Annotated in this window: 112 protein-coding genes and 1 tRNA gene (2 of these 113 running past the window's edge); 66 read left to right on the top strand and 47 right to left on the bottom strand. The window is 64.0% G+C overall.

What is annotated here, in order from left to right:
- Positions 1–188, bottom strand: the start of a protein-coding gene (hisB, locus tag ACLGL5_RS08295; protein WP_010912875.1) for an imidazoleglycerol-phosphate dehydratase HisB. 412 nt of this gene lie to the left of the window's left edge; only the first 188 of its 600 coding nucleotides appear in the window; the start codon lies at positions 186–188; its stop codon lies beyond the left edge, outside the window.
- Between the two features lie 237 nt (positions 189–425).
- Here hisB and hslV point away from each other — a divergent pair, with 237 nt between their 5' ends.
- The 5 genes from hslV (at position 426) to ACLGL5_RS08270 (ending at position 4,548) form a co-directional block, all read left to right on the top strand.
- The gene (gene hslV / locus ACLGL5_RS08290) at positions 426–977 is read left to right on the top strand and encodes an ATP-dependent protease subunit HslV (RefSeq protein WP_019862614.1); all 552 of its coding nucleotides are present in this window, start codon (positions 426–428) and stop codon (positions 975–977) included.
- On the top strand, positions 967–1,488 hold the full coding sequence (locus tag ACLGL5_RS08285; RefSeq protein WP_019862613.1) for a GNAT family N-acetyltransferase: 522 nt from the start codon (positions 967–969) through the stop codon (positions 1,486–1,488). The genes hslV and ACLGL5_RS08285 overlap by 11 nt, the downstream gene beginning before the upstream one ends.
- A 4-nt stretch (positions 1,489–1,492) precedes the next feature.
- Positions 1,493–2,092 (top strand): DUF2585 domain-containing protein, encoded by a 600-nt coding sequence (locus ACLGL5_RS08280; RefSeq protein ID WP_069090759.1) that lies wholly within the window; start codon positions 1,493–1,495, stop codon positions 2,090–2,092.
- Between the two features lie 2 nt (positions 2,093–2,094).
- Positions 2,095–3,405: an ATP-dependent protease ATPase subunit HslU gene (gene hslU, locus ACLGL5_RS08275; RefSeq protein WP_027047638.1), complete on the top strand. Its 1,311-nt coding sequence runs from the start codon at positions 2,095–2,097 to the stop codon at positions 3,403–3,405.
- A 168-nt stretch (positions 3,406–3,573) separates the two neighbouring features.
- On the top strand, positions 3,574–4,548 hold the full coding sequence (locus ACLGL5_RS08270; protein ID WP_069090758.1) for a DUF1402 family protein: 975 nt from the start codon (positions 3,574–3,576) through the stop codon (positions 4,546–4,548).
- 6 nt (positions 4,549–4,554) lie between these two features.
- Here ACLGL5_RS08270 and ACLGL5_RS08265 read toward each other — a convergent pair whose 3' ends face one another.
- Genes ACLGL5_RS08265 through ACLGL5_RS08255 form a run of 3 tightly spaced genes read right to left on the bottom strand, consistent with a single transcriptional unit; the run spans position 4,555 to position 7,234 of the window.
- Complete coding sequence (locus tag ACLGL5_RS08265) at positions 4,555–5,784, bottom strand: NAD(P)/FAD-dependent oxidoreductase (RefSeq protein WP_083246516.1); 1,230 nt, start codon at positions 5,782–5,784, stop codon at positions 4,555–4,557.
- A 5-nt stretch (positions 5,785–5,789) separates the two neighbouring features.
- On the bottom strand, positions 5,790–6,104 hold the full coding sequence (locus tag ACLGL5_RS08260) for a Rieske (2Fe-2S) protein (protein ID WP_019862608.1): 315 nt from the start codon (positions 6,102–6,104) through the stop codon (positions 5,790–5,792).
- A gap of 38 nt (positions 6,105–6,142) precedes the next feature.
- On the bottom strand, positions 6,143–7,234 hold the full coding sequence (locus ACLGL5_RS08255) for a fatty acid desaturase family protein (RefSeq protein WP_027047636.1): 1,092 nt from the start codon (positions 7,232–7,234) through the stop codon (positions 6,143–6,145).
- Between the two features lie 165 nt (positions 7,235–7,399).
- Between ACLGL5_RS08255 and ACLGL5_RS08250 the strand changes: the two genes are divergently transcribed.
- The 7 genes from ACLGL5_RS08250 to ACLGL5_RS08220 all read left to right on the top strand — a co-directional run bounded on the left by ACLGL5_RS08250 (position 7,400) and on the right by ACLGL5_RS08220 (position 15,054).
- A complete protein-coding gene (locus ACLGL5_RS08250; RefSeq protein WP_069090756.1) occupies positions 7,400–8,431 on the top strand; it encodes a LacI family DNA-binding transcriptional regulator in 1,032 nt (343 codons plus the stop codon).
- 315 nt (positions 8,432–8,746) lie between these two features.
- On the top strand, positions 8,747–9,688 hold the full coding sequence (locus tag ACLGL5_RS08245) for a sugar ABC transporter substrate-binding protein (protein ID WP_019862604.1): 942 nt from the start codon (positions 8,747–8,749) through the stop codon (positions 9,686–9,688).
- Between the two features lie 106 nt (positions 9,689–9,794).
- A complete protein-coding gene (locus ACLGL5_RS08240) occupies positions 9,795–10,871 on the top strand; it encodes an ABC transporter permease (RefSeq protein WP_019862603.1) in 1,077 nt (358 codons plus the stop codon).
- Positions 10,872–10,873: 2 nt separating this feature from the next.
- Positions 10,874–11,641 carry an ATP-binding cassette domain-containing protein gene (locus ACLGL5_RS08235; RefSeq protein WP_010912863.1) on the top strand — a complete coding sequence of 256 codons (768 nt, stop codon included), beginning with the start codon at positions 10,874–10,876 and terminating at the stop codon, positions 11,639–11,641.
- Positions 11,642–11,762: 121 nt separating this feature from the next.
- Positions 11,763–12,764, top strand: a complete 1,002-nt coding sequence (gene iolG, locus ACLGL5_RS08230; RefSeq protein WP_038651424.1) for an inositol 2-dehydrogenase — start codon at positions 11,763–11,765, stop codon at positions 12,762–12,764.
- Between the two features lie 75 nt (positions 12,765–12,839).
- Positions 12,840–13,634: an SDR family oxidoreductase gene (locus ACLGL5_RS08225; RefSeq protein WP_069090755.1), complete on the top strand. Its 795-nt coding sequence runs from the start codon at positions 12,840–12,842 to the stop codon at positions 13,632–13,634.
- Between the two features lie 328 nt (positions 13,635–13,962).
- Complete coding sequence (locus ACLGL5_RS08220) at positions 13,963–15,054, top strand: 3-deoxy-7-phosphoheptulonate synthase (protein WP_069090754.1); 1,092 nt, start codon at positions 13,963–13,965, stop codon at positions 15,052–15,054.
- A gap of 32 nt (positions 15,055–15,086) precedes the next feature.
- Here the strand turns inward: ACLGL5_RS08220 and ACLGL5_RS08215 are convergent, their stop codons facing one another.
- On the bottom strand, positions 15,087–15,722 hold the full coding sequence (locus ACLGL5_RS08215) for a LysE family translocator (protein ID WP_064985172.1): 636 nt from the start codon (positions 15,720–15,722) through the stop codon (positions 15,087–15,089).
- 129 nt (positions 15,723–15,851) lie between these two features.
- On the opposite strand from ACLGL5_RS08215, the gene ACLGL5_RS08210 reads away from it, so the two are divergent.
- The gene (locus ACLGL5_RS08210; protein ID WP_027047635.1) at positions 15,852–16,547 is read left to right on the top strand and encodes a helix-turn-helix transcriptional regulator; all 696 of its coding nucleotides are present in this window, start codon (positions 15,852–15,854) and stop codon (positions 16,545–16,547) included.
- Positions 16,548–16,558: 11 nt separating this feature from the next.
- Here ACLGL5_RS08210 and ACLGL5_RS08205 read toward each other — a convergent pair whose 3' ends face one another.
- Positions 16,559–17,668: a Gfo/Idh/MocA family protein gene (locus ACLGL5_RS08205; RefSeq protein ID WP_069090753.1), complete on the bottom strand. Its 1,110-nt coding sequence runs from the start codon at positions 17,666–17,668 to the stop codon at positions 16,559–16,561.
- Positions 17,669–17,824: 156 nt separating this feature from the next.
- Here ACLGL5_RS08205 and ACLGL5_RS08200 point away from each other — a divergent pair, with 156 nt between their 5' ends.
- The 11 genes from ACLGL5_RS08200 to ACLGL5_RS08150 all read left to right on the top strand — a co-directional run bounded on the left by ACLGL5_RS08200 (position 17,825) and on the right by ACLGL5_RS08150 (position 28,614).
- A complete protein-coding gene (locus tag ACLGL5_RS08200; RefSeq protein WP_494372949.1) occupies positions 17,825–18,670 on the top strand; it encodes a MurR/RpiR family transcriptional regulator in 846 nt (281 codons plus the stop codon).
- Between the two features lie 155 nt (positions 18,671–18,825).
- Complete coding sequence (locus ACLGL5_RS08195; protein ID WP_069090752.1) at positions 18,826–20,760, top strand: bifunctional 5-dehydro-2-deoxygluconokinase/5-dehydro-2-deoxyphosphogluconate aldolase; 1,935 nt, start codon at positions 18,826–18,828, stop codon at positions 20,758–20,760.
- A 36-nt stretch (positions 20,761–20,796) separates the two neighbouring features.
- Positions 20,797–22,647 (top strand): 3D-(3,5/4)-trihydroxycyclohexane-1,2-dione acylhydrolase (decyclizing), encoded by a 1,851-nt coding sequence (gene iolD, locus ACLGL5_RS08190; RefSeq protein WP_069090751.1) that lies wholly within the window; start codon positions 20,797–20,799, stop codon positions 22,645–22,647.
- Positions 22,648–22,801: 154 nt separating this feature from the next.
- Complete coding sequence (gene iolE, locus ACLGL5_RS08185; RefSeq protein WP_069090750.1) at positions 22,802–23,719, top strand: myo-inosose-2 dehydratase; 918 nt, start codon at positions 22,802–22,804, stop codon at positions 23,717–23,719.
- Positions 23,720–23,762: 43 nt separating this feature from the next.
- On the top strand, positions 23,763–23,981 hold the full coding sequence (locus ACLGL5_RS08180; protein WP_069090749.1) for a hypothetical protein: 219 nt from the start codon (positions 23,763–23,765) through the stop codon (positions 23,979–23,981).
- Positions 23,982–23,985: 4 nt separating this feature from the next.
- The gene (gene iolB, locus ACLGL5_RS08175; protein WP_069090748.1) at positions 23,986–24,798 is read left to right on the top strand and encodes a 5-deoxy-glucuronate isomerase; all 813 of its coding nucleotides are present in this window, start codon (positions 23,986–23,988) and stop codon (positions 24,796–24,798) included.
- 151 nt (positions 24,799–24,949) lie between these two features.
- A complete protein-coding gene (locus tag ACLGL5_RS08170; protein WP_069090747.1) occupies positions 24,950–25,657 on the top strand; it encodes a DUF1045 domain-containing protein in 708 nt (235 codons plus the stop codon).
- 35 nt (positions 25,658–25,692) lie between these two features.
- Positions 25,693–26,832: an alpha-D-ribose 1-methylphosphonate 5-triphosphate diphosphatase gene (locus ACLGL5_RS08165; RefSeq protein WP_069090746.1), complete on the top strand. Its 1,140-nt coding sequence runs from the start codon at positions 25,693–25,695 to the stop codon at positions 26,830–26,832.
- The gene (gene phnN / locus ACLGL5_RS08160; RefSeq protein ID WP_020629115.1) at positions 26,829–27,458 is read left to right on the top strand and encodes a phosphonate metabolism protein/1,5-bisphosphokinase (PRPP-forming) PhnN; all 630 of its coding nucleotides are present in this window, start codon (positions 26,829–26,831) and stop codon (positions 27,456–27,458) included. Before ACLGL5_RS08165 ends, phnN begins: the two co-directional genes overlap by 4 nt.
- A gap of 188 nt (positions 27,459–27,646) precedes the next feature.
- Positions 27,647–28,402 carry a COG4280 domain-containing protein gene (locus ACLGL5_RS08155; RefSeq protein ID WP_069090745.1) on the top strand — a complete coding sequence of 252 codons (756 nt, stop codon included), beginning with the start codon at positions 27,647–27,649 and terminating at the stop codon, positions 28,400–28,402.
- The gene (locus tag ACLGL5_RS08150) at positions 28,399–28,614 is read left to right on the top strand and encodes a hypothetical protein (protein WP_019862585.1); all 216 of its coding nucleotides are present in this window, start codon (positions 28,399–28,401) and stop codon (positions 28,612–28,614) included. The genes ACLGL5_RS08155 and ACLGL5_RS08150 overlap by 4 nt, the downstream gene beginning before the upstream one ends.
- A gap of 67 nt (positions 28,615–28,681) precedes the next feature.
- Here the strand turns inward: ACLGL5_RS08150 and ACLGL5_RS08145 are convergent, their stop codons facing one another.
- The 11 genes from ACLGL5_RS08145 to ACLGL5_RS08095 all read right to left on the bottom strand — a co-directional run bounded on the left by ACLGL5_RS08145 (position 28,682) and on the right by ACLGL5_RS08095 (position 41,941).
- Positions 28,682–29,563, bottom strand: coding sequence for an SMP-30/gluconolactonase/LRE family protein (locus ACLGL5_RS08145; protein ID WP_069090744.1), 882 nt, complete (start codon positions 29,561–29,563; stop codon positions 28,682–28,684).
- Between the two features lie 2 nt (positions 29,564–29,565).
- Positions 29,566–30,534, bottom strand: a complete 969-nt coding sequence (locus tag ACLGL5_RS08140; protein ID WP_069090743.1) for an ABC transporter permease — start codon at positions 30,532–30,534, stop codon at positions 29,566–29,568.
- Complete coding sequence (locus ACLGL5_RS08135) at positions 30,531–31,559, bottom strand: ABC transporter permease (protein ID WP_069090742.1); 1,029 nt, start codon at positions 31,557–31,559, stop codon at positions 30,531–30,533. Before ACLGL5_RS08135 ends, ACLGL5_RS08140 begins: the two co-directional genes overlap by 4 nt.
- A gap of 3 nt (positions 31,560–31,562) precedes the next feature.
- On the bottom strand, positions 31,563–33,065 hold the full coding sequence (locus ACLGL5_RS08130; protein WP_069090741.1) for a sugar ABC transporter ATP-binding protein: 1,503 nt from the start codon (positions 33,063–33,065) through the stop codon (positions 31,563–31,565).
- A gap of 68 nt (positions 33,066–33,133) precedes the next feature.
- On the bottom strand, positions 33,134–34,201 hold the full coding sequence (locus ACLGL5_RS08125; RefSeq protein WP_019862578.1) for a substrate-binding domain-containing protein: 1,068 nt from the start codon (positions 34,199–34,201) through the stop codon (positions 33,134–33,136).
- 58 nt (positions 34,202–34,259) lie between these two features.
- Entirely contained in the window at positions 34,260–35,324 is a 1,065-nt protein-coding gene (locus tag ACLGL5_RS08120) for a substrate-binding domain-containing protein (RefSeq protein WP_032920846.1), read from the bottom strand.
- Between the two features lie 262 nt (positions 35,325–35,586).
- Positions 35,587–36,351, bottom strand: a complete 765-nt coding sequence (locus ACLGL5_RS08115; RefSeq protein ID WP_019862576.1) for a GntR family transcriptional regulator — start codon at positions 36,349–36,351, stop codon at positions 35,587–35,589.
- Between the two features lie 82 nt (positions 36,352–36,433).
- Complete coding sequence (locus ACLGL5_RS08110; protein ID WP_069090740.1) at positions 36,434–37,159, bottom strand: E3 binding domain-containing protein; 726 nt, start codon at positions 37,157–37,159, stop codon at positions 36,434–36,436.
- Entirely contained in the window at positions 37,156–38,166 is a 1,011-nt protein-coding gene (locus ACLGL5_RS08105) for a C-terminal binding protein (protein ID WP_069090739.1), read from the bottom strand. The genes ACLGL5_RS08110 and ACLGL5_RS08105 overlap by 4 nt, the downstream gene beginning before the upstream one ends.
- Before the next feature lie 31 nt (positions 38,167–38,197).
- Entirely contained in the window at positions 38,198–40,582 is a 2,385-nt protein-coding gene (locus tag ACLGL5_RS08100; protein WP_245307247.1) for a thiamine pyrophosphate-dependent enzyme, read from the bottom strand.
- Between the two features lie 138 nt (positions 40,583–40,720).
- Complete coding sequence (locus tag ACLGL5_RS08095) at positions 40,721–41,941, bottom strand: mandelate racemase/muconate lactonizing enzyme family protein (RefSeq protein WP_494372893.1); 1,221 nt, start codon at positions 41,939–41,941, stop codon at positions 40,721–40,723.
- A gap of 118 nt (positions 41,942–42,059) precedes the next feature.
- On the opposite strand from ACLGL5_RS08095, the gene ACLGL5_RS08090 reads away from it, so the two are divergent.
- From ACLGL5_RS08090 to ACLGL5_RS08075, 4 genes are read left to right on the top strand one after another with little or no spacing between them, the layout of a single operon-like run.
- On the top strand, positions 42,060–42,854 hold the full coding sequence (locus ACLGL5_RS08090; protein WP_069090737.1) for an SDR family NAD(P)-dependent oxidoreductase: 795 nt from the start codon (positions 42,060–42,062) through the stop codon (positions 42,852–42,854).
- 4 nt (positions 42,855–42,858) lie between these two features.
- Positions 42,859–43,707, top strand: coding sequence for a transketolase (locus ACLGL5_RS08085; protein ID WP_069090736.1), 849 nt, complete (start codon positions 42,859–42,861; stop codon positions 43,705–43,707).
- Positions 43,704–44,693 (top strand): transketolase family protein, encoded by a 990-nt coding sequence (locus tag ACLGL5_RS08080; protein WP_069090735.1) that lies wholly within the window; start codon positions 43,704–43,706, stop codon positions 44,691–44,693. The genes ACLGL5_RS08085 and ACLGL5_RS08080 overlap by 4 nt, the downstream gene beginning before the upstream one ends.
- A 13-nt stretch (positions 44,694–44,706) precedes the next feature.
- Positions 44,707–45,888 (top strand): mandelate racemase/muconate lactonizing enzyme family protein, encoded by a 1,182-nt coding sequence (locus ACLGL5_RS08075; RefSeq protein ID WP_069090734.1) that lies wholly within the window; start codon positions 44,707–44,709, stop codon positions 45,886–45,888.
- A 4-nt stretch (positions 45,889–45,892) separates the two neighbouring features.
- Here the strand turns inward: ACLGL5_RS08075 and ACLGL5_RS08070 are convergent, their stop codons facing one another.
- The gene (locus ACLGL5_RS08070; RefSeq protein WP_027047628.1) at positions 45,893–46,924 is read right to left on the bottom strand and encodes a LacI family DNA-binding transcriptional regulator; all 1,032 of its coding nucleotides are present in this window, start codon (positions 46,922–46,924) and stop codon (positions 45,893–45,895) included.
- A 244-nt stretch (positions 46,925–47,168) separates the two neighbouring features.
- Between ACLGL5_RS08070 and ACLGL5_RS08065 the strand changes: the two genes are divergently transcribed.
- The 5 genes from ACLGL5_RS08065 to ACLGL5_RS08045 all read left to right on the top strand — a co-directional run bounded on the left by ACLGL5_RS08065 (position 47,169) and on the right by ACLGL5_RS08045 (position 52,701).
- The gene (locus tag ACLGL5_RS08065) at positions 47,169–48,179 is read left to right on the top strand and encodes an ABC transporter permease (protein WP_069090733.1); all 1,011 of its coding nucleotides are present in this window, start codon (positions 47,169–47,171) and stop codon (positions 48,177–48,179) included.
- Positions 48,180–48,233: 54 nt separating this feature from the next.
- Positions 48,234–49,208, top strand: coding sequence for a sugar ABC transporter substrate-binding protein (locus ACLGL5_RS08060; protein WP_069090732.1), 975 nt, complete (start codon positions 48,234–48,236; stop codon positions 49,206–49,208).
- 55 nt (positions 49,209–49,263) lie between these two features.
- A complete protein-coding gene (locus ACLGL5_RS08055) occupies positions 49,264–50,826 on the top strand; it encodes a sugar ABC transporter ATP-binding protein (RefSeq protein ID WP_069090731.1) in 1,563 nt (520 codons plus the stop codon).
- Positions 50,823–51,584, top strand: a complete 762-nt coding sequence (locus tag ACLGL5_RS08050; RefSeq protein WP_069090730.1) for an SDR family NAD(P)-dependent oxidoreductase — start codon at positions 50,823–50,825, stop codon at positions 51,582–51,584. Before ACLGL5_RS08055 ends, ACLGL5_RS08050 begins: the two co-directional genes overlap by 4 nt.
- 127 nt (positions 51,585–51,711) lie before the next feature.
- On the top strand, positions 51,712–52,701 hold the full coding sequence (locus tag ACLGL5_RS08045; protein WP_223217825.1) for a class I SAM-dependent methyltransferase: 990 nt from the start codon (positions 51,712–51,714) through the stop codon (positions 52,699–52,701).
- Here ACLGL5_RS08045 and ACLGL5_RS08040 read toward each other — a convergent pair.
- The gene (locus ACLGL5_RS08040; RefSeq protein WP_245307014.1) at positions 52,687–54,345 is read right to left on the bottom strand and encodes a methyltransferase domain-containing protein; all 1,659 of its coding nucleotides are present in this window, start codon (positions 54,343–54,345) and stop codon (positions 52,687–52,689) included. The two genes, ACLGL5_RS08045 and ACLGL5_RS08040, sit on opposite strands and share 15 nt — an antisense overlap.
- Positions 54,346–54,441: 96 nt before the next feature.
- Between ACLGL5_RS08040 and ACLGL5_RS08035 the strand changes: the two genes are divergently transcribed.
- A complete protein-coding gene (locus tag ACLGL5_RS08035; RefSeq protein ID WP_245307012.1) occupies positions 54,442–55,719 on the top strand; it encodes a rhamnan synthesis F family protein in 1,278 nt (425 codons plus the stop codon).
- Positions 55,720–55,747: 28 nt separating this feature from the next.
- Here ACLGL5_RS08035 and ACLGL5_RS08030 read toward each other — a convergent pair whose 3' ends face one another.
- The 6 genes from ACLGL5_RS08030 to ACLGL5_RS08005 form a co-directional block, all read right to left on the bottom strand.
- Positions 55,748–56,653: an aldose 1-epimerase gene (locus ACLGL5_RS08030; protein WP_069090728.1), complete on the bottom strand. Its 906-nt coding sequence runs from the start codon at positions 56,651–56,653 to the stop codon at positions 55,748–55,750.
- A complete protein-coding gene (locus ACLGL5_RS08025; protein WP_019862557.1) occupies positions 56,637–57,215 on the bottom strand; it encodes an SDR family oxidoreductase in 579 nt (192 codons plus the stop codon). Before ACLGL5_RS08025 ends, ACLGL5_RS08030 begins: the two co-directional genes overlap by 17 nt.
- Before the next feature lie 8 nt (positions 57,216–57,223).
- On the bottom strand, positions 57,224–58,003 hold the full coding sequence (locus tag ACLGL5_RS08020) for an SDR family NAD(P)-dependent oxidoreductase (protein ID WP_064985212.1): 780 nt from the start codon (positions 58,001–58,003) through the stop codon (positions 57,224–57,226).
- An 82-nt stretch (positions 58,004–58,085) separates the two neighbouring features.
- Positions 58,086–59,081 carry an ABC transporter permease gene (locus ACLGL5_RS08015; protein ID WP_020629113.1) on the bottom strand — a complete coding sequence of 332 codons (996 nt, stop codon included), beginning with the start codon at positions 59,079–59,081 and terminating at the stop codon, positions 58,086–58,088.
- A gap of 54 nt (positions 59,082–59,135) precedes the next feature.
- Positions 59,136–60,674, bottom strand: a complete 1,539-nt coding sequence (locus ACLGL5_RS08010; RefSeq protein WP_038651343.1) for a sugar ABC transporter ATP-binding protein — start codon at positions 60,672–60,674, stop codon at positions 59,136–59,138.
- Between the two features lie 115 nt (positions 60,675–60,789).
- Positions 60,790–61,752 (bottom strand): sugar-binding protein, encoded by a 963-nt coding sequence (locus tag ACLGL5_RS08005; RefSeq protein ID WP_019862553.1) that lies wholly within the window; start codon positions 61,750–61,752, stop codon positions 60,790–60,792.
- Between the two features lie 607 nt (positions 61,753–62,359).
- Between ACLGL5_RS08005 and ACLGL5_RS08000 the strand changes: the two genes are divergently transcribed.
- On the top strand, positions 62,360–63,463 hold the full coding sequence (locus tag ACLGL5_RS08000; RefSeq protein WP_171903236.1) for a LacI family DNA-binding transcriptional regulator: 1,104 nt from the start codon (positions 62,360–62,362) through the stop codon (positions 63,461–63,463).
- A gap of 154 nt (positions 63,464–63,617) precedes the next feature.
- On the top strand, positions 63,618–64,190 hold the full coding sequence (locus ACLGL5_RS07995; RefSeq protein ID WP_245307245.1) for a hypothetical protein: 573 nt from the start codon (positions 63,618–63,620) through the stop codon (positions 64,188–64,190).
- Positions 64,191–64,224: 34 nt separating this feature from the next.
- Here the strand turns inward: ACLGL5_RS07995 and ACLGL5_RS07990 are convergent.
- The 3 genes from ACLGL5_RS07990 to ACLGL5_RS07980 form a co-directional block, all read right to left on the bottom strand.
- Positions 64,225–64,301: transfer RNA gene (locus ACLGL5_RS07990), tRNA-Arg, on the bottom strand.
- Between the two features lie 273 nt (positions 64,302–64,574).
- Positions 64,575–65,498 carry a DUF1003 domain-containing protein gene (locus ACLGL5_RS07985; RefSeq protein ID WP_019862550.1) on the bottom strand — a complete coding sequence of 308 codons (924 nt, stop codon included), beginning with the start codon at positions 65,496–65,498 and terminating at the stop codon, positions 64,575–64,577.
- Positions 65,499–65,791: 293 nt separating this feature from the next.
- A complete protein-coding gene (locus ACLGL5_RS07980; protein WP_069090727.1) occupies positions 65,792–66,685 on the bottom strand; it encodes a D-alanyl-D-alanine carboxypeptidase family protein in 894 nt (297 codons plus the stop codon).
- 556 nt (positions 66,686–67,241) lie between these two features.
- Between ACLGL5_RS07980 and ACLGL5_RS07975 the strand changes: the two genes are divergently transcribed.
- The 4 genes from ACLGL5_RS07975 (at position 67,242) to ACLGL5_RS07960 (ending at position 71,601) form a co-directional block, all read left to right on the top strand.
- On the top strand, positions 67,242–69,056 hold the full coding sequence (locus ACLGL5_RS07975; RefSeq protein WP_069090726.1) for a chemotaxis protein: 1,815 nt from the start codon (positions 67,242–67,244) through the stop codon (positions 69,054–69,056).
- Positions 69,057–69,394: 338 nt separating this feature from the next.
- Positions 69,395–70,489, top strand: a complete 1,095-nt coding sequence (locus tag ACLGL5_RS07970; RefSeq protein WP_069090725.1) for a hypothetical protein — start codon at positions 69,395–69,397, stop codon at positions 70,487–70,489.
- A gap of 98 nt (positions 70,490–70,587) precedes the next feature.
- Positions 70,588–71,199: a nucleoside triphosphate hydrolase gene (locus ACLGL5_RS07965; RefSeq protein WP_027047624.1), complete on the top strand. Its 612-nt coding sequence runs from the start codon at positions 70,588–70,590 to the stop codon at positions 71,197–71,199.
- A gap of 93 nt (positions 71,200–71,292) precedes the next feature.
- Positions 71,293–71,601 carry a hypothetical protein gene (locus tag ACLGL5_RS07960; RefSeq protein ID WP_038651334.1) on the top strand — a complete coding sequence of 103 codons (309 nt, stop codon included), beginning with the start codon at positions 71,293–71,295 and terminating at the stop codon, positions 71,599–71,601.
- A 63-nt stretch (positions 71,602–71,664) separates the two neighbouring features.
- On the opposite strand, the gene ACLGL5_RS07955 is transcribed toward ACLGL5_RS07960, so the two are convergent.
- The 3 genes from ACLGL5_RS07955 to ACLGL5_RS07945 form a co-directional block, all read right to left on the bottom strand.
- Positions 71,665–72,369: a glutathione S-transferase family protein gene (locus tag ACLGL5_RS07955; protein WP_069090724.1), complete on the bottom strand. Its 705-nt coding sequence runs from the start codon at positions 72,367–72,369 to the stop codon at positions 71,665–71,667.
- 186 nt (positions 72,370–72,555) lie between these two features.
- The gene (locus ACLGL5_RS07950; protein ID WP_069090723.1) at positions 72,556–73,764 is read right to left on the bottom strand and encodes a beta-ketoacyl-[acyl-carrier-protein] synthase family protein; all 1,209 of its coding nucleotides are present in this window, start codon (positions 73,762–73,764) and stop codon (positions 72,556–72,558) included.
- A 4-nt stretch (positions 73,765–73,768) separates the two neighbouring features.
- A complete protein-coding gene (locus tag ACLGL5_RS07945) occupies positions 73,769–74,023 on the bottom strand; it encodes an acyl carrier protein (protein ID WP_019862542.1) in 255 nt (84 codons plus the stop codon).
- A 202-nt stretch (positions 74,024–74,225) separates the two neighbouring features.
- Here ACLGL5_RS07945 and ACLGL5_RS07940 point away from each other — a divergent pair, with 202 nt between their 5' ends.
- Genes ACLGL5_RS07940 through ACLGL5_RS07920 form a run of 5 tightly spaced genes read left to right on the top strand, consistent with a single transcriptional unit; the run spans position 74,226 to position 76,579 of the window.
- Complete coding sequence (locus tag ACLGL5_RS07940; RefSeq protein WP_069090722.1) at positions 74,226–75,068, top strand: urease accessory protein UreD; 843 nt, start codon at positions 74,226–74,228, stop codon at positions 75,066–75,068.
- Between the two features lie 13 nt (positions 75,069–75,081).
- A complete protein-coding gene (locus ACLGL5_RS07935; RefSeq protein ID WP_019862540.1) occupies positions 75,082–75,384 on the top strand; it encodes an urease subunit gamma in 303 nt (100 codons plus the stop codon).
- Between the two features lie 10 nt (positions 75,385–75,394).
- Complete coding sequence (locus ACLGL5_RS07930; RefSeq protein WP_019862539.1) at positions 75,395–75,649, top strand: DUF1272 domain-containing protein; 255 nt, start codon at positions 75,395–75,397, stop codon at positions 75,647–75,649.
- A gap of 30 nt (positions 75,650–75,679) precedes the next feature.
- Positions 75,680–76,267, top strand: a complete 588-nt coding sequence (locus ACLGL5_RS07925; RefSeq protein ID WP_069090721.1) for a HupE/UreJ family protein — start codon at positions 75,680–75,682, stop codon at positions 76,265–76,267.
- A 6-nt stretch (positions 76,268–76,273) separates the two neighbouring features.
- The gene (locus ACLGL5_RS07920; protein ID WP_038651327.1) at positions 76,274–76,579 is read left to right on the top strand and encodes an urease subunit beta; all 306 of its coding nucleotides are present in this window, start codon (positions 76,274–76,276) and stop codon (positions 76,577–76,579) included.
- An 80-nt stretch (positions 76,580–76,659) separates the two neighbouring features.
- Here ACLGL5_RS07920 and ACLGL5_RS07915 read toward each other — a convergent pair whose 3' ends face one another.
- Positions 76,660–77,154 (bottom strand): hypothetical protein, encoded by a 495-nt coding sequence (locus ACLGL5_RS07915; RefSeq protein ID WP_038651325.1) that lies wholly within the window; start codon positions 77,152–77,154, stop codon positions 76,660–76,662.
- A 114-nt stretch (positions 77,155–77,268) separates the two neighbouring features.
- Positions 77,269–77,646, bottom strand: a complete 378-nt coding sequence (locus tag ACLGL5_RS07910; protein ID WP_083246510.1) for a hypothetical protein — start codon at positions 77,644–77,646, stop codon at positions 77,269–77,271.
- A gap of 167 nt (positions 77,647–77,813) precedes the next feature.
- On the opposite strand from ACLGL5_RS07910, the gene ureC reads away from it, so the two are divergent.
- From ureC to ACLGL5_RS07870, 8 genes are all read left to right on the top strand, one after another.
- The gene (gene ureC, locus ACLGL5_RS07905; RefSeq protein WP_069093239.1) at positions 77,814–79,526 is read left to right on the top strand and encodes an urease subunit alpha; all 1,713 of its coding nucleotides are present in this window, start codon (positions 77,814–77,816) and stop codon (positions 79,524–79,526) included.
- An 80-nt stretch (positions 79,527–79,606) separates the two neighbouring features.
- On the top strand, positions 79,607–80,200 hold the full coding sequence (locus ACLGL5_RS07900) for a hypothetical protein (RefSeq protein ID WP_019862533.1): 594 nt from the start codon (positions 79,607–79,609) through the stop codon (positions 80,198–80,200).
- 44 nt (positions 80,201–80,244) lie between these two features.
- Positions 80,245–80,850, top strand: a complete 606-nt coding sequence (locus ACLGL5_RS07895; RefSeq protein WP_038651319.1) for a glutathione S-transferase family protein — start codon at positions 80,245–80,247, stop codon at positions 80,848–80,850.
- A complete protein-coding gene (ureE, locus tag ACLGL5_RS07890) occupies positions 80,847–81,461 on the top strand; it encodes an urease accessory protein UreE (protein ID WP_069090719.1) in 615 nt (204 codons plus the stop codon). The genes ACLGL5_RS07895 and ureE overlap by 4 nt, the downstream gene beginning before the upstream one ends.
- Positions 81,454–82,125: an urease accessory protein UreF gene (locus ACLGL5_RS07885; protein WP_064985229.1), complete on the top strand. Its 672-nt coding sequence runs from the start codon at positions 81,454–81,456 to the stop codon at positions 82,123–82,125. The genes ureE and ACLGL5_RS07885 overlap by 8 nt, the downstream gene beginning before the upstream one ends.
- The gene (locus ACLGL5_RS07880) at positions 82,122–82,562 is read left to right on the top strand and encodes a DUF3995 domain-containing protein (protein WP_019862528.1); all 441 of its coding nucleotides are present in this window, start codon (positions 82,122–82,124) and stop codon (positions 82,560–82,562) included. The genes ACLGL5_RS07885 and ACLGL5_RS07880 overlap by 4 nt, the downstream gene beginning before the upstream one ends.
- Complete coding sequence (gene ureG / locus ACLGL5_RS07875) at positions 82,559–83,200, top strand: urease accessory protein UreG (RefSeq protein ID WP_069090718.1); 642 nt, start codon at positions 82,559–82,561, stop codon at positions 83,198–83,200. Before ACLGL5_RS07880 ends, ureG begins: the two co-directional genes overlap by 4 nt.
- 87 nt (positions 83,201–83,287) lie before the next feature.
- On the top strand, positions 83,288–84,055 hold the full coding sequence (locus ACLGL5_RS07870; RefSeq protein ID WP_069090717.1) for a class II aldolase and adducin N-terminal domain-containing protein: 768 nt from the start codon (positions 83,288–83,290) through the stop codon (positions 84,053–84,055).
- Here ACLGL5_RS07870 and ACLGL5_RS07865 read toward each other — a convergent pair.
- Positions 84,052–84,684, bottom strand: coding sequence for an HAD family hydrolase (locus ACLGL5_RS07865; RefSeq protein ID WP_038651309.1), 633 nt, complete (start codon positions 84,682–84,684; stop codon positions 84,052–84,054). The two genes, ACLGL5_RS07870 and ACLGL5_RS07865, sit on opposite strands and share 4 nt — an antisense overlap.
- Before the next feature lie 245 nt (positions 84,685–84,929).
- On the opposite strand from ACLGL5_RS07865, the gene ACLGL5_RS07860 reads away from it, so the two are divergent.
- Positions 84,930–85,889: a sugar-binding transcriptional regulator gene (locus ACLGL5_RS07860; protein ID WP_010912814.1), complete on the top strand. Its 960-nt coding sequence runs from the start codon at positions 84,930–84,932 to the stop codon at positions 85,887–85,889.
- A 64-nt stretch (positions 85,890–85,953) separates the two neighbouring features.
- On the opposite strand, the gene ACLGL5_RS07855 is transcribed toward ACLGL5_RS07860, so the two are convergent.
- Positions 85,954–86,139 carry a hypothetical protein gene (locus tag ACLGL5_RS07855; protein WP_038653650.1) on the bottom strand — a complete coding sequence of 62 codons (186 nt, stop codon included), beginning with the start codon at positions 86,137–86,139 and terminating at the stop codon, positions 85,954–85,956.
- A gap of 110 nt (positions 86,140–86,249) precedes the next feature.
- On the opposite strand from ACLGL5_RS07855, the gene gcvA (ACLGL5_RS07850) reads away from it, so the two are divergent.
- The 9 genes from gcvA (ACLGL5_RS07850) (at position 86,250) to ACLGL5_RS07810 (ending at position 96,247) form a co-directional block, all read left to right on the top strand.
- The gene (gcvA, locus tag ACLGL5_RS07850) at positions 86,250–87,155 is read left to right on the top strand and encodes a transcriptional regulator GcvA (protein ID WP_064985233.1); all 906 of its coding nucleotides are present in this window, start codon (positions 86,250–86,252) and stop codon (positions 87,153–87,155) included.
- Positions 87,156–87,358: 203 nt separating this feature from the next.
- A complete protein-coding gene (locus ACLGL5_RS07845) occupies positions 87,359–88,669 on the top strand; it encodes an ABC transporter substrate-binding protein (RefSeq protein WP_019862523.1) in 1,311 nt (436 codons plus the stop codon).
- Positions 88,670–88,792: 123 nt separating this feature from the next.
- Positions 88,793–89,665, top strand: coding sequence for a carbohydrate ABC transporter permease (locus ACLGL5_RS07840; RefSeq protein ID WP_027047618.1), 873 nt, complete (start codon positions 88,793–88,795; stop codon positions 89,663–89,665).
- An 11-nt stretch (positions 89,666–89,676) separates the two neighbouring features.
- A complete protein-coding gene (locus ACLGL5_RS07835; protein WP_019862521.1) occupies positions 89,677–90,501 on the top strand; it encodes a carbohydrate ABC transporter permease in 825 nt (274 codons plus the stop codon).
- A 62-nt stretch (positions 90,502–90,563) separates the two neighbouring features.
- Positions 90,564–91,568: an ABC transporter ATP-binding protein gene (locus ACLGL5_RS07830; RefSeq protein WP_019862520.1), complete on the top strand. Its 1,005-nt coding sequence runs from the start codon at positions 90,564–90,566 to the stop codon at positions 91,566–91,568.
- Positions 91,565–92,335, top strand: coding sequence for an L-iditol 2-dehydrogenase (locus ACLGL5_RS07825; protein WP_038651300.1), 771 nt, complete (start codon positions 91,565–91,567; stop codon positions 92,333–92,335). The genes ACLGL5_RS07830 and ACLGL5_RS07825 overlap by 4 nt, the downstream gene beginning before the upstream one ends.
- A 151-nt stretch (positions 92,336–92,486) precedes the next feature.
- Positions 92,487–93,965, top strand: coding sequence for a mannitol dehydrogenase family protein (locus tag ACLGL5_RS07820; protein WP_069090716.1), 1,479 nt, complete (start codon positions 92,487–92,489; stop codon positions 93,963–93,965).
- Between the two features lie 15 nt (positions 93,966–93,980).
- Entirely contained in the window at positions 93,981–94,664 is a 684-nt protein-coding gene (locus ACLGL5_RS07815) for an HAD family hydrolase (protein ID WP_069090715.1), read from the top strand.
- Entirely contained in the window at positions 94,661–96,247 is a 1,587-nt protein-coding gene (locus ACLGL5_RS07810; protein ID WP_019862515.1) for an FGGY-family carbohydrate kinase, read from the top strand. The genes ACLGL5_RS07815 and ACLGL5_RS07810 overlap by 4 nt, the downstream gene beginning before the upstream one ends.
- 8 nt (positions 96,248–96,255) lie before the next feature.
- Here ACLGL5_RS07810 and ACLGL5_RS07805 read toward each other — a convergent pair whose 3' ends face one another.
- The 6 genes from ACLGL5_RS07805 to ACLGL5_RS07780 all read right to left on the bottom strand — a co-directional run bounded on the left by ACLGL5_RS07805 (position 96,256) and on the right by ACLGL5_RS07780 (position 102,636).
- Positions 96,256–97,341, bottom strand: a complete 1,086-nt coding sequence (locus ACLGL5_RS07805) for an ABC transporter ATP-binding protein (RefSeq protein ID WP_069090714.1) — start codon at positions 97,339–97,341, stop codon at positions 96,256–96,258.
- A 2-nt stretch (positions 97,342–97,343) separates the two neighbouring features.
- On the bottom strand, positions 97,344–98,390 hold the full coding sequence (locus ACLGL5_RS07800) for an NAD(P)-dependent alcohol dehydrogenase (protein WP_019862512.1): 1,047 nt from the start codon (positions 98,388–98,390) through the stop codon (positions 97,344–97,346).
- 15 nt (positions 98,391–98,405) lie between these two features.
- The gene (locus ACLGL5_RS07795; RefSeq protein ID WP_064985241.1) at positions 98,406–99,218 is read right to left on the bottom strand and encodes a carbohydrate ABC transporter permease; all 813 of its coding nucleotides are present in this window, start codon (positions 99,216–99,218) and stop codon (positions 98,406–98,408) included.
- Positions 99,215–100,081 (bottom strand): carbohydrate ABC transporter permease, encoded by an 867-nt coding sequence (locus ACLGL5_RS07790; RefSeq protein ID WP_069090713.1) that lies wholly within the window; start codon positions 100,079–100,081, stop codon positions 99,215–99,217. The genes ACLGL5_RS07795 and ACLGL5_RS07790 overlap by 4 nt, the downstream gene beginning before the upstream one ends.
- Positions 100,082–100,204: 123 nt before the next feature.
- A complete protein-coding gene (locus ACLGL5_RS07785; protein WP_069090712.1) occupies positions 100,205–101,479 on the bottom strand; it encodes an ABC transporter substrate-binding protein in 1,275 nt (424 codons plus the stop codon).
- Between the two features lie 239 nt (positions 101,480–101,718).
- Positions 101,719–102,636 carry an AraC family transcriptional regulator gene (locus ACLGL5_RS07780; RefSeq protein WP_069090711.1) on the bottom strand — a complete coding sequence of 306 codons (918 nt, stop codon included), beginning with the start codon at positions 102,634–102,636 and terminating at the stop codon, positions 101,719–101,721.
- A 252-nt stretch (positions 102,637–102,888) separates the two neighbouring features.
- Between ACLGL5_RS07780 and ACLGL5_RS07775 the strand changes: the two genes are divergently transcribed.
- Positions 102,889–104,292, top strand: a complete 1,404-nt coding sequence (locus tag ACLGL5_RS07775) for an MATE family efflux transporter (RefSeq protein WP_069090710.1) — start codon at positions 102,889–102,891, stop codon at positions 104,290–104,292.
- A 54-nt stretch (positions 104,293–104,346) separates the two neighbouring features.
- Here ACLGL5_RS07775 and ACLGL5_RS07770 read toward each other — a convergent pair whose 3' ends face one another.
- Complete coding sequence (locus ACLGL5_RS07770) at positions 104,347–104,937, bottom strand: sulfotransferase family protein (protein ID WP_494372948.1); 591 nt, start codon at positions 104,935–104,937, stop codon at positions 104,347–104,349.
- A 193-nt stretch (positions 104,938–105,130) separates the two neighbouring features.
- Entirely contained in the window at positions 105,131–105,994 is an 864-nt protein-coding gene (locus tag ACLGL5_RS07765; protein ID WP_069090708.1) for a dienelactone hydrolase family protein, read from the bottom strand.
- A gap of 176 nt (positions 105,995–106,170) precedes the next feature.
- On the opposite strand from ACLGL5_RS07765, the gene ACLGL5_RS07760 reads away from it, so the two are divergent.
- Complete coding sequence (locus ACLGL5_RS07760; protein WP_069090707.1) at positions 106,171–107,055, top strand: AraC family transcriptional regulator; 885 nt, start codon at positions 106,171–106,173, stop codon at positions 107,053–107,055.
- 77 nt (positions 107,056–107,132) lie between these two features.
- Here the strand turns inward: ACLGL5_RS07760 and ACLGL5_RS07755 are convergent, their stop codons facing one another.
- From ACLGL5_RS07755 to speB, 4 genes are all read right to left on the bottom strand, one after another.
- A complete protein-coding gene (locus ACLGL5_RS07755; RefSeq protein WP_038651269.1) occupies positions 107,133–107,780 on the bottom strand; it encodes an amino acid ABC transporter permease in 648 nt (215 codons plus the stop codon).
- Complete coding sequence (locus tag ACLGL5_RS07750; RefSeq protein WP_069090706.1) at positions 107,777–108,433, bottom strand: amino acid ABC transporter permease; 657 nt, start codon at positions 108,431–108,433, stop codon at positions 107,777–107,779. Before ACLGL5_RS07750 ends, ACLGL5_RS07755 begins: the two co-directional genes overlap by 4 nt.
- A 6-nt stretch (positions 108,434–108,439) precedes the next feature.
- Positions 108,440–109,249: a transporter substrate-binding domain-containing protein gene (locus ACLGL5_RS07745; protein ID WP_019862501.1), complete on the bottom strand. Its 810-nt coding sequence runs from the start codon at positions 109,247–109,249 to the stop codon at positions 108,440–108,442.
- An 82-nt stretch (positions 109,250–109,331) separates the two neighbouring features.
- Complete coding sequence (gene speB / locus ACLGL5_RS07740) at positions 109,332–110,393, bottom strand: agmatinase (protein ID WP_069090705.1); 1,062 nt, start codon at positions 110,391–110,393, stop codon at positions 109,332–109,334.
- Positions 110,394–110,603: 210 nt separating this feature from the next.
- Here speB and gcvA (ACLGL5_RS07735) point away from each other — a divergent pair, with 210 nt between their 5' ends.
- A protein-coding gene (gcvA, locus tag ACLGL5_RS07735; RefSeq protein ID WP_019862499.1) for a transcriptional regulator GcvA crosses the window boundary here: on the top strand, positions 110,604–110,617 show its start. The gene runs 961 nt beyond the window's last position; the window shows 14 of its 975 coding nt (coding positions 1–14); the start codon lies at positions 110,604–110,606; its stop codon lies beyond the right edge, outside the window.

Here is a 110,617-nt window from a genome sequence, read left to right as displayed (position 1 = left end):
ATGTGCAGGTCTCCCTTGGCCCTCACCGTCATGTCGATCAGCGAATGGCGCGACAGCTGGTCGAGCATATGGTCGAAGAAGCCGACGCCCGTGGCGATATCGGATTTGCCTGAGCCGTCGACATGGACCGACACCGAGATGTCGGTTTCCTTGGTCTTGCGGCTGGCTTCGGCGGAACGGGGCGCCATGACCTTGTCCTTGTCTCAGGGTTTCAAAGCTCCGCAGACGAGCTTCGAACATTCACCGGCTTGAAAACGAAAGCCTTCTATCAGCATGATCCGGCGATTGCCAGTTGCCTCGGACAGAGGTATCGGCCTTGCCGGAGTGGCGATTTGCAATCATGGGTCCCGTGCATACATATGGCCGATAAAATCACTCGTACCGCGCCAATCGCCTTTTGGGATCGCGCGAATCGGAGCCAATAAATGTCTGATAATCTGACCATGCACGCCACGACCATCGTGACGGTGCGCAAGGGCAACAAGGTGGTGATCGCCGGCGACGGCCAGGTCAGCCTTGGCCAGACCATCATGAAGGGCAATGCCCGCAAGGTCCGCCGCATCGGCAAGGGCGGCAATGTGATCGCCGGTTTCGCCGGCGCCACCGCGGACGCCTTCACACTGCTGGAACGGCTGGAAGCCAAGCTCGAACAATATCCCGACCAGCTGACGCGCGCCTGCGTCGAGCTCGCCAAGGACTGGCGCACCGATCGCTATCTGCGCCGGCTGGAGGCGATGATGCTGGTGGCCGACAAGTCGGTCTCGCTGGCGCTGACCGGCACCGGCGACGTGCTCGAACCCGAACATGGCGTCATGGCCATCGGTTCAGGCGGCAACTATGCGCTGGCCGCGGCGCGGGCGCTGATGGACACCGACAAGGATGCCGAGGAGATCGCCCGCAAGGCGATGCAGATCGCCTCCGACATCTGCGTCTACACCAACAACAATTTCGTCGTCGAAACGCTCGATGCCGCCTGAGAAGGGTGTGCTCTACGATTTTCGGCCGGTTACCGAAAAGGACCTGCCGATGATCGCCGGCTGGCTCGCCGAGCCGCATGTTGCCCAGTGGTGGAACGATCCGGAGACGGAGATCGCCGAGATTCGCGATCATATCGACTCGATTTCGGTCGAGCCGCTGATCGTGGAACTCGACGGCAAGCCGATCGCCTATCTGCAGAGCTACGACCCGCATCTGGAAGACGACCATCCCTATGCCGACCAGCCGTTCGGCACGCTCGGCATCGATTTGTCGATCGGGCCGCCGGAGCTGGTCGGCATCGGCCATGGCTCGGCGATCGTACGCCAGTTCGTCGAAGATCTGTTCGAGGAAGGTGTGCCCCGCGTCATCATTGATCCCAACCCCGCCAACATCCGGGCCATCCGCGCCTATGAAAAAGCCGGATTCCGGGCCATAGACCGCAGGCAATCGGTCTATGGCGACGTCGTGCTGATGGCGATCGATGCCGACGATGAACAAATGGGGGAATAACCAGATGAGCAAGCCGGCCGCGGATGATGGCTATTCGGCCTATGAAGACAGCTGGCGAATGGGTCTTCTGCTCGTCCTTGGCCTGCTCATCTTCCAGGCCGGGGCTCTCTATGGCATGGGCCGGACGCCGATCTGCACCTGCGGCTACGTGAAACTCTGGCATGGCGTGGTGAACAGTTCGGAGAATTCCCAGCACATTTCCGACTGGTACACCTTCTCGCACATCATCCACGGCTTCCTGTTCTATGCCTTGGCGAGGTTCCTGTTTCCGCGTTCGCCGATCGGCTTGCGGCTGGCCTTCGCCGTCCTCATCGAGGGCGGCTGGGAATTGCTGGAGAACAGCCCGTTCATCATCGACCGCTACCGCGCCGGCACCATCTCGCTCGATTATTATGGCGACAGCATCATCAATTCGGTGTCCGACACACTGGCCATGGTGCTGGGATTTGTGATGGCGCGAAGGCTACCTATATGGGTGATCGTCAGCCTCGCCATCCTCTTCGAACTCGGTACCGGCTATCTCATCCGGGACAATCTGACACTCAACGTGATCATGCTGCTGCATCCGTTCGAGGCCATCAAGCAGTGGCAAAGTGGAATTTAGCTATGACGACATTTTCTCCCCGCGAAATCGTTTCGGAACTCGACCGCTTCATCATCGGCCAGAAGGACGCCAAACGCGCCGTAGCCATCGCCCTGCGCAACCGCTGGCGCCGCCAGCAGCTGGAAGGCCAGATGCGCGAAGAGGTGATGCCGAAGAACATCCTGATGATCGGCCCGACCGGCGTCGGCAAGACCGAAATCTCGCGCCGCCTGGCGCGGCTGGCCGGCGCGCCTTTCGTCAAGGTCGAGGCCACCAAATTCACCGAGGTCGGCTATGTCGGCCGTGACGTCGAGCAGATCATCCGCGATCTCGTCGAGATCGCCATCGGGCTCGTCCGCGAAAAGATGCGCGAGGACGTCAAGGCGCGCGCCCACATCAATGCCGAGGAACGTGTCCTGGAAGCGCTGGTCGGCAAGACCGCCAGCCCGGCGACGCGCGACTCTTTCCGCAAGAAGCTGCGCGACGGCGAGCTCGACGACAAGGAAATCGAGATCGAAGTGGCCGACACCGGCAATGGCGGCATGCCGGGCTTCGAGATCCCCGGAATGCCGGGCGCCAATATCGGCGTGCTCAACATCAACGACATGCTGTCGAAGGCGATGGGCGGCAAGAAGACCAAGCTGCGCAAGACGACGGTGAAGGAGTCCTACGATCTGCTGGTCAGCGACGAGTCCGACAAGCTGCTCGACCAGGACGAGGTGGTGCGCCGGGCGCTCGATGCCGCGGAAAATGACGGCATCGTCTTCCTCGACGAGATCGACAAGATCGCCGCCAGATCCGACATTTCCGGCGGCCCTTCGCGCGAAGGCGTGCAGCGCGACCTGCTGCCGCTGGTCGAAGGCACCACGGTGGCGACCAAATACGGGCCGTTGAAGACGGATCACATCCTGTTCATCGCCTCGGGCGCGTTCCACGTGTCGAAGCCGTCCGATCTGTTGCCCGAATTGCAGGGCCGCCTGCCGATTCGCGTCGAACTGCGGGCCTTGGAGAAGCAAGATTTCGTCCGCATCCTGACCGAGACGGAAGCGAGCCTGATCAAGCAATATATCGCGCTGATGAAGACCGAGGGTGTCGACCTGACCTTCACCGACGACGCCATCGATTCGCTGGCCGGCATTGCCGTCGACCTCAATGACAGCGTCGAGAATATCGGCGCCAGGCGGCTGCAGACGGTGATGGAGCGGGTGCTGGACGAAATCTCCTACGACGCGCCCGACCGCAACGGCACATCGGTCACCATCGACGCCGCCTATGTGGAAAAGCATGTGGGCGACCTGTCGCGAAACACAGATTTGTCGCGATTCATCCTTTAAAGCACGGCGCCGGCTGGTCCGGCGCCGGTTCAGGCAACCCGGCAGAACAATCATGTGTGGCCAGATGGTACCATCTGGTCACCTTTCGTCTTGCCGGGTGAAGGGGCGCTCTCGACTCGAACGGGAGCACTACCCTAGTTTGCCCGCAAGATTGCAGGCGGCGGACGCATGAAAAAACTCATCCCAATCATTCTCAGGCCAGTCATTCTCGGCTTGACGCTGGCGGCGACGCTGTTCGCGGCTGAGGCGGCGACATTGGTGCCGGCGGGAAACCGCAATGCCGAGCAGCCCGATATCCCCGGCGCGTCGAGCCGGCGCACGCAGGCGACCAACACCACCTTCCAGGCGAAATACCGCAAGGTCTATGCCTTGCTGCAGAACGACCCCGACCTGCGCGGCAAGATCAAGAAGGCCGCTGCCGCCTATGGCATCGATCCGATGCATATCGTCGGCGCCATCGTCGGCGAGCACACCTACAATGTCGACGCCTATGACCGGCTGCAGACCTATTACGTCAAGGCGATCTCCTACCTCTCCAGCAAGCTCTCCTTCGCCTATGATGGCGAGGACATCACCGATTTCGTGCAGCGGCCGGAATTCAAGAAATGCGCCGGGATGTCGGACAGCTACGACCTCTGGGAATGTCGTGAACAGGTCTGGAACCATACGTTTCGCGGCAAGAACGTCGGCGGCGAGGACTTTCCCGATGACCGCTTCGGCGCCACCTTCTTCCAGCCCTATTATGCCGGCCAGACTTTTGGGCTCGGTCAGCTCAACCCGCTGACCGCGCTGCAGATGAGCGATCTCGTGCACAAGGTGTCGGGCCTGCCGAAGCTCGATGTCGGTGACCCCAATTCGGTCTACAAGACCATCATGGATCCCGATCTGACACTGCCTTATGTCGCCGCGACGATCAGGAAATCGGTCGATGCCTACAAGAGCATTGCCGGCTTCGACATTTCGGGCAATCCCGGGCTGACCGCGACTCTCTACAATGTCGGCAATCCGGAGCAGCGCGCCGATGCGCTGAAGGCGGAAAACGACAGGCGTCGCGCCGCAGGCGAGCCGGAAAAACTGCCGGAGGAGAATTATTACGGCTGGCTGGTCAACGACAAGCTGCCGGAGCTGAAGGCGCTTTTTTAGACCGGTTCACGCCGCCAGCAACGACTTCAGCTTGACGGCCTGCGATCCCAGCGCCTCCGGTGCCGGCTTGGCCCGCTTGCCGATCAGCATTTCGGCCAGCCGGATGTCGCGGGCGACCGCATTGCCGGGGCCGATGCCGCTGGCCGCCACCAGTCTGCCGTCTTCGGCGAGATGGAAAAGTATGAAGGCGCCGTCACCGAGATCGCGGCGCACCGTGTTTCGGCCTTCGTCCGAAAGTCCGGCTATCTGCAGTGACAGGCCATACTGATCCGACCAGAACCACGGCACCGCCGCATGCGCCTCGCCGGCACCGAGCATGTTCTTTGCCGCCAGTGCGCCTTGTTCCTGGGCGTTGCGCCAGGCCTCCAGCCGCACGCGGCGGCCGCCATAGACGGCAAGCGGGAACGAACAGCAGTCGCCGGCGGCAAAGATGTCGGGATCGCTGCTGCGCAGCTCGGCATCGACAGCGATGCCATTGTCTATCGTCAGGCCGGCCTCGGCTGCGAGCCCGGTCACCGGCACGGCGCCGATGCCGATAATGGCGAGGTCGGCTGATATCTCGCGCCCGCCGGCGAGTGTCAGGTACACTTGCCTGCCGTCGTCGGCGATGGAGGCAATACCTTGACCACACACGATGTCGACGCCTTCGGCGACATGGGCCTGATGGATGATTTCGGCGATCTCGGCCGGCACGCCGCGCATCAGGATGCGCGGCTGCGCCTCGATGACCGTGACCGCAGCACCGAGCTTGCGGGCCGCGGCGGCGAGTTCGAGGCCGATGAAGCCACCGCCGATGACGGCAATGCGGTTGCCGGCACGGAGATGGCCGCGAATGGCCAGCGCATCGGCGAAGGTCCTGAGATACACGCAGCGCGCGCCAAGGCCGGGCATCGGCAGCTTGCGTGGGGTCGAGCCGGTGGTCAGCAGGAGCTTGTCGTAAGGCAGGACCGAACCATCCGACAGGCGCACCCTATGTGCGGCGCGATCGATCGCCACGGCCTGGACGGAATGGATATGGCGGATCGACTTCTCGGCCAGCACCGCGTCGCTGGCGATCGCCTTGATTTCCGGCGCGTCGCTGGCCATCGCCTCCTTGGAGAGCGGCGGCCGTTCGTAGGGAAGATGCGGCTCGTCGCCGACCAGCGTCACCGGCCCATCATAGCCGAGATCGCGCAGCGCAAGTGCTGCCCGCCCGCCGCATTCGCCGGCGCCGATGATGACCATGCCCCGCGCCATCTCCGTCACCCGATCTGAACGAGGACTTTGCCGGCGTCGACCTTGACCGGATAGGTTTTCAGATTGACGCAGACCGGGGCGCCACGGGCCGCGCCCGTCTTGTAGTTGAAGCGGCCATTGTGCTTGGGGCATTCGATGATGTCGTCCATCACCAGACCGTCGGCGAGATGCACCTTTTCATGCGTGCAAAGCCCATCGGTGGCGAAATAGTCATCGTCGGGACTGCGATAGATGGCGAAGGTGCGGCCGCCATGATCGAAGCGCATCACGTCCTCTTCATCGATGTCACCGGCGGCACACGCCTCGACCCAGTCGCTCATTCAGTCCTCCCCTGGAAGATCGGATAGCCAGCGCGCGATCATTCCGCAGCGGCGGCGACGACATCGTTGTGGAATTCCTCGCGGTATGGCCTGGCGGTCGGCGGCAGTTCGCGCTTGAGGAAATAATCCTCGTTGCGCAGCTGACGCAGGAAGACCGGGACCATCTCGCGATAGCCGGCCAGGATCGACGGCGTCGGCGCCGGCAGATCATGCTTGATCAGTTCATGCAGCCTAGGCAGCGCATGATAGGGCACCATCGGGAACATGTGATGCTCCACATGGTAGTTCATGTTCCAGTAGATGAAGCGGCTGATCGGGTTCATGTAGACGGTGCGGCTGTTCAGCCGATGGTCGATGACATTGTCGGCGAGGCCGCCATGCTGCAGCAGGCCGACCATGACGTGATGCCAGGCGCCATAGAGCCTGGGCAGGCCGACCAGCATCAAGGGCAGGAACGAGCCGGAATAGAGCGCCAGCGCGATGGTTGCGGCATAGATCGCCGTCCAGATGCGGGCAATGCGGATCGCCTTGCCCTGCTCCTGCTCGGGAACGAAGGTCTTTTCGGCGGCGCTGATGTTGCCGGCAGCGTTGCGCAGCATGTCCGACATCGCATGCCAGGCGTCAAGCACGCCGACAAAGCCGAGCAGCGCGCGCACCAGGTCCGGCGGCCGCATGACCGAGATTTCCGGGTCACGGCCGACCATGATGGTGTCGGTGTGATGGCGCGTGTGGCTCCAGCGCCAGGTCACCGGATTGCGCATGATCATGAAGCAGGCGATCTGATAGACCGCATCGTTCATCCACTGCGTCCGGAACGCCGTACCGTGCCCGCATTCATGCCAGCGTGAATCCGTCGATGAGCCGTAGAGGACGCCGTAGACGAAGAAGAACGGCACGCACCACCAGCTGCCCCAGAACCAGGCGCCACCGGCGCCGCTGGCGATGAGCGCGGCCAGCCAGATCGCGGTGTCGCGGATCGCCGGCCCGTCGGAGCGCTGCATCAGCTCCTTCATCTGCTTGCGGGACACGTCGGTGTGATACCACTCGGCCGCCGACAGGCCGGTTTCCACGGCAAGTTTGGCGTCGCGGCCGATCAGGCTGTAGTCCCGCCGGGACGGCGCAGTGATCATGATTGCCTCCTCGGCAGGCACTCGCCCAGGCGAATGCCGGTTGCCCATATGGCTTCTAGCGTGAAAGTACCGCTTGCCCATGATAGACTCAATATCACAAAGATAGTTTCTATCATTTCCTATCAGAATGATGTATCGTGCCCGGCAACGCAACCGAGGGCGACCATGGCGAAACGGCCGACCATATCCGATCTGGCACGCATCTCCGGCGTAAGCGTTGCCACGGTGGACCGCGTGCTCAACAATCGCCTGCCGGTGCGCGAGGAGACCGCGCGGCGCGTCTATGAGACCGCGACCGAGATCGGCTATCACGCGGCCGGCCTGATCAAGCAACGGATGCGCCATGAACTGCCGGAGTACCGGCTCGGCTTCCTGCTTTTGCGAGGCAACGATGTCTTCTACGGCGATTTCGCGGCGGAGCTCGAACTGGCGGTGTCGCAATCGCAGCGGTTCCGTGGCGCCGCAACCATCGACTTCGCCAGTTCCCTGGTCCCCGACGAGATCGCCGCCCAGATGCGCAAGCTGGCGGCAAAATCGAGGGCCATCGCCGTTGTCGGCCCGGACCATCCGACCCTGACGGCGGCGGTCGAGGTGTTGAAGGCGAGAGGGCAACCGGTCTTCTCGCTGCTGTCCGATTTTGCCGCCGGTATCCGCGAGGGCTATGTCGGCCTCGATAACCGCAAGGTCGGTCGTACCGCGGCCTGGATGATCGCCAGGGCGGCGCGGCAGCCCGGCAAGGTCGCCCTCTTCGTCGGCAGCCATCGCTTCCATGGCCACGAGTTGCGCGAGATCGGCTTCCGCTCTTTCTTTCGCGAGCATGCACCCGACTTCAGCGTGCTGGAAACGGTGGTCAATTTGGAAGCAAACCAGGTGACCCACGATGCGATGATCGATCTTCTGGCGCGCTATCCGGATCTTGCCGGCTGCTACGTCGCGGGCGGCGGCATGGAAGGCGCGGTATCGGCGCTGCGGGCAGCAAGGCCGGTGCATATGCCGGTGGTCGTCTGCAACGAGATCAACGCCGAGTCGCGCGCGGCACTCGCCGACAACATCCTCACCATGGTGATCTCCACGCCGCTCGCCGCGCTCTGCCGCGAACTGGTCGATCGCATGGTGCATGCCATCGAAACCGGCGCGGCCAATGCGCCTGGCCAGACCTTCCTGCCCTTCGACATCTATCTGCCGGAAAATATCTGACCTTTGCCGGGCGGGAGCAGCCGCCGGAAATGATAGAATCCATCAGGACGATCCGAAAATCCGGCGGCAGGCCGCGGAATCGCCCTTGACGTTCCGCTGGAATGGAATAAATATTTCACCCACTGTACATTTTGGTTCTTTCGTTCCGGAACGTCTGTTTCAAACAGAGGGTTTGGCATTCCAGCTCAAGCAGGGGCCAGCCCAAGTAGGGGATGCCACACGGAGCGAAGCGATATCAGGGAGAGATTCCCCGGGGAGATCGGGGATTCCGGATAGATCGGTGCAACCGGACACCAAAAGTGGAGGAGAGATACAATGAAGAAACTGCTTTTGGGCGTCGCCTTCGCGGCGCTGATAAGTTCATCGGCTTTTGCCGCCAAGATCGGCGTATCGATGGCCAAGTTCGATGACAACTTCCTCACCGTGCTGCGCAACGGCATGATCGCCCAGGCCAAGGGCATGAGCGGCGTCGAACTGCAGGTCGAAGACGCACAGAACGACGTTGCCAAACAGCTCGACCAGATCAAGAACTTCGCCGCTTCGGGCGTCGACGCCATCATCGTCAACCCGGTCGACACCTCGGCCACGCAGGCGATGTCCGACGCTGCCGCCGCCGCCAAGATCCCGCTGGTCTATGTCAACCGCGAGCCGGTCAACGTGAACTCGCTGCCCGACAATCAGGCCTTCGTCGCCTCGAACGAAGCCGATTCCGGCACGCTCGAGACCAAGGAAGTCTGCCGCCTGTTCAAGGAAGCCGGCAAGAAGGAAGCCAATGTCTATGTGATCATGGGCGAGCTTTCCAACCAGGCCGCCGTGCAGCGCACCAAGGACATTGAAGAGGTGATCGCCACGCCGGACTGCAGCTTCATCAAGATCATCGACAAGCAGACCTCGAACTGGAACCGCGACGAGGCGCAGAACCTGATGACCAACTGGCTGTCGACCGGCAAGAAGTTCGACGGCGTCATCGCCAACAATGACGAAAGCGCCATCGGCGCCATCCAGGCGATGAAGGCCGCCAACATCGACATGAAGTCGGTTGTCGTCGGCGGCGTCGACGCCACGCAGGACGCGCTTGCCGCCATGCAGGCCGGCGACCTCGATGCAACCGTGTTCCAGGACGCCGCCGGCCAGGGCGCAGGCGCGCTGGATGCGGCGCTGAAACTGTCCAAGGGCGAGAAGGTCGAGCACAAGGTCTACGTGCCGTTCCAGCTTGTCACCCCGGCAAACATCGACAAGTTCCTGAAGAAGAACTGAGCCGCGGACATAGGAGCGGCGCGCGTGCAGAAGGCAGCGCCGCTCCCCTTTCCCTCGGCGCCTGACGGCGCTCGAGGCGCGACCGCGGCTGACGGAGGATAGAAGATTGGCACAGACATCTCATGGCGTCGGAGGGCTTACCTACGATGCGAAGAAGCGCGCCTGGCCGGCCGAATTCAACGTTTTCCTGGCGCTTGTCATTCTCGTCGTCATCTTCGAACTGATCGGCCGCATCTTTCTCGGCGACAGTTTCCTGTTCAACACCCGCAGCGACGTCTCGGGGATCTTCAATGAGGCCCGCCTGCAGATCATCATCCTGCAGGTGTCGATCGTCGGCATCATCGCCATCGGCGTGACGCAGGTGATCATTTGCGGCGGCATCGACCTGTCTTCGGGTTCGATCGTCGGGGCCACCGCCATGATCGCGATGAGTTTCGCCCAGGTGGCGACCGTAAACGGCAACCCGAACCCGAAGGCAATGTTCCTGGCGCAAGGCTGGACCGACCTGCCCGTCATCGTGCCGCTGCTGGTGGCGATCGGCTGCGGGCTGCTCGCCGGCCTCGTCAACGGCTCCTTGATCGCCTACACGCGCATTCCTCCCTTCATCGCCACGCTCGGCATGATGGTGACCGCGCGCGGCATCGCCAAATGGTGGTCGAAGGGCCAGCCCATCTCGTTTCCCACCGACAGTTTCGCGGCGATCGGCAAGGGCCTGATGCCCGTCATCATCTTCCTGTCGCTGGCCGTGCTGTTCCAGCTCATCATGAGCTACACACGCTACGGCAAGCACTGTTACGCGATCGGCTCCAATGAGGACGCCGCGCGCATGTCCGGCATCAAGATCGCCAACCACAAGATCCTGGTCTACGTCATCGCCGGCATCCTCGCCTCGCTCGCCGCGGTGGTGCTCTCCTCCAAGAACCTCACCGCCCAGGCCGGCATGGGGGTGATGTACGAACTCGACGCCATCGCCATGGCGGTCATCGGCGGCGTCTCGCTGTCGGGCGGCCGCGGCTCGATCATCGGCACGGTGATCGGCTCGCTGATCTTCGGCGTCATCATCTCCGGCTTCACCTTCCTGCGCCTCGACGCCTACTACCAGGAGATGGTGAAGGGCGTGATCATCGTCGGCGCGGTCGTTCTCGACCAGTGGCGCCAACGCCTGCGGGCATTGAGGGCTTGACCATGTCAGACATCGTCCTGAAGACCGAAAACCTGACCAAGCGCTATGGCGGCGTGCACGCGCTGGAAGGCGCCAATTTCGAGCTGCGCAAGGGCGAGCATGTCGCCATCATGGGCGACAATGGCGCCGGCAAATCGACCTTCGTGCGCCAGATCACCGCTGTCGAGCAGCGCACCAGCGGCCAGATCTGGTTCGACGGCAAGGAAGTGAATTTTGCAGGGCCGATCGAGGCCCGCACCGCGGGCATCGAGACAGTGTTCCAGAACCTGGCGCTGGCAGACGATCTCGACGTGCCGTCGAACCTGTTCCTCGGCCGCGAAAAGGTGCTGTTCAATCTGGGGCCCTTCTCAATCCTCGACCGCAAATACATGCGCAAGGCAACCGAGGCGGCGCTGGTGCGCACGGCGGTGAAGATCCCCAATCTCTCCAACACCATCCGCCACATGTCGGGCGGCCAGCGGCAGTGCGTGGCGATCGCACGGACCGCGACCTTCGCCTCCAAGCTGATCATCATGGACGAGCCGACAGCCGCACTCGGCGTGCAGGAGACGGCGCAGGTCGAAAACATCATCCGCACGCTGAAGGACAATGGCGAGCCGCTGATCCTGATCAGCCACAATATGCGCCAGGTATTCGACCTGTGTGACCGCATCGTGGTGTTCCGGCGCGGCCGCATCGTCGCCAATCTGCGCAAGGAGAATACCGACGGCCAGGACATCGTCTCCTACATCACCGGCGCCAAGACCGGGGAGGCGGAACTCGCGGCTTGAGGCTAGGCGATCGCCCGCTTCCGGGACGATCTGCCGCGCCAACAAAATACCCCAGGCACCTTTCCCTAACAGGAAGGTGCGGACACAACGCTCTCGAACCCATCCCTCAAAGGAAACATCCATGACTGTTCGTTTCGCCCTCCTCGGTGCCGGCCGCATCGGCAAGGTCCACGCCCGCGCTGTCGGCTCCAACCCGCAGGCCAAACTGGTGGCGGTGGCCGACGCCTTCGAGAAGGCGGCGACCGAACTGGCAACGGCCTATGGCGCCGAAGTGCGCACCATCGACGCCATCGAAAAGTCCAAGGACATTGACGCCGTCGTCATCTGCACGCCGACCGACACCCATGCCGATCTGATCGAGCGTTTTGCCAAGGCCGGCAAGGCGATCTTCTGCGAGAAGCCGATCGACCTGAACGTCAAGCGCGTCGAAAAATGCCTGGCCGTGGTCGAGAAGGCCAAGGCGACGCTGATGGTCGGCTTCAACCGCCGCTTCGACCCGCATTTCGCGGCCGTGCGCAAGGCAATCGACGACGGCGCCATCGGCACGGTCGAGATGGTCACCATCACCTCGCGCGATCCCGGCGCGCCGCCGATCGACTACATCAAGCGCTCGGGTGGCATTTTCCGCGACATGACCATCCATGATTTCGACATGGCGCGCTTCCTGCTCGGCGAAGAGCCCGTTGCCGTGAGCGCCCACGCCTCGGTGCTGGTCGACAAGAAGATCGGCGAGGCCGGCGATTTCGACAGCGTCAGCGTCATCCTTGAGACGGCTTCCGGCAAGCAGGCCGTCATCTCCAATTCGCGCCGCGCCACCTATGGCTACGACCAGCGCATCGAGGTGCATGGTTCGAAAGGCATGATCGCGGCCGAGAACCAGCGGCCGGTGTCGATCGAACTGGCCAACGAGAAGGGCTATACGCGCCCACCGCTGCACGATTTCTTCATGACCCGCTATCTCGACGCCTACGCCATCGAGATCGCCTCGTTCATCGCCGCCGCGACATCAGGCAAGAAGGCGGCGCCGAGCGGCGCCGACGGCCTCGTGGCGCTGAAGCTGGCCGATGCGGCGCTGAAGTCGGCGACGACGGGCAAGACCGTCCGTCTCGACACGGTGCGTTGATATTCGGGTGAGGCCGGCCTGACCCGAATCTAAACACACCTTGAGTTGTTTGGAACCTAACAAAGGAGTAGGGCGATGAGCGCATCCGCCGATCGTAATTCACAGACACGCGCCATCGTCACCGGCGGCGCGCAAGGCATCGGCTTTGCGGTCGCCGAGGCGCTGGCCGACGAGGGCTGCCGGGCATTGGCACTCATCGGCCGCTCGCAGGAGAAGGGCGACAAGGCGGTCGCCCATTTCAAAAAGGCCGGCGTCGACGCGATCTTCATCAGCGCCGACGTCTCGAAGGTGGCGGATTGCAAGCGCGCGGTGGCGGCCGCGCTCGCGCATTTCGGCACGCTGAACGCGCTGGTCAACGCCGCCGCCACCTCGGCGCGCGGCTCGCTGGTCGAAACCTCGGAAGAGCTTTTCGACCAGATCTTCGCCACCAATGTGCGCGGACCCTTCTTCTTGATGCAGGGGCTGGTCGCCCATCTCCTGGAGCGCAAGGCGCCGGGCTCGATCGTCAACGTGCTGTCGATGTCGGCGCATTGCGGCCAGTCGTTCCTGACGCCCTATTCGACCAGCAAGGGCGCGCTGATGACGCTGACCAAGAACGTCGCCAACGCCTATCGCTTCAACCGCATCCGCTGCAACGCGGTGCTGCCTGGATGGATGGATACCGAGGGCGAGGACATCGTGCAGAAGAAATGGCACGACGCCCCGGACGACTGGCTGGCGAAAGCCGAAGCCGCGCAGCCGATGGGCCAATTGGTCAAGCCGGACCAGCTGGCCCGGCTGATCAGCTACATGGTCAGCCCGCAATCGGGGGTGATGACGGGGTCGCTGGTTGACTACGACCAGAGCGTTGCCGGGTCGTCGCCGGAGTAGCAGCGAGCCCTGCGCAAACGCTCCTCACTTCGTCATCCACGGGCGGAGCAAGGAGCGAAGCGACGCCGCGCAGCCTGAGGATGACGAAATCGCGAGGGTACGGCTCATCCCTGATTGACTGTCGTCGAGGGGACGTGACAAACGCCTCGGCTTCGACTATATGAGCCGCATGATCCACCTGTCCGCCACCTATTGGTACTTTAGCAGCTCGCTGGCGGCGGGAGGATTGCGCTCGATCTGAAGATTGCAGCAACAAGATCCGAACAGCCGCCAGACCTGGCGGCTTTTTTGTTTCAGCCGGCAGGTCTCCTAACAGGAGCAGAAAGCCGTGTTGACCACCACAGACGACCTTCGGGTCAAGGAAATCCGAGAACTGAGCACGCCGGACCAGGTGATGCGGGAGATCCCGCGCACGCTGACGGCGACGCGCACCGTGAGCGCCTCACGCAATGCCATCCACGCCATATTGAACGGCACCGACGACCGGCTGCTTGTCGTCGTCGGACCTTGTTCGATCCATGATCCGGTCGCGGCCGTTGACTATGCCAGCCGTCTGGCGGCGCTGCGCGAGACCCTGTCCGACCGGCTCGAGATCGTGATGCGGGTGTATTTCGAGAAGCCGCGCACCACGGTCGGCTGGAAGGGCCTGATCAACGACCCCGACCTCGACGGCAGCTTCAACATCGACAAGGGGCTCAGGATGGCGCGCAATGTGCTGTCGGCGGTCAACAATCTCGGCCTGCCGGCGGCGACCGAATTCCTCGACATGACCACGCCACAATACATTGCCGACCTCGTCGCCTGGGGCGCCATCGGCGCGCGCACCACCGAGAGCCAGATCCACCGCGAGCTGGCCTCGGGCCTGTCCTGCCCGGTCGGCTTCAAGAACGGCACCGACGGCAATCTCAGGATCGCCGGCGAGGCGGTGAAATCGGCCACCCAGCCGCATCATTTCATGGCGGTGACCAAGGGGGGACGCAGCGGCATTGCCACCACCACGGGCAATGAAGACTGCCACGTCATCCTGCGCGGCGGCGTCCAGCCGAACTATGACGCGGCAAGCGTCGAGGCGGCCTCGCTCGAACTCGCCCGCCTCGGTGTCGCGCCGCGGCTGATGATCGATGCCAGCCACGCCAACTCGACCAAGAAGCCGGAGAACCAGCCCAAGGTGGCGGCCGATGTGGCCGGCCAGGTGGCGGCGGGCGACGAGCGCATCATCGGCCTGATGATCGAGAGCAATCTCGTCGCCGGCCGGCAGGACGTGGTGCCCGGCAAGCCGCTCGTATATGGCCAGAGCATCACGGATGGCTGTATCGACTGGGCGACCACCGAGACCGTGCTGCACGGCCTTGCCGGCGCCGTCGAATGGCGCCGGTCGGCACGCCGCGCCATGCTGGAAAGCCGGCAAGGCGCTGCCTGACAGGACGGCAATGTGGGAAGGGCGGCGCTGGATTACGCCGTCCTCAGCCCTTCCCAGGCGGTGAACACCGAGACCGCAAAGAGCAACAGCCCGGCCGCGCGGCCGGCAAGGATGGTCGCCCGCGGATTGGCGATCAGAAGCTTGCGGCTGCGGCCGGCGGTGATTGCAAGCCCGCCATAGATCGCGGCCTGGGTGATCACCGTCATCAGACCCATGACAGTCGCCTGCACCCAGATCGGGCCGTAGTCCGGCTTCAGGAACTGCGGATAGACGGCAAGCACGAACAGATAGGCCTTCGGATTGATCAGGCAGGTCACCAGCCCCTGGCGAAACGCCTTCCATGCGGAGCGGCTGCCGACAGGCCCGTCCTGACCGACGGTGATGGAGCTGCGCATCAGCGTGATGCCGATGAAGGCCATGTAGGCGGCGCCGGCGATCAGCAGGGGCTTGAACAGGATCGGCACGAAATGCATCAGCAGGCCGACGCCGATCGCCCCGTTCAGCGTGTGCACCATGCCGCCGACCATGATGCCGCCGGTCGCGGCCAGACCCCTGTCGCGGCCGCCGGTCAGCGCATTGGCCAGCACGAACAGCATGTCCATGCCCGGAACGGCGATGATGCCGAACAGCAGGATAAAGAAAAGCCAGAGATTTTCCGCGTAGCCCATGTCAGTTGCCTGTCGCCTCGTTCCACCAAGCCGCAGCGGAACCTGTTGATTTTCAATTCGATAGGCAGTCCTATAGGTCGACCCAACTGACAAGGGTGTGTCAGTTGCGGTCGGAGCCGGGTGAGGAATATGCGCAAGGCGTCACGCCTGTTCGAGATCATCCAGATCCTGCGGCTGGCGCGGCAGCCGGTGACGGCCGCCATGATCGCCGAACGGCTGGAAGTGACGATCCGTTCGATCTATCGCGACATCGCCGCACTTCAGGCGATGCGCGTGCCGATCGAGGGTGGGCGCGGCATCGGTTATATCTTGCGCCCCGGTTTCGACCTGCCGCCGCTGATGTTTTCGATCGAGGAGATGGAGGCGATCGTGCTGTCGCTGGCGCTGCTGGAGCGCACGGGCGACGACGAACTCAAGCAGGCGGCCAAGCGCGTCAGCAGCAAGATCGCCGGCGCGGTGCCGCCGCCGCTGCGCCAGACATTCGACGCCAATGCCCTGCATGCCTGGGGCTTTGCCGCCCCCTCGGCCGGCACGATCGACCTGGCGCTGGTGCGCCGCGCCGTCCGCGACGAGGAGAAGCTCGACCTCTCCTATCGCGACGAAGCAGGCCGGACCACGCAACGCATCATCCGGCCGATCGCGCTGATCTACTACGCCGAGTCCGCCAACATCGTCGCCTGGTGCGAACTGCGGCACGCGATCCGCAATTTCCGCAGCGACCGCATCGAGGACTGCCAGCCGACCGGGCTGCACTTCAAGGGCGAAGGCGACCGCCTGCGCCAAATCTGGGTCGACGGCTGGGAAACCCCGGCCCCCGGCGGCTAGACGAGCAGGTATTACCGCACATCCACCCAGCGCTTTTCCTCGAAGGAGCGAGCCATGGCGTGCACGGTGCGCTCGATCTCCAGACCTTGCGCGAATTCGATGAGGCGCGCCGGTCTGCCGGCGAGCCGCGTCAGCAATTCGTGGCACTCGATGATCTTGAGGTCGTTGAAGCCCAGGCCATGGCCGGGCGCCGGCAGGAAGGCGTCGTAGGGCTTGTGGTGCGGCGCCACCAGGATGGTGCGGTAGCCCTGCTCGGTCGGGCGATCAGCGGTGAGATAGAGCTGCAATTCGTTCATCCGCTCCTGATCGAACAGGATCGAGCCCTTGGAGCCGAAGATCTGGATGGCGATGCGGCCTTTGCGGCCCCAGGCCGAGCGGTTGACCTGGAGCGTGCCGGCAATGCCGTTTTCCAGATGCATCAAGATGCTGGCGATGTCGTAGGTCTCGACCGCGCGGCGGCCGCCCGCCGCCAGCTTGCGGTCGGCATAGGGCTTGGCCATATCGCAGATGACGCTGGCGACGCGGCCGAACAGGACCGAGACCAGCGACAGCGGATGCACGGCGAAGTCGTCGAGCGCGCCGTAGCCGGAGGCGGCTTCGTGCTTCCAGAAGAACAGCGCCTCGGGATCGGCCATGAAATCTTCGTCCATCTCGATGCGCAGATGATTGACCTCGCCGATGATCTTCTCGTCGAGCAGCGCGCCGATGTGACGGATGGCCGGGCTCTGGATGTAATTGTAGCCAAGGGCAGCGACCTTGCCGGATTTCTTCGCTGCTGCCGCCATCGCCTCGGCTTCGGCAAAGCTCGGCGCCATCGGCTTTTCGCACCACAGATGCTTGCCGGCCTGGAGGATGGCGATGGCCATTTCCGGATGGAACTGGTTGGGCGTGGTCAGCGAGACGATATCGACTTCCGGATCGTTGACGACGGCGCGCCAGTCGCCTGAGGCCTTGGCAAAGCCAAACTCCCCGGCCTTGCGCCGGGCAAGCTCCTCATTGACCTCGCCGAGATGGACGAGCCTGGGCTTGGCCACGTCGGGAAAGACGGCGCCGACGGCACTCCACGCAATGGCGTGGCACTTGCCCATGAAACCCGTGCCGATAAGACCGACGCCGACCATTTTCCGTTTCCTCCGCTGCCTGAAGCACTGCGTGGATGAATTAGTCCATTTTCTCTCCAAATGGAATGTCTGCCTCATTTTTTATGGCGTTCTTGCGCAGGCTCGCTATGATGGGGCAGAGAGGACGTTTCACGGATGAGCTTGGACGGGCCGACGATGGACGAACGGGTACCTCGCGACTTCGAGACGCTGCGCGCCACCATCCTGGACCGGCGCGAAAGCCTGCCCAAGCGCATCGCCCAGATCGCCGCCTACGCGCTCGACAATCCCGACGACATCGCCTTCGGTACCGCCGCCAGCATCGCCGCCTCGGCCGGCGTGCAGCCCTCCACCCTGATCCGCTTTGCCCAGCAGCTCGGCTTCGACGGCTTCACCAGCCTGCAGCAGGTGTTCCGCGAGCGGCTGCGCGAGCGCAACTCATCCTATGACGAGCGGCTGCAGGCGCTGCGCGCCAAGGCCGAGGGCGGCGCCGGTCACCGCGCGATCTTCGACGGCTTCGTCGCCGCCGCCAGCACCTCGCTCAACGACATTTCGCGCACGCTGGACGATGCGCATCTGGAAGAGGCGATTTCGCTGCTGGCAAAGGCGCAGACCATTTATGTCTTAGCCAAGCGGCGCTCCTATCCGGTGGCGAGCTATATCGCCTATGCGCTGGGCAAGCTGAAGATCCGCAACCAGCTGATCGAATTGGCCGCCGGCCTGAACGCCGAGATGATCGCCTTCGCCACGCCGGCGGACGCCGTCATCGCCATCTCCTTCTCGCCCTATGCGCCGGCCACCATCGAGGAAGCACGCACCATTTCAGAACAGGGCGTGCCGATCGTCGCCATCACCGACAGCTCGTTTTCGCCGCTCGCCCAGTTCGCCAGGGTCTGGTTCGAGGTTGCCGAGGCGGATTTCGCCGGCTTCCGTTCGCTGTCGGCGACGATGGCCCTGGCCATGGCGTTGACCGTTGGCGTCGGCGAGAAGCGGCGCGATACCGCCCGCAGGCGCAAAGCCTGATCGGGCACCTAAAAGCCAATTTTAGATCCGGGAATGCTCATTCCATATTGACTATGGATTGGAATTATTATTTCATATTCCCGGCACCACGCCGCCGCTCGCGCGTGTTACCCAAACAATGTTGTTCCTGACAACAAGTCTGACGGGAGGTTCCAATGAGCGAAGCCGTGGACGCCAGACAGGCGCCGCTCGACGTCATCACCATCGGTCGCGCTTCCGTCGACCTCTACGGCCAGCAGATCGGCTCGCGGCTGGAGGACATCACCTCTTTCGCCAAGTCGGTCGGTGGCTGCCCGGCCAACATTTCGGTCGGCACGGCGAGGCTTGGCCTGCGTTCGGCGCTGCTGACGCGCGTCGGCGACGAGCAGATGGGCCGCTTCATCCGCGAACAGCTGAAGCGCGAAGGCGTCAACACCGATGGGCTGAAGACCGACAAGGAGCGGTTGACCGCCCTGGTGCTGCTTTCGGTCGAGAGCGAAGGCGTTTCGCCGATGATCTTCTACCGCTCGGACTGCGCCGACATGGCACTGGCGCCGGAAGACATTGACGAGGCGTTCATCGCCTCGGCGCGTTCGATCGTCGTCACCGGCACGCATTTTTCCCGCCCCAACAGCGACGCCGCCCAACGCAAGGCGATCCGCATCATGAAAGCCAAGGGCGGCAAGGTTATCTTCGACATCGACTATCGGCCCAATCTGTGGGGTCTTGCCGGCCATGCCGAAGGCTTCGAGCGCTATGTCAAATCGGACCGGGTCTCGGCCCAGCTGAAGACCGTGCTGCCCGATTGCGATCTCATCGTCGGCACCGAGGAAGAGATTATGATCGCCTCGGGCGCCGATGACTGCCTGAGCGCGCTGAAGACGATCCGCGCGCTGTCGGCGGCCACCATCGTGCTGAAACGCGGCGCCATGGGCTGCATCGTCTATGACGGACCGATCAGCGACGACCTGGAAGACGGTGTCGTCGGCAAGGGTTTTCCGATCGAGATCTACAATGTGCTGGGGGCCGGCGACGCCTTCATGTCCGGCTTCCTGCGCGGCTGGCTGGGCGGGCAAGACCATGCGACGGCGGCGACCTGGGCCAATGCCTGCGGCGCCTTCGCCGTGTCGCGGCTGCTGTGCGCGCCGGAATATCCGACCTTCGAGGAGCTGCAGTTCTTCCTCAAGAACGGCAGCAAATACAGGGCGCTGCGCAAGGACGAGGCGATCAACCATATCCATTGGGCAACGACCCGGCGGCGCGACATCCCGTCGCTGATGGCACTCGCCTGCGATCACCGTGTGCAGCTAGAAGACGTGGCGGCGAAAGCCGGCGCCGATGCGGCGCGCATCCGCGATTTCAAGGTGCTGGCGGTCAAGGCGGCAGCCAAGGTCGCTGCCGGCCGTGACGGCTACGGCATGCTGATCGACGAGAAACATGGCCGCGAGGCGATGTTCGAATTCGCCAGGCATTCCTTCGCCTGGCTCGGACGCCCCGTGGAACTGCCAGGCTCGCGGCCGCTGCGTTTTGAGTTCTCGCAGGACATCGGCTCGCAACTGGTGGAATGGCCGGTCGACCATTGCATCAAGTGCCTGTGCTTCTACCACCCCGACGATCCGGCGGCCTTGAAGGAGGAACAGCAGCAGAAATTGCGCGCGCTGTTCGAGGCGGCGCGGAAAGTCGGCCGGGAACTGCTCGTCGAGATCATCGCGGGCAAGCACGGCAAGCTCGACGACACGACCATTCCGCGCGCGCTGGAGGAACTCTATGCGCTCGGCATCAAGCCGGACTGGTGGAAGCTCGAGCCGCAGGCGTCGGCCGGTGCATGGGCCAGGATCGAAGCGGTCATCCTGAAGCATGATCCGTGGTGCCGTGGCATCGTGCTGCTTGGGCTGGAAGCGCCGCAGGACGAGCTGGAAGCCGCCTTTGCGGCCACCGCCAAGGCGCCGATCGTCAAGGGTTTCGCCGTCGGCCGCACCATCTTCGTCCATGCGGCCGAAGAGTGGCTGGCCGGCAGGATGTCGGATGACGAGGCTGTCGCCGACATGGCGTCGCGCTTCGAACAGTTGACCGAGGCGTGGCTTGCCGCGCGCGGCCGCAAGGCGGCATAAGAAGGCGCGGCAGAAGAACTGCGGAGGAAACCTATCATGAGCAAGACAATCCGCCTGACGATGGCGCAGGCGCTGACCCGCTTCCTCAGCCGCCAGATGACCGAGATCGGCGGCAAAAAAGTGCCTATCTTCGGCGGCGTCTGGGCGATCTTCGGCCACGGCAATGTCGCTGGCATGGGCGAGGCGCTCTACCAGGTGCGCGACGAACTGCCGACCTTCCGCGCCCACAATGAACAGGCGATGGCGCATGCGGCTATCGCCTATGCCAAGGCCAATTTCCGCAGCCGCTTCATGGCCGCGACCTCTTCGATCGGCCCCGGCGCGCTCAACATGGTGACGGCGGCGGCGCTTGCCCATGTAAACAGGTTGCCTGTCCTGTTTTTGCCCGGCGACGTCTTCGCCAACCGCATCCCCGACCCGGTGCTGCAGCAGGCCGAGGATTTTTCCGACGGCACGGCGACGGTCAATGACTGCTTCCGTCCGGTGTCGCGCTATTTCGACCGCATCACGCGGCCTGAGCAGATCATCCCGGCGCTGAGCCGCGCCATGCAGGTGCTGACCGATCCGGCCGATTGCGGCCCGGTGACGCTGTCGCTCTGCCAGGATGTGCAGGCCGAGGCCTATGACTATCCCGAAAGCTTTTTCGCCGAACGGGTCTGGCACCAGCGCCGGCCGCGCCCGGACCGCCACGAACTCGCCGCCGCTGTGGCGGCACTCAAGGGCGCGAAGAAGCCGCTGATCATCGCCGGCGGCGGCGTTCTCTATTCGCAGGCCTCCGATGCGCTGGCCGAATTCGCCCAGGGCGCCGGTATTCCGGTCTGCGAGACACAAGGCGGCAAATCCTCGCTGCCGGACGATCATCCGCTCAACATGGCGGCGGTCGGCGTCACCGGCACCTCGGCCGCCAACCGGCTGGCGGAAGAAGCCGATGTGGTGCTCGCCATCGGCACGCGCCTGCAGGATTTCACCACCGGCTCATGGGCGCTTTTCAAGACTTCCAGCAAGACCATCATCGGGCTGAACGTCCAACCTTTCGATGCCGGCAAGCACCGGGCACTCCCGCTGGTCGCCGACGCGGCCGAGGGACTGGCCGAACTCGGTGCCGTGCTGAAGGGCTGGAAGGCGCCTGCCGCCTGGACCGACGATGCGGCCACCGGCAAGAAGGCCTGGCAGGCCGACGCGGCCAAGGTGACGGCCTCGACCAACGCCGCTTTCCCGTCCGACGCGCAGGTGATCGGCGCCGTGCAGCGGGCCATGGGCTCCGGCGTGACGCTGCTGCATGCAGCCGGCGGTCTGCCCGGCGAATTGCACAAGCTTTGGCAGGCCGGCGCGCCGGGTTCCTACCACGCCGAATACGGCTTCTCGACCATGGGCTACGAGATTGCCGGCGGACTCGGCACCAAGATGGCCAAGCCCGGCGAAGAGGTGGTCGTCATGATCGGCGACGGCTCCTATCTGATGCTGAATTCGGAGATCGCCACCTCGGTGATGCTGGGTTTGAAGCTCACCATCGTGCTGCTCGACAACCGTGGGTATGGCTGCATCAACCGGCTGCAGATGGCGACCGGCGGCGCCAACTTCAACAATCTCCTGAAGGATTCGCGCCACGAAATCCTGCCCGACATCGACTTCGCCGCGCACGCGGCGAGCATGGGCGCAATTGCCGAGAAAGTGCCGTCGATTGCCGGCCTGGAAAACGCCCTGCAGAAGGCGAAGACGAACGACCGCACCACCGTGCTGGTCATCGACACCGACCCGCTGGTCTCCACCGAGGCCGGCGGCCATTGGTGGGATGTGGCGGTGCCGGAAGTCTCCTCGCGGCCGCAGGTGAACGCGGCGCGCAAGGCCTATGACGAAAAGCGCCAGATGCAGAGCGTTGGCGATTGATGCTAAGTCGGCGCTGCTCCCTACCTCCCCCTTGTGGGGAGGTCGGACCGAGGGTCCGGGTGGGGGTCGGCGTCGCACCCCCACCCCGCTGCTTCGCAGCGACCCTCCCCACAAGGGGGAGGGTGAGAAACGAACTAAAATCTGGAGTGACGACTTGAAAGCCAAACTGGGCATGTCCCCCATCGCGTGGTGGAACGACGATCTTGCGGAACTGAGCGATGACGTGTCGCTGGAGGAGTGCCTGCGCCAGTCGCGCTCGGCCGGTTTCACCGGCATGGAGATGGGGCGGCGTTTTCCCAACGACCCTGCCGTCATGCTGCCGATCCTCAAGGCCGCCGACGTGACGCTGTGCGGCGGCTGGTTTTCCGGCACGCTGGTCGATGAGGAGATGAGCAAGAACAAGGATCGCATCCAGCCGATGATCGAGCTGTTCAAGGCGGTCAACGCGCCTTGCATCGTCTATGGCGAGGTCGGCCGCTCGATCCAGGGCGACCGCTCGAAGCCGCTGGCAACCAAGCCGAAACTCACCGGCGACGAGATGAACGCCTATGCAAGGCGCCTGACCGAATTCGGCGAATGGTGCGCCGAACAAGGCATGCCGCTCTCCTACCACCATCACATGGCGGCAGTGGTCGAGACCGAGCCGGAACTCGATGCCTTCATGCGCCATTCCGGCGAAGGCATTCCGCTGCTGCTCGATGCCGGCCACCTGGCCTTTGCCGGCGGCGACGTACTGCGCGCCATCGACAACCACCACAAGCGCATCAGCCATGTGCATGTGAAGGATGTGCGCATGGATGTGATCGACAGGCTCGACCGCACGAAACAGTCCTTCCTCGACGCCGTGGCGCTCGGCGCCTTCACCGTGCCGGGCGACGGCTCGCTCGACTTCGGCGCCATCGTGCAGCGCTTCGCCGACCATGGCTATGAAGGCTGGTTCGTGGTCGAGGCAGAGCAGGACCCGAAGAAGAACCCGCCGCTCAAGATGGCGCAGGTCGGCCACAAGGAGCTGATGCGGGTGATGACGGCAGCCGGCTACACGGTCGAAACCCAGGGTTTTCCGAATGCCTGACGCGACGGGTTCACGGCGAGGCAGGTTGCTGTAGATTGGCCCGATGAAAGATTCCGAGCACCCCTTCTTCCGCCCGTTGTGGCGGCGTGTCGCCGTCGTCGCGGTCTGTATCATCTGGTCGATCATCGAGTTCACCACCGGCACGCCATTCTGGGGCACCATCGCGCTCGGCTTCGCCGGCTATGCCGCCTGGCAGTTTTTTTATCTGTACAAGCCGGTTGATGAGAACAAGGCGCCGGCCGAGTCCGAACCGAAGGAGTAACCCGATGTCGAAGCTGCTGGTGAAGGCCGACAAGGGCCATGGCCGCGTTGCCCATGTGACGCCGAAAAGTGCCGGCTGGACCTATGTCGGTTTCGACCTGCATCGGCTGCAACCCGGCGAAAGCGCCTCGGGAAAGACGCAAGACCGCGAAGTCTGCCTGGTGTTCGTCACCGGCAAGGGCGCGGCGAAAGCCGGAGGCAAGGATCTCGGCCTGCTCGGCGCGCGTATGTCGCCTTTCGACGGCAAGCCGTGGTCGGTCTATGTGCCCGAGGGATCGGACTGGTCGGTGACAGCGGACACCGAATTGGAACTCGCAGTCTGCTCGGCCCCCGGCCTCGGCGGCGGCTTGCCGGTTCGGGTGATCGGGCCGGACGATCTCGGCCAAGAGGTGCGCGGCAAGGGCACCAACACGCGCTACGTCACCAACATCCTGCCGGAAGGCAAGCCGGCCGATTCTTTGCTGGTGGTCGAGGTCATCACGCCGGGCGGCCACACGTCGAGCTATCCGCCGCACAAGCATGACCAGGACAATCTGCCGGCAGAATCCTATCTCGAGGAGACCTATTACCACCGCCTCAACCCGCCGCAGGGCTTTGCCTTCCAGCGCGTCTACACCGATGCCGACACGAATGGCCATCGCGCGCTGGACGAAGCCATGGCGATTGAGGATGGCGATGTCGTGCTGGTGCCCAGGGGTTATCACCCCTGCGCCGCCTGCCATGGCTACGATCTCTACTATCTCAACGTCATGGCCGGGCCGAAGCGGACGTGGAAATTCCACAATGCGCCCGAGCACGAATGGTTGATGAAGGCCTGACCGTTTTGCGTTTCCGGCTGAACTTATTGGTCCAGCTCGGAAAAATCGTCGGCTAAGGACCTATTGGGTCGATTTGCCTTCGAAAACCCTTCAAAGCTTCGTCAATCCGTCATGGAAATCACCTATGGCAGCGGTCTGACGAGGATTCTCGATGCGTTATGCCATCTATTTCACCCCCCGGCAGGACGAACCGCTGGCGCGGATCGCCGCCAACTGGCTCGGCCGTGACCCGTTCGGCGCGGCGACGAAACCGGTCGAGGCCGTGGCCGATCTGGCGGCGGAGGAAGTTGCCTTCCACACCGCCTCGGCACGCCGCTATGGCTTCCACGCGACGCTGAAAGCACCCTTTCGCCTGGCTGCCAGCGAGACCGAGACGTCGCTGCGCGCCGCAATCGACCATTTTGCCGAAGCGACGCCGGTTGTGACGATCCCGCGTCTCTTCGTCAGCCAGATCGACAGCTTCTTCGCGCTGGTGCCGGAAGGACCGCTGCCGCCGCTCAACCGTTTCGCCGACGAGGTGGTGCGCGATTTCGACCGCTTCCGCGCGCCACTGACCGAGGCCGAGATCGAACGGCGCAGCCCGGATTCGCTGAAGCCGGCCGAGTTCCGCAATCTCTGCCAGTGGGGTTACCCCTATGTCTTCGAGACCTTCCGCTTCCACATGACTCTGTCGGGCCGCGCCGGGCCACAGGAAAGCCCTCGTTTGCGCGCAGCAATCGACAGCCTGTTCGCGGATGTGTTGCGGCAGCCGGTGCTGGTCGACGCGTTGACGCTGTTTATCGAGCCCGAACCGGGCGCGCCGTTCATGGTGCTTTCGCAGCACGCGCTGGGACGCCGCCCGGCAAGGAAAACTGGCTGAACTAACCTGCTCGAAGAACCAAAGGACTGCTCGAAATGACCGCCGAAACCGTTCTTTCCAACGCCCGCATCGTGCTTGCCAACGAGATCGTCGAGGGGTCGCTGGTGCTGCGTGACGGCTTTATCGCCGACATCGATGCCGGCGGCAGCCGGTCGGGCGAGGACATGGGCGGCGACTATGTCATTCCAGGGCTGGTCGAGTTGCACACCGACCATCTCGAGGGACACTACGCGCCACGGCCGAAGGTGCGCTGGAACCCGATCGCAGCGGTGCTTGCCCATGACGCGCAGGTGGCGACCGCCGGCATCACCACCGTGCTCGACGCCTTGCGCGTCGGCATGGACGAGGACGCCGACCTCACTTTGGCCGATATCCGCAAGCTGGCCGACGCTATCGAGGACAGCGTCGCGCAGGATCGCCTGCGCGCCGATCACTTCCTGCATCTGCGCTGCGAGGTTTCGGCGCCGGACTGCCTGCAGGCCTTCGCCGATTTCGACCAAGACGACCGGGTCAAGCTGGCCTCGCTGATGGATCATGCGCCCGGCCAGCGTCAGTTCGTCAATCTCGAAACCTATGCCTATTACTACCAGCGCAAGCTGAAGCTGACCGACCGCGACTTCAAACTGTTCTGCGAGAAGCGGATGGCGGAATCGGCGCGCTATTCGGCGCCGAACCGCGCGGTGATCGCGGCTGCCTGCCGTGAGCGCGGCATTGTGCTTGCCAGCCATGACGACGCCACATCGGGCCATGTCGACGAGGCGATCGAGCAGGGCGTGCGCGTTGCCGAGTTCCCGACCACCGAGGAAGCGGCGCGCGCTTCGAAGGCCGCGGGCCTGGGTGTTCTGATGGGTGCGCCGAATGTCATGCGCGGCGCCTCGCATTCGGGCAATGTCTCGGCGCGCGCGCTGGCCGGCGACGGCCTGCTCGACATCTTGTCATCAGACTATATTCCCTTCAGCCTGATCCAGTCGGCCTTCTTCCTCGGCGACATGGTCGAAGGCATTTCGCTGCCGCAGGCGGTCGCCATGGTGTCGAAGAACCCGGCCGAGGCCGTTGGCCTGACCGACCGCGGCGTCATCGAGCAGGGCCGCCGCGCCGATCTGGTGCGCGTGCGTGTCGACGACCATGTTCCGGTGGTGCGCACCGTCTGGCGGCAAGGGCGCCGGGTCGCATGATGGTGTCGGCCTTGATCGAGCGCGAGTTGTCCGCTGAAACGTTCCCTGTGCGTCATGGCGTCTTTGTCGCCGTCGTGGGGCCGAGCGGCGCCGGCAAGGACACGGTGATCGGTTACGCCCGTACCCTCTTCGCCGATGAGACCCGGCTGGAATTCGTCCGCCGCGTCATCACCCGGCCGAGCGATGCGGCGAGCGAGGATCACGACACACTGGCCGACGCCGCCTTCGTCGAGGCCGAGGCCGACGGCGCCTTCGCCATCTCCTGGGAAGCGCATGGCTTGCGCTACGGCCTGCCTGCCGATGTCGACTGGTCGGTCGCCAATGGCCATGTGGCGGTGGCGAACGTGTCGCGTGCGATCATTCCCACCTTGCGCGAGCGCTATGCCAATCTGGCCATTGTCGAGATCACCGCTTCGCCTGACGTGTTGGCCGAGCGGCTGGCGATGCGCGGCCGCGAGTCGCGCGGCGAAGTGCTGGCGCGCCTGGCGCGCAGCGCCAATGTGACCCTGACCGGCCCCGGCGTGACCACGATCGACAATAGCGGCCCGCGCGAAGTGGCCGGCGAGCGCTTCGCCGAGCTGCTGCGCAAGGCAATGGCCTTCTCCGACATGTCGGGCATGATCTGATTTAGGCGTGCATCCTGCAGCGGCAGCGTGCGCGGCTCAATTGGCCCCAAGCGCCGCCCATTGGCGCTCACTTGCTTTCCCGCGGCTTCCGGAGCGCTATGTGGTGCTGTCCACAGAAGTGATTCCAGGCCACGCGTCCTGGAACACCCGATCAGAGAATCCGGGGCGAACGAGCACAGGGAGCTTTCATGCAGACGCTGACGCCCATCCTCCCGACGGTCACGGCGGCATTTCTCGCCTCCTTCGTCGAGGTCGTCGAAGCCTTCACCATCGTGCTTGCGGTCGGCGTGACGCGCAGCTGGCGCCCGGCGCTGACTGGCGCCGCCTTGGCGCTGGCGTTGCTGGCGGCGCTGGTGCTGGCGTTCGGGCCGCTGCTGGCGCTGGTGCCGATCACCACGCTGCAGTTCATCGTCGGGGTGCTGCTGGTCCTGTTTGGCATGCGCTGGCTGCGAAAGGCCATCCTGCGCAGCGTCGGCGTCATAGCACTGCATGACGAGGAGGCGGCCTTCTCCAAGGAGACCGCCGCCCTCAGCCAGCAGGCCAATGACCGCCGCGCCGACTACCTCGCCGGCCTGGCCTCGTTCAAGGCGGTGCTGCTCGAGGGTGTCGAGGTTGTGTTCATCGTCATTGCCGTCGGCGCCGCCCATGGGCAGACGCTCTGCGCCAGCCTGGGCGCGCTGGCAGCCTTCGTCCTGGTGATGCTTATCGGCCTGGCGGTGCACCGGCCGCTGGCACGCGTGCCGGAGAATGCGCTGAAATTCGTGGTCGGGCTGATGCTGACCAGCTTCGGCATCTTCTGGACCGGCGAAGGCATAGGCGCCGACTGGCCGGGCGCCGATCTCGCTCTGCTCGCCATCTTCTCCATCGTCACGCTGGCGTCCTTTGGCATGGTGCGCTGGCTGCGCAGCACCTATCCCGTATCAGCCGGAGGGTTCGCCCGATGAGCGTCATCCGTCTTGTTGCCAGGGAATTCCTCGGCATGTTCGTCGATGACGGCAATCTGGCGCTGTTGGCGCTGGTGCTGGTGGCCGCCGTCGCGGCGGCGGTGAAGCTGCTGGCCCTGCCGCCGCTGCTCGGCGGCGTGCTGCTGCTGGTCGGCTGCCTCGCCATCCTGCTGCAAAGCGTTCGCCGCGCGGCACGTGCGGTCAAACGATAAAGGCGGCCCGCATGGCCGCTACCTCGGGCATCGTTTCGATAGCAAAACGATGCCCCAGCGATGCTGGCTATCCCTTGAACGCCGGCAGGGTCAGGCCCTTGACGCCGACATCGAGCGCGAACAGTCCACCCGGATTCTTCTGGCGGACGAAGTGGCTGGCCGGGCGCTTGAGGACGGCTGACGTGACATAGAGGATGTCGAGGTCCTTGCCACCGAATTCGCAGCAGGTCGGCAGGTCGGTCGGCAGAACCACGGTCTGCATCAATTCGCCATCAGGATCATATCGGCAGACCTTGCTGGTCACCGGGATGGTCACCCAATAGCATCCCTCGGCATCTACGGTGGCGCCGTCGGCGACGCCGCCGGTCGCCGTCATGTCGATGAAGGTGCGGCGGTTTTCGATATCGCCGGTGGCGGCCTCGAAATCATAGGCCCACACCGCGCCGGCATGGCTGTCGGAGAAATACATGGTCTTGGAATCCGGGCTCCAGGCCAGCCCATTGGAGCAACCGATGCCATCGATCATCTTGTGCACGGAAAGGTCGGGATCGAGCCTATAAAGCGCGCCGATGAATTCGATCGGCTGACCCGGCACCTCGAACATCGAGCCCGACCAGAAGCGGCCCTGGCGATCCGGCTTGCCGTCATTGAAACGGGTGTTGGGCATATGAGATTCCGGGTCGACGATCGCCTGGAACATGCCGGTCGCCGGGTCGAAGAAGTGAAAGCCGTTGGCCATGGTCAGCACAAGGCCGCCCTTCTCGCGCAGGCCGAGGCAGCCGAGATATTCCGGTGTCTCGAAGGTCTCGTCCTTGCCGGTCGCTGGATCATAGCGGTGGATCAGCTTCTTCCAGATGTCGATCCACCACAGCACGCCGGCCTTGGGGTCCCAGAGCGTGCCTTCGCCGAGTTCGGCCCTGGCATCGACGACGCAAGTGATTTCGACCATGGTCAGCCCTCTTTTCTCCGCAGCCTGCCGCCGAGGCCGGCGAAGGTCTCGCTGCCGATCGACACGGTGAGCAGGATGACAGCGCCGTAAACGATGAGCAGTGCTCCGCTCGACAGGTTCAGCGCCGGCAAAAGGCCGGTGAGGATGGTGAGCACCATGGCGCCGGCGACGGTGCCGAGATAATGGCCGCTGCCCCCGAGGATGGAGGCGCCGCCGATGGCCACCGCCGCGATCGAGGTGAACAGATAGGCGTCGCCCATGCCGAGATAGGCCTGGCCGGAATAGCCGGTCAAAAGCATGCCGGCGAAAGCGGCGGTGAGGCCTGAGATGACATAGGTGAGGATGGTGGTGCGTGCGGTCGGCACGCCGGAGAATTCGGCGACCGTGGCGCTGGTGCCTAGCGCGTAGAGATGGCGGCCGAACGCCGCCTTGGAGAGCAGCAGCGTCGCCACCAGGGTCAGCGCCAGCCAGATCAGCGCGATGACCGGAAAACCACCGAGCCGCCCGACCGACAGGAACTGGATCAGGGCCGGGGCCGAAGGCGTCGGCGAGCCGCCGGTCAGCACCAGGATCAGCCCTTGCAGGATGACGTTTGTGGCCAGCGTCATGATGATCGGCGGCACGCCGAACTGGGCAACGCCGATGCCGTTGATGAGGCCGATGAAAGCGCCGCCGGCAAGCAGCAGCGGCATGACCCAGACCAGCGGCAGATCCTGCCCGCCGCACAGCAGCGCCATGATGATGGCGGCCGAATTCAGCACCCAGGGCACCGACAGGTCGATGCCGCCGCCGATGATGACGAAGGTCTGGCCGAGCGCGACGATGCCGACGAAGGCGGCCAGCACGACGGTGGAGCGCATATTGGAGACCGACAGGAAACCCGGCGAGAACAGCGCCGTGACCAGAAGCAGCACCACCATGCCGGCATAGGCGAGCACGATGAGGCGGTTGCGGGCAAGGAAAGCGTTCATTGGACACGGTTCCTTGCGGCTTTCTCGGCGACGGAACTGGCCAGCACCGAGAGCAACAGGATGACGCCGGAGGCGACCGGCTGCCAATAGCTCGACACATGCAGGACGAAGACCAGATTGCCTATCAGGGTGAGCACGAAGGCGCCGATCAGCGTGCCGGCGAGATGGCCGCGTCCGCCGAACAGGCTGACGCCGCCGATGACCGCCGCCGCCACCGAAGGCAGGATATAATCCTTGCCGATGGTGGGCGAGCCGGCGCCGGTCTGTGTCACCAGGAACAGCGCCGCACCAGCCGCGAACAGGCCGGACAGGCCATAGGTGACGAGGTTGACCCTTGCGATCGAGACGCCGGAAAGGAAGGCCGACTTTTCGTTGGAGCCGGTCGCCTGGATGGCGATGCCGACCCGCGTCGCGCGAAACCACCACCAGAACAACAGCAGCACCAGCAGCATCCAGACCGGGCTGGTCAGGCCGAGGGGCTGTGCGGAAGCGAAGCCAACCCACCATGAGGGAATGCTGCCGCCATCGGTCGGCAGGATGATCATGGCGACGCCGTTGAGGATCGACCAGGTGGCGAGCGTGACCAGGAAGGGCTGCAGCTTGAGCAGCGAGATCAGCAGGCCGTTGAGTGCGCCGATCAGGAAACCGAGCGCCAGGATGATCAGCGCCCAAAGTGCCGTGATCGACGGATCGTCGGTAAAGCGCGTCGCCGCGATCACCGTGCCGAGGCTGATCATGCCGCCGATCGACAGGTCGATGCCGCCGCGCAGCAGCACGATGGTCTGCCCGGTCGCCGCCAGCATCAGCGTCATCGCCGCCGCCGTGTCGAGATTCAGTTCGTCCAGCGAGAAGACGCCGGATTGTAGGCTGCCATAGATGCCGACAATCAAGGCCAGCATCAGGCACGCGACCAGGAACGGCGCGCGGTCGAGCAGGCGGCCGCGCCAGTCGATGGCCGGCTTGGTGGACTTCGTCTCGGCCGGCCTCGGCGCCATCTCCACAGTCTGCTCCACGGACATCACCATGATTCAGGCCGCCCTGGTTTCAAGCATAGCGGCGCGCAGGATTTCCTCCTCCGAAATGTGATCCCCCTCCAGCGTCGCGGCAATGCGGCCGTTGCGCATCACCAGCACGCGGTCGGCGACATGGACGAGTTCCGGCATGTCGCTGGAATGGAACAGGATCGCATAGCCCTTGGCGGCGAGGTCGCGCATCAGCTGGAAAATCTCGCCCTTGGTGCCGACATCGACGCCGCGCGTCGGATCGTAGAGCAACAGCACGCGCGCCTGCGTCAAAAGCATCTTGCCGAAGATCACCTTCTGCTGGTTGCCGCCTGACAAGGTGCCGGCAAGCTGTTCCGACGTGCCGGCCTTGATACGCAGGAAATCGACCATCTCCTTGACGAGCGCCGCTTCCTTTTGCCGGCTGAGCAAGCCGTTTTCAGTGAAGCGCTTGATGACCGACAGCGTCAAATTCTCGCGCACGCTCTTGGTCAAAAGCAGGCCCTGGCCGCGCCGGTCCTCCGGTACCAGCGCGATGCCATCCTTGCCGGTCAGCGCCTGGCGCGGATTGCCGATCGAGACCGGCTTGCCCCACAGTTCGATCGAGCCGCTTGCCTTGGTGGCGCCGAACAGCGCCTGAAACAGTTCGCGCTGGCCATGGCCTTGCAAACCGCCGACGCCGAGCACCTCGCCTTCGCGCAGCGCGAAGTCGACGCCGGAAAGCCGGCTGCCGCTCGAAAACCCCTTTACTCCGAGAGCGATGCGATCGGTCGCGGTGGACACACGCTCGGGATAGAGCCGGTCGAGATGGCGGCCGATCATCTGGGTTACGATCTCATTGTCGGACACCGCATCGGCCTCATGCGCGGCGACGGTGCTTCCATTGCGGAAGATGGTCAGCCGATCGGCGATGGCGCGCACTTCGGCCATGCGGTGCGAGATGAAGATGACCAACCTGCCCTCGGCGGCAAGCTGCCGGGTAAGGTTCAGCAGCCATTCGGCTTCCCGCGCCGGCAGCGCCGAGGTCGCCTCGTCGAGGATCAGGATGCGCGGGTCCTTGGCCAGGCCCTTGGCGATCTCGACGATCTGCCGTTCGGCCAGGGTCAGCCGCCGCAGCTCCTGATCGGGGCGCAGCGCCGGGAAGATGTATTTTTCCAGCAGCGCCAGCGTCTTGCGGCGCATCTCCGTGCGGTTGACGGTGCCAAGCCACGTGCGCGGCTCATGGCGAAACCAGATGTTCTGTTCGACGCTGAGATCAGGGATCAGCGACAACTCCTGGAAGACTGCGGCGATGCCGCGTGCCTGCGCCGCATCCGGATTGGCCGGGCGATAATCCTGGCCATCAACCAGGATCGAGCCGCCATCATGCTGCACGGCGCCCGACAGGATCTGGATGAAGGTGCTCTTGCCCGCGCCATTCTCGCCAAGCAGGGCATGCACCTCGCCGGCACGGGCGCTGAATGTCGCCTCGCTCAGCGCGACAATGCCGCCATAGCGTTTGGACAGGCCGTTGACGGTGACAAGGTCCATGCATGCGCCTTCGAAAAGCTCTCCCGACATCTTGCGATGCCGGGAGACAGGGTCATGGTCACTGGATGTTACTTCGCCCCGGCGGCTTCCGCAGCGGTGATCTCTACCCAGTCGGGCGTGATCGGCAGCGTCAGGCCAGGCGCCTGGTCCGGGAAGGCATTTTCGCCAATGGCGATCTTGATCATCTTGGTGCCCGGATAGAGCTTGGACTCGAAGGGATCGGTGGTGACGAAATCGCCCTTGACCGAGACGGAACGCTCGGCCGGCTTCTTGCCGGTGTCGAGAATGTCGACGGCCAGCTTGATCGCTTCGGAGGAGAGATAGGCCGGGTTGGAGCCCAGGATGCACTTGGCGCCTTGCGTCTGCGCGCAGGTGACGGCGGCGACATTGTAGGAGAAGCCGACGACCGGGACGATCGGCCGGCCGGCATCCTTCAGCGCCTGGATGGCGCCCGAGCCATAGCCTTGCGTCATGATGCCGTCGATCTTCGGATTGGCGGCGAGCAGCGCCGCGACACCCGACTGTTCCGGTCCGAGCGCATAGTTGCCGTTGTAGTAGCCGACGACCTTGATGTCGGGATATTTGGCCAGCACCTTCTCATAGCCCCCCTGCAGCTGCGCCGAGATCGGCGCGCCGGCGAGGCCGCGGTCGAGGATGATGTTGCCCTTGCCGCCGAGCTGCGTGGCCATCCACTCGGCCATGACGGAGGGGATGCGGTCCCAGTCGGAGGCGACGGCATAGGCGCAGGGTTCGGTCACCACCTGGTCGAATGAGATGACGACGATGCCGGCGTCGCAGGCCTTCTTGATGGTAGGGTTGAGCGCCGAATCCGAACCGGCATCGACGAGGATGGCGTCCGGCTTCTGGCGGATGATGTTGTTCAGCGAGTTGATCTGCGCCTGGACGGTGTTCTCGACATTCTCGATCTTGAGGTCGACGCGGCCCTTCAGCGGCCCTTTGTTGACCGAGACGGTGGCGACGCGCTCCATCTGTTGGCGCCAGTCATTGCCGACGAAATTGTTCGAAAGATAGATGGTGTAGGGCTTCTTGTCCTCGGCGTGGCCAGTCTGCATGCCGGCAGCCATCATGGTGGCGGCAAAAGCTGCGAAGCCGATGTTACGGCTCAATGATTTCATGATTTTCTCCTCCCGTTTTTCGTTTCGCGCCCAATGCGGCGCATTGCAATTCACCAAATCAGGTTCCCGAGGCCTCCTTGGGGGTGATCTCCACCCAGCTCGGCGACACCGGCAAGGAAAGTCCCGGCGCGAGATCGGGAAATACGGTCTTGCCGAGCTCGATCTTCACCGCCGAGGAATTCGGCGCATATTTGGCATCGACCATATCCGTGGTCAGGCCGGGCGAATTGAACAGCACGGTGGTGTCGGCCGGCTTCTTGCCAGTGTCCAGTATGTCGACCGCGAGCTTGATCGCTTCGGCCGACAGCGACGGCGGATTGGCGCCGAGCCAGCATTTGGCGCCCTTGGTCTGCGCGCAAGTCACGCCGGTGCCGTTGAAGGCGGCGGCGACGATAGGCACCATCGGCCGGTCGGCATTCTGCAGCGCCTTGATGGCGCCGGTGCCGTAGCCCTGCGAGAAGATGCCGTCGACTTCCGGATGCGCGGCGAGCAGGCTGGCGACGCCTTCCTGTTCGGGGCCGGCGGCATAGTTGCCGTTGAAATAGCCGACGATCTCGATGCCGGGATATTTCTTCAGCACGGCGCCAAAGTTCTTCTCGAACTGTTCCGAGATCGGCGCGCCGGCGAGGCCGCGATCCATGAAGACCTTGCCCTTGCCGCCAAGGATGGAGGCCATCCATTCGGCCTGGTTGTTGGCCATGATGTCGAAATCGGAATGCATCTTGTAGGCGCATTCGGCAGACACGGTCTGGTCGAAGCTGACGACGATGATACCGGCGTCGCAGGCCTTCTTGATGGTGGGATTGAGCGCCTCGGCCGACGACGCATCGATGAGGATGGCGGCCGGTTTCTGGCGGATGATGTTGTTCAGCGAATTGATCTGCGCCTGAACGGTGTTCTCGGCATTTTCGATCTTGAGGTCGACGCGACCCTTCAGCGGCCCCTTGTTGACGGCGACATTGGCGACGCGTTCCATCTGCTGGCGCCAGTCATTGCCGACGAAATTGTTCGAGAGATAGATGGTGTACGGTTTCTGGGTCGCGGTATGGCCCGGCATCGCAGCCATCGACGCTGCGAACCCGGCAAGCGCCACGAAGCAGGCGCTCAAGCTCCTTAGTTTCATGGTCTTCCTCCCTGTATTTCCTGCCCAGCCGGTGATGGACTGCGCCATCTTAGTCGGATGAAGACGACAAATTGATACCGGTACCAATCGCTGTTGTCAATTTGCCCAGACTTCCCAAAGGCTGCGTCCGCGAGCCGAATTCGCAGGAGTTCTTCTCTTGCGACGTCTCCCGTGGCCGGCACTTCAGCCTAGCTATCATGCTATTATAATTTTATGGGCCTGTCTATGCGACGTCAGCAGAAAATCCCGCCTCCGGCGCGCTTCAGGACAGGTCGTTCGGCGCGTCGTAAGTGATGCTGAAGATATCGGCGGGGTGGCGGGCGACGGAGAATTCGATGCTGCGCTGGTCCGCCGACTGGTAGAGCATCTCTACCGTCAGCACCGGACTGCCGAGCGTTATGCCAAGGTCGGCGGCAACCGCCTCGTCGGCGATCTCGGCGCGCACCGTGACATGCGCCACGTCGAGCCGCAGGCCGAGATGTTGCTGCACCGAACGGAAAATCAGCACGTCCGAAAAATCCTCCCGCTTCAGGCGCGCGCCGATGTCGGGCGGGAAATAGGTGGTGATCTGCGCCTTGCGCTGTTCGCCGATCGACAGCACGCTGCGCAGGCAATAGCCGGCCTCGTCCTTGCCCATGCCGAAATGCCGCTGGAGCACGGGCGAAACCTCCTTGCGGTAGGATTTCACCGTCAGCTCGGCATCCTTGGTGAAGGCCGCCATGTCGGCGAAATTCTTGAACTTCCAGCTCAGATTGACCGAGGGGCTGCGCGCCGCAACCACGGCAGGCTTGGCCGAGCGCTTGCGGATCAGCCCGTCGGCTTCGAGATCGCGCAGCGCCTGGCGAACCGTGATCAGGCTGACGCCGAAATGCTCGGCAATGGTCGCTTCCTTCGGCAGTTCGCCGCCGACGGGGAAGGTGCCGTTGCCGATCGGTTCGCGCAGAATGTCGGCGAGCTGGCGGTAAAGCGGTCCGTTGGCGCGGCCGAGCGTGCGCCTGGGAAGACTGTCTATGGTGGGGTGGTCCATGTGCCTCGTCGCGTCTGTGTCGAAGCTTTTATAATAGCTTCCTGGGCCCGAGGCTAGGCAAGGCTGTTGACGATCAACCGTCTCAGACAAAGAGCCGAAGCGGCTGTTCGATCACCGATTTCAGGGTCGCGAGCCATGCGGCAGCGGTAGCCTCGTCAACACTTGCCGCATCTATCGTCAGCAGGCATTCAGCATGGCCGCCCGGCGTGTCGGGCGAAACGGTCAGGCGCATGGCACGGCCCGGCAGAAGCGGCGTCATCACCGGCCTGATGTCGCTCGCCGGCAGCAGCCGCAGAGATAGGGTCGCTGGCGTTTCCGTCCCATCCCGGCTGTCGGCCAATGCCGCAAGCCGCATGGCGCGCAGCGATGTCAGCGGCATCTCGGGAATCACTGCGAATACGGTTTGCCGACCCGCCAGTTCCAGCGCCACGCAAGCGCCACCTAACGTAGCTGCCTCCGGCATCTCGACAAATGCGCGACCGGCGGCACGCAGCAGCACGTCGTCGATGGCGAACACATGCCCCGAGCTCTCAAGCGCCGCCAGCAGGTCTTGCAGCGCGCCAAGGGCAACGGAGGTGGCAAAGGCGGCGATCCGGGGCGCGGTCGGGGACAGGGGCGCTGCCGCGGGGGCGACTTTTGGCGAGACGACCGGCGCGGCAACCGGAACGAAGGCCTGCACGTCGGCGGCCAGGATGCGGCCGCCCGGGCCGCTGCCGCGAAGTGTTTCGAGCGGCAGGGAACGCTCGCGCGCCAGGCGGCGGGCATAGGGCGAAACCGCCAGCCGGGTCTGCGCCGTCGCGATGTTCATTTCAGATACTCTGAATTCACGCAGTTGGTCAGCCGCCCCTCGGCGAGATAGGCGTGCACCACCTCGATCGATTTCAGCCGGAGGTCGCGCATCGACGCCGGGCTGTAGAAGGCGGCGTGCGGGGTGACAATCAGCCGATTGGCGATCCAAGGTTCTCGGGCGCGCCATGCGGCGAGCAGCGGATGATCGAGATCGCCGGGCTCGTTCGGCAAAACGTCGAGGCCGGCGCCGGCGACGATGCCCTCGCGCATCGCCGCTTCCAGCGCGTCGAGATCGACGATCGGACCGCGCGCGGTGTTGATGAGCACAAGACCAGGCTTGGCGGCGGCGAAGGCGGCTGCGCCAAGCAGCTTGCGGGTCTCCTCGCTGAGCGGCGTGTGGACGCTCACCACATCCGCCCTCTCCATCAATTCACTGAGCGAATGGACGCGTTCGTAGCCGGTCGACAGGTCGACACCGGAGAGAAGATGCGGGTCATAGAACACCACCTTCATATCGAAGGCGGCGGCGCGGCGCGCCGTCGCAAGTCCGATGCGGCCGAGACCGACAATGCCGAAGGTGGCGCCCTTGTGCCGGCGCACCAGCGGCGCCTTGGAAAAATGCCAGCCTCCGGTGCCATGGCTGGAAAGCTCCGCGCCATAGGCCGATGTGCCGCGCGTCAGCGCCAGCATGAGGCCGATGGCGTGGTCGGCGACCTCGGTGGTGCCATAGTCCGGCACGTTGCAGGCCGGAATCTTGCGCGCACCCCAGCCCGCCGTATCGATGTTGTCGAAGCCGACGCCGGAACGCACGGCGATCCGCGCCTTGGGAAAGGCCGATGGCGCGGCAGCTACATTGTGGGTGGGCGAATAGTTGATGACGGCGTCGACCACCTCGCAGACGGCAGGATCGAGTGCGGCTGCCTTGTCGTTGGTCGAGCAGGCGAGGATGAACTCCTCATCGGGATAATGCTGCCGCTCGAGTTCGGCCTCGTCGGCGGCTTGCCAGTTGGCGCAAAGGATCTTCATGCTTGCCCTTCGGATTTCCTCGGTACGATGATTATTTCTTGATGCCGCCGATGCGGCCGCCCATCGGCACCACGGCGCCGACCGGCTGATCGATGGTGTTGAGCGTCCCGCTGACCGGTGCCTCGATCTCGACCACGGCCTTGTCGGTCTCGATCTCGGCGATCAGTTCGCCTTCCTTGACCGGATCACCGACCGCCTTCAGCCATTTGACGACAGTGCCTTCGCTGACGGTGAGATCACCGAACGGCATTGTGATCGGCTCGTCGTCGCTGGGAGCGGCAGCCGCTGAAGCGGCGGGCAAAGGTTTGGCTGGAGCAGGCGTTGGTTTAGCCGGCGCAGCGCTTTTCAGGCCGACCGTGTACCAATGGTCAGGCACCGGCGGTTGGCCTGACATGACATCGCGCACGCCCTGGGCGATGCGCGCAGTGTCGACCAGCATGGCGCGCTCCAGTACCGGCGCGAAGGGATGCGAGGTCGGCGCGGTGTGCAGCCTTCCGGGCGGGGCGTCGAGTTCGTCGAAGGCGAGTTCGTTGATGGCCTGGGCGATCTCGCCGCCAAGGCCGCACATCGCCCAGGCTTCGTCGACGATGAGCAGGCGATGGGTCTTTCGCACGCTGGCGACGATGGTGTCGATGTCGAGCGGCATGATGGTGCGGGGATCGATCACCTCCGCCTCGATGCCTTCACCAGCCAGCGCCTCGGCAGCCTCCAGCGCGCGCTGCACCATCTGGCCGGCGGCAACGATGGTGATGTCGGTGCCGGCCCGCGCGATGCGCGCGACGCCGAAAGGCACGAAATGCTCGCCGACCGGCACCTCGCCCTTGGAGGCGAACAGCGCCTTGGGTTCCAGCATGATGACGGGATCGCCGGCCCTGAGCGCTGTCTTCATCAGGCCCTTGGCGTCGGCAGGGGTCGACGGCACGCAGACGATAAGGCCCGGCATATGGGCAAAGACCGGATGATAGATGCCGCTGTGATGCGGGCCGGAGCTGCGCAGCGCGCCGGCGCCGACGCGCACCACCATCGGCGCGCTCATCAGGCCGCTGGTCATGTAGCGCAGCTTGGCTGCCTGCAGGAAGATCTGGCCGGCGGTCTCAAAGGCGAAGTCGGCGAACATCAGGTCCGATACGGTGCGCGCACCGGTGGCCGAAGCGCCGACGGCGGCGGCGGTGAAACCCTGTTCGGAGATCGGCGTGTCGACCATGCGCTCGGCGCCGAATTCCTGCCAGAGGTTTTTGGTGTGTGCGAAACTGCCGCCACGCTCGCCGGTGCCCTCGCCGAAATAGAGGATCGCCGGATTGGCGCGCATTTCCTCGGCGATGCCGTCGCGCACCGCTTCGAGCCAACCTTGCGTGCGCGTCTCGCCGACGGCGCGCGGCTGTAATGCGGCCGGCGGATTGATCGGATCGGCGAAGACATGCAGGCGCACCGTCGCCGGATCGGGCTCGGGCGACTTGCGGGCGAAGGTCAGCGCCTCCTCGACCACCTTTTCGATCCGCGCCTCTATTGCCGCGAGCGCCTCGGCATCGGCGATGCCATAGTCCTCGATCAACCGCTTGCGGAACATGTCGATGGGATCGCGCTTGACCCAGGCGTCGAGTTCCTCCTGCGTGCGATAGGTGCCGATGACCGGATCGCCCTCATGGTGACCGACGGTGCGGTAGGTTTTGGCCTCGATGAGCGTCGGGCCCTTGCCTGAACGGGCGCGCTCGGTGGCCTCCTTCATCGCCAGCCAGACGGCGAAGACGTCGTTGCCGTCGACCGCGACCCCAGGCATGCCGTAGGAGGCGGCCTTGGTGGCGATCTCTGGGTTCAGCGTGACCGACTTCAACGGCGTCGCGGTGGCGTAGAGGTTGTTCTCGCAGATGAAGACCGCCGGCGCCCGCTGCACGGCAGCGAAGTTGAGCGCCTCGTGGAAGCCGCCATGGTTGGCGGCGCCGTCGCCGAAGAAGGCGACGCCGATGTCGTCGCGGCCCTGCTGGCGGGCGCTCATGCCGATGCCGACGGCATGGCCGATGCCGGCGGCGACGATGCCGTTGGTGCCGAACAGGCCGACCGAACGGTCGTAGAGATGCATGGTGCCGCCACGGCCGCCGCAAATCCCGTCAACCTTGCCGAACAGCTCGGCCATCACCCGGCCGGGATTGGCGCCCTTGGCAAGTGCGTGGCCGTGGCCGCGATGGGTCGATGTGACCCAGTCGGTTGGCCTGAGATGCGCGCAGACGCCGACGCCTGTCGCCTCCTCGCCGATATAGAGATGCAGGAAGCCTGGCGTTTCACCCTTGCGGCAGGCGATCTGGGCGATGCTTTCGAAGCGGCGCAACAGCACCATGCGTTCGAACAGGTCGAGCAGGATTTTTGGATCGGGCAGGTTTGGAGCGCCCTTGAAATCGTCGCGTGCGCGCGCCGCAGACATTGCCACCAAAGCCTCCCTGAAATGCGTCCGACGCCGGGCGGCAGAGCGCCGGCGGCGAGCTTGTCGGCCGCTCGCTTTGGCGCATCATAGATTATAATAGCATAATGTCTACTGGCTTCGGACAAAGCCGTGCGACGGCTAGAGTTTGGTGATCCGAACGGTCGCGTCGGGCCGCTGAAACAGCTCCGGCCGCAGGCTGAGACCCAGCCCCGGCCCTTCGAGCGGCGCGACGTGACCGTCCTTGACCGGCGGAATGTCGGCGACGATCTCGGTATACCAGCCGGTGAAATAGGCGCGCACCGCCTCCTGGTAGTTGACGTTCGGCAAGGTCGCCGACAGCGCGCAGCTGGCGGCATAGACGATCGGCCCGGTGCAATCGTGCAAGGTCACCGGCAGTTCGCTGGCCTCGGCCATGTTGGCGATCTTGCGCGCCTCGGAGAGGCCGCCGCACCAGGCGAGATCGATCATGATCACGCTGGCCGCGCGCTTGTCGATCAGCTGCTTGAACATCTGCCGCGAGGCCAGCCGCTCGCTGGCGGCGATCGGGATCGAGGTATGGCGGGCAAGCTCGGCCATGGCGTCGAGCTCATTGTAGCGGATCGGCTCTTCCAGCCAGGCGACGTCATGGGCTTTCAGCGCCTCGGCAATGCGCAGCACCGGCGGCAAGGTCCACAGGCCGTGCAGCTCGACCATGATTTCCATTTCGCGGCCGACGGCGTCGCGGATTTTCTGGAAAGGCTCCAATGCCTTGTCCAGATCGGCCAGCGAAATGCGGGTGCCGTTCGACGCTTCGGCGGCGATGTCGAACGGCCATATCTTCATCGCGCCGATGCCTTCGGATTTCAGGCTCCTGGCGAGATCGCCGGCATTGTAGCGCCAGGCGAGTAGGTCCTCGTAGGGGCCTTCGTGGGAATCGCCAGGCTTGAGCGACCAGTCCTCGCCCCGCTCGAACAGGGCGTTCTTCTTCGTGGCGCGGACATGCTTGTAGCCGGCGCAGGTGTTGTAGATCGGCACGGTCTTGTGGGTGCGCCCGCCAAGCAGCCGCCAGACCGGCTCACCAAGCGCCTGGCCATAGATATCCCACAGCGCGATGTTGACGGCGGAGTTGCCGCGTACCTCGGCGCCGGAATCGCGCGCGCCGACATAGACGCTGCCCAGCGTGCGATCATGCAGCTCGATGTCGCGCGGATCCTTGCCCAGCAGATAGGACGCGACATTGTCGTGGATGTAGGCGGCGACCGGCCCCGGCGCCCAGAACGTCTCGCCGGTGCCGATCAGGGCGGCATCGGTGTGGACGCGCAGCCAGAACAGGAAGGGAAACTCCGCCAGCTGCAGCGTTTCGAGCGCGACGACTTTCATCTTCTTCTCCCCATTGCAGCGGACCATACGGTCGATGGGACAATAGCACATCGCCGTTGACAGCCATTTATGGTACCGGTATCAATTCCGTCAAGATGGCCACCGGGAGGGTGTTTTCTTGCCAGCCGAACATCACAATACGCCGCCACGAAGAACACTCGTCACCGGTGCCGCCAGCGGCCTCGGTCGCGAGGTGGCGATCCAGCTGGCGCGGCGCGGCTGTGTCGTCGCGGTCACCGACATCAATGGCGACGGCCTGGCCGAGACCGCCAGGCAGATCGGCGAAGCCCGCGCGGAAAGCGAGAGCATCGTCAGCGACTTCACCGGGGAAGGAGCGCCGGAGGCGGCGGTGGAGAAAGTGGTGGCGCGCTGGGGCGGCATCGACATCCTCGTCAACAATGCCGGCTATGGCGTGATCGAGCCCTTCCTCGACGCCACCTTCAAGGCCTGGACGCGCACGCTGGCGCTCAATGTCACCGCCCTTGCCATGGCCTGCAAGGCCGCCGGGCGGGTGATGCGCGAGCAGCGTTCGGGGCGCATCATCAACATCACCTCGCCGGGTTCGCGCATGGCGCTGCCCGACTATACCGCGTATACGGCGAGCAAGGCCGGGGTCGATTCCATCACCCGCGCCGCGGCGGTAGCGCTGGCGCCCTATGGTGTGCTGGTCAACAGCCTGGCACCGGGCATGATGGACACCGACATGCAGCGCTCGACCGAGGTCGACCTCGCCCGCGCCAATGGCCGCAGCGACCTGCAGGCCTTCCTCGACGAGCGCACCCGCCGCATCCCGCTCGGCCGCCGCGCCGAGATTGCGGAAGTCGCGGAAGCCGTCGTCTGGCTGTGCCTCGATGCGCCCAAATACATGACCGCCGAGCGGCTCAACATGTCGGGCGGGCTCGACAAGGACTGATCAGATGCTGCGAAACTCCCCACCCGGCAGCGCCGATATCGGCGCGCTCGAACGCAAGGCGATACAATTGCGCCATCACATGCTGACCATGGCGCGCGGCCAGGGCCAGGGCTACATCGGCCAGGGCCTCGGCATCGCCGATGTGCTGGCCGCGCTCTACTTCCACGAACTGCGCTACGACCCGCACAATCTGGCGTGGGCCGACCGCGACCGCTTCCTGTTGTCGACCGGGCATTATTCGATCGCGCTGTGGGCAGCGCTGGCCGAGGCCGGCATCATCCCGGTCGAGGAACTTGCCACCTATGGCGCCGACAACAGCCGGCTGGAGATGTCGACGCTCGACACGACGCCCGGTGTCGAGGTCATCGGCGGCTCGCTCGGCCATGGGCTGGGACAAGGCGTCGGCCAGGCACTGGGCCTGCGCATCGACAAATCCGAGGCGCGCGTCTTCGTCGAACTGTCCGATGGCGAAATGCAGGAAGGCTCAACCTGGGAAGCGGCGATGTCGGCCAGCCATTTCAAGCTCGACGGGCTGGTGGCGCTGGTCGACTGCAACGGCATCCAGGCCGACGGGCCTGTCGTGCTCGATATGGAGCCGGTGGCCGACAAATGGCGCGCCTTCGGCTGGCAGACATCGGAGATCGACGGCAACGACATGAAGGCGGCGGTCGGCGCACTGGCCGATGCGCGCGAGCGAAACGGCAAGCCGAAGGCGATCGTGCTGCGCACGCTGCCTGGCAAGGGCGTGCCGCGCATCGAAACCTCCGAGAAATCGCATTTCTTCCGCATCGACGTGGCGCAATGGGACGGCATCATCGCCGAGTTCGAAAAAACCGCGGGAGCAGCCCAATGAGCGGCGCGGCGACGGAGGCCGGCCGCACGCTGGCCATGGGTCAGGACGAAGCTGTTGGCGGTGGCCGGCAAAGCGTGGAGGCGCCGTTTGGCAAGGCGCTGGCACGGCTCGGCCAGAACCGTCCCGACATTGTCGGGCTGACCGCCGACCTCGGCAAATACACCGACATCCTGCCGTTCCGCGACGCGTTCCCCGACCGCTTCTTCAATGTCGGCATGGCCGAGCAGAACCTGGTCGCTGTCGCCGCCGGGCTGGCGCGTACCGGCAAGGTGCCGTTCGCCACCACCTATGGCGTGTTCGCGACAAGGCGTGCCTATGATTTCGTCGCCATCGCGCTCGCCCACTCCAACCTTAACGTCAAGATCGTCGCCGGCCTGCCGGGACTGACGACCGGCTATGGCGGCACGCATCAGGCGATCGAGGATCTGGCCCTGATGCGCATGATCCCCGGCCTGACCATCATCGACCCCTGCGACGCGACCGAGATCGAAGCGGCGACCGAGGCGATCGCCGAGCGTCACGGGCCGGTTTATATGCGGCTGCTGCGTGGCAACGTGCCTGTGGTATTTGAAGCCGGCTATCGTTTCGAAATCGGCAAGGCGCGGCAGCTTCGTAAGGGCTCCGATGTCGGCATCATCTCGACCGGCTTCATGACCGAGCGGGCGCTGGATGCGGCGGACGCGTTGCGAAAACAGGGCATCTCCGCCGGCCTGCTGCATGTGCCGACCATCAAACCGTTCGATGCCGAGGCGGTGGCCGCGTTCGCAGCCGGCGTCAGCCACATCGTCACAGCGGAAAACCATGTTGTCGTCGGCGGCCTGGCCAGCCTCGTTGTCGAGACCTTGTTCGACGCCGGCATAGCGAAGAAAGTCACCCGCATCGGCTTGCCCGACCGCTACATCGAATGCGGCGCGGTGCCGACCCTGCAAGCGAAATACGGCCTGACATCAGAGGCTGTCGTCGCCGCGATCATAGCCCTGGGTTAGGACACCACCGCGCATGAAAATCACCGAAATCGAGACCTTTGCCGTCGGCGCCGGCTGGAAGAACTGGCTGTTCGTCAAGGTCCATACCGACAAGGGCATCCATGGGATCGGCGAAGGCACGCTGAACGGCTTCATCAAGACCACCGAAGCCGGCGTGCACGAGCTCAAGCATCTCGCCATCGGCCAGGATCCGCGCCGCATCAATGCGCTGGCCAAGCGCATGCTGGATAGTGTCTCGCTCGACGGCGGCCACATCCATCGCACGGTGATCGCGGCGATCGAGGTTGCCTGCTGGGACATTCTGGGCAAAAGCCTCGGCGTGCCGATCCACCAGTTGCTCGGCGGCCAGGTGCGCGACAGCGTGCTCGGCTACGCCAATGGCTGGTACCGCACCGAGCGCACGCCGGAGGCCTTCCTCGAGGCCGCCAAGGCGGTTCTAACCAAGGGGTTCAAGGCGTTCAAGCTCGATCCGTTCGGCACAGCGCAAGGTTTTATCTCGCGCGAGGAATTGGAGCTTTCCTACGCGATCTGCCGAAAATTGCGTGATGAACTGCCTCGGGACACGCTGATCCTGATCGACGTGCATGCGCGCTTCACCGAGATCGCCGCCCTGCAGGCAGCGCAGAAATTTGCCGATCTCGACATCTTCTGGTGGGAGGAGCCGACCTCGCGCGACCGGCAAGAGACGGTGCACGAAGTGGCGCATCGCTCACCGATCCCCGTGGCGACCGGCGAAATGTACGACACGGTCGGGCAATTCTACACGCTGGCCGCAGGTGGGGGCGTCAACATCTTCCAGCCCGAACCGATGTCGCTCGGCGGTATCGCGCCGTCCATGCAGGTGGCCAACCTCGCGCTTGCTCATGGCAGCCACATCGCCCCGCACCAGAGCGGCGGACCGGTAGCGACGGCGGTGTGCCTGCAGCTGGCGGCCGCGGTGCCGAACTTCCTCATCCAGGAGCACTTCGACGCTTTCAACGACCCGTGGACGCGCGATCTCGTGACCTGGCACCCGACCGTCGATCCGGACAATGGCCATCTGTCACTGCCCGACGCGCCAGGCCTCGGCATCGATCTCAACATCGAGGCGATCAAGAACCACCCTTACGATCCCAACGCCTATCTCAACGTCCATGCGGAAGGATGGGAAAAACGGCTCGGGCGGCGGGAAGAAGCGGGGCAGCGTGGCCTCTAATCCGTCACGCGCTTTCGCGATCGACGATCTCGAAGCCGAGGCTGGTGATGGTCGGCACCTTGGTGTCGCCGCCGAGCCGTGCCAGCAATTGCCGCACCGCACGGCGGCCCATCTCGTAGCGGTTGACCTTCACCGTGGTCAGCGGCGGATAGAGCTGCGCGGCGAGATCCATGTCGCCATAGCCGGCGATGGCGATCCTGCCCGGCACCGCCCAGCGCCGGCGGTGGCATTCCTGCACGGCGCCGACCGCGAGCGTGTCGCTGGAAAAGAAGATGGCATCGATATCCCGGTGGCGGGAAGTCAGCGTCACCAGCGCCTCGGCACCGCCCTGCGCGGTGATCGGCACTTCGACCTCCATGTCGGCATGGTTCTTGATCCCGAGTTCCGTCAGGGCGGCGTGGTAACCGGTGCGGCGCTGCCGCAGGCGGTCATTGCCGTGGATCGGCGTCGAGACGAAGCCGATGCGCTTGTAGCCCTTGGCCGCCAGATGCATGGTCATGGCATAGGCGGTCTCGAAGTTGGAGACGCCGACCACCATGTCGATCGGCTTGCGGCCCTTGATTTCGGAAATTTCGACCACCGGGGCGCCGCTGCTCTTCAGCAATGCGCGCGCGGTCTCGCTTTGCACGAAGCTCTGCAGGATCATGCCGACCGGGCGCCAGCCGAGCAGGTTGCGGATCGACTTCTCCTCGGCCTCCTGCGTGAACTCGCCTTGCACCAGGAGCATCGAGTAGCCGCTCTCATGGCATTCGTCGGACATGCCTTGCACCTGTTCGGCAATGCCCGAATTGATCAGCGGCGGCACGACAGTGCCGATCATGCGGCCGTTGCCGCGCATGCTGGACGCAAGCCGGTTGGGTACGAAGCCGGCCTGTTCGATGGCTTCCAGCACTTTGGCGCGCGTTTCCGGCGAGACCATGTCGGGATTGGACAGCGCGCGCGACACCGTCATCGGCGCCACACCGACACGCTTGGCGATCTCGCGGACGCCGAGGCGTTGCGGCTTCTTTTCGCCCGCCGGCGGCTTGTCGACCATCACCCTGCTCCAAGAAAGCGCTATCCACCAAGGCAATGTCCTGCGGATCACGCCGAAACGTCCATTCATAGCGGTTGCCGAGAGTGCTTTCCAGCGATGGACCCAGCTATGCACCGCCAGAAAATTTCAGCGTTGACAAGTTATAATATTATAATCTTAATGGCCGAGAGGAGCGCGCCAGGATCGGCGCGGGCGCATGGGGCCGGCCGCAAGAGCGGCAACGGTCGCTGCCAGGGAGGTCGGGATGAACAGCGCGGCTGAGGTGAGCGCGCCGCCCAGGGACGCGCGATCGTTCCGGCGGCGACTGATCGGCTTGATTGCCGTCGGTGAGGTCGGCGTGCTGGCGGCCATGGCTTTGCTGATCGCCTTCTTCTGGCTGCTCGAGCCGGCCTTCCTGTCGGAGCGCAACGTCCGCGCCATTCTCAACGTCGTCTCCTTTGTCGGCATCATCGCCATCGGCCAGACCATTCTGCTGGTCGCCGGCGAGTTCGACCTGTCGGTCGGCTCGGTGGCCGGACTGTCGGCCGTAGTCGCCGCCAAGCTGATGACCGCGGCCGCCCTGCCAGTGAGCGTCGGCATTCTCGGCGGCATCGGCGTCGGCGCGCTGATCGGCCTCCTCAACGGCTTGATCGTCGTCAGGCTGGGCATCCCTGCCTTCATCCAGACGCTCGGCATGCTGTTCATCGGCCAGGGCCTGATCCAGGTGGTGACGGGCGGCTATCCGGTCTATCCGCTGCCCGAGGCGATCAACACCATTGGCGGCACCGATCTCGCCTTCGGTCTCGGCTGGAGCTTTGCCTTCTTCATCGTCGCCGCCCTCGTTGCCGACTTCGTGCTGCGGCGCACCGTGCTCGGGCGCAACATGTATGCCACCGGCGGCAACAAGGAAGTGGCGCATCTCGTCGGCATCAACACCAGCGCCTACAAGATCGGCGCCTTCATCACTGTCGGCGCGCTGTCGGCGATCGCCGGCATGTTCGTCATGGCCGATCTCGGCAGTGGCGGCACTTCGATCGGCAGCGGCTGGGAACTGACCGTCATCGCTGGTGTCGTGGTCGGCGGCGTCAGCCTGTTCGGCGGCGCCGGCACGGTGGCCGGCGGCGTCGTCGGCATCCTGATGCTGAAAGTGGTGCAGAGCGGCCTCGTCGTCATTGGCGTCAACTCCAACTGGCAGCAGATCGCGGTCGGCGTGATCATGGTCATGGCTGTCGGCCTCGACATAGTGCGGCGCCGCTACTTCATTGCCGGCGCCTGAGAGGCCGCGGATATTGCGCCGGCAAAAATGCCGGCGAACCAAGGGAGGTAAGGCATGAAAATCCATTTGAAAAAGCGGCTGATCCGAACCGCATTGTTGGCGGCGGCACTCGCCACCTCGCTCGGCTCGGCGAGCCTGGCCCGGGCGGCGGACATCCACCTGCTCTGGGTGCAGGCGATGAAGGATCACCCGGTGCACCGGCTGATGCAGGCGGGCTTCCTCAGCAAGTGCAAGGAACTTGGCTACACCTGCGAGGTGGTCGGCGACCCGAGCGCCACCAACTGGGATATTCCGGCGACCTTGCCGCTTGCCGAGGCCGCCCTTGCCCGCACCAAATACGACGCGATCGGCGTCTACGGTCCCGATCCGGCCATCTATTCCTACATCTCGAAACTGGCCAAGGAAGGTTTCCCGATCGTCACCTGGCACGTCCTGCCGCCCGAAGGGACCGTCAACGGCCTGAAAGCGGCAACGGGAGAGAACATCGCCGAAGCGGGAACCAATGCCGCGATCGCGATCGGCGACAAGCTCGGCGGCAAGGGCACCGTAGCGTTGACGCAGGGCGCTTCCAACGACACCGAAAACGCCATGTCGGATGCCTTCCGCAAGACCATCGCGGCGAAATATCCAGGCATCAAGGTGCTCGACACGCAGATGGAAGGCTTTGAGCCGTCGGCGGCCGAGGCAAAGGCGGTGGCGATCCTGCAGGGCAATCCCGATGTGACCGCCGCCTTCGGCACCACCGGCAACAGCATCCAGACCTGGTCGGGCGCCGCCCGCAAGGCCGGACGCGACGTCGTCATCGTCGGCATGGACTATATCAGGCAGAATCTCGATCTGGTGAAATCCGGCGCCGCCTACGGCATCGTCGCGCAGCCGCTCTATGAAGAGAGCGCCAAGGTCGCCGAACTGCTCGGCGATCTCGCCCAGGGCAAGACCGTGCCTTACAGCAATCCGCTGCCGGCAAAGGTGATCACCGCAGCTGATCTCGATCCCTATTACAAGATGCTGGACAGCGCCGGCCAGTAACACCTGCCGCCGGGCCCGCGCCTTGCAGGCCCGGCGCTTTCCGAAGGGATGCGCCTTGTCAATCACCACCCAAGCGCCGCTGTTTTCGGCCACCGCCATCGCCAAGAATTTCGGCGGCGTGCAGGCGCTGCGCGGCGTCGATTTCGATGTCGTGGCCGGCGAGATCCACGCCTTGCTCGGCCAGAACGGCGCCGGCAAGTCGACGTTGGTCAAGATCCTCAACGGCGTGCATCCGGCCGGTTCCTACACCGGCACGATCCAGCTCGACGGCCGGCCCATCAGCTTCGCTTCGCCGGCCGATGCGCGATCGAACGGCGTAGGTTACGTGCCGCAGGAAATCGAGGTGCTCGAACAGCTGTCGGTCGCCGAGAATGTCTTTGCCGGCCGCACCGGGCTGGGCACCGGCATGCTGGTTTATCAGCGCAAGCTCGAGCAGCGGGCCGGCGAAATCTTTGCCGACCTCGGCATCGACATCAACCCCAGGGCCTATGTCGCGTCGCTGACCTCGGCGCAGCGTCATCTGGTGATGATTGCGCGTGCCATCGTCACGAAGCCACGCGTGCTGATGCTGGACGAGCCGACGGCCTCGCTCTCCGGCACCGAGGTCGATGCGCTGTTCGCCGTGCTGCGCCGCCTGAAGGCACAAGGCGTGGCGATGATCTACATCACCCACCGCCTGCCCGAGGTGCTCGCCATCTGCGACCGCGCCACGGTGCTGCGCGACGGGCAGGTGGCGGTACGGATCGCGCGCGAGGACTTCGATGCCGAGACCTTCATCTTCTCGATGTCGGGTCAAAGGCTGCAGCGGCTGTTTCCTGAACATGCAGCACCCGTCGGCGCGCCGACGGCGCTGGAGGTGCGCCATCTCACAGTCGCCGGCCACAGCGGCGCGGTCCATGGCGCCAGGGATATCAACCTGTCCGTGGCGGCGGGCGAAATCGTCGGGCTGGCCGGGCTGCTGGGCTCGGGCCGCAGCGAGATCCTGCACGGCATCTATGGCCGCGTTCCCGTAGAGGGCGAAGTCCGGGTCACCGGCCAGACCGTGTCGATCAAATCGCCCAGGGATGCCCGCGCGGCCGGCATTGCGCTGCTGACGGAAGATCGCAAACGCGACGGCCTGCTGTTCAACCTGCCGGTCGGCGCCAACATCACCATCGGCAATCTCGCGCCTCTGTCGCGTCACGGCATGGTGCGCGGCGGACTGGAGCGGAGCTCCATCCTCACCGCCATGCGCGCGCTCAACGTCAAGGCGTCGTCGCCGCAGGCCGTGGTCACCCATCTGTCGGGCGGCAACCAGCAGAAGCTGTTGTTCGCCCGTGTGCTGATGCGGGCACCGAAAGTGCTGCTGCTCGACGAGCCGACCAAGGGCGTCGACGCGGCGACCCGGCACGAAATCTACCGGCTGGTGGTTGAACTCGCCGAGAAGGGCGTGGCTTTGCTGATCGTCGCTTCCGAACTGGAAGAGCTGATTGGCCTTTGCGATCGCTGCCTCGTGGTCGCCGACGGGCGCATCGTCGACGAATTTGGCCGTGGCGAAGGCGGCGAGGACCGCGTGCTGCGCTCGGTGACTGCGGCGCAAGCGGAACGCCACGCTGTGGCTGCACAGGTTTCAGCATGATGTTCGCCGGCAAACGTGTTTTCGTCACGGGGGCTGCGACCGGCATTGGCCGGGCGACCGCGGAGTACCTCGCCGACGAGGGTGCCAGGGTTTTCGGCGCCGGACTGGACGGCGCGGAGGGCAAGGCCCTTGCCGGCCGCTATGGCAAAAGCCAGTTGATCTTCCGCGAGTGTGATCTCACCCGCGAAGCGGAGGTTCAGTCGGCAGCGACGGCAGCCACCAAACGGCTTGGCGGGCTCGACGCCGTCGTCAACTGCGCCGGCATCTACCCCACCGGCAAGCGGCTTGAAGACGTTTCCGACGCGGAGTGGGAAAAAACCATCGCCGTCAACCTCACAGCCATTTTCCGGGTCTGCCGCGCGACCTTGCCGCTGCTGCGCGCGGCCGGCGGCGGCTCGATCGTCAACATCGCGTCCGTCCACGCCGATGCCACGGTTCCCGGCGTGCCCGCCTATGCCGCGACGAAGGCGGCGGTCGCCGGCCTGTCGCGGCAGATGGCGCTCGACTATGCCGTCGACCGCATCCGCGTCAACGCCGTGCTGGTCGGCTCGGTCGCCACCCGCATGACGCTGGACGGGCTGGAAGCGGCCGGCGGCGCCGAAGCGCTGGGCCTGTCCTTCGAGCCCAACAGGATTGCCCGCATCGCCAACCCTTCCGAGGTCGCCACGGCAATAGGCTTCCTGATCTCGGACGCCGCGTCCTTCGTCACCGGCAGCGCCATGCAGGTGGATGGCGGCCTGCTGGCGCGGCTTCTCTAAGCCTAAACGCAATCGGCTGGTTGACTGAAGATCCGATTATCCTGCCCCTTCAGTTTGCCGCGCACAGGCGCTACCCTGCCAGGGCACGGAATTCCGCAGCCATGGCTGTAGCGGGGGGCAAGCCACCATGAACATGGACTCGACCATTGCTGGTCCGACACCACATTTGACCGCCCCGGCCATCGGTAGCGAGCTTGTTTGCATCGTCGATCGCAGTTCGTGTTTCCATGGCGCGATTCACGTTTCAGGATTCACGTTTTCCGCAAAATCCCCTGTCATTGGGGTCGCCTTGCTTCTGCCGGATGGCCGCACAGTCGTCCTGTCGCAAACTGGCCTTCCCAGTGCGGATTTGAGTCGTCTCTATGGGCGACTTGCGGCGTCGTGCCGATTTGACGAGCGGGTCTTTACGGGGCTGGACAACGCTCAGATGCTGGATGTGAAACTCGAAATAAGATTGGCGGACGGGTCGAAGGAAGTGCGCCCGCTTGCGGCGGCAGATCCGAACGATCCGATACTGCCCCTGGTAAACAGATTCTTTGCCGAGTTGCGGTCACGTTCCGGCGGACATTTGCTGGAGATCGGTTCGCGCAACCGGACCGGTGCAATGTGGCGCAACAGCCTACCGCCGGGCTGGGTCTACACCGGTTTCGATATTCTGGACGGCGAGAACGTCGACATCGTTGGAGACGCCCATGAGGCCAGCCGCTTTCTGCCTCGCAAAACCTATGACGCCGTCATGTCATTTGCGGTGTTCGAGCACCTCCTGATGCCCTGGAAGGCCGCGATCGAAATGAACCGGGTTCTCAAGACAGGCGCTCTGGGGATTATCCTGGCGCCGCAGACATGGGCTCTGCACGAAGAGCCGTGCGACTATTTTCGGTTTTCGAGTCACTCCTGGAAGGCCTTGCTCAACAGATCGACCGGGTTTGAAATCATCGAAGCCATCGATGGTGTGCGGGCATACATCGTGGCCCGAGTGCACAACATATCGACGCATTTTGGCGAGATGCACACCGGAGCGTTGATGTCGGCCGTCCTGTTTCGCAAGACAGGTGAAACAAAATTGGATTGGCCGGTCTCGCTTTCCGACGTTGCCGAAGATCTATACCCTTTTTAGAACCTTTTTAGCGGTTGGTAAGGGCCGTGGTTCTTTACGCGTAGCCTTGGGGCTGCGCCTCGCCAGGATCGACAGCGACGGACCATGCTCGTTGTCCGCTGTCTCGTGTGCGACCGCCAGATCGTCGAACCCCAGTTTAGCCAGACCCCACAGCAGATCGTCGCGATGTATCCAGCGCGGTACCGGGTCCATGCCTCCGCAAAATGTCGATGCGCCAAGCGGTCCGTAGGGGCGCGGATAAAGCGTCACCGTTCGGCCGTGCCAGTCGCGTTGCTCTGGCGCTCCAAGCGCCGCGCGCCGCCGGTCACCGACCGGCATCGCATTGTCGTCGACGACGTGAGTCCACAAAAACAGGCGATCGGTTCGGTCCGCCAACAAGTCCAGCACGTGCAGCGGGTCCGTCATATGATAGAGAACACCGCTGGCTACGATCAGCGGCCAATGCTTTGTTTCACTCTCCAGGAAGGGCACAAAATTGCCGAGCCGAAAGCTCGCGTCGCGCAAGCCAAGGATTTCCTTCGCGACCAGACAGCGAAGAAAGGCATCGCGATTGGCCTCGATGGCCAGAACCGACCCTGCACCTTGGGACAACAAAGTTGCGGTATGCGCCGCCTCCAAGGGACCTAGTTCGAGGACTTGCTTCCCGTTGAGCCAGCCACCCAGTTTCTCCGCGAGCCAAAGTATGCGTGGGTCCTCGTGCAGATGGGATGTGCCCGCCTGCAAGCCTTGCGCTGCCGGGAACGCGGTGACCCATTGGCCCTTGAATGCATCAATCGCATTTTGGGCTGACGGCGCTGATCCGATGTACACGGGAGGATCGACAACGGCCGCAGCGATGTGTTCAGGCCCGGCTTCGTTGATCGCGTCGAGCGCCAGGGCCAGTCTGTCGGGACTATGCGTCGCCGGATTGGCGGACATCACCGCAAAGAACTCGCACCCTACAGTCGGGTAAAATTGCTCTTCACGAAGTCCCAGGACTCCTGCTGCGTGCAAATCGGCCATGGCCAGGCGGAAACTGGACGGCGTGAAGACCCAGGCGTGACAGTCGACATAGTCGTCTCCTTGCCTGGTTGCCATCGCGTAGCCTGCTTGAGGCGTTCCGGCGAAAGCATACTCTCCCTTGAACCCTTCCAGCCAGACCTGCACACCTCCGCGCGTTCCATGCGATGCATGATGATCGAACATGGCCGCCGTGCCATGCCTTTTTTGCCCTGCCACATAGGCGGCCAACAGATGGCCCGCGGTACAACTGGGCCGCAGATAATCGAAGGTGTATCGACGATCCGGAATCAAGAGATACACCCGCCCACCCGGCTTGAGTGCCCGTTCGCAGCGTTGGAGGAAATGAACAGGGTCCGTGAGATGCTCAAAGACGTGACTGGCCACTATGAAGTCGAAGCCCTCGCCAGTCAGGTCGAGTTGTCTGAATTCGCCTCCATCGTCGATGGCATCTACCGTTTCAAGCCGTGAAACGTCGACGCCGATCGCAGCGTATTTCGAGCGCAATCCGTCGGCATCGGTATGATCGACAACGAGCGTTTTGTAACCTTCGGCCTTGGGCAATATGGGCGAGTATGAAGCGCCAATCTCGATGCCGCGTCCATTCTTGCCGATTGCCGTTCGGATAGTCTTTCGGAAGTCCAAGTTCGCATCCCCCGCACCGAGCGTTGCACGTCATGAGTAGACCATTTCACAGCGTCGACTGAAGTGTTATCTGTCGGGGCCGGGGGGCGCGCGGCCATGAAAAAGATCGGGCAAATTGCGAACTGGGCGGCCGCAGGAGCGTATGTTCTGGCCGCCAAGATAATTCAGTTCCCAGGCATTCTGGCCGAACGCGAGCCGCGATTTGTTTCCGATGAGACCGTGACGCCGGCAATTGGCAATTGTTATGCGATCGTCGTCAAATATCACCTCATTGGGATTACGAGCGACTTTCTCGACCTCCTGGCGACGCTTCGTCGCCAACATGTCAACGCCATTGTTGTCTGCAATGGCGATCTTCGTCCGGATGAACTCGTGACCTTAAGGGCATTTGCGCACCGCATCCTTGTGCGTAACAACATTGGCCGTGACTTCGGAGCCTACCGTGCCGCGACCTTGCATCTGGCGTCGGAGGAACTCCGACCCGAACGTATGATTTATCTGAACGATAGTGTCATTTACATTGCCGGACCTGGCTTGGACTCAATGATCAAAGCTCTGCTTCAGAGCGACTATGACGCCGTTGGCACCTACGAGAACCATGAGTTTGCCCATCATATGGGCAGCTACGCATTTAGTGTCGCCGGCAAAGTATTCGCCGATGCACAGATTCGGCGATTTTGGCGAGGGTACAGGCCCTACGACATTCGCCCCCACGCGATACGGAAGGGAGAACTCGGCTTTTCGCAATGCCTGGAGCGTTGTGGCTACCGGGTTGATGTTATCTATTCCGCCGACAAGCTCGCGCTTCGGCTCGACAAGATGTCGATCTCCGAGCTGGTAGCAACACTTCGTTACGTCCCTTATGGCGCGCTTCGCGGTTACGATCTTGGCCCGCTTCTGAAAGGCGCTCAAAGAACCGGACAAATGCTGGCGGGCAATCCCAAATCAAAAAGGCGTGGAGAAAAACGCGGAAAGGACTCCACCATTCTCGAACAGGAATCGCGAACGCCTACAATATCGGAGTTTGGCAGGTTTTCGGCCGAAACAAAGGCCCGACTTGCGGAAGCCGAGAAAAATGCATCCGTGGCCATTCAGATTAAACAAGAGACGCTGGTCAATCATATGATTGGGACCATCATCAATGGCAGCCAAATACACTTCGGCTTCGGGCTCTTTCATCGGGTGATGGATAGTCCTTTGGTGAAGCGCGACCTACTTATTCGCGGGATTTTGCTTGAACATGACTGTGCTCGGATCCTCGAACATCTGACGCCGCCACGGCGGGAGCCGATCATGCGCGAGTTGTTGAACCGTGGGCGGGCCGTCAATGTGCGTGGCATGCGCCGCTTCAAACTCAGGAATGGGCTTATTTAGACGATCATCGCCGTTAGGCGCACCCGTCTCATGCCCCGGCCTCAAGCGAAAAGGGCGTGAAACAGACGGTGCCGGCAGCACTTTCGCCCTGGGCGAGGACGATGATGCCCTCGTCCGCATCATCCCATCGGCCACGGTTGAAGGCGCCGGAGGCGTTGGTCTGCGGCTCGACGCAGAAATATGGCTTGGCCGGATCGGCGTAAAACATCAGATGCTTGAAGATCGGGTCGGCCTTCATACGCAGTCCCGCGCCGCGAGCCGGAAAGCGCAGCGTCGCTTCACCGCCCCAGCCGCCATAGTCATTGTTGCGCCAACCACCCGGGAGGGGTCTGCCTTCGGCAAAGTCGAGTTCGGGCGGCAAGGTGACGGGATCGCCTGAAATGCCGTCGGGCTCTTCGAGATAGAAACGCCTGGCGTTGAACTGCACCGTCACGTCCGGATCGCGATCGAACCAGGGATGCAGTCCAAAACCGAACGGCGTGGCGACCGGACCGGTGTTGGTCAGGGTCATGGTCACGCTCAGCCCCTCATCCGAAACCGCGAAAGCCTGGGTCGCGCGATAGGAATAGGGCTCGGCTCCGGCGGCGATGTCCAGCGACAGGGTGGCGTTGGCGGCACCTGCCCCGGTGACATCCCAGGCGTGCTGCCAACCGCTGCCATGGACGTTGAATTTCTCGGGCGGATTGTTGGGCAGGACCTGCTGGCGTTTTGCGCCGAAGTCGAAGGCGTTTCCGGCGATGCGGTTGGCATAGGGCGTCATCGGAAACATGGCGACGCCAAGCACGTTGCCGGATCTGCGATCATCTTCCGAGAGCCGGCGCATAAGATCGATGCCGCGCCAGCGCAGCGAACTCACGGAGCCGCCGATTTGCGGCACCAGCGCGACTTCGAGCGCTCCCGATCCGATGCTCAGCAATTCAGAAATTGCGGCCATAGCCTGCCGTCCAGCCACCGTCGACGCCCAGCATCTGGCCCGTCGTGTACGTGTTGAGCGGATCGCAGAAGAACAGCACGGCCGCGACCGCTTCCTCGATGCAGCCGGCGCGGCCGACCGGCGTGTGGCTGAGCATCGCCTTGTCGCCCGAGACCATGGTTTCGTCCTCGACCGCGCCGAAGCCGACGGCATTCACCAACACCTTCGGCCCGAACTCCATGGCCAAGGCACGCATGCCGGCTAGAATCGCCGCGTTCTCCATGGAAAAGCGCGGATGACGGCGCATCGGCATGCCGGCGGTGGCCGAGATCAGGAAGACGATGCGCCCGCCACCGCGCTCGGCCATGGCCACGGCCGCCCTGCGCGCATCGGCATGCTGGCAGCGTGGATCCTGCATCGTCGTTCCCGGGCGCAGCGGGTTGGACATCAGCAGGATGTCGGCGGCATCCCCTGCTTCGAGGACCGTGCCGCCATTGGCACGCAGTGCGGCAAGCACAGCGTCGACGATCGGGTTGGTCTCGCCATCGAGGGCCACCGCGGCGCCGTTGAGATCGATTTCCATCGGGCCACTCACATCATGTATCCCGCCGTCCAGCCGCCATCGACGGCCAGCACCTGGCCGTTGACGTAGCTGGCGGCCGGCGAGGCCAGGAACAGCACCGCCTCGGCGATCTCCCGTGGCTCGGCCGGGCGGCCGAGCGGCACATGGGCCAGGAATTCCTGCGTGCGGCCGGCGAACTTGCCGTCATCGCCGTAGAACAGCTTGGCGGTCAGCGCCGTCATCACCGAACCCGGGGCGACCGCGTTGGTCAGGATGCCTTTGGCGCCGAGTTCGATCGCCATAGACCGCGTCAGATGGATGATGCCGGCCTTGGCGGCGACGAACGGGCTCTGCAGGCGCATCGCGGCAAGGCCGACGACCGAGGCGATGTTGACGATGCGCCCGCCCCTGCCGGCGGCGAGCATGGGACCGAGTGCCGCCCGGCTCATAATGTAGAGGCCGTCGAGATCGATGCCGGTGATGCGGTCCCATTCCTCGGCCGGGAATTCGTCTATTGTGACACGATGCGCCAGCGTGTTGACGCCGGCATTGTTGATGAGGATGTCGAGGCGGCCGTAACGCTGCATGATCGCGGCTATCGCGCTGCCGACCGATGCGGCATCACGGATGTCGGTGGCGCAGGCCATGGCATCGGTCAAGCCGGCCGCGACCTGGCTTGCGCCCTCGCCGTTGATGTCGGCGACGACGACCGCGGCACCATTGTCGGACAGGCGCCTGGCGATGGAACTGCCGATGGCGCCAGCCGCTCCCGTGACCAGCGCCACCTTGCCTCGCAAATCGCAGCGCATGTCCCGCACACCCCCCGAGCAATACCGGGTATGCTATTATAATATCTACAGGAGTCGGGCAAGCGGCAGCGTCGCCCCGCGATTATTCCGCCGGCGCGCCGGCAACGTTCTTGCGGGCGGCATCGACCATCAGCCGCCGTGCGCGGAACACACCCCATTGCTGGTCGACGAGCACGCCGATGAGGATGACGCCGCCCATCACCGCGAAGTTGAGCGAGGACGGGATGCCGAGCAGATTGACGAGATTCTGCAGCTCCTGCAGCAGCACGGTGCCGAGGATGACGCCGATCAGCGAGCCCTCGCCGCCACGCAGCGAGAAGCCGCCGAGCACGGCGGCGGCGATGGCGTAGAGTTCATAGAACTGGCCATGGCTGGCCGGCGAGATCGAGCGCGTGTACATGGCGAAATAGATCGCCGACAGCGCCGTCAGCACGCCGCAGATGACGTAAGCCGCCATGACGATGCGGCCGGTGCGGATGCCGGAATATTTCGCCGCCTCCTCATTCTTGCCGATGGCATAGAGATAGCGGCCGAACACCGAACGGTGCAGCACCACCCACATGACGATGGCGATGACGATCAGCGCGATGAAGCTGTTGGGCACGCCATAGGAACGTCCGGCTGTCAGGAATTCGAGCTCGGGAAAATTCTGGCCGAAGGCGAAGCCGGCGGTGCCGTCGGCGGTGTAGAAGCGGGCGACGCCGCGATAGATCAAGAGGCCGCATAAGGTGACGACGAAGGGCTGCAGCTTCAGCCTGGTGATAAGCCAGCCATGCACCAGGCCGATGATGGCGCCAAGCGCGATGATCAGCACGAAGGCCAGCGGCCAGTCCAGCTCGCGCACGGCGATGAAATCGATGAACAGCGTTCCCAGCAGCGCCACCACCGATCCGACCGACAGTTCGATGCCGCCGGTGATGATGACGAAGGCCTGGCCGATCGACAGGATGCCGAACAGGCCGATCAGGTTCGAGGTGTTGGCAAGGTTGATCGGCAAGAGGAAGCGCGGATTGATGATGGCCACGATCGCTCCGACCACCAGGATCAGGATCAGCAGGCCGAGATCTTTCTTGCTCATCGTCGTCTCCCCAATGCCTGCCTGAGCAGGTTGCGCGGTCTCGCAGCGCAAAAACTATTTAGGCTGCTTGCCCACAGCCAGCAGCAGCACGTTTTCCTGGCTGAACTGGTCCTTGTCGAGAATGCCCGAAATCTGGCCCTCATGCATGACGGCGATGCGGTCGGACACGCCGATCACCTCTTCCATGTCGCTGGAGATCATCAGCACGGCGACGCCTGCATCGGCCAGCGCGCGCATCAGCCCGTAGATTTCCGCCTTGGCGCCGATGTCGATGCCGCGCGTCGGCTCGTCGAGGATCATCACCTTCGGGTTCATGGCCAGCCACTTGCCAAGCACGACCTTCTGCTGGTTGCCGCCCGACAGCGTGCCGGTGCGCGTCTGCACCGAAGGCGCCTTGATGCCGAGATTTCTCTTCTGCTTCTCGGCGGTTGCCGTTTCAGCGCTTGCCGACACAAGCGAGCGCCTGGCATGCGCCGGCAGATTGGGCAGCGAAATGTTCTGTGCGATCGACAGATCGAGCAGGATCCCGGTCAGCTTGCGGTCTTCCGGCACCAGGAAAATGCCTTGCGCGACGGCATCGGCCGCCGAACCCAGCACGAGCGTCTTGCCGTCGAGCTCGAGCGTGCCGCCAAGGCTGCCGTCGATGCCGAAGAACACGCGGGCCAGTTCGGTGCGGCCGGAGCCGACAAGGCCGGCAAGGCCGAGGATTTCGCCGCGCCTGACATCGAGGTCGACGGGCCGGCTGGGATAGGTGGGGGTGCGGACGGCCTTGGCCGCAAGTGCCACGGCGCCGGGCGCGCGCGCAGCCTCGGAGGCCTTTTCGCGCTCCTTCAGCATGCGGCCTATCATCAGCTTGACCATCTGGTCGTGATTGATGTCGCGCTTGCCCAGCGTGCCGGCCAGCATGCCGTCGCGCAGCACGACAACGCGGTCGGCGACCCGCTCGACCTCGTGCAGGCGGTGCGAAATGAAGATGACGCTGATGCCGTCGGCCTTCAGCGCCTTGATGACGTCGAGCAATTTGTCGGTCTCGGCGAGCGGCAGGCTGGATGTCGGCTCGTCGAGGATGACCAGCCTTGCCTTGATCGACAGCGCCTTGGCGATCTCGACCATCTGCTGCTGCGCCAGCGACAGGTCGGCGACCTGCGCATCGGCGGAGAAATTGGCGCCTACGCGCTTCAAGAGCGGCGCCACCATCTCGCGCAGCTTCGAGCGGTCGACGAGTTTCAGCGGCCCGGCGCGCAGCGGCTCGCGGCCGAAGAAGATGTTGGCGGCGACGTCGAGATTTTCGAACAGATTGAGTTCCTGGTGGACGAAGGCGATGCCCGAGCCCAGGCTGCCTTCGACGCTCAGCCCCTTATGGGCGGTGCCGTCGACCGTGATCGTCCCGGTGTCCGGCGTGGTGACGCCGCCGAGGATCTTCATCAGGGTCGACTTGCCGGCGCCATTCTCGCCGACGAGGCCGATGACCTCGCCCGGCCTGACCTCCATGGAGAAGCCATCCAGCGCGACGACGCCCGGATAGGTCTTGCGCACGCTCTCGAGGCTGAGGAACGGCGTCGTCGCTGCGATGGATGTATCGGAATAGTTCATCATGCCTGACAGCAGTTAGCGGGCCGGCCTTCCGGCAGACTGACGATCCTCGAAGGGTTCGTCAATGCGCGCAGCCGGCTCAAGCGAAGTTGAGCCGGCTGAACTGCCTGTGGTCTTACTTTCCGGCCATCGCCTTCAAATTGGCGGCGTAGGCGTCGACATCATCCTTGCCGATGATCTTGGTGGGGATGATGATGAGGTTGCCGGCCGGGATGCCCGACTTGTCGCCCTTGAGATAGGCAGCCATCAGCTTCATGCCCTGATAGGCCCATTCGAAGGGCTGCTGCACGACAGTGGCGGCAACGGTGCCTTCCTTGACGCCGCCCAGCGTGATCGGATCGTCATCGAAGCCGACGACGGTGATCTGGCCGAGCTTGCCGGCATCGCGCAGCGCTTCATAGATGCGCGGCGTGTTGTAGGAATAGAAGCCGACCATGCAGGTGACGTCGGGGCTGGCGACCAGCGCGTCCTCGACATTCTTCTTGGCGCGCGCCTGGTCGATATCGTCGCCACGCACGTCGACGAGTTCGATCTTGGTGCCGGCCAGGCCATCCTTCATGCCCTGGATACGCTCCTTGGCATTGTCGGCGCCGAGCAGGCCGACGAAGCCGAGGCACTTGCCGCCATTGGGCATCGCCTTCTTGGCGATTTCGGCGGCCTGCTTGCCGGCATCGACGTTGGACGAGCCGATATAGGCGACGCGCTTGGTCTGCGGCGCGTCGCTGTCGGTGGTGAACAGCGCGGTTTCAGACGCGATCTTGTTCAGGCCGTCGGTCGAGGTCTTGGGATCGACGGCCGAGACCATGATGCCCTTGACGCCGGCCGTCACCAGATCGTCCATCAGCCGCTGCTGGATGGCGACCGAGGATTGTTCGGGATATTTGAGTTCGAGATTGTAGTCGGGCAGTTCGCCCTGCGCCTTCTTGACGCCGGCTTCGGCCGCTTTCCAGAAATCGGAAGCGCCGTTGACGACGAAAGCCAGTGTCGGCTTGTCGTCGGCGCGCGCGATGGCCGTCGCCGTCAGGCCGACAACCAGGGCCGCGGCGGCCACGGATGCATTGCGTATCAAGGACTTCATGTTCAACCTCCCTTTTTGGTTCAGCCGTCGGGCTGGACCGTCTTGCTCACTAGAATTGCGTGCTCACCTGAATTTGCCGTTTGCGGCTTGGATACCCCCTCCTCCTCAGGGTTTCCCGGCACTCACAAGAATGGCCTCGTTCCAGCCACGGTTGCAGACTTTAGAGACTCATCCTTCGTTCGTAAATAGTCCGATTTGTCTGACATATCACATATCCGAGACAAGGCTCGCGGAGGCAATCTCCGCAAGCCATCGGACCATTGACGTTCGCTTTCCCGCCGCTCCGGACCCAACAAGGCCGGGCGCGACGGATTGACGTTACAGCGCATTTTTGTATTAGTAAACACTATTAGTTTTCAGCCGATATTCGGGTACAGCATGGCGCCACCGCGAACGGTGCACCGACGAACCCATGCCCTGGCCGCACGACGCAAGAAGCCGTGCAGCCATTACTGTCCCTGCGCATAAGGAGCCTGATGATCGATGGACCACACGGCCGCTAATAGATATAAACGAAGCGGCGGTTTCTATAAACCGGCACCGCCGAGCCATCTTGTCGGACCGGCAGGCGGCCGCTAGACAGACCGTGATTGGGGACACGAACGCCATGAGCGAGACCAGGGATTCGGCCATCGAGACGGTCAAGCGCCGCAAGGCGCCGGCCAAGCCCAAGGGGCGGGTCACCATGACCGATATCGCCCGAGCCGCCGGCTGCTCGCAGGCGACCGTTTCCTTCGTGCTCAACAATTCGCCGGGGATCAAGCTGTCGCAGCAGACCCGCGAGCGGGTAATCGAGGCCGCGAGGGCGCTTGGCTACAGCGCACCCGCCTTCTCGGCGCTGCGCAAGCCTGTTGCCGCCTTCGACGGGCTGGACGGGGTGATCGGCTTTGCCGTCGACCAGCTGGCGACCAGCCCGGAGGCGGTGGTGGCGATCGAAGGCGCGCGCCAGGCTTCGTGGAATGCCGGCAACGTGCTTCTGGTGGCGCAGACCATGGGCGACGCCGTGATGGAGCCGCGCGCCATCCAGGCGCTGACAAGGCGGGGCATTTCGGCGCTGATCTACATGACCATCTTCACCCGCGAGATCACCGCGCCCGACTTCCTCTACAGCCTCGACATTCCGGTGATCCTGCTCAATTGCTATACGGCCGACTATGCCTTCCCCGCCGTGGTGCCCTCCGAGATCGCCGGCGGCCAGAACTCGACAAGGCACCTGATCAGCCACGGCCACCGCCGCATCGCCACCATCACCGGCGAGCCCTGGATGCAGGCGGCGCAGGACCGGCTGAAAGGCTACCGCCGCGCGCTCGCCACCGCCGACATTCCCTTCGACCCGGAGCTGGTGGTCGAGGGCGACTGGTCGGCAAGTGCGGGCTACGCCGCGACCGTCAAGCTGCTCGCGCTCAAAGACCGCCCGACCGCCATCTTCTGCCAGAACGACCGCACCGCGATCGGCTGCTACGAGGCGCTGAAAGAAGCCGGCCTGCATATTCCGCAGGACATCTCCGTGGTCGGTTACGACGACGAGGAAATCGCCCGGCATCTGTTCCCGCCGCTGACCACTTCGATCCTGCCGCACATGGCGATGGGCCAATGGGCGATCGAACAGCTGGAATCACCGACGGCGCCCGGACAGGGGCGCTATCCGATCACCAAGCTGGAGTGCCCGCTGGTGGAGCGGGAGAGTGTGCGGGCGGTGGCGGGAGGCTGAGGCAAGGCGGCCTAGCCATGCCGTTGCGCGGAGCGGCCGGCATTCTTTTGATAGCCTACCAGGGGCAATCGTCACTCCAGCATGTGGCCGGGCAGTATGCGGCCGGGCAATTGTCGATCATACTCGGGCCATGACGAGTCCGGGCTTGCGCTGTGTGCAGGTATTCGCGGCTTTGCTGGCCGCGAGCTGCCCGCGCGCCTTGGCCGACGGGATCTTCGAAGCCGGCGCCTACTCCTTCTCCGACGAACGCGGCGGCTTCCGGATCCTTTCGGCCACGGGCGCCGGGACCCGCGACGACCCGATCGTGGTCACCGAGGAACTGGACACCGCCGACCCGGTGACGCTGACCATCCGCGCCGCGCGGCCGATCCAGCCCTTCGGATCGACGGGCAACTACGCGACCGGCTTCTTGCCGCTAAAGATCGTCACCCGCAACAACAGCGGCGAGGCCTGGATCGAATTCGGATTCGAGCTGCAGGCGATCCTGAACGCGCCGAGCGATTATGGCGACGGGCTGTCCTTCGACCAGGCGCAGCGCGTGGACAACATGATCAAGTCCGACAGCTTCGCCGAATTCAAACGCGACTTCGAACCCTATGACCGGCTGCTGTTCAGCAAGGGCAAGGTCGACCCGCAGGAGAGTGCGTCGTTCTCGTTCCTGGTGACGGACTTTTCGCCGAAGGATCGGTTTTACCTGGTGGAGGAGCCGAGGGTGCCTTCGTCGTAAGGGAGTCTGCGGACTGTAGCGCTGGTGCAAGGTCTGGCGCACCCGACAGGATTCGAACCTGTGACCTCTGCCTTCGGAGGGCAGCGCTCTATCCAGCTGAGCTACGGGTGCTTTCAGGATCGACAATCCGGAAAACGAACCAGCCGGCGAACCGGCAAGTCACGGCTTCTTAGCGGAAGCCGGCGCGGGCTTCAACGGGCAATTGGCGATTGAGCGGCGTCCTGTGAAGGGGGTGGGGTGGGTTAGTGCTCTAACGGGTGCGCTTGTTGGATATGGCGCTCCCCCTCTCCGTCTCGGCTTCGCCGAGCCACCCTGCCGGGGCGAGCCACGGGTCTCGCCCGTCCTTCGGACCCCCCACATTCGTGGGGGCGAGGAACCCAAGCGTCACTCCCCCGCCTCACTCTTCACCACCCGCCGCCCGCGCACGGCCCGCTTCACCTTCTTGGTACCCGCAAGCTCGTTCATCGCGTCGAGCTGCATCTGCTGCATCTCGGCCAGGCGCGTCCATTGGCGGGAGATGAGGTAGTCGAGCTTTTCGTGCAGATGGCGAACTTCGAGCTCGGCCTTGAGGTTGACGCGGTATTCGTTGAAGGAGCGCAGGCGATCTTTCACCTCCTGGCGCTTCTGGCTCATCATGATGATGGGCGCCTGGATGGCGGCGATGCAGGAAAGCAAGAGGTTGAGCAGGATGAAGGGATAGGGGTCGAAGGCGCCGTTCAATCCCTCGAACAAATTGACGCCGATCCAGACCAAGAGCACGGCGGCAAACGAGATCAGGAACCACCAGCTGCCGCCAAAGGCGGCCATATTGTCCGAGACGCGGTCGGGGAAGGTGCGGTGCTCCTCGAATTCTTCTTCCGAGTTCTCGGAAATCGTGTCCTGTCTGGCGATCGATTCCACCACCTGGCGGTCGAGCTCGGAGAATTCGCCGTGCTCCTGCTGCAGCAGCTCTTCCATATAGCGCATGCGGTAGCGGCCGAGCTCCTCGCGGCTGATGCGGGCGCCCCGGGGCAGGTCCGGATGGTCGGAGCGGATGCGGTCGGCCAGGCTCGGGCGTAGCGTGTCGATGCGCACCAGGTCGCGCTTGTGGAATTTGCGGCCCGAGATCGCCGAAGGCTTCTTCTTCGGCTTTATGCGCGACGTTCCTAGGCCGGTGGGTTCTGAGTCCGGCACTTCGGGCGTGTCGAAATGCTCGTCCGAAACCTCGTGCAGGTCTTCCGGCGTGATCGGCGCCTCGAAATATTCGCCGCCGCTGTCGTTCTCAGTGTCCGCCGCCTGCTGCTCGGATGCCTTGGGGACAGTGCTCATGGTGCGGGCTCCTGCTGTGGCGCTGCTGGTTTGAGGATACGCCGAGGTGACGGGGCATATCCACTGTCGGTTTGCGCTGCCTATGCCATGGCTTCCCGACGATTGCATGACAACAGGATAACAATAGCCGGCTGCGGGTTTTTGGGGGCGGTTCGCGGGTTCATAGCGGCGCGCCATCTGAGACCCTGGAGATTAGCCGAGGCCACCCCGACTTCGTCATCCACGGGCGGAGCAAGGAGCGCAGCGACGCGGCGCAGACCCCTGGATGACGAAGTGAAGCGGTTCCGCCCTTGCTATTGCTGTTCGGCGAACATCAGCCTGGTGTTGGCGTCGGCCGTGGTCGGCGACAGGCTGCGCTGGATCAGCGCCTCGACATGGTCGTTGCGCTGGCGGGCCGAGTCGGCGCCCATCACCACCACGATCAGCTGGCGGCCGTCGGCATTGTAGGAGGTGACGATGTTGAAGCCGGAGGCCCTGATGTAGCCGGTCTTGATGCCGTCGACGCCGCGCACGCGGCCGAGCATGTCGTTGTGGCCGCGCACCAGCCTGCCGCGGAACATGAAATCGCTTTCGGAGAAATAGTGGAAATGCTGGGGGAAGCGCTGGCGCAGCGCCATGCCGAGCACCGCCATGTCACGCGCGGTGGTCATCTGGCCGTCGTCGGGCAGGCCTGAGGCGTTGCGGAAGGTGGTGCTGGTCATGCCGAGCGAGCGCGCCTTGGATGTCATCATGGCGGCGAACTGGTCCTCCGAGCCGCCGAGATATTCTCCGACCGCCACCGCCACGTCATTGGCGGATTTGACGACGATGGCGCGGATGGCCGAATCGACGTCGATGGTTTCGCCGCGCCGGAAACGCATCTTGGTCGGTGGCTGCGAGGCGGCGTGGTCGGAGACGGGGATCTGCGTTTCCTTGGTCACGCGGCCGGACTCCATCGCCTCGAACAGGAGATAGAGCGTCATCATCTTGGTCAGCGAGGCCGGATAGCGCTGCGCCGTAGAGTTGACCTCGAATATCTGCTTGCCGGTCCTGACGTCGACGACGATGGCCGCATATTTCTGCGGCGGCGCGGGCACGGACAGCACCTGGTCCGGCGGGGTCGTGGTCGAGCAGCCGGCCACCATCAGCAACAGGCCAAGGGCGACGAGAACTCTCTGGAGAAGCGGGAAAGGACGCAATTTGGACAAGGGCGGACTGTTCTGGCGATGCTGTTGCTGAGATAAGGCGAAGCTAACGTAACGCGCTGGATGCGTCCATTTGGTTAATGGCGGTTAGCCCCAGGATTGTCGAGCTCGACCTGGTTCCTCTTCCCCGCTTTGCGCTACGCTATGCACACATCTTCTGTGCCTGGCGTGACTGATCGACGCAAGGCTTGATTGCCACGTGGCTCCCCCAATCCGTCGCTGCTTCCCAGCGCCACCTTTCCCCCCTCCGGAGGGAAAGGTGGGGAGCATTGCTGCACGAGCTTTGCCGGCGAAAAAGCCTGGCGCCTTTCCTGTACCCCGTCGATCGGGGGAGAGGTGGCTCGGCGAAGCCGAGACGGAGTGGGGGTCGACCAGCGCTGCCATGCAGGCTATCGCCAAAGACCAGCCTCTTGGAAATGTGTGCATGCCGTTGCACGGTAGTGAGGGCGAGGAACTTGAGGATTTATCCGCCCCGAAAACGCCTGTTTCTGTGTCTTTCCTTGCAAGAGCCGCGTTTCCTGTGGGAAGGGGCGTGGCATTGGCTGGCTTGGGGGGTGGCATGACGAATATCGGGGCCGGGGGCGCAGCGCCCTCGCTTATCAAGGCATCGCTCAGCCGCACCGGCAAATGGGCCGGCAGCGTGGCTTTCATCAGCGGCGCCGTTGGCGACGTGCTCAATCCGCTGGCGCCGTTCGCCGCCTATATCGCGCTGGTCGCGTCGATTGCCGCGGCCATCATCGCCATTGCCATTGTGCTCAGGCTCGTACTGGCGGCCAAGGCGCTGCCGGCGCTGTTGTTCGCCACCAGCGCGGCGGCGGTCGCCGGCGGCGTCTTTGCCGTGCAAAAGGAAACCAATTCGCAGAACGGCGTCATCGCCGGCCTGGTGCCGGCGATCGCGCAGCTGCAGCAGTCGATGGGCATCGTCTCCGAAAAGGTGGCCAAGATCGAGCAGACGGTGACGCAGACGCAAAAGACCGTCGAAGAGGTCAAGAAATCGACCGACACGGTGGCGCAGAAGACCGACCAGATCGCGTCCGCGCAGCAGCAGCAGACGCAGCAGGGCGCGCAGACGCAAAAGACCGTCGAGGCGGTCAAGCAGACCACCGACACGCTCGCCGCCGGCCAGCAACAGCAGCAGGCCCAGGCCGAAAAGCTGCAGGCGACGACCGAGCAGATCGCCGCCTCGATCGACACCATCGCCAAGGGGTTTGCGCAGCTTTCGGCGCAAGGCGGGGCGATCGCCGAGCCGAAGCGGCCGGACGAGTTCTACCACAATGCCCGCGTCTACGAATTGTCGGGCGACATGCTCAACGCAAGGCGCTCCTACCTCGCCTTTGCCGGTTTCGATGTCGACGCCATCGACCCTTATACGCGTTTTGCCACGCTGCTTCGGGTGCAGGACGGCAAGGCGGGCGCGCGCGAAGTGTTCGGGCAGCTGGCCGACAAGGGCAAGGCGCTGTCGATCAAGCTGGTGCATATATTGCAGTTCGAGGACGCGCAGCGGCTGGACAAGCTCGACGCCTTCATCACGGCCAATCCCGACTACGCGCCGGCCTATTTCCTCAAGGCGCAGGAGTTTTCGGAAGACCGCCTCGGCAGCCAGACGCTGGCCGACAAGCGCAGCGAAGCCCAGGCGCTGACCAAGTTCGTGTCCAACGAGAAGGATGGCGGGCTGCTCAAATATTTCGTCGACCAGACGCAGTTGGCCGACTGGCTGGACCGCAGCCGCAGCCGGCTGGCAGCCCTTGGCGACGTGCTCGACCCGGCGCGCTTTGCGCCTTCGTTGACGCCGATGCGCTCCAACCAGGGCTGGTCGATGACCATTTCGCTGCCCGAGCCGGCGACCGCGATCTCCTGGCGTCTCGGCGACAGCGGCCCGTTCACCGACACCGGCTTCCTGGCGATGAAGGACCAGACCACCGGCAAGCCGATGGCCAATCCGAGCTTCGAGTTGCCCGACAGCACGGCGGCGACCACGATCGCGATAAAATATCTCGACATAAGGGGCCGCGAGACCGGCCCGTTCGACATAAGCTTCGATCCGGACGCCGCGCTGCAGCAAGGCGACAAACAGATCCTCGACCAGTTCTGGACGTCGTGGATCGCCTTCGATTCCGGCGGCAATCACGGCCTGGTCTATTTCACCCAGATGCTGTCCTACCGCTGCGCCATCAAGGAGGTGCATTACAGCCTGAACGGCGCCGCGCTCGACAGGTCGCTCGAGATCCCGCCTTGCGACAAGAAGGACCCCTACGCCATCCCCTACGACGCCAAGGGCTATTTCAAGGTCGCCGACAGCGTGAAATCGATGTCGGTGCAGGTGACCTACACCGACGGGACGAAATCGCCGGTCAGGGAATACAAGCGGCAGTAGGCCTGAGAGCGCTGGTCATGGCGATGGCTTCAGTTTGGCCCTCGTCTTCCCTCGTTTGCGCCGCCCCTCACCTGCCTGCCGGCATCCTCTCCCCGTGTAGAGACGGGGAGAGGGCGCTGTCGTCAACGGTTTCGCCAATCATCAGCGTTGCAGAGAAAGCTCCAGCGAGCGGCCAGTTCCCTTCTCCCCGTCACTATACGGGGAGAAGGTGCCGGCAGGCGGATGAGGGGCAGCGCCGACGGCTTCCATTGTGCCTGATGCAAAATGCCTTACGCAGTGCTTGCGCAATCAGCGCCTACAGGTTCTGTTTGCGCCCGTCAGATTCGGGTGAGAGCGCTATGGATACGATCACGATCAAGGCCAAAGGTATTTCGGTTTCGCTCGACCTCACCGTCGGCCACATCGCCGACATGACCGTCGAAAGCGACGCACGCCAGCTGAAGCCGCTGCACCGCGCGCCCTGGGTCGACGCAAACGAGACGCTACCGAAGGACCTGCCGCAAGGCACGGTCCGGCTGTCCGGCGATTTCCTCTGCGCGCCGTTTTCGCGCAGCGATGTCGAGGAGGCGCCGCTGCATGGCTGGACGGCCAACAGTGCCTGGGATGTCACCGAAAGCAGTGCCACGGACGACGGCTGGCGCGCTGTCTTCCGGCTGCGGCACGAGGTCATGGGCGCCAGCGTCGACAAGATTTTTACGCTCATCGACGGCCATCCCTTCCTCTACCAGGAACATGTGTTTTCCGGCGGCTCCGGCGCGATTTCCGTCGCCCACCACCCGATGACGGTGATGAAAGGCGGCGGACGGCTAGCCTTTTCGCCGAAGCGCTTTGCCGCGACGCTGGCCGATCCGCTGGAGCCGGATCCCGCGCACGGCCGCTTCATGCTGGCCTATCCGGCGCGTTCGGCCGAGCTCGGCCAGTTTCCCGCCGCCGGCGGCGGCACGCTCGACCTGACGCAATACCGCATGGAGGACAGGCGCGAGGATTTCATCACCCTGGTCGAAGCCGACCATGCCGGGCCGGGCTGGACGGCACTGGCACGCCAGGCCGAGGAGGACCTGGTGCTGGTGCTGAAGAACCCCGCGGAGCTGCCTGTTACCATGCTGTGGCTGAGCAATGGCGGGCGCGACTATGCGCCGTGGAGCGGCCGCCATCTCGGCGTGCTCGGCATAGAGGACGGCCGCACGGCGATAGGCCATGCCGCTTCCATCGGCGACAACTGGCTGAAACGCGAAGGCGTGGCGACCGCCTTTGCGCTCGGCGAAGGCCGGAGCTTTTCGTTCCGCCATGTCATCGGCGCCCTGTCCGGCGGCACCCCGCCGCGAGAGATCACCACGGCCGACGGCCGGATGCGGCTTGCGGCCAGCGGCTCGACGGCCGACGTGCCGTTCGACAGCGCGTTCCTGCGCATCGGCCAGCCTGCGGCCGCCTGAGGCGAGGTATGCACTGAGCGCAGGGTTTGAAATTTCCGCCGACTGCCGCCAAAATGCGGCGTAATGTTTCGCCGATCATCCAGGCAAGTGAGGCTCCCATGTCCGAAATCGCCCACCTAGCCGCCACCATCTTCAAACGTGCCGGCAAGGCAAAACGCTTCATCGTCGCCATCGCCGGACCGCCAGGCTCCGGCAAGTCCACGCTGTCGGCCGGCCTGCATGACCTTTTGCCGGAAGGGGCGGTGGAAGTCGTGCCGATGGACGGCTTCCACTATGACGACATCGTGCTCAACGCGCGCGGCATGCGGGCGCGCAAGGGCGCGCCGGAAACCTTCGACTTTGCCGGCTTCGAGACCCTGATGAAGCGCATCCGGGCCGGCGAACCCGACATCGCCATTCCCGTCTTCGACCGCAGCATGGAATTGTCGCGCGCCGCCGCGGCTATCGTCGGCACCGAGACCAAGTTCATCCTGGTCGAAGGCAATTACCTGCTGCTCGACGAGGAACCGTGGGCGCGGCTGGCGCCGCTGTTCGATTTCTCGATCTTCGTCGACGTGCCGCGCAATGAACTCGAGCGACGCCTGATGGAACGCTGGCACGGCCATGGCCGTTCCGACGAGGAGGCGCGCGCCTGGATCGCCTCCAACGACATGCCCAACATCGAGCGCGTGCTGGCCCGGCGCCGGGCCGCCGACCTGATCATTGGTTAACACGCTTAATTTTCGGTATTTCTTGGCGGGAACCTTAAGAGTTTCGCGCCGTTATGCCTGACAACCCATTTGTCCGGCGTAAGGGATTTTCCAATGGCCACCAAGGCAAAAAAACCAGCCAAGACGAGGCCTGCGAAGGCAACTCAAGCGAAAGCCGGTGCTGGCCCCGCGATTGCAGAACGCTCGAAAGACGCCAAGGCCGCTTTCGGCAAGGCCGCACCGCGAAAAGTCGTACCGGTCGCCAAGACCGCCAGCCCGCGCAAACCGGCGCCGGCAAAGGCCGGTGCCGTCAGGACGGCGGCTAATGTTGCCGCCGGCGCGGTGGTCGCTACCGCGCGCGGCGCCGTCTCGCTGGCGGCCTCGGTTATCGGCAGGGGCGGCTCGAAGGCCAAGGCGAAGTAGCAGGCTGCTCCGCCCGACCGTGTGTATTGGGCCAAGGCCGTCGCCTTGCAGCGACAGGCCGCACTAGTCCTTTGCCGGTATGGTCAGGCCCTTCTGGACCGCCGGCCGGGCCAGGCCGCGCTCCAGCCATGCCGCCACATTGGCGAAATCATCGAAACCGACGAGGTCGCGCGCTTCATAGAAGCCGATCAAATTGCGCACCCAGCCGAGCAGCGAGATGTCGGCGATGGTGTAGTCATTGCCCATGATCCATCTGCGGCCCTTCAGCCTGCCATCGAGCACGCCAAGCAACCGCCGCGATTCGTCGCGATAACGTTCCAGCGGACGCTTGTCGGCGATCTCGCGGCCGGCGAATTTGTGGAAGAAGCCGACCTGGCCGAAGATCGGCCCGATGGAAGCCATCTGGAAGAAGACCCACTGGATCGTTTCGTAGCGCCGCGCTGCGTCCGCCGGGACGAGCAGGCCGGTCTTGTCGGCGAGATAGAGCAGGATGGCGCCGGATTCGAAAAGGCCGATCGGCTTGCCGTCCGGGCCGTTGGGATCGATGATCGCCGGGATCTTGCCATTGGGGTTGAGCGACAGGAATTCCGGCGTCCAGCTTTCGTCCTTGCTGATGTTGATCAGATGCGGCTCATAGGGCAGGCCGAGCTCTTCCAGCGCGATCGATATCTTCACGCCGTTCGGCGTCGTTGCCGAATAGAGCTGGATCTGGTCGGGATGTTTGGCCGGCCAACGGATGGTGATCGGAAAGGCGGACAGGTCGGCCATCGGGAAACTCCTGAGCGGGGGATTTGGCGCGCCAAGGTGCGCGGTGTTGGCGGGTAGGCCCAAGAACTAGGCCTGCGACCCGCTAGGATCAATATGGCGGCGGCAGTTTCGCCATCCTTATCCTTGGACACCGAATCGAACGCGGTGGATGGTGTCCCCGCCCTGGGGCGGTGGTGACCGCCGAGATCAGATGGCCTTGAATGCCAGCACCGCGTTGGTGCCGCCGAAAGCAAAACCGTTGCTGAGCGCGGCGCGCACCTTGCGCTCGCGCGCGACATTGGGCGTCACGTCGAGATCGCAATCGGGATCGGGTTCACGGTAATTCGCGGTCGGCGGCACGACGCCTTCGCGGATCGCCATGACGCAGGCGATCATCTCCAGCCCGCCCGAAGCGCCGAGGCAATGGGCATGCATCGACTTGGTCGAGGAGACCGACAGCGAGCGCGCGTGCTCGCCGAACACGCGCTTGATCGCGTTGGTCTCGATCTGGTCGTTGGCCTTGGTGCCGGTGCCGTGCGCGTTGAGATAATCGATGTCCTCGGGATTGAGCCCGGCATCGGCGAGACAGAAGCGCATCGCCGCTTCCGGTCCCTCGATGGTCGGGGCGACGATGTCGGAGGCATCGGCCGAAAGGCCGGCGCCGGCGATTTCGGCGAGGATGGTGGCGCCACGCGCCATGGCGTGATCGTAGCTTTCCAGAACCGCCATGCCGGCTCCTTCGCCGAGCACCAGACCCTGGCGGTCGGCCGAGAACGGCCGGCAGGTGTCGGGCGACAGCACGCGCAATGCCTCCCAGCCCTTGAGCACGCCCCAGACCAGCGGCGCATCGGTGCCGCCGGCGACCATCACGTCGGCACGGCCGAGCCTGATCTGGTCGACCGCGGAGGCGATGGCGTGGTTGGCCGACGAGCAGGCCGACGTGACGCCGAAAACCGGTCCACGCAGGCCAAGATGCATGCTGACCTGGCCGGAGGCGGCACCTGGCATGACCCGGGGCACGGTGAAGATGCCGGCGCGATTCTTGCCCTCAATCAGAATAGCGCGATAGTTCTCCTCGACGGTCTCGAAGCCGCAGACGCCGACGCCGACAATGGTTCCCATGCGATAGGTGTTGTCGGCATGTGGGGCCAGGCCGGACTGCTGCATCGCCTCCTTCGCAGCGATAACCGCCAGCAGGCTGAAACGGTCCATCGACACAAGCTGCTTGCGCTCGATGCCGTGATCGGGCAGCGCCTTGATCTCGCAGCCGGTCTTGACCTTCAGGTCATGCAGGAAGGGATTGTCGATGGGGCCGATGGCCGAACGGCCGGCCCGCATTTCAGCCCAGATCGACTGCGCATCGACGCCTAGTCCGCACAGCCCGCCAATGCCGGTAATGACGACGCGTTTCAGCATTCGGTCAGGCTTTTTTCGCGATCAGCGCGCGAACGGCCTCGACCATGTCGCCAACATTCTTCAGATTGCTCCAGGCATCGACCGTGTTCATCTCGATCTCGATGTCATACTGCTCCTCGAGGTCGAAGATGATCTCCGTCAGCTCCAGCGAATGGATGCCGAGCGACGTCAATTCGGTGCTGGTGGTGATTTCTTCACCGCCCGGCTCGGCATGGGCCTTGATCTTTTCGATGATGTCCGTTGCCAGCTGGTCAGCCATTCGGTTTCTTCCCCACTTTATCGTTTCCCGACGCCAACTGAACAGCGCCTTCTTATCCTCGATATCAGGCCGCGATCGTCGCCTTCTACCCCCGTCAAGCATCGCCTGACCGTATCGAGGTGGCTCCCTCTATAGAAACGGAAACGCCATCAAGCAACAAGCTATATATCGACAAAACCGCCGCAGTGCTTAACCTGACGGCGTGGATACGATCGAACATACCAAGTTTTCGGCCCCTTTGGCCCAGCGCGCCGCGGGTCTGGCCCAGCTGGGCTGCGCCAGCGCGGACGGGCGCACGCGGCTGCGACGCCTTTATCAGGACGGTTCCGCCAAGATAAGGCTGCCGGCCGTTTTGGCCGACCCGCTGGAGGCAGTGCTGATCAACACCGCCGGCGGATTGACCGGCGGCGACCGCATCGGCTGGGATGTGGATGTCGGCACAGAAGCCTCGGCGTCGATAACGACCCAGGCCTGCGAGAAGGTCTATCGCGCCGCATCCGACCATGCCGAGGTGCGGGTCAAGCTGACGGTCGGCGAGAACGGCCGCATCGCCTGGCTGCCGCAGGAGACCATCGTCTTCGACCGGGCGGCCTTTGCCCGCACATTGGATGTCGAGCTTGCCGTGGGGGCCGAGGCGCTGGTGCTGGAGGCCACCGTCTTCGGCCGCCTGGCGATGGGCGAACGCGCCGCGCAAGGCATTTTCCGTGACCGCTGGCGGGTTCGCCAGGACGGTTTCCTCCTCCATGCCGAGGATTTCCGTATTGGACCCGATATCACTGGTGCCCTGGCACGCCCGGCGGCCGCCGGCGGCGCGATCGCCGTGGCGACGCTGCTGCTGGTGTCGCAGCGGGCCGAGACCCTGCTCGACCCGGTCCGGGAAATCATCGGCGACCAGGGCGGCGCCAGCGTCTGGAGCGTGAAGGCATCTGGCAAGCTTCTTGCGAGGCTTTACGCCGGGGACGGCTACCAACTGCGTCAGCGGCTGGTTCCGCTCGTCGGACTGCTCAACGGAAGGGCGGGGCTGCCCAAATTATGGTCACTGTGATTCTGGAAACCGCATGAACCTGACGCCGAGGGAAAAAGACAAGCTGCTGATCGCCATGGCGGCGATCGTGGCACGCAAGCGGCTGGAGCGTGGCGTCAAGCTCAACCATCCGGAAGCGATCGCGCTGATCACCGATTTCGTCGTCGAGGGCGCCCGCGACGGCCGCCCGGTCGCCGAACTGATGGAGGCCGGCGCCCATGTCGTCACCCGCACGCAGGTGATGGAAGGGATCGCCGAGATGATCCATGACGTGCAGGTGGAAGCGACCTTCCCCGACGGCACCAAGCTGGTGACCGTGCACGAGCCCATCAGGTGAGGAGATCGACATGCTCGAACTGCGCCCAAACTGCGAGTGCTGCGACAAGGACCTGCCGCCTGAGGCGACGGATGCATTGATCTGCACCTTCGAATGCACCTTCTGCGCCGATTGCGTGGAAAACGTGCTGAACGGCGTCTGCCCCAATTGCGGCGGCAATTTTTCGACCCGGCCGATCCGCCCGGCAGCGAAGCTGGAAAAATACCCGGCGTCGACCAAACGCGTCCTTAAGGCCGAGGGCTGCGGCCCGCGCAAGGCCGCGTGACTACACCATCGCAAACGAAAGGCATGTAGAATGATCCCTGCCAAACGCCTGTGCCTCGCGGCGATCCTGCTCATCGCTGCCGCCATGCCGGCCTATGCCCATGTCGGCATCGGCACGACCTCGTTCTTCACGGCCGGCTTCATGCATCCCTTATCCGGCCTTGATCATATGATTGTGATGATCGCCGTCGGCCTGTGGGCGGCGCTCAAGGGCGGCAGGGCGATCTGGGCATGGCCGGCGGCCTTTGTCGGCGTGATGCTTGCCGGCTCGGCCCTTGGCATGGCGCATGTGCCGGTGCCCTTCGTCGAGCCAGGCATACTGGCCTCCGTGGTGGCGCTTGGCCTGCTCGTGGCGCTGGCGGTCGACCTGCCGGTTTCGGCCGGCGTCGCCATCCTCGGCCTTTTCGCGCTTTTCCACGGCCACGCTCATGGCACCGAAGTGCCGGAAAACGCCGGCGGGCTCGAATACGTGGCCGGCTTTGCCGTCGCCACCGTGCTGCTCCATGCCGTCGGCATCGCCGCCGGAATGAGCCTTGGCATGAGGTTCCGTGTTCTGGCTCGTGTCGCCGGTGCTGCCTGCGCGGCGATCGGCGTCGGCCTCGCCTTCGGCGTCGTGTGACATCAGATGATCCCCGGCGAAATCATTCCCGTCCCAGGCGACATCGAGCTCAACAAGGGTCTGCCGACCGTCACCCTGAAAGTCGCCAACAGCGGCGACCGGCCGATACAGGTCGGCAGCCACTACCATTTCTTCGAAACCAATGAAGGGCTGAAATTCGACCGCGAACAGACCCGCGGCATGCGCCTCGACATCGCCGCCGGCACCGCCATGCGCTTCGAGCCGGGACAGGAACGCGATGTCACGCTGGTGCCGCTCGGCGGCAAGCGCGAGGTCTATGGATTCCAGCAGAAGGTGATGGGCAAGCTGTGAATTCTGTGGCGTCTCGCGCTTGGCCTTCAAAGGCCGCGAACGGCGTTTGGGCAAGCGTGAAAGCAAATGGTGCTTTCGGCTCAGTCCGACGGTTTGGCGGCCGCATAGATGATGATCTTTCCGGGATCGTCGAACGCGACGGCAAGGACGTCCTGCGCGGCCACGCGCCGCGAATCGATGGCGTTAAAGAGCAGGGCGTTCGCCTCAATCTCCTTGCGCAGTTCCGCGACGTCGTCCTGATGCTGCCGGACCTTGTTCTCGATGACCGGCGGCGGGCCGCCTTCGCTGCGTGCCGCGTCGGTCAGGAACACGATATCGACCTTGTCGAGCTTGGATGTCTTGCGCACCGTGCCGATGTTGTCGCGCGTGCGGTCGATCGCCGAACTGACTTTTCCGATTTCAGCTGTCGTCTTGGCCTGTTCCTCGCTGATTTGCGAGCCGACGATGCGGTCAACGGTCTCCGGGCTTTCAAGGCCTTGCGCATTCAGCGCGGCCTGGGGAAGGCTCGCTGCCAGAAACGCGGCCGCCGCAATGGCATGCAGCCATCGGGCATCGGGCAAGGTGGTGGAGGTCATCGTTCGCTTTCGCAGCTTGTTTCAACAATCAGCAAGCGAAACGACTCCAGCCCTGCCACGGTTCCCTTCGCAATACGGCCGGCGGACCGGATACCGGCCCGCCGCGCCGACCCGTCAGCTGGCCTTCTTGGTGATCAAGGTCAGCGCGCCATTGGGCTCCATGCTGGCCGCGACGACCTGGGCCGAGGTCATTCCCTTGGCCTGGAGGGCGGACTTCACCTTGGGGGTGGCGTCGATCGAGCTGCGCAGTTTCTGCAGGCCGGCGTCACCGCGCTGGGCGATCACCTGATTGACCTGCGTCTGGGTGTCCTTCGGCAGCTCGGTGATGTCGACAATGTTGACGCTCTGGATCGCCGGCGCGGCCTGCTGACCGCCGGGGGCGGGAGTCGTCGCCTTGGGGGCAGGCGTGGCCGGAGCGGGCTGCTCCTGGGCACTGGCGGCACCGGCCAGCATCAGGCTGGCGGCGGCTGCAAGAATTATCGTTTTGCGCATGGATTTTCCTTCCATCGATTTGGCAAACGGTCGTTTTGGGGTGACCTGCCAACCTCAACCGCCAAATGGGATCAGAAGGTGTCGCCCAGCGGGTCATTGCGTGACCATTGGATGGCGGCAATGTGCAGGCCAGCCTCAACCACACCGCATTTCGGGAGCAATCGCTGATGGCCAGAATCTCGCGTGCCGCCTACGCCCAGATGTATGGGCCGACTGTCGGCGACAAGGTCAGGCTGGCCGACACCGAACTCTTCATCGAGGTCGAAAAGGACCTCACAATTCACGGTGAGGAAGTAAAATTCGGCGGCGGCAAGGTGATCCGCGACGGCATGGGCCAGAGCCAGGTTTCCCGCGCCCAGGGCGCGGTCGACACCGTCATCACCAACGCCTTGGTGATCGACGCCAGCGCCGGCATCTTCAAGGCCGATATCGGCCTCAAGGACGGCCGCATCGCAGCGATCGGCAAGGCCGGCAATCCGGACACGCAAGACGGCGTCACCATTATCATCGGCCCGGGCACCGAAATCATCGCCGGCGAAGGCAAGATTCTCACCGCTGGCGGCTTCGACGCGCATATCCACTTCATCTGCCCGCAGCAGATCGAGGAAGCGCTGATGAGCGGCATCACCACAATGCTGGGCGGCGGCACCGGGCCGGCGCATGGCACGCTGGCCACCACCTGTACGCCGGGGCCGTGGCACATGGCGCGCATGATCCAGTCCTTCGACGCCTTTCCGATGAATATCGGCCTGTCGGGCAAGGGCAACGCCTCGCTGCCGGCGGCGCTGGAGGAAATGGTGCTGGGCGGCGCCTGCTCGCTGAAGCTGCATGAGGATTGGGGCACGACGCCTGCGGCGATCGATTGCTGCCTGTCGGTGGCCGACGATTACGACGTTCAGGTGATGATCCACACCGACACTCTGAACGAATCCGGCTTCGTCGAAAACACGGTGGCGGCGATCAAGGGCCGCACCATCCACGCCTTCCACACTGAGGGCGCCGGCGGCGGCCATGCGCCCGACATCATCAAGGTCTGCGGCCTGCCCAATGTCATCCCGTCCTCGACCAATCCGACGCGGCCCTACACGGTCAACACGCTGGCCGAACATCTCGACATGCTGATGGTCTGCCACCATCTGTCGCCGTCGATCCCCGAGGATATCGCCTTTGCCGAGAGCCGCATCCGCAAGGAGACGATCGCGGCCGAGGATATCCTGCATGACATTGGCGCCTTCTCGATCATCTCGTCGGACAGCCAGGCGATGGGCCGCGTCGGTGAAGTGGCGATCCGCACCTGGCAGACCGCCGACAAGATGAAGCGCCAGCGCGGCTCGCTGCCACAGGAAACCGGCGACAACGACAATTTCCGCGTCCGCCGCTACATCGCCAAATACACGATCAACCCGGCCATCGCGCATGGGCTGTCGAAAGACATCGGCTCGATCGCCGTCGACAAACGCGCCGACCTGGTGCTGTGGAACCCGGCCTTCTTCGGTGTGAAGCCGGACATGGTGCTGATCGGCGGCATGATTGCCGCCGCCCCGATGGGCGACCCCAACGCCTCGATCCCGACCCCGCAGCCGATGCACTACCGGCCGATGTTCGGCGCCTATGGCAAGGCCAGGACCAACTCGTCTGTGACCTTCGTTTCCAAGGCGGCACTCGAGTCTGGCCTGCATGGCCGGCTTGGCGTCGAAAAACAGTTCGTCGCCGTGGAAAACACCCGTGGCGGCATCGGCAAGCGTTCCATGGTGCTCAACGACGCCACGCCGCATGTCGAGGTCGATCCGGAAACCTACGAGGTCCGCGCCGACGGCGAATTGCTGACCTGCCAGCCGGCGACCGTGCTGCCGATGGCGCAAAGGTATTTCCTGTTCTGAGGTCGGTCGGCCAAATTCCGTTGCGGCTGGTATGCATAGGCCGCAATATGCGGTCGAGCAGAAACCCACCGTGATCAGGCATGGCCACCGAAATCGCCTCTCCCCACGACATTTTCCCGCATATCCGGATCGTCATGGGCATGGTGATCGGGCTTGGTGTCGCCCGCCTGCTGTCGGGGGTGGCGCGCATCGTCCAGCATCCCGGCCAGTACCGGCTGTATCCCGTGCATCTGGCCTGGGTCGCCTCGGTGCTGTTGATGCTGGTGCATTTCTGGTGGTGGGAGTTCGGGCTCTACGCCATCGAGACCTGGACCTTCGGCAAGTACCTGTTCATCATTTTCTACGCGATCACGCTGTTCCTGCTGTGCGCGCTGCTGTTTCCGGATTCGATGCTGGACTACACCAGCTACGAGGATTTCTTCTATTCGCGCCGCGGCTGGTTCTTCGGCCTGCTGGCGGCGACCTATCTGCTCGATGTCATCGATACGCTGCTGAAAGGGCCCGAGCATTTTGCCCGCTTCGGCAACGAATATCTGTTCCGCACGCCGGTCTTCGTGGCACTGTGCATCGCCGCGATCCTGGTGCGCGACCGCCGCTTCCACATCGCCTTCGTCGCGGCAGCACTGATCTACCAGATATCGTTCATCCTGCGGCTCTTCGACACGATCGTATGACTGTTGCGGATGGTCTAGAGTCCAGGAAAAGACAGGATCTTAGCATGTACAAGGCCGTTGGATCACGGGGATCCCGGGTCAGCCGCGTTCTCTGGATGCTCGAGGAGCTCGGGCAGCCCTATGAATTCGTCGAGGTCAAGCTGCGCTCGCCGGAAGCCTATGCGCTCAACCCGTCGGGCAAGGTGCCGGTCCTCATCGACGATGAACTGACGGTGACGGATTCGGCGGCGATCTGCGTCTACCTGGCCGACAAGCACGCCGACAAGGGCATGGGCGCCAATCCCGGTGTTGCCGGCCGCGCCGAGATGGATTCCTGGATGCATTTTGCCCAGAGCGAGTTCGAGGCGCCGCTGTGGAACAAATTGCGCCACCGCTTCCTGCTGCCGAAGGAAGTACGCGTCGATGTCGGCCCGGCGGCGGCCTACGATTTCGCCTCGGAAGCCAAGGCACTGGACCGCCGGCTCGGCGACAAGCCGTTTGCGCTGGGTGACCGGTTTTCCGCGGTCGACGTGCTGCTCGGCGACATGGGCAACTGGGCGCGCGCCGGAAAATTCCCGATCGAGTCCGCCCGCGTCAACGCCTATTTCGACCGGGTGCTTTCGCGCCCAGCCCGCGCACGGGCGCAGGCCAACGGAGGCTCCATGAAATGAAGCTCAACCTCAACACCGACTTCACCAAATTCCCGCGTGCCGTTACGGTGCTGCTCGCCGGCAAGGCGGGCACGGCGGCTCCGTTTGCCAAGGCCGTTCTTGTCCATGACGAACGGCATCTGCGCCGCCGCGCCATCGAACTGTCCGACGGCAGCAAGGTGCTGGTCGACCTGCCCGAACCCGTCGCCCTGAACGATGGCGACCGGCTGGTGCTGGAGGATGGCCGCCATGTCGAGATCATCGCGGCGCCGGAAGAGGTCTATGACATCCGCGCCCGCGACGGCGTGCATCTGACCGAACTGGCCTGGCATATCGGCAACCGCCATCTCGCCGCAGGCATCGAGGCGGATCGCATCGTCATCCTGCGCGACCATGTCATCAAGGCGATGCTGGAGGGGCTTGGCGCCACGGTGCGCGAGGTCTCCGAACCGTTCAAGCCGGTGCGCGGCGCTTATTCCGGCCATGAGGGTGGGCATGGTCATGACCATGGCCACGATCACAGCCATGCCGAGGCGCATGCACATAGCCACGGTGAGGCACACTCCCACTCGCATAGCGAATCGCATTCGCACTCGCACAGCCATACCGGCCACCACCACGATCATGACTGACCAGCCTTCGAACATCGCCCTGCTGCGGCTGATGGCGTGGCTGTCGCCGGCCTTCCCGGTCGGCGGCTTTGCCTATAGCCACGGTCTCGAACGGGCGGTGCATGACGGGCAGGTTGCCGATGCCGCGAGCCTGGCCCACTGGCTGGAAACGCTGGTCGAGATGGGCTCGGGCTGGAACGATGCCGTGCTGTTTTCCGAGAGCTGGCGCCGCGCCCGCACCGCCGGCGATCTCGACGAAGTCGCCGCACTGGCCGAGGCGCTGGCCGGCTCGCGGGAACGCCATACCGAGACCATGCTGCAAGGTGCCGCCTTCCTCAGAGCAGCTGCGGCCTGGCCCAATCCGGTGCTGGCGCGCCTGCCTGCCGAATGCGCTTACTGCGTCACCGTCGGCGCCATTGCCGGCGGCAACGGCATTGCGCTGCAGGATGCGCTGTCCGCCTTCCTGCAAGCCTTCTTCTCCAACCTCGTCCAGGCGGCGATCAGGCTCGGTGTCGTCGGCCAGAGCGAGGCCACCACGCTGCTGGCCGGCTTCGAGCCGTTGGCGCTCTCAACCGCCGACCGCGCGTCCCGATCGACATTGGACGATCTCGGCGGCTGCGCCTTCGTCTCCGACATCATGGCGATGAAGCACGAAACCCAGTATTCGCGGCTGTTCCGTTCATGATCGCCCTCGCCTTTGTCCTCTCCTTCGTCCTGCTGCTGATCACGGCGCTGCATGTCTATTGGGGCATTGGCGGCATCTGGCCGGGCAGGGATGCGGCGTCCTGCGCCCGCGCGGTCGTCGGCTTTCGCGGTGTCGACGAAATGCCGACGCCCTTCGCCAGTTTCGCCGTTGCCGCCTGTCTTGGCCTGGCAACGCTCTGGCCGCTGGCGCTCATCGGCTTCTTTGCCTCGCCTTTCCCGAGGGAGGGCCTTGCCGCCACCTCGCTGCTCATCGGGCTGGTGTTCCTGGGGCGCGGCATTGCCGGCTTCACGCCGTGGTGGCGGCGCCTGGCGCCCGAACAGCCTTTCGCGCGGCTCGATGTGCGTTACTATTCGCCGCTGTGCCTGTTGATCGGGCTCGGCTTCGCAGTCCTTGCCATCATGGAGTTCCCGACATGACTCAAGCCAACGGTCCTCTTCGCATCGGTATTGGCGGCCCTGTCGGCTCCGGCAAGACGACGCTCACCGAAAAACTCTGCAAGGCGCTGCGCGACGAGTTCTCCATCGCCGTCGTCACCAACGACATCTACACAAGGGAAGACGCCATGATGCTGGCCCGGCTGCAGGCGCTGCCGGAGGATCGCATTGTCGGCGTCGAGACCGGCGGCTGCCCGCACACCGCCATTCGCGAGGACGCGTCGATCAATCTGCAGGCGATCGCCGAACTCAACCGGAAGTTTCCCGACCTCGACATCATCTTCATCGAATCCGGCGGCGACAACCTTGCCGCCACCTTCTCGCCGGACCTCGCGGATCTGACGCTCTATGTCATTTCGGTCTGCCAGGGCGAGGAGATCCCGCGCAAGGGCGGGCCGGCGATCACCCGCTCCGATTTCCTGATCATCAACAAGAGCGATCTGGCGCCCTATGTGAACGTCAATCTCGACGTGATGGAGAGCGACGCCGGCCGCATGCGCGGCAAGCGGCCGTTCGGCTTCACCGATCTGTCGCGCGGCAAGGGGCTGCAAGATGTCATCGATTTCATCGTCGAGCATGGCGGGCTGAGGATTGGCACCGCCACCAGCACGGCGGCCTGACAGGCATCCGGCCCCTCTGCACCAACCGAAACCCGTTGCGGGCAGCGGTGGCTCGCGGCATTCTGGCCAAAACCGGAGGATTTTTCCATGAGCATCGCCCGCCTGCAGAAGGAACCGCTGACCAACCTGCCCTTCTACGAAGAGCGCGTCGATCTCGCCTGTGCCTTTCGCTGGACGGCGCGGCTCAACATGCACGAGGCGGTGGCCAACCATTTCTCGCTGGCGGTCAATGATGACGGCACGCAGTTCCTGATGAACCCCAACCAGGTGCATTTCTCGCGCATCAAGGCCAGCGACATGTTGATGATCGACGCCAACGATCCCAACACGCTCTCCGGCCCCAACGCGCCCGACCCGACGGCCTGGGGCCTGCACGGCGCCATCCACCGCAACGTGCCCCATGCGCGCTGCGTCATGCATGTGCATTCCATCCATGCCACGGTGCTGGCGTCGCTCGCCGATTCGACATTACCGCCGATCGACCAGAATTCGGCGATGTTCTTCAACCGCCATGTCGTCGACGCGCATTATGGCGGGCTGGCCTTCGAGGAAGAGGGCGAGCGCTGCTCGCAGCTTCTCACCGACCCCAAGGTCAAGGTCATGGTGATGGGCAATCACGGCGTGCTGGTGATCGGCGATACGGTCGCCGATGCCTTCAACCGCATGTTCTATTTCGAGCGCGCCGCCGAGACCTATATCAAGGCGCTGTGGACCGGCCGGCCTCTGCGCACGCTGTCCGATGCGATCGCCGAGAAGGCGGCCAGCGAAATGGACGACTATCCCGGCCAGGCCGAGCGCCATCTCGCCGAGTTGAAGGCGATCCTCGACGAGGAAGAGCCGGTCTACAGGAATTAGAGCCCGAGCTGAGCCCGTAATTCCTCGGCGCTGTTGATGACGATGGCGCCGGGCGGTCCTTCCATCGGCTTTTCCGGCCAGAAGATCGTCTTCATCCCCGCCGCCAGACCCGCCATGGCGCCCGGCCAGCTGTCGTCGACCGCGACCGCGTGCGCGGGATCGACTTCGGCCAGGTACGCGGCGCGCAGGAAAGGTTCGGCGTGCGGCTTGCCATCACGCACATCGTTGCGGCTGATCGTTTTCATGCCTGGATAAAACAGACCGACCATGCGCAGATTGGCGTCGACGATCATCCGGTCCGAATTCGATACCACCGCTTGCTGCACGCCAAGCGCGCGCAATTCATTGAAGACTTCTATAGCGCCAGGACGCGGTTTCAGCCCCTCCACCAGCGGCAGATAGTGCTCGTATTTGCGCATGATCCAGTCGTCGAAGGGAAGATCGAGGCCGAACTCGTCGCGCATCATTTCGTAGACCGGCCAGGCGGCGACACCGAGCACGCGCTCATGAAGGTCGGCGGGCGGCTTGAGGCCTGCATTGCGCATTGCCGCCACAAGGGCTGCCTCGTGCAGCGGCTCGCTATCGACCAGCGTGCCGTCCATGTCCCAGAAAACCGCCTTCGGTGTCATGCAGCGCTCCTTTTGCGATCCCCTTAAAGGGTTTGCGCCGGGAGATAAACCATCGCGATCACAGAAGGTGACTGCCGCCGGAAGCGAAGCCGCCCTGCTTTGCGCGTCGCGATCGTGTCAGCGGGAAAATCCCTGCCGTGCGTGGCCAAACAATTGCCCTTGAGATTGACAATTGCGCAGGAGGCCGTTCCCTGCGAAACTGGGAGCGGACCGCTCCTGTGAGCAGCGGTTTGCGGAGGCAGGACGTGAATACCCGGCAGGATGGCGGCAGCAACAGGCTGGACGACGCGGCGCGCGCCGGATGGCTCTATTATGTCGCCGGTAACACACAGGACCAGATCGCCGCCACGCTCGGCATTTCGCGGCAGACGGCGCAGCGGCTGGTGTCGCTGGCGGTGTCGGAAGGCCTGATCAAGGTCCGTGTCGATCATCCGATCGCCAACTGCCTTGACCTCGCCGCCCGGCTGAAATCGCGTTTCGCACTCGACCTGGTCGAAGTGGTGCCAAGTGATCCGAATTCATCCTCCACCACCATCGGCATCGCCGAAGCGGCGGCCGCCGAGATCGAGCGGCGGCTGCGGTCGCCGACGCCGATCGTCATGGGCATCGGCACCGGACGCACGCTGAAGGCGGCGATCGAGCAACTGCCGCCGATGGAATGCCCGCAGCACAAGGTGGTGTCCTTGACCGGCAACATTTCGCCGGACGGCTCGGCCGCCTTCTACAACGTCATCTTCACCATGGCCGACCGGGTCAAGGCGCGCTCCTTCCCGATGCCGCTGCCGGTCATCGCCTCCTCGCCGCAGGAGCGCGAGATGCTGCTCAACCAGCCGATGATCCAGCCAACGCTGGCGCTTGCGGCGGAAGCCGACGTCACCTTCATCGGCATTGGCGATCTCGGTCCGAAGGCGCCGCTCTACGAGGACGGCTTCATTTCCGAAAGCGAGTTGAAGGCCCTGCAGAAGGCTGGCGGCATCGCCGAGATCGTCGGCTGGGTGTTCGACCGGGAAGGCCGCATGATCGAGGGCATCACCAACGACCGGGTGTCGTCGGCATCGCTGCCGTCGCGCGAGAAGTCGCTGGTCATTGCGCTGGCCATGGGCGAGCGCAAGCTGCCGGGCATCCTGGCGGCCGTGAACCGCCGGCTGGTCAATGGTCTCATCACCGACGAACGGACGGCGACCGCTTTGCTGGCCAGCATCTGACCGGGACGCGGCAGCGCCTGCCGGATACGGTCGCGGCGGCTGCCTGGCGATAAAACCAGCAAGTCTATTTGTGCCGGCCGAAAGGGTCGTTGCCATCGAGGAAACCGAGGTCGCGCTGCAGATGGGGCGACAGGTCCCTGATGTCGAGACGGGCCTTTCTTTTGCTCGCGAACCAGCCGAATCCGTCCGCAAGCCACGAAATCCAGCGGTGATCGGGAGCGGGAGTGCATTTTTGTTGCGCCATGGTCATGATCGTCAACCTTCGCTATTCTGGACCCGGATGACGGGTTGACAGTGAATGTCGGTCTTGCTGGCCAGCTTTGCCAATCGAACGTCAATAAGGACCCATAAGGAGCCTTTATGCCGGATCTGAGCTCACCGCAGGTTTCGCAACTGCCACCGCTGCAGGCGATCCGGGTGTTCGAAGCGGTGGCGCGGCATCTTTCCTTCACCAAGGCCGCCGTGGAACTCGCGATGACACAGGCCGCCGTCAGCTATCAGATCAAGGTGCTGGAAGAGCGCGTCGGCGCACCGCTGTTCCTGCGGCGGCCGCGGCAAATCGAGCTGACCGAAGCCGGCCAAAGGCTGGCGCCGGCGGTCAGCGAGGCCTTTGCCATTCTTAGCCAGGCCTATGCCGCCGCGCGCGGTGGCGCGGACGGGCTGCTGTGCGTCACCACCGTGCTGACCTTCGCCTCGAACTGGCTGGCTCATCATCTGGGTTCGTTCCAGATGGCTCATCCAGCACTTGCCGTGCGGCTCGAAACATCGAGCCGTCTGACGGATTTCGCCCGCGAGGATGTCGATCTCGCCATCCGCTCGGGCAGCGGCAAATGGCCGGGTCTGGAGGCCCACAAGCTGCTCGACGCCGATTTCACGCCGATGCTGAGCCCGAAGCTCGCGGCCAGCATTGGCGGCGTCAAGGAGCCGGCCGACCTCTTGCGGCTGCCGATCCTCGATCCGGGCGATGTCTGGTGGACGCAATGGTTCGAGACGGCCGGCGTGCATGCGCATGATCTTGCCAAGCGGCCCGGCAGCAGCATGGGCGCGCAGGCCTATGAGGCCAATGCGGCTATCGCGGGCCATGGCGTGGCGATCCTGACCCGGGCGCTGTTCAAGGCGGAACTTGCCGACGGCCGCCTGATCCAGCCTTTCGACCTGGTCGGCGATGACGGCCACGCCTATTGGCTGGTCTATCCCGAAGCACGCCGCAACGTGCCGAAGATCCGCGCCTTCCGCGACTGGCTGCTGGCCGAGATCGCCTGCTGACAGCCGCTTTTCTCCCGATTCAATCCTCCGGCCCTTCCAGTCCCGCCGCCTGATATCAGGGGCGGACAAGCCTCTCTTTGTCCGTCCATCGGCAGGTCCGGTGCTGCGCTGCAGCATCGAATCCGGCTTGACATAATTCACGGCAAGTGAGTAATTGCTCACAGCCAAGGCAAATGCTCATCTTGGTTCATGGGAGGAATTTGATGAAACTGCGTACGCTCACCCTGGGCTTGTTGTCGGCCAGCGCTCTCGCCTTTGCCGCACATGCCGAATCCATCACCATCGCCACGGTCAACAATGGCGATATGGTCCGCATGCAGAAGCTGACCGACGACTTCACCAAGGCCAACCCCGACATCCAGCTCAACTGGGTCACGCTTGAAGAGAACGTGCTGCGCGAGCGCGTCACCACCGACATCGCCACCAAGGGCGGCCAGTATGACGTGATGACCATCGGCACCTACGAGGTTCCGATCTGGGCCAAGCAGAGCTGGCTGCTGCCGCTCGACAAGCTCGGCGACGACTATGACGCCAAGGACATCATCCCGGCCATCGCCGGCGGTCTTTCGGTCGACGGCAAGCTCTATGCCGCGCCCTTCTACGGCGAAAGCTCCTTCGTCATGTACCGCAAGGACCTGATGGAGAAAGCCGGACTGAAGATGCCCGACGCGCCGACCTGGGATTTCATCAAGCAGGCCGCCGACAAGATGACCGACCGCGCCAATGGCGTGAACGGCGTGTGCCTGCGCGGCAAGGCCGGCTGGGGCGAGAACATGGCCTTCCTGACCGCCATGTCGAACTCCTTCGGCGCCCGCTGGTTCGACGAGAACTGGAAGCCGCAATTCGACCAGCCCGAGTGGAAGAAGACCTTGCAGTTCTATGTCGACCTGATGAAGGCCGATGGCCCCGAAGGCGCCTCTTCCAACGGCTTCAACGAGAACCTGGCGCTGTTCCAGCAGGGCAAGTGCGGCATGTGGATCGACGCCACCGTCGCGGCGTCCTTCGTCTCCGATCCCAAGGCATCCCAGGTCGCCGACAAGGTCGGTTATGCGCTGGCGCCCGACAATGGCCTCGGCAAGCGCGGCAACTGGCTGTGGGCGTGGTCATTGGCCATTCCGGCCGGCACCAAGAAGGCTGACGCGGCCGAGAAATTCGTCTCATGGGCGACCAGCAAGCACTACGCCGAACTCGTCGCTTCCAAGGAAGGCTGGGCCAACGTCCCTCCGGGCACGCGCTCCTCGCTCTACGCCAATGCCGAGTACCAGAAGGCGGCTCCGTTCGCCAAGATGACGCTGGACTCCATCAACGCCGCCGACCCGACGCATCCGACCGTCAAGCCGGTGCCCTATGTCGGCGTCCAGTTCGTCGCCATCCCTGAATTCCAGGGGCTTGGCACCACGGTCGGCCAGCTCTTCTCGGCGGCTCTTGCCGGCCAGTCGAGCGTCGACGATGCGCTGAAGCAGGCCCAGGACGCCGCCACCGCGGCGATGACCGAAGGCGGGTATATCAAGTAAGGCTCCTCCCGGTGCCGAATGCCGGTTGCCTCCTCGACCGGCAACGGCCGCCCGAGTTCCCAGCTCGGGCGGCCGCCTTCAACGCCTCTGAAAATTCAGTCTGACCATTGAAGGGTGACCGTCATGGCTACTCAGCAGACCCGTTCGCTTGCCCGTTTCATGATGGCACCATCCGTCGTGCTGCTGTTCGTCTGGATGATCGTGCCGCTGGTCATCACCATCTGGTTCTCCTTCCAGCAGTACAATCCGCTCAACCCGATCCGCGACGGGTTCGTCGGCTTCTCCAATTACGCGCTGTTCTATTCCAATCCGGCCTTCCTGCAGTCGATCCTCAACACCTTGATCCTGGTGATCAGCGTGCTGCTGATCACGGTGATCGGCGGCATCCTGCTGGCGCTGTTGATCGACCAGCCGATGTGGGGACAAGGCATCGTGCGCATCCTCGTCATCTCGCCGTTCTTCGTCATGCCGCCGGTGGCCGCGCTTGTCTGGAAGAACATGATCATGCACCCGCAATACGGGGTATTCGCCGACATAGCGCGCTTCTTCGGGGCGCAACCGATCGACTGGTTCGGGCAACATCCGATGACGGCGATCATCATCATCGTCGCCTGGCAGTGGCTGCCTTTCGCGACGCTGATCCTGTTGACCGCGCTGCAGTCGCTTGACGGCGAGCAGAAGGAAGCCGCCGAAATGGACGGCGCCGGCTTCATCAGCCGCTTCATCTATCTGACGCTGCCGCACATGTCGCGCGCCATCACCGTCGTCATCCTCATCCAGACGATCTTCCTGCTCTCGGTCTATGCCGAGATCCTCGTCACCACCAATGGCGGCCCCGGCTACGCCTCCACCAACCTGCCCTTCCTCGTCTACCAGAAGGCGCTGCTGGAGTTCAAAATCGGCCAGGCATCCGCGGGCGGTGTGATCGCCGTCATTCTCGCCAACATCGTCGCCTTCTTCGCCATGCGCGCGGTCGGCAAGAACCTCGACAAGTAAGGGAGGACAAGATGGCCCGTGCAGTCACCACCCAGCACAAGACGATCGCGACGGTTGCGGCCTGGATCGTCGCCCTGCTGATCTTCTTCCCGATCCTCTACACGATCATCACCTCGTTCAAGTCGGAACAGGAGGCGATCCAGGGCTTCGCGCTGATCCCGTCGGGAACTTTCGAGAGCTATACCGAGGTTCAGGCGCAGAGCGGCTATTTCAAGTTCTTCTTCAATTCGGTCCTGCTCTCGGTCGGATCGACCGTCCTGGCCCTGTTGGTCGCCATTCCGGCGGCATGGTCGATGGCGTTCTCGCCGACCAAGCGGACCAAGGACATTCTGATGTGGATGCTATCCACCAAGATGATGCCGGCGGTCGCGGTGCTGTTCCCGATCTACCTGATCTTCCGCGACACCGGCCTGCTCGACAGCCGCATCGGCCTGATGGTCATGCTGATGCTGATCAACCTGCCGATCGTGGTGTGGATGCTCTACACCTATTTCCGCGAGATCCCGGGCGAGATCCTGGAAGCGGCGCGCATGGACGGCGCCTCGCTGTGGAACGAGATCATCTATGTGCTGACCCCGATGGCGGTGCCCGGCATCGCCTCGACCATGCTCTTGAACATCATCCTGGCCTGGAACGAGGCGTTCTGGACGATCCGGCTCACCACCACGGAAGCAGCGCCGCTGACCGCCTTCATCAGTTCGTTCTCCAGCCCGCAAGGCCTGTTCTGGGCCAAGCTTTCGGCGGCCTCGACGCTGGCGATCGCGCCGATACTGATCATGGGCTGGTTCAGCCAGAAGCAGCTGGTGCGCGGCCTGACCTTCGGCGCCGTGAAGTAAGTAAGCCGTGACCTAACGTGACGCTCAAGAACGTCGGACAATAACCCCTCGGGGAGGAAACCATGGGAAACATCACGCTCAAGAACGTCTCCAAATCGTTCGGGTCGACGGTCATCATTCCAGGCATTGACCTGGTGATCGAGAATGGCGAGTTCGTCGTCTTCGTCGGCCCGTCGGGTTGCGGCAAGTCCACGCTGCTGCGGCTGATCGCCGGGCTGGAGGACACCAGCGGCGGCACCATCAACATCGACGGCCGCGACGTCACCGGCGAGGCACCGGCCAAGCGCAAGCTCGCCATGGTGTTCCAGTCCTACGCGCTCTACCCGCATATGACGGTGGCCAAGAACATTGCCTTCCCGCTGAAGATGGCGGGCGAGGACCAGGCGACCATCGACAGGAAGGTGAAGGATGCGGCGCGCGTCCTGAACCTCACCAACTATCTCGAACGGCGGCCAGGCCAGCTCTCCGGCGGCCAGCGCCAGCGCGTCGCCATCGGCCGCGCCATCGTGCGCCAGCCCTCGGCCTTCCTGTTCGACGAGCCGCTGTCCAATCTCGACGCAGCCCTTCGCGGCACGATGCGGCTGGAGATCAGCGAGCTGCACCACCAGCTCAAGACGACCATGATCTACGTCACCCATGACCAGGTCGAGGCCATGACCATGGCCGACAAGATTGTGGTGCTGAACGCCGGCAATATCGAGCAGGTCGGCTCGCCGATGGAGCTCTACAAGACGCCGCGCAATCTGTTCGTCGCCGGCTTCATCGGCTCGCCGAAGATGAACTTGGTGGAAGGCGCGCCGGCGGCCAAATATGGCGCCAAGACCATCGGCATCCGCCCCGAGCATATGCAGATTTCGACCACGGCGGGCGAATGGAAGGCCACGGTCGGCGTTGCCGAGCATCTGGGCTCCGACACCTTCCTGCATGTCCAGGCCGACGGCGTCGGCCCGCTGACGGTGCGTGCCGACGGCGAACTGGCCGTGCATCATGGCGATACCATCTATCTCACGCCCGACAAGGCCAAGCTCCATCGCTTCGGCCCCGACGGCAAGGCGATGGCGACGTGAGGCTGAAAGGCAAATCGGCGCTGATCACGGGATCGGCGCGTGGCATCGGCAAGGCCTTCGCCGAAGCCTATGCGCGCGAGGGCGCTATCGTTGCCATTGCCGACATCAATCTCGAGGCCGCGCAAAAGACGGCGGCAGAGATCGGCGACAAGGCCTATGCGGTCAAACTCGATGTCACGGATCAGGCCTCCATCGACGCCGCGGTGAAGGCAGTGGAAACGAGGACCGGCGGCCTCGACATATTGATCAACAACGCCGCTCTGTTCGATCTGGCGCCGATCGTCGAGATTTCGCGGGCGAGCTATGAAAAACTGTTCTCCGTCAATGTCGCCGGCACGCTGTTCATGCTGCAGGCGGCGGCCCGCTCGATGATCGCGCGGGGCAAGGGCGGCAGGATCATCAATATGGCGAGCCAGGCCGGACGGCGCGGCGAGCCGCTGGTCGGCGTCTATTGCGCGACCAAGGCCGCCGTCATTTCGCTGACCCAGTCGGCCGGGCTCGACCTGATCAAGCACCGCATCAACGTCAACGGCATCGCGCCCGGGGTCGTGGACAGCGACATGTGGGATCAGGTCGATGCCCTGTTCGCCAAATACGAAAACCGGCCGAAGGGCGAGAAGAAGCGGCTTGTCGGCGAAGGGGTGCCTTATGGCCGCATGGGCAAACCGGAGGACCTCGCCGGCATGGCCGTCTTCCTGGCCAGCGATGAAGCCGAGTACATCGTCGCCCAGACCTACAATGTTGATGGCGGCCAGTGGATGAGTTGAGGGGGGCGGCCTCTGCTTCTCGTCCCTCCGCGAGGAGCGCAGGCTCACATTACAGGCCGCATCGGCCTCGCAAGGCATGTGTCGTCCCTTTCCCGACAGGACGGAGAGAGGCGGAGTAACGAGGCCGAAGCCCGGCCAAAGGGTAAAACAGATGACCGTGAAACTCTCGTCTTCAAACCTCTCCAGCCTGCCCGGCAATGTTGCCGTTCCTAAATATGATCGCTCGAAGCTCAAGGCCGGCATCGTGCATTTCGGCGTCGGCAATTTCCACCGCTCGCACCAGGCGGTCTATCTCGACGATCTGTTCAATTCAGGTGTCGGCCATGACTGGGCGCTGGTCGGCGCCGGCGTCTTCGAGGGCGAGAAGATCGGTCGCGGCAAGCTCGAAGAGCAGGACTGGCTGACCACGGTGGTCGAGCAGGATGAGGGCCATATGAGCGCCCGCGTCACCGGCGCCATGATCGATTTCCTGATGCCCGGCGATGCGGCGGGCATCATCGAGCGGCTGGCCGATCCGGCGATCAAGATCGTTTCGCTGACCATCACCGAAGGCGGCTATTTCATCGACCCGGCGTCGGGCGTCTTCAACCCGGCCCATCCGGATATCGTCGCCGACGCGCAGCCGGGCGCGACACCGAAAACCGTGTTCGGCATCATCCTGGCAGGACTGCTGCGCCGGCGTGACGAAGGCACCGTGCCGTTTACCGTGATGTCCTGCGACAACATCCCTCACAATGGCCACGTCACCTCGGACGGCGTCATTGGTCTGGCGCGGCTGATCGACGAGGATCTCGCCAACTGGGTCAGCAGCAACGTCGCCTTTCCAAACGGCATGGTGGACCGCATCACGCCGGCCACCACCGACCGCGAGCGCGGCATCCTGGCCAAGGATTTCGGCGTCGAGGACGCTTGGCCAGTGTTCTGCGAACCGTTCCGGCAATGGGTGCTGGAAGACCGCTTTACCGATGGCCGGCCGCCGCTGGAAAAGGTCGGCGTGCAATTCGTCAAAGACGTCGCGCCCTACGAATTGATGAAGATCCGCATTCTCAATGGCGGCCACGCCACGATCGCCTATCCGGCCGGGCTGATGGACATTCATTTCGTCCATGAGGCGATGCAGGAGCCGCTGGTGCGCGGCTTTCTCGACAAGCTCGAGCACGACGAGATCATCCCGACGGTGCCGCCGGTGCCGGACACGGTGCTGGAGGACTATTACCAGCTCATCGAGAAGCGCTTTTCCAATCCCAAGATCGGCGACACCATCCGCCGGCTCTGCCTCGACGGCTCCAACCGCCAGCCGAAATTCATCATCCCGACCATCGCCGACCGCCTGAAGGCCGGGAAGAGTGTTGTCGGGCTGGCGCTGGAATCGGCGCTGTGGTGCCGCTATTGCTTCGGCACATCAGACAGCGGCGCCGTCATCGAACCCAACGACCCGAGCTGGGACCGGCTGCAGGCGACGGCAAAAGCGGCAAAGGAGGCGCCGGCCGCCTGGCTCGCCATGGAGGACATCTATGGCGATGTCGGCCGCGCCACGGCGTTCGTCGGGGCCTTCGGCCACGCCCTCAACGTGCTGTGGGCCAACGGCGCCCGCGCCACGCTGACACGCTACATCGCCGGCAAGCTCTGAGAGCTACCAGCCATCATGACGCCTGAACTGGTCATCTTCGACTGCGATGGCGTGCTGGTCGACAGCGAGGCGCTCTCCGTCTCGGCACTGCTCGGCATGATCGGACGTGCCGGCGGCACTGTCAGTGAGGACGCCGCCTACGAGCATTTCCTCGGCAAGAGCATGAAAAGCGTGCGCGAGATCCTTGCCCGCGACTTCGGCCTGGAGATCAGCGATCAGCATCTGACCGCCATGCGCGTCGACCTGATGCGAAAATTCCGTGAGGAGCTCAAGCCCATCCCCGGGGTCAGGGAGATGTTGCCGAAGCTCGGCCTGCCGTTCTGCGTCGCCTCTTCGGGCACGCTGGAGCGCATCCGCTATGCGCTCGACGTTACCGGTCTGCTCGGGTTGATGGAGCCACATCTGTTCAGCGCAGCCATGGTCGCCAAGGGAAAGCCGGCGCCCGACCTTTTCCTGCACGCCGCCGCCAGCATGCGGGCGCATCCGCGCAAATGCCTGGTCATCGAGGACAGTCCGGCCGGCGTCGCGGCGGCGCGCGCGGCCGGCATGCGCGTCCTTGCCTTCACCGGCGGTGCTCATGCCGGCAACCCCGCACTGAAAGCGCGGCTTGCGTCGAGTGAACCGGACTTTATATTCGCTGACATGCTGCAATTGCCCGATCTGATTGCAGGCCTGGGAGCGAGAGTTAGAGCATCTTGACGAAACAGTTTGTTTGCGCGGTCGATGTCGGCACCGGGAGCGCTCGCGCGGGCATTCTCGACGCCCGTGGTATCTTGCTCGGCCGTGCCGATCGGCCGATCGCCATGAACCAGCCGAAGCCCGATCATGCCGAGCATGATTCGCGCGACATCTGGTCGGCGGTCTGCGCCGCCGTGCGTGCCGCCCGCGAAAGAGCCGGCGTCGCGGCGCAAGACATTGTCGGCATCTCGTTCGACGCGACCTGTTCGCTGGTGGTGCGCGACCGGCAAGGCGACCAGCTCAGCGTTTCGACCACCGGCGAGAAGCGCTGGGATACCATCGTCTGGCTCGACCACCGCGCCATTGCCGAAGCCGACGAATGCACGGCGAGCAGCCACGAGGTGCTCAACTATATTGGCGGCGTCATGTCGCCGGAGATGGCGACGCCGAAGCTGATGTGGCTGAAGCGCAACCTGCCCAAGACATGGAATGAAGCCGGCTATCTATTCGACCTGGCCGATTTCCTGACCTGGCAGGCGAGCGGCTCGCTGGCTCGTTCGCAATGTACGCTGACGGCGAAGTGGACCTATCTCGCGCATGAGGAAAGCGCCTGGCAGCGCGATTTCTTCGAGATTGTCGGCCTTGACGACCTTTTCGAGCACGGCAATCTGCCGGAGCGGGCCAGTCCGGTCGGCGCCGACATTGGTCCGCTGACGGCGCAAGCGGCGGCGGAGCTCGGCCTGAGCGAAAACTGCCGGGTCGGCGCCGGTGTCATCGACGCCTATGCCGGCGCGCTTGGCGTGCTCGGCGGCTTTGCCGGCGACGATCAGGATATCGGCCGGCATCTGGCGCTGATCGCCGGCACGTCGAGCTGCGTCATGGCGATGTCGCCCGATCCGCAGCCTTTCGCCGGGGTCTGGGGCCCTTACTATGGTGCTGCGCTGCCGAAGCTGTGGCTGTCGGAAGGCGGCCAGTCGGCCACCGGCGCGCTGCTCGACCACATTATCCGCTGGCACGGCGCCGGCGGCGAGCCGGACGCCGCCATGCACGCCAAGATCGCCAGGCGGGTCGCCGAACTGCGCGCCGCCGAGGGCGACAACCTCGCCGCGCGCCTGCATGTGCTGCCGGATTTTCACGGCAACCGCTCGCCGCTCGCCGACCCGCATGCCGTCGGCGTCGTCAGCGGGCTGACGCTGGATTCCTCTTTCGACAGTCTTTGCAAGCTCTACTGGCGCACCGCCGTCGGCATCGCGCTCGGCGTGCGCCATGTGCTGGAGGCGCTGAACGAGAATGGCTATCTGATCGACACGCTGCATGTCACCGGCGGCCACACCAAGAACCCGCTGCTGATGGAGCTCTACGCCGACGCCACCGGCTGCACGGTGGTCGAGCCGCTGGCCGACGAGGCGGTGCTGCTCGGCACCGGCATGGTTGCCGCCACCGCCGCCGGGCTTTTTCCCGACCTCAACGCCGCCTGCCTTGCCATGCAGCAAGGCGGCAAGAGGCGGGCCGCCAACCCGGCAGCCGGCGCCCGCTTCGACCGCGACTACCGGATTTTCCTGGAGATGCACCGCCAGCGCCAGGCGCTCGACGCCATCCGATAGGCTTTTGCCTACTGCTTGCGCAGCGACGCGCCTGATGTCGCGTCGAACAAATGGATGGCCTCTTCCTCGAATGTGTAGCGGACAGGGGCATTCAGCGCCGGGCATTCGCGTGCCGGAACCAGCGCGCTAATCTCCTTGCCGCCGGAGCCGAATGTCACCAGCGCGTCATTGCCGTGGAATTCGATGAGATCGGCCGTGCCTTGCAATATGCCGGCGCCGCCGGCATTCGCCGTCTTCAGGTCCGGCGGCCGGATGCCCAGCACGGCGCGGTCGCCATGCTGCAGATGAAAACCCCGGCCCTCGATCGAAAGCACCGTTCCCGCGCCGGTCAACGTCCAGCCATTGCCTGTGCGGCCGACCGTCACCTCGACGAAGTTCATGTTCGGCGTGCCGATGAAGCCGGCCACGAACATGTTGGCGGGCCGCAGATAGATTTCCGCCGGCGCGCCGATCTGCTCGATGACACCGTCTTTCAGCAGCACGATGCGATCGGCCAGCGTCATCGCCTCCAGCTGGTCATGGGTGACGTAGACGGTGGTGGTCTTCAGCGACTGGTGCAGGCGCGCGATCTCGACACGCATATGGTTGCGCAATTTGGCGTCGAGATTGGAAAGCGGCTCGTCGAACAGGAAGACTTTCGGCGTCTTGATCATCGCACGGGCAATGGCGACGCGCTGCTGCTGGCCGCCGGAAAGCTCGGCCGGCTTGCGGCCGAGATAGGGCTCCAGCCCGAGCGTCCTCGACACCGCGTCGACCCGCTTGCGGATCTCGGCCACCGGCACCTTCTGGCGCCGCAGCCCGAAGGCGATGTTGTCGAAGATCGTCATATGCGGATAGAGCGCGTAGTTCTGGAACACCATGGCGATGCCGCGGTCGCCCGGATCGAGATCGTTGACCACCTTGCCGCCGATCGAGACCTCGCCGCCGCTGATGTCCTCCAGCCCCGCCAGCATGCGCAGCAAGGTCGACTTGCCGCAGCCGGACGGGCCGAGGAACACGACGAATTCGTGTTCCTCGATCGAGAGGTTGAGGTCGCGGATGACAGTGGTGGCGCCATAGGCCTTGTCGACATGGGAGCAAACGATCGCGGACATGGTCAGCCCTTCTCGCCGGTGAGCAGGATCTGCAGCTTGACGTCTTCCGGATTGCCTTGGGCAGCGCGCTCGAACGCCTCGATGCTGTCTGAGAAATCATAGGTGCCGGTGATCAGCGGCTTGAGGTCGACCTTGCCGGAGGCGATCAGTTGCAAGGCGCGGTCGAAAATGTTGGCGTAGCGGAACACCGTCTCGATGCGGACCTCCTTCGAGATCGCCGCCGGCACGTTGAGGGCAACCGGCTCCACCGGCAGGCCGACCAGCACCACCGCGCCGCCCGGCCGCACGACATCGAACAGATCGGCGAAGGCCTTCGGGCTGCCGCTGGCTTCGAAGACGATGTCGGCACCCCAATTGTCGGTCGCGGCGGCTACCGCGTCGGCCAGCGAGCGCTCGCCGATATTGACCGGCACGATGCCGGCATATTGCGCGGCGATCTTCAGCTTGGGCGCGGAAAAATCGGAGATCAGCACCTTTGAACAGCCGCCGGCCAGGGCGGCAAGCGCGATCATGATGCCGATCGGGCCGCAGCCGACGACGACGGCGACATCGCCCGGAACGATGCGGGCACGGCTTGCCGCCTGCATGCCGATGGCGAAGGGCTCGACCATCGCGCCCTCGGCGAAAGAGACGTTGTCCGGCAGTTTGTAGGTGAAGGCGGCGGGATGCACCGCATAGGGCGCGAGCACGCCATGCACCGGCGGCGTCGCCCAGAAACTGACGTCGGGATCGACATTGTAGATGCCGAGCTTTGTCGCGCGCGACGACAAGTTCGGCACGCCCGGCTCCATGCAGACGCGGTCGCCGACCTTGAACGTCTCGACATTGGCGCCGGTCTCGACGACCGTTCCCGCGGCTTCGTGGCCGAGCACCATCGGCGCGCGCACGACATAGCTGCCGATGGCGCCATGGGTGTAATAGTGCACGTCGCTGCCGCAGACGCCTACGGTGTGGATGGCGATCTTGACGTCGTCCGGCCCGACATCGAGCGGCAGCGCGATCTCGCGCAACGACAGTTCGCCTTTTTTCTCAAGCACCAGTGCCCGCATCGGGAAATCCTCACATCAAGTCTTTTTTTGCCGGAAAACGGAATTCAGGAAGCCGCTGAGCACGCCGAGGAACAGCAGCGGCGGCAGCGACAGGAGCACGACCGAGGCGTTGAGAATGCCCCATGGCACGTTCATGCCTTGCTGGGAGAGTTCCGAGGCGACGATCGGCAAGGTCTTGGCATTGGAGCTGGACAGCATCAGCGCGATCAGGAATTCGTTCCAGACCAGCACGAAGCTGAAGGCGACCGCCCCTGCCAGGGAGCGGGCGGCCACGGGCAGCGCGATGCGCCAGAACACCGAATAGGCGCCGTAGCCGTCGACGAAGGCGGCTTCCTCGATGTCTTTCGGCACGCTCTGGAAGGCGGGGATGGCGAGCCACATGATCACCGAGATGGTGAGCAACGAATAGGTGATGATCAGCGCCGGCAAAGTATCGTAGAGGCCGACCTGCAGCCAGATCACCATCAGCGGGATGGCGACCGCCACCGGCGGCAGGAAGCGCAGCGACAGCACGAAGAACTGGATGTCGCCGGCCCAGCGGTTGGGATAGCGCGCCACCGCGTAAGCCGCCGGCAGGCCGAGCACGATGCCGATCAGCACGGCCGAGCCGCAGGCGACGACCGAGTTGTAGAGCCCGGTGAGCACGCTGTCGCGGCCGAGGATGTAGCCGATGTTGGCCCATGTCGGCGTGAACACCAGGCGCGGCACGCGGGTAATGATGTCGACATTGTTCTTCAGCGCATTGAGCGCCGTCCACAGCAGCGGAAACACGGCCAGGAATCCAGCCAGCGCCAATATGGCCTTGCCGATCAGGCGACCCGGTCTCATGCCTGCACCCGCTTCCACAGCATGGTGAAGGTGATGACGGTGGCGATCATCATCAGCACGGCCATGGCCGAGGCGTATGAGACCTTGCCGGACTCGATGAAGCCTTGCGAGAAGGCGTACATGTCGAGCGTCTCGGTGGCCACGCCCGGTCCGCCGCGGGTCATCACATAGATCAGGTCGAAGGAGCGCAGCGATTCGATCATCTTGACGAACATCAGGCTGATCAACGGCGCCTTCAGCATCGGCAAGGTGACATAGGCGTGGATCTGCCAGCGTTTGGCATGGTCGAGCCGCGCCGCCTCGATCGGCTGCGGCGGCAAGGTTTCGAGCAGTTTCAGCACGATGACGGCGAAGAACAGCCCCCATTGCCAGACATCGACCGAAGCGACGGCGAACAAGGCCGTCGCCGGCTTGGACAGCGGGTCGAAGATTAGCCCACCGGTCAGTTGCCTATAGGGATAGGTGGCAATGCCGTAGAGAGGGTGATAGGCGAACTTCCAGACGAAGGCCGCCGAGACGCGCGGCAACAGCACCGGGATGATGAAGAGCAGGCAGTAGATATTGCGTAGGCGTGGGCTGGCGACCTCGAACATCAGCACGCCGAGGCCGATCGCCACCACCATGGTCGCGACAACAGTGACGATCTCCCACTTCACCGACACCCAGACCGCGTTGAGGAAGCGGCGGTCGAGGAAGAGGTCGACGAAGTTAGACAGCCAGACCCAGGAATAATCGGGTGTGCTCAACTCGCGATTCTGCAAGGCGATGACGATGGCGTAGAGCGTCGGCACCATCGACAGCACCAGAAGGATGGCAATGGTCGGAACGACGAAGGTGACAGGGAGCGACGTGCGTCGGGCCATTGGCATCTATCCTCGCTTGCGTCTCGATCGTGTCGGCATGATTTCCTCGTTGGGCAAATTCCCCGTGGCGCGCAGGTCCCGGCATTGCGGATAATGCCGCGGACCGCGCGCCACGGGCGGGCCCTACTTCTTCTTCGCCAGCTCGTTGGCATAGGCCTCGAGTTCGTTGAGGCCGCCCTTGATGTCGGTGCGGGTGCCGGTCACCAGTTCCTCGAGGATGATGCCCCAGCGGTCGCCGAGATCGGGCCAGCGCGGATCCTGCCAGAAGTTGACCGCGGTGACCTTGCCGGTTTCGGCCAGCGCCTGGCCGAGATCGGCGCCGTAGATGTCGGCGAACTCCTTGCTGGACAGGATGCTGGTGCGGTTCAACTCGCCGAACTGGTGGGCGTCGAGCCGGCGCTTCTCGTTTTCCTTCGATGTCGCCCAGGCGATGAACAGGCCGGCGCATTTCTTCGAAGCGTCGTCGGCATTGGCCTTCGCCGCGATGGCGAGGCCATGGCCGTAACCGCCGCCGGGCAGCGGCGAGGGCGGCGGCAGGAAGCCGATCTTGCCGACCACCTGCGAGGTCTTCGGGTCCACCGCCATGCCCGACAGCGGCGTCGATTCGACGAGGATGGCGACCTGGCCCGACAGGAAGGCGCCGGTCGATTCGTCCCAGCTGCCGGTCTGCGTGCCGGGCGCCGAATCCTTGAACAGCTTCAGATAGGTTTCGGTCGCCTTGACGGCGGCGTCCGAATTGAAGACCGGCTTGTCGCCATCGAACCACTGGCCGCCATAGGCCTTGAAGAACGGCATCCAGCGCCAGACATTGGCGCCCGAGCCGCGCGCGCCGCGCAGCGCGATGCCATACATTCCCTTGTCTGGGTTGGTGAGCTTCGGCACGTCGGCGATCAGCTCGTCCAGCGTCTTGGGTGGCTGGATGCCGGCGGCCTCGAGCACGTCCTTGCGGTAGACCATCAGGTCGCCGCCGCCTGTCAGCGGCGCGAACCAGACCTTGCCGTCAAAGGTGGCGACCTTCTGGCGGCCGGGATCGAAGTCGGCATAGTCATAGTCAGCCGGGTAATAATCGGTCAGCGGCACGATCCATTTCGACGAGGCAAACAATGCGACATTGGCTTCGTCGACATAGTAGACGTTGTAATTGCCGACGGTGGACGCATCGGCGCGCGATTTCGCCCGGCGGTCGTTTTCGTTCAGATAGTCGATCTGGAAGCCGGCGCCGGCAAGCTTCTCGAACTCGGCCTTGGAGTCCTCCAGAAGCGTCAGGCCGTCGCGCGGCTGCGCCAGCACCTTGACCGGCGCCGAGCAGACCGGCGCCTGTGCCAGCGCGATGGTTGATACGGTAGCGGAAAGCATGAAAGCTGCGCCCAAGCCCGCAGCGAGCCGAATTGGTTTCATTGATTTTCTCCTCCAGGAACATTCGCAGGAAGCGCAAGTCCTCGGGCTTCGCGATCCTCACCATCGCCCGAACGACAAGCCACCCATCGCCAAAATGCGGAGTTCAACCGGGCCAAGCTAGAAGCCCCGTTGCAGCAAACCTGTACTTTTATGCATTGTGCAGCGCAAAATACGGCACCCTTCAACGAAGTCCGTCACATGAGTATCGATCGCGTGAAAGCCGCTGATTTAGGCCGTGCTTATGCGCGCATCGTCAGCCGCTGCCGCGACAGCTTGCGATAGGAGGACGGCGTCATCTTGTGCTTGCGCAGGAAGGCGCGGTTGAAGTTGGAGATGTTCATGTAGCCGACCTGGAAACAGATGTCGGTGATCGCGACGTCGGTGTCGGCCAACAGCTTGCAGGCCTGCCAGAGCCGGAGCTTGGCGAGGTGGTCGCTGAAGGAGTTGCCGGTGTTCTTCTGGAAGAAGCGCGAGAATGTGCTCTCGCTCATCCCGGCGCGTTCGGCAACGTCCGGCAGCTTCAGATCCTCGGCGAAATGCTGGAACAGATAGGTCAGGGTGCGCTGGATGATGTCGAGCGAGGCGGCGTCGAGAACCGGCGAAAAGTCAGGCGACGACAAGAGCTCGTATTCGTCGGTCCTGGCCAGGAGGTCGACCAGTTCGAGGAACAGGCAGAGGCGCGCGAGCCCATGCACGGTTCCCATCCGCTCCATCAGCTCGGCGCCTTCCAGCGCCGTGCGGCCGTGGAAGACCATGCCGCGCAGCGACCGCTCCAGGAACGGCTCCAGTTCGCGCAGTTCCGGCAGCAGGCCCACCGAGCCGCGCAGCCTCTGCGCATCGAACTGCAGGACGATGTCGCGGCCTTCGATCAACTCGCCCGGCCGCACCGCCGTCACCCAGTCATGCGGCAGGCCGCCGCCGACAATGGTCAGGTAGCCCGGCCCGAACTCGCCGATGTGATCGCCGACCAGGACCACGCCGGAGGATTTCCGCAGCAGATGGATTTCGTATTCCGGATGGAAGTTCCAGACATTGCGCTCCCAGGGATAGTCATCGAGCCGCCACAGGAAACTGTCGCTCGCTTCGGTCACGATGTGCTCGAAAGCGGGCGCCGTGCGCGGGATCGCGGCCGTGTTTTTTCGCTGCCTGAACGCCATCCGTTCCTCCCGGCGGGTTCGCTGGCTGCCGGTCTCCACGGCAATCCGTAGCAGCCAGCGGCCGGCAAGGGAACGAGGCGACGGTAGCCCCTGGAATGGCGCTGGCTCAATCGGTGCCCGCTCCTCCTCCCTTGCCATCATGTCGCATTTCGTTCAATAGACGGCGCAAACGCCGCGAAACCGAAGGTTTTGCCGTTTGCAATGCGGCTTCCGGCCTATGCCGATGCGCCGCAACCTTGAAAGAGCGGAACAATGTCTGCGATCGAAGCCGGCGCTCGCGCGCCGGAAAATCTTTGGCGTCAGGAAATCAAGGCGACGCTGGCGCTGGCCTGGCCGATGGTGCTGACCAATCTCGGCCAGACCGCGATGACGGCCACCGACGTGATGATGATGGGCAGGCTCGGGCCGGACACGCTGGCCAGCGGCGCGCTTGGCGCCAACCTCTATTTCATGCCGCTGATCTTCGGCCTCGGCCTGATGCTGGCGACCTCCCCGATGATCGCCACCGAGCTCGGCCGCCGCCGCTATTCGGTGCGCGATTTGCGCCGCACCGTGCGCCAGGGCCTGTGGCTGGCGATCCTGATCTCGATCCCGATCTGGATCGTGCTCTGGCACGGTGAGGCGATCCTGCTGGCCATGGGCCAGGAACCCGCGCTGGCGCACCAGGCCGGCATCTACCTGCGCTGGCTGGAATGGGCGGTGCTGCCTTTCTACGGCTATATCGTGCTGCGCTCGTTCATCTCGGCGCTGGAGCGGCCGGGCTGGGCGCTGATCATCGTCTTCGTCGCCGTCGCCTGCAACGCGCTGTTCAACTGGGTGTTCATGTTCGGCAATCTCGGCTTTCCGGCGATGGGCATTGCCGGCTCAGGCCTCGCCACCTCGCTGTCAAGCATGCTGATGTTCATCGGCATGGCTCTCGTGGTGATGCTGGAGAAGAGGTTTCGGTGCTACCGCCTGTTCGGCCGCTTCTGGCGGTCCGACTGGCCGCGCTTCAAGGGCCTGCTGCGGCTTGGCCTGCCGATCGCCGGCATCCTTGCCTTCGAGGTGACGATCTTCAACGCGGCGGCCCTGCTGATGGGCCTGATCGACGCGGATTCGCTGGCCGCGCATGCCATCGCCATCCAGATCGCTTCGATCTCCTTCATGGTGCCGCTCGGTCTCAACCAGGCGGTGACGGTGCGCGTCGGGCTTGCGCATGGCGCCCGCAATCCGGAGGGCGTGTCGCGCGCCGGCTGGACCGCGTTCGTCATCAGCGTCTCGTTCATGGCACTGATGGGGCTGGTGATGGTGCTGTGGCCGCATCTCTTGATCAGCGCCTTCATCGATCTCGCCAACCCGGCCAACGCCCGGGTGATCGCGCTTGCCGTGTCGTTCCTGGTGTTTGCCGCACTGTTCCAGGTCTTCGACGGCGCGCAGGCGGTGGCCGCCGGCATGCTGCGCGGCCTGCACGACACCAAGGTGCCGATGATCTATGCCGCGATCGGCTATTGGGGCGTCGGCCTGCCGCTCGGCGTGCTGCTCGCCTTCCATTTCGGCTTCCACGGCGTCGGCATCTGGATCGGCCTGTCGTCGGGGCTGGCCGTGGTGGCGGCGCTGCTCCTGGCGCGCTGGCTGCGGCGGGATCGGTTGGCACCGCCGCTGGCGTTCGGGCATTGAACCAGACGGCCGGTGGCCGCCAGCGGTCATCAACACTTGCAGACGTGGGGCAAGCTAGTTCTGTCCGAGAGCCGACCGGAAGTCCTTGGTGTTGTTGCGATTGGGGTACAACCGGTCCGGCACCGGCACACCGAGATGGAGGCAAAGCGGCTCCCATCCGTCTCCCAGATTGTGGACCAGAAGCCTACCCGGTGGCACTGTCGCAATGACTGCCCCTACATTGGCTTCGTAAACGGCGATGGCATGGGCGCGATCATGCGCCCGGCCGCCGAAGACCTGCCTGGAGATCAAGGCAAGACCGAGCAATTCCTGATCCGTACTCTGGTTGATGCCCGCCAGGATCGTCTCCTCGAAGCTTGCCCACCAGCTTTCCGGCGAGCGATATGTCAGAATGACCCGTGCGTCCGGATAGAAGTCGATCAGCTCACGCCAATAGTGCGCCGAGGGCCAGTCGACGCAGGATGCGTAGCCGGCCAACAGCTGATTCCATTCTGGCGCCGCGCCCTGGGCCAGAGCGCGCCAAAGCCGCTTCTGGTCTTCATTGGCCATGACTTCGTACATGTGGTGACACGGGCCGAAGCCAAGGATCGTCAGCGCCTCGCGCATCGAGTCCGTTCCTGTCCGGCCAAAGCCCGTTCCGATCACCCTTATCAACACAGTTCCCCGATTCAGGTCTGCTGCTGCAGATCAATCGCTTGCGAGCAGCACCCGCAGGCGGTTTCCCACAGGATCGGTGGTCAGCGCTGGAAGATTAGCCGTGAATAATATTCCTGTCTTGCACATAATTCGGGCCGCGTAGCCCCGTAGCCCGGTGACAGTCAGGTTGATCCGATGTCGCCTATTGCTTCAGCCCGGCGAGGAAGTCGGGCACGTCCTTGAGCGCTGCTGCACGGGCTGCCGGATTCAGTCCGGCATGGGCCACGCCGTCGCCATTGGCGGTATAGGCCAGCCCATGCAGTTCGTGGAGCTTTTGCGCCTCATTGTCGAAATCATGATAGGCGCCGGGATAGAGGATAAGCTTGACGCTGTCGGGATTGGCGTCGGCCAGCGCCTTGCACGGCGCGGCCGGTGTCCAGTCGTCCGCCTCGCCCATCACAATCAGCAGCGGCACACGGGTCGCCCAATCGCCATTTTCGGCCGGAGCCCTGCAGCCGGGGTAGAAGGCAACCGCCGCGCGAAAGTCGGGCGAATCCGGCTTCGGCCTATCCTTCGGCCGGACCGTGTAAAGAACGGTCGAGCCGCCATTCGACCAGCCAAGCAAGGCGATGGCGGCAGGCTTCACATAGGGCAGCGTCTGCAGATAGCGGCGGGCGGCATTGGCATCCTCCACGCGCTCGCGGTAGGGTTCGACCTCGCGGTCGCCGTTCTTGCATTGCGGTCCAAGGTCGCGCGAGCCGAAACTGTCCGGAAAGATCACGACATAGCCGAGAGCGGCCAGGCGCCGGCCCCAATCGGCATGGCGCGGGCTGAGCTCCGCCCCGTTCTTACTGCTCCATAGGCCACTGCAGCCATGCATGGCCACGACCGCCGGAAATGGCCCTTGCCCTTGCGGCTTGAACAGCATTGCGTCCAGCGTCGCCGGCTCGTTCTTACCGTCGGCCGGTATGCTTATGCGATCGGGTGCCTGGTCGGCGGCCGCGGCCGGCTGTATCATCCAAAAGGCAAACAGGCCCGCGAGAGCGACACGATATTTCGCCTGCATGGCCAACGCCCCTCCCTCCCGGAAGCCGTTGCGCTCACAGTGAGGCGCGGCGCGGCTTACCGCAAATCACGGTTGCGTGGTGAAGATAGGGAAACCGACGAGGCCAAAATGGCAAGATCGGTCGAGCGCGACATATCTGGGAGCGTCTATCTGGTGCTGCCACGGAGGAAGAGACGGTGAAGGCGGCGCTTGAAAACTATCATGCCCGGATGCAGCGGGTGCTGGACCACATAGACCAGCATCTGGACGGCGATCTGGGCCTGGAAGCGTTGAGCGGCGTCGCGGCGTTCTCGAAATTCCATTTCCACCGGCAGTTCATGGCCACCTTCGGGCTGTCCGTGCATCGCTATGTCCAACTCGCCCGCATGAAGCGCGCTTCGCACAGGCTTGCCGCGAGCGACGCCCAAAGCGTCACCGATATAGCGATGGATGCCGGTTACGACGCACCGGATGCCTTCGCCCGCGCCTTTCGGCAACGGTTCGGACAGTCGCCTTCGTCGTTTCGGAAATCTCCCGACTGGGGGGCGTGGCTCATGGCCTTCGGGCCTTTCGACAAAGCAAGGAACACGCTCATGCAGATAATCTTCGAACCCGACGACGTGACGATCCGCGATGTGCCGCCCACACCGGTGGCGATCATGGAGCATCGCGGAGACCGGGCGACACTCCAGGACACCATCCAGCGGTTCATCGCCTGGCGCAAGGCGGCGGGCTTGTCGCCCGAGACAAGCCCGACCTTCAACATCTTCCGTTCCGAAAGGGAGCCCGCAATCGCGGCTGACTACAGCATGGACATTTGTGTTGGGACCGATCAGCCGATCGATGAGAATGACGGGCAGATGAAGGCCGGCGTGATCCCCGGCGGACGCTGCGCGGTGCTGCGCTACCCCGGCAACACCAACAATCTCGAACCCGCGGCACTCTACCTCTATCGGGAATGGCTTCCGGCCAGCGGCGAGGACGTGCGCGACTTTCCAGTCTATTGCCAGCGCCGGCTGTCGCGACTCGCGGAAGGGCCACTGCACGAAGTGGTCGTTGAGCTCTTCCTGCCTCTGAAATAGCCCTTGGGGCGGCTTGTCCCTTCTGATCGCAAGACGCGGACAAGCCGTCCACTCCACCTCGGTTATTCCGCCTGGATCTAGCGGGCAGCCGCGCGCTTTTCGAGCGAACGGGCATATTGCGTCAGCGGGAAGCACATGAGGAAGAAGATCAGCGCCACCAGCCCGTAGACCTTGAACGGTTCGAAGGTGGCGTTGTTGATAGCGTTGGAGGTCCGCACCAGCTCCTCGAAACCGATGATCGAGGTCAACGCCGTCGACTTGATCAGCTGCACCAGGAAGCCGACCGTCGGCGCGCGGGTGATCGAGAATGCCTGTGGCAGGATGATCAGCCTGAGCTCCTGCAGATAGTGCAGGCCGAGGCTGGCGCCAGCGTCCCACTGGCCGCGCGGCAAGGCATCGACGCCGGAGCGCCAGATCTCGGCGAGATAGGCGCTGGCGAAGAAGGTGAGGCCGAGCACCGCCGCGGTCCAGGGCTCGATGCGCAGGCCGAGCATGGGCAGGCCGAAGAACATCAGGAAGAGCTGCATCAACAGCGGCGTACCCTGGAAGAGGGCGATGTAGCCCGAGGCAAGGCGGCGGCTCCATTTATGCTTGGAGATCCGGAAGAACAGCACCGCCATGCCAACCAGCGCGCCGCCGACGAAGGCGGCCAGCGACAGCAGCACCGTCCAGCGTGTGGCCAGCAGAAGGTTGCGCACGATGTCCCAGAAAGTGAACTCGATCATGACACGCCCGCTCCGAGCGCACGGCGCCCGCCGGTGACCAGAAGCCGGCGCAAGGCCATCGACATTGCGAGATAGACCAGCGTCACGACGAAATAGGTCTCGAAGGACCGGAAGGTGCGCGCCTGCAGCATATCGGCCTCATAGGTCAGCTCGCGCACCGCGATCTGCGACACGACGGCCGATTCCAGCATCATGATGACGATCTGGCTGGTCAGCGCCGGATAGATGATCTTGAGCGCCTGCGGCAGCACGATCTTGATGAACACCTGGCGGGGCCTGAGCCCCAGAGCCAGGGCTGCTTCCGTCTGCCCACCCGGCACGGCATCGAGCCCGGCGCCGACGATCTCGATCGTATAGGCCGCCATGTTGAGCGTCATCGCCAGCATGGCGGCCAGGATCGGGTCGAGCCGGATGCCGAGGCTCGGCAGGCCGAAGAAGATGAAGAACAGCTGCACCAGGAACGGCGTGTTGCGCGTCACCTCGACATACCAGCCGATGGCCCGGCGCAGCAGCACGGGACCGTTCCGCCGTCCGGCGGCGCCCAGGATGCTTAGCAGCGTGCCGGCCAGCGTGGTCACGGCGATCAGCAGGATCGTCGTGGCCGCGCCATGCGCGATGTCGCCCAAGGCACCCGGGAGCCAGGCAAAGGCCACGGCGACTCAATCCTTGAGGTTGTCGGGGTTGAGCGGCGTCTTCAGCCAGGCTTTCGAGCTTTCGTCCAGCTTGCCGTCGGCCAGCATCTTGGCGATGGCGTCGTTGACCGCCTTCTTCAGCCCGTCTTCGTTCTTGTTGAGGCCGATATGCGAGGGCGAGGTCAGCAGCTGGAACTTCTGCTCCGGCTTCAGCGCATCCTGCTTGGCCAGCACCTGGGCGCCGACATCGTTGCCGACGACCATCAGCTGGGTCTGGCCCGAGATGAAGGCCTGGATGACCGAATTGTAGTTGTCGAAGCGCTTGATGTCGGCCGAGGCGGGCGCGGCCTCGGTCAGCGAGGTGTCCTCGAGCGTGCCGCGATTGACGGCGATCGACTTGTCGGCAAGGTCTTCCTTGCCTTTGACCGACATCGCCGCCGGACCGATCACCGCGATGTAGTAGGGCGCGTAGGCGGCGGCAAAGTCGATGACCTGCTCGCGCTCCTTGGAGTAGCCGACGCTCATCAGTATGTCGACGCGATGGTCGTTGAGATAGGGGATGCGGTTCTGGCCGGTGACGGCGACCGGATTGAGCTTCACCTTGAGCGTGTCGGCGATGTATTGCGCGACATCCATGTCGTAGCCCTTGAGGCTCATATCGGCGCTGGCCGAGGAGAAGGGCGGGAAGTCGGCGAAGACGCCGACATTGATGGTGCCGGCCTTGGTGATGTCAGCCAGCGCGTCGGCATTGGCCGCCTGGGTGGCGAGACCGAGGCCGGCGGCACCGAGCACTAGGATGGCGGCTATGGATGATTTCAGTGTCGAGTGGATTGTCATTCTTATTCCCCTTCTGGAAGCTCTTGATTGTTTGAGGCGGCTGCCGGCTCCAGCGCGGCGGCCGCCTTTACTGGTTCAGGTGTCAGGCGCGCTTGCCCGTGATGGCCGGGCTGAATACCATCAGGCTCAATATCTCGAACAGCACCTGGGCGCCGGCATGCGCGGTGTTGGTGGTGGCGTCATATTGCGGCGCCACCTCGACGACATCGCCGCCGACGATGTTGAGGCCCTTGAGGCCTCGCAGCAGCTCGAGCACTTCGCGCGTCGTCAGGCCGCCGACTTCCGGCGTGCCGGTGCCGGGCGCGAAGGCGGGATCGACGCTGTCTATGTCGAAGGAGACGTAGGTCGGGCCGTCGCCGACGATCTTGCGCGCCTTCTCGATGATGGCGGGGATGCCCATCCCGGTCACCTCTTCGGCGTGCACCACGGTCATCCCCGACTCGTAAGTGAACTCCCAGAGATATTCGGCCGAGCCGCGGATGCCGATCTGGATGGTCCGCGTCGGGTCGAGCACGCCGTCGAGCACCGCGTTGCGGAACGGGCCGCCGTGGTGGAACTTGGTCATGTCGAACAGGCCGCTGGTGTCGCAATGGGCGTCGATATGGATGAGGCCGACCGGCGCCTTCTTGCCGACGGCCTTCAGGATCGGATGGCTGATCGAATGGTCGCCGCCGACCGACAGCGGGATGACGCCGGCATCGACGATCTGGTTGGTGCGGCGCTCGATGTCCTCATGGCTGGTCTCCAGCCGGTAGCGGCTGCGGAATGGCGTGTCGCCGATGTCGGCAACGCGAAGCTCATGCGTCGGCGCGCATTCCAGCACGTGGTTGTAGGGGCCGATGCGTTCGATGGCGCGCAGCGCCCTCGGCCCGAAGCGCGAACCGGGCCGGTTGGTGACGCCCAGATCCATCGGCACGCCGATGATGGCCACCTGCAACTCGCCAAAATCCGGGTTCTCGGCAGCGATTTCGCGGTAGGGCGCGGCGAGAAAGGTCGGGATGCCGGAATAGGGCGCCAGCCTTGTGCCCGACTTGGAGAAGATCTTGTCGGCGACCTTGCGGAATTTCGGGTCGAACATCTCGCCGCCATGGCTCTCGCCATACTTGCGGCGCAACGCGTCGAGCTTGCCGCGATCGTAACCCATATCCGCTCCTCCTGGGCTGATGCAGTGCCGCCGTCGGCGATCTCAAACGAACCGGCCGTCATCCGGCCGGGTCGCTGTCCCGCTGGCTGCCTGCAGATTTCACGTCTTGGTGTTATTTCGAGCCGAAGTGTCCGGCAGCCCAATTGAAAAAGCAATTGATATTGTTAGGGTGTTTCCTGTGAGAAAATCTCACAAAGAAGCCGAGCGTCCATGGTCAAGCGCCT

It is taken from the genome of Mesorhizobium sp. U510 (assembly GCF_059180695.1).
Note: the sequence above shows the minus strand (reverse complement) of the source record. Positions and strands in the feature narration are given on the sequence as shown.

What these genes read in the sequence shown, in the direction of transcription:
- ACLGL5_RS08200 (WP_494372949.1), top strand. Translation starts at nt 17,825, where the DNA reads ATGGACGAACGGGTACCTCGCGACTTCGAGACGCTGCGCGCCACCATC.
- hslU (WP_027047638.1), top strand. Translation starts at nt 2,095, where the DNA reads ATGACGACATTTTCTCCCCGCGAAATCGTTTCGGAACTCGACCGCTTC.
- ACLGL5_RS08010 (WP_038651343.1), bottom strand. Translation starts at nt 60,674, where the DNA reads ATGAACTATTCCGATACATCCATCGCAGCGACGACGCCGTTCCTCAGC.
- ACLGL5_RS08030 (WP_069090728.1), bottom strand. Translation starts at nt 56,653, where the DNA reads ATGGCCGCAATTTCTGAATTGCTGAGCATCGGATCGGGAGCGCTCGAA.
- ACLGL5_RS08000 (WP_171903236.1), top strand. Translation starts at nt 62,360, where the DNA reads ATGAGCGAGACCAGGGATTCGGCCATCGAGACGGTCAAGCGCCGCAAG.
- ACLGL5_RS07900 (WP_019862533.1), top strand. Translation starts at nt 79,607, where the DNA reads ATGGCCACCGAAATCGCCTCTCCCCACGACATTTTCCCGCATATCCGG.
- ACLGL5_RS07855 (WP_038653650.1), bottom strand. Translation starts at nt 86,139, where the DNA reads ATGACCATGGCGCAACAAAAATGCACTCCCGCTCCCGATCACCGCTGG.
- ACLGL5_RS08125 (WP_019862578.1), bottom strand. Translation starts at nt 34,201, where the DNA reads ATGAAATCATTGAGCCGTAACATCGGCTTCGCAGCTTTTGCCGCCACC.
- ACLGL5_RS07985 (WP_019862550.1), bottom strand. Translation starts at nt 65,498, where the DNA reads ATGAGCACTGTCCCCAAGGCATCCGAGCAGCAGGCGGCGGACACTGAG.
- ACLGL5_RS08135 (WP_069090742.1), bottom strand. Translation starts at nt 31,559, where the DNA reads ATGGTGATGTCCGTGGAGCAGACTGTGGAGATGGCGCCGAGGCCGGCC.
- iolD (WP_069090751.1), top strand. Translation starts at nt 20,797, where the DNA reads ATGAGCAAGACAATCCGCCTGACGATGGCGCAGGCGCTGACCCGCTTC.
- ACLGL5_RS08080 (WP_069090735.1), top strand. Translation starts at nt 43,704, where the DNA reads ATGAGCGGCGCGGCGACGGAGGCCGGCCGCACGCTGGCCATGGGTCAG.
- ACLGL5_RS08015 (WP_020629113.1), bottom strand. Translation starts at nt 59,081, where the DNA reads ATGAGCAAGAAAGATCTCGGCCTGCTGATCCTGATCCTGGTGGTCGGA.
- ACLGL5_RS08050 (WP_069090730.1), top strand. Translation starts at nt 50,823, where the DNA reads ATGATGTTCGCCGGCAAACGTGTTTTCGTCACGGGGGCTGCGACCGGC.
- ACLGL5_RS08005 (WP_019862553.1), bottom strand. Translation starts at nt 61,752, where the DNA reads ATGAAGTCCTTGATACGCAATGCATCCGTGGCCGCCGCGGCCCTGGTT.
- ACLGL5_RS08020 (WP_064985212.1), bottom strand. Translation starts at nt 58,003, where the DNA reads ATGCGCTGCGATTTGCGAGGCAAGGTGGCGCTGGTCACGGGAGCGGCT.
- ACLGL5_RS08075 (WP_069090734.1), top strand. Translation starts at nt 44,707, where the DNA reads ATGAAAATCACCGAAATCGAGACCTTTGCCGTCGGCGCCGGCTGGAAG.
- ACLGL5_RS07800 (WP_019862512.1), bottom strand. Translation starts at nt 98,390, where the DNA reads ATGCGGGCACTGGTGCTTGAGAAAAAAGGCGAACTGTCGTTGCGCGAG.
- ACLGL5_RS08165 (WP_069090746.1), top strand. Translation starts at nt 25,693, where the DNA reads ATGACCGCCGAAACCGTTCTTTCCAACGCCCGCATCGTGCTTGCCAAC.
- ACLGL5_RS08065 (WP_069090733.1), top strand. Translation starts at nt 47,169, where the DNA reads ATGAACAGCGCGGCTGAGGTGAGCGCGCCGCCCAGGGACGCGCGATCG.
- ureC (WP_069093239.1), top strand. Translation starts at nt 77,814, where the DNA reads ATGGCCAGAATCTCGCGTGCCGCCTACGCCCAGATGTATGGGCCGACT.
- ACLGL5_RS08110 (WP_069090740.1), bottom strand. Translation starts at nt 37,159, where the DNA reads ATGAACATCGCGACGGCGCAGACCCGGCTGGCGGTTTCGCCCTATGCC.
- ACLGL5_RS08120 (WP_032920846.1), bottom strand. Translation starts at nt 35,324, where the DNA reads ATGAAACTAAGGAGCTTGAGCGCCTGCTTCGTGGCGCTTGCCGGGTTC.
- ACLGL5_RS08180 (WP_069090749.1), top strand. Translation starts at nt 23,763, where the DNA reads ATGAAAGATTCCGAGCACCCCTTCTTCCGCCCGTTGTGGCGGCGTGTC.
- gcvA (WP_064985233.1), top strand. Translation starts at nt 86,250, where the DNA reads ATGCCGGATCTGAGCTCACCGCAGGTTTCGCAACTGCCACCGCTGCAG.
- ACLGL5_RS07840 (WP_027047618.1), top strand. Translation starts at nt 88,793, where the DNA reads ATGGCTACTCAGCAGACCCGTTCGCTTGCCCGTTTCATGATGGCACCA.
- ACLGL5_RS08235 (WP_010912863.1), top strand. Translation starts at nt 10,874, where the DNA reads ATGTCAGACATCGTCCTGAAGACCGAAAACCTGACCAAGCGCTATGGC.
- ACLGL5_RS08130 (WP_069090741.1), bottom strand. Translation starts at nt 33,065, where the DNA reads ATGGACCTTGTCACCGTCAACGGCCTGTCCAAACGCTATGGCGGCATT.
- ACLGL5_RS08195 (WP_069090752.1), top strand. Translation starts at nt 18,826, where the DNA reads ATGAGCGAAGCCGTGGACGCCAGACAGGCGCCGCTCGACGTCATCACC.
- ACLGL5_RS08025 (WP_019862557.1), bottom strand. Translation starts at nt 57,215, where the DNA reads ATGGAAATCGATCTCAACGGCGCCGCGGTGGCCCTCGATGGCGAGACC.
- phnN (WP_020629115.1), top strand. Translation starts at nt 26,829, where the DNA reads ATGATGGTGTCGGCCTTGATCGAGCGCGAGTTGTCCGCTGAAACGTTC.
- ACLGL5_RS08255 (WP_027047636.1), bottom strand. Translation starts at nt 7,234, where the DNA reads ATGATCACTGCGCCGTCCCGGCGGGACTACAGCCTGATCGGCCGCGAC.
- ACLGL5_RS07920 (WP_038651327.1), top strand. Translation starts at nt 76,274, where the DNA reads ATGATCCCCGGCGAAATCATTCCCGTCCCAGGCGACATCGAGCTCAAC.
- ACLGL5_RS07970 (WP_069090725.1), top strand. Translation starts at nt 69,395, where the DNA reads ATGGATACGATCACGATCAAGGCCAAAGGTATTTCGGTTTCGCTCGAC.
- ureE (WP_069090719.1), top strand. Translation starts at nt 80,847, where the DNA reads ATGAAGCTCAACCTCAACACCGACTTCACCAAATTCCCGCGTGCCGTT.
- hslV (WP_019862614.1), top strand. Translation starts at nt 426, where the DNA reads ATGTCTGATAATCTGACCATGCACGCCACGACCATCGTGACGGTGCGC.
- ACLGL5_RS07965 (WP_027047624.1), top strand. Translation starts at nt 70,588, where the DNA reads ATGTCCGAAATCGCCCACCTAGCCGCCACCATCTTCAAACGTGCCGGC.
- ACLGL5_RS08245 (WP_019862604.1), top strand. Translation starts at nt 8,747, where the DNA reads ATGAAGAAACTGCTTTTGGGCGTCGCCTTCGCGGCGCTGATAAGTTCA.
- ACLGL5_RS08205 (WP_069090753.1), bottom strand. Translation starts at nt 17,668, where the DNA reads ATGGTCGGCGTCGGTCTTATCGGCACGGGTTTCATGGGCAAGTGCCAC.
- ACLGL5_RS07790 (WP_069090713.1), bottom strand. Translation starts at nt 100,081, where the DNA reads ATGGCCCGACGCACGTCGCTCCCTGTCACCTTCGTCGTTCCGACCATT.
- ACLGL5_RS08085 (WP_069090736.1), top strand. Translation starts at nt 42,859, where the DNA reads ATGCTGCGAAACTCCCCACCCGGCAGCGCCGATATCGGCGCGCTCGAA.
- ACLGL5_RS08215 (WP_064985172.1), bottom strand. Translation starts at nt 15,722, where the DNA reads ATGGGCTACGCGGAAAATCTCTGGCTTTTCTTTATCCTGCTGTTCGGC.
- ACLGL5_RS07955 (WP_069090724.1), bottom strand. Translation starts at nt 72,369, where the DNA reads ATGGCCGACCTGTCCGCCTTTCCGATCACCATCCGTTGGCCGGCCAAA.
- ACLGL5_RS07915 (WP_038651325.1), bottom strand. Translation starts at nt 77,154, where the DNA reads ATGACCTCCACCACCTTGCCCGATGCCCGATGGCTGCATGCCATTGCG.
- ACLGL5_RS07880 (WP_019862528.1), top strand. Translation starts at nt 82,122, where the DNA reads ATGATCGCCCTCGCCTTTGTCCTCTCCTTCGTCCTGCTGCTGATCACG.
- ACLGL5_RS08265 (WP_083246516.1), bottom strand. Translation starts at nt 5,784, where the DNA reads ATGGCGCGGGGCATGGTCATCATCGGCGCCGGCGAATGCGGCGGGCGG.
- ACLGL5_RS07960 (WP_038651334.1), top strand. Translation starts at nt 71,293, where the DNA reads ATGGCCACCAAGGCAAAAAAACCAGCCAAGACGAGGCCTGCGAAGGCA.
- ACLGL5_RS07820 (WP_069090716.1), top strand. Translation starts at nt 92,487, where the DNA reads ATGACCGTGAAACTCTCGTCTTCAAACCTCTCCAGCCTGCCCGGCAAT.
- ACLGL5_RS08155 (WP_069090745.1), top strand. Translation starts at nt 27,647, where the DNA reads ATGCAGACGCTGACGCCCATCCTCCCGACGGTCACGGCGGCATTTCTC.
- ACLGL5_RS07835 (WP_019862521.1), top strand. Translation starts at nt 89,677, where the DNA reads ATGGCCCGTGCAGTCACCACCCAGCACAAGACGATCGCGACGGTTGCG.
- iolB (WP_069090748.1), top strand. Translation starts at nt 23,986, where the DNA reads ATGTCGAAGCTGCTGGTGAAGGCCGACAAGGGCCATGGCCGCGTTGCC.
- ACLGL5_RS08225 (WP_069090755.1), top strand. Translation starts at nt 12,840, where the DNA reads ATGAGCGCATCCGCCGATCGTAATTCACAGACACGCGCCATCGTCACC.
- ACLGL5_RS07785 (WP_069090712.1), bottom strand. Translation starts at nt 101,479, where the DNA reads ATGAAACCAATTCGGCTCGCTGCGGGCTTGGGCGCAGCTTTCATGCTT.
- ACLGL5_RS07935 (WP_019862540.1), top strand. Translation starts at nt 75,082, where the DNA reads ATGAACCTGACGCCGAGGGAAAAAGACAAGCTGCTGATCGCCATGGCG.
- ureG (WP_069090718.1), top strand. Translation starts at nt 82,559, where the DNA reads ATGACTCAAGCCAACGGTCCTCTTCGCATCGGTATTGGCGGCCCTGTC.
- ACLGL5_RS08280 (WP_069090759.1), top strand. Translation starts at nt 1,493, where the DNA reads ATGAGCAAGCCGGCCGCGGATGATGGCTATTCGGCCTATGAAGACAGC.
- ACLGL5_RS07865 (WP_038651309.1), bottom strand. Translation starts at nt 84,684, where the DNA reads ATGACACCGAAGGCGGTTTTCTGGGACATGGACGGCACGCTGGTCGAT.
- ACLGL5_RS08170 (WP_069090747.1), top strand. Translation starts at nt 24,950, where the DNA reads ATGCGTTATGCCATCTATTTCACCCCCCGGCAGGACGAACCGCTGGCG.
- ACLGL5_RS07775 (WP_069090710.1), top strand. Translation starts at nt 102,889, where the DNA reads ATGTCTGCGATCGAAGCCGGCGCTCGCGCGCCGGAAAATCTTTGGCGT.
- ACLGL5_RS08100 (WP_245307247.1), bottom strand. Translation starts at nt 40,582, where the DNA reads ATGTCTGCGGCGCGCGCACGCGACGATTTCAAGGGCGCTCCAAACCTG.
- ACLGL5_RS08270 (WP_069090758.1), top strand. Translation starts at nt 3,574, where the DNA reads ATGAAAAAACTCATCCCAATCATTCTCAGGCCAGTCATTCTCGGCTTG.
- ACLGL5_RS08070 (WP_027047628.1), bottom strand. Translation starts at nt 46,924, where the DNA reads ATGGTCGACAAGCCGCCGGCGGGCGAAAAGAAGCCGCAACGCCTCGGC.
- ACLGL5_RS07910 (WP_083246510.1), bottom strand. Translation starts at nt 77,646, where the DNA reads ATGCGCAAAACGATAATTCTTGCAGCCGCCGCCAGCCTGATGCTGGCC.
- ACLGL5_RS08105 (WP_069090739.1), bottom strand. Translation starts at nt 38,166, where the DNA reads ATGAAGATCCTTTGCGCCAACTGGCAAGCCGCCGACGAGGCCGAACTC.
- speB (WP_069090705.1), bottom strand. Translation starts at nt 110,393, where the DNA reads ATGGGTTACGATCGCGGCAAGCTCGACGCGTTGCGCCGCAAGTATGGC.
- ACLGL5_RS07830 (WP_019862520.1), top strand. Translation starts at nt 90,564, where the DNA reads ATGGGAAACATCACGCTCAAGAACGTCTCCAAATCGTTCGGGTCGACG.
- ACLGL5_RS07870 (WP_069090717.1), top strand. Translation starts at nt 83,288, where the DNA reads ATGAGCATCGCCCGCCTGCAGAAGGAACCGCTGACCAACCTGCCCTTC.
- ACLGL5_RS08150 (WP_019862585.1), top strand. Translation starts at nt 28,399, where the DNA reads ATGAGCGTCATCCGTCTTGTTGCCAGGGAATTCCTCGGCATGTTCGTC.
- ACLGL5_RS07945 (WP_019862542.1), bottom strand. Translation starts at nt 74,023, where the DNA reads ATGGCTGACCAGCTGGCAACGGACATCATCGAAAAGATCAAGGCCCAT.
- ACLGL5_RS07795 (WP_064985241.1), bottom strand. Translation starts at nt 99,218, where the DNA reads ATGAGACCGGGTCGCCTGATCGGCAAGGCCATATTGGCGCTGGCTGGA.
- ACLGL5_RS07930 (WP_019862539.1), top strand. Translation starts at nt 75,395, where the DNA reads ATGCTCGAACTGCGCCCAAACTGCGAGTGCTGCGACAAGGACCTGCCG.
- ACLGL5_RS08210 (WP_027047635.1), top strand. Translation starts at nt 15,852, where the DNA reads ATGCGCAAGGCGTCACGCCTGTTCGAGATCATCCAGATCCTGCGGCTG.
- ACLGL5_RS07845 (WP_019862523.1), top strand. Translation starts at nt 87,359, where the DNA reads ATGAAACTGCGTACGCTCACCCTGGGCTTGTTGTCGGCCAGCGCTCTC.
- iolG (WP_038651424.1), top strand. Translation starts at nt 11,763, where the DNA reads ATGACTGTTCGTTTCGCCCTCCTCGGTGCCGGCCGCATCGGCAAGGTC.
- ACLGL5_RS08285 (WP_019862613.1), top strand. Translation starts at nt 967, where the DNA reads ATGCCGCCTGAGAAGGGTGTGCTCTACGATTTTCGGCCGGTTACCGAA.
- ACLGL5_RS08260 (WP_019862608.1), bottom strand. Translation starts at nt 6,104, where the DNA reads ATGAGCGACTGGGTCGAGGCGTGTGCCGCCGGTGACATCGATGAAGAG.
- ACLGL5_RS07805 (WP_069090714.1), bottom strand. Translation starts at nt 97,341, where the DNA reads ATGTCCGCGATCGTTTGCTCCCATGTCGACAAGGCCTATGGCGCCACC.
- ACLGL5_RS07885 (WP_064985229.1), top strand. Translation starts at nt 81,454, where the DNA reads ATGACTGACCAGCCTTCGAACATCGCCCTGCTGCGGCTGATGGCGTGG.
- ACLGL5_RS08145 (WP_069090744.1), bottom strand. Translation starts at nt 29,563, where the DNA reads ATGGTCGAAATCACTTGCGTCGTCGATGCCAGGGCCGAACTCGGCGAA.
- ACLGL5_RS07925 (WP_069090721.1), top strand. Translation starts at nt 75,680, where the DNA reads ATGATCCCTGCCAAACGCCTGTGCCTCGCGGCGATCCTGCTCATCGCT.
- ACLGL5_RS07895 (WP_038651319.1), top strand. Translation starts at nt 80,245, where the DNA reads ATGTACAAGGCCGTTGGATCACGGGGATCCCGGGTCAGCCGCGTTCTC.
- ACLGL5_RS07975 (WP_069090726.1), top strand. Translation starts at nt 67,242, where the DNA reads ATGACGAATATCGGGGCCGGGGGCGCAGCGCCCTCGCTTATCAAGGCA.
- ACLGL5_RS07780 (WP_069090711.1), bottom strand. Translation starts at nt 102,636, where the DNA reads ATGGCGTTCAGGCAGCGAAAAAACACGGCCGCGATCCCGCGCACGGCG.
- ACLGL5_RS07950 (WP_069090723.1), bottom strand. Translation starts at nt 73,764, where the DNA reads ATGCTGAAACGCGTCGTCATTACCGGCATTGGCGGGCTGTGCGGACTA.
- ACLGL5_RS08060 (WP_069090732.1), top strand. Translation starts at nt 48,234, where the DNA reads ATGAAAATCCATTTGAAAAAGCGGCTGATCCGAACCGCATTGTTGGCG.
- ACLGL5_RS08095 (WP_494372893.1), bottom strand. Translation starts at nt 41,941, where the DNA reads ATGAAAGTCGTCGCGCTCGAAACGCTGCAGCTGGCGGAGTTTCCCTTC.
- ACLGL5_RS07815 (WP_069090715.1), top strand. Translation starts at nt 93,981, where the DNA reads ATGACGCCTGAACTGGTCATCTTCGACTGCGATGGCGTGCTGGTCGAC.
- ACLGL5_RS08140 (WP_069090743.1), bottom strand. Translation starts at nt 30,534, where the DNA reads ATGAACGCTTTCCTTGCCCGCAACCGCCTCATCGTGCTCGCCTATGCC.
- ACLGL5_RS08250 (WP_069090756.1), top strand. Translation starts at nt 7,400, where the DNA reads ATGGCGAAACGGCCGACCATATCCGATCTGGCACGCATCTCCGGCGTA.
- ACLGL5_RS07765 (WP_069090708.1), bottom strand. Translation starts at nt 105,994, where the DNA reads ATGCAGGCGAAATATCGTGTCGCTCTCGCGGGCCTGTTTGCCTTTTGG.
- ACLGL5_RS08035 (WP_245307012.1), top strand. Translation starts at nt 54,442, where the DNA reads ATGAAAAAGATCGGGCAAATTGCGAACTGGGCGGCCGCAGGAGCGTAT.
- ACLGL5_RS07745 (WP_019862501.1), bottom strand. Translation starts at nt 109,249, where the DNA reads ATGACAATCCACTCGACACTGAAATCATCCATAGCCGCCATCCTAGTG.
- ACLGL5_RS07755 (WP_038651269.1), bottom strand. Translation starts at nt 107,780, where the DNA reads ATGATCGAGTTCACTTTCTGGGACATCGTGCGCAACCTTCTGCTGGCC.
- ACLGL5_RS08115 (WP_019862576.1), bottom strand. Translation starts at nt 36,351, where the DNA reads ATGGACCACCCCACCATAGACAGTCTTCCCAGGCGCACGCTCGGCCGC.
- ACLGL5_RS08045 (WP_223217825.1), top strand. Translation starts at nt 51,712, where the DNA reads ATGAACATGGACTCGACCATTGCTGGTCCGACACCACATTTGACCGCC.